We start from the raw sequence: 115343 nt of genomic DNA, 5'->3' as shown, positions 1-115343 counted from the left end.
CAAAGGTGCACTGGGATTGGCAGAAAAATATGATGTCCGCATGTGTCCTGAAATCCATAGTCCAACTATTTTAGATTCGAGAATGATTCACGATTATGTGGAATTTATCGAAAAAGAGAATACTGAATTTTTCGGATTGAATATTGATTTCAGTATTTTTCAGACTGGAGATAATGCTTTAGTAGGATTCGGTGAAAATGATTTTGTGGGCCCTCCATGCGAACACAGCAAAGTTGAAGAGCTGGTACCGCTTTTGAAGTATGTTTATTGCTGCCATGCAAAATTTTTAAGGATGGATGAAAATTTTCGTGAGGTTGTTATTCCATATGAAGAGATCATACAAACACTCATTAAGCATAACTGGGAAGGCTACTTGATCAGTGAGTATGAAGGTGCAAAAGCAGAAGTGACAGGGCATGCGTCTGATCAGGTGAAACGGCATCAAATCATGTTGAAAAACTTATTAGGGAAGTGAGGGATAGCATATGCTGGAAAAAGAATGCATTCAATCCAGAGGGTTTAAAAATACAGTAGTGGATCAGGAAGTGATTGGTTTTCAGTTTGATATTCGCCTGATGTATTATAGAGGATTATGGCTATCTCAGCTTAGACCCATCCATATAAAGGTTGACGGAGAAGCAGTCCGATTAGAGGACATTTCCTGGGAAATAAACGGAAAGCTATACAAACAAGATGAATTGAAGGGAATTGGGGATATCCAATGGAATGTTTTGGAGCCAGCTTCCATCCATGTAAATGTCTTAGGCGGCTTAACAACAGGATATCACGATATTGAAATCGATCACAGATTCAGTTCGTCATATATGCCCCCTAATATGGACGAAGTATTGAGTTATGGGAATCATAGAAGGAAATTGCTGTTAGTTTCGTAATGATCCGTTTGATTTTAGCTTGCCGCAAACAGCAAGCCTATAACCACTGACCACTAACCACTAACAACTAGGAGGAAAAAAATAATGGCAAGAATCAAAACTGCTGTCAGTCTGTACAGCCTGCAAGACGAATATCTGAACAAAAGAATGAACTTGGAAGACCTGATGAACTTACTGAAAGATCTTAACGTTGAAGGCGTGGAAATGTTGCCGGATCAGATGATCAAAAATGCGCCGCATCCATCCCAGGAAGAGGTTGATCACTGGCACGCGCTGCTTGACCAAACCGGCGTGAAACCGGTCATTGCCGATGTCTTCTTGAACTCCAACCTCTACAACAACCGCACGCTGACGAAAAAAGAATGCATCGATTTGCTGATTCAAGAAATCAAGCAGGCAAACCGCTTGGGCATGAAAATGATCCGCTTGGTTTCGATGGTCCCTTACTGGGTGTGCGAACCGTTGCTGCCTTACTGCAAAGAGTACGACGTTACCATTGCCCTGGAAATCCATGCAGGGATGGCTTTCGACGGCCCAGAAACGCTTGCGTTCATCGAAGAAATGAAACGTCTGGATTCTCCGTACATCGGACTGGTCATCGACACCGGGATCTTCTGCAAAAAATTCCCACGGGTTGTACGTGCCTACGAGGTCAACAATGGCGCCAGCCCAGAAATGTTCGATTACCTCGATAGCTTGTTCGAAAAAGGTACGGACTTGCACCGAGTCCGTAAAGAGAATGGCGGCACTTATCCTGAGGAATTCAAACAAGTCATCAAAACCAAAGAGGACCACATGTTTGCGCCGCTGTGCGATGGCTATGAAAACTATCCATTCTCAGTGATGGATGAATACATGCCTTACATCAAGCACTTCCATATCAAAATGTTCGAAATGACTCCTGAGGGACCAGAATACTCGATGGATTATAAAGGCTTATTGGAATATCTCCATGAGCACCAGTACGATGGCTATGTAGCGACTGAATACGAAGGCAACCGCTTCATCTTACCGGGTGAGCCGATGCAGGAAATCCAGCAAGTCATCGCCAACCAGCAATTTCTGCAAGCTTGTTTGAAAGAAATCCAAGGGTAGGGGGAAGAAAAGATGTTTGATAATAATGTATTCAAAAAAGATACTTGCAAAAATATCGTAGAAAACGGCACGACAATCGGTTACGGACTGCAGACACTGATCACTTACTACCGCGGGATTCCTTTGTCGATGGTGGAATTCGTAAAAGTCGCTGTCGATGGCGTAGAGGAAGAGCCAACCGCAATCCAGATTTCGATTGATGAGGAAGATTGGTTCACTCTGAAGGAAGCTGCGACAGTCTCTTCCTACAAATGGGAATACGGCGAACCTCTGCATATTCGCGTGATGAAAGAGGGCGGATTGGCGAAAGGTAACCATGATGTGGCTCTGACGATCGCCACAAGAACGGCCTATATCCCGGTGCCGTTGGTCGGAATGAAAGAGCGCACAGTCACGATATAAGCAAAATACAGGATCGTTGAAGATCATGAAAGATAGGGGCAATACATATGTTGAAATTTGGCATCATCGGTTTCGGATTCATGGGTCAAACCCATGCCGAAACCATCAATAAATTGGATTTCGCGGAATTGATCGCAGTCTGCGACATCAACAAGGATCAACTCGGACATGCAGCGGAAGGGGTGGAAACGCACCTGATGGCGGATGAGCTGTTGGCGAATGACGAAATCAACACAGTCATCATCGCGGTCCCGAACCATCTGCACCTGGAAATGGTCAAAAAAGCTGCACAAGCAGGAAAAGACATCATCGTGGAGAAACCGGCCGCGATGAATGCGGAAGAATTCAAGGAAATGATCGCCGTAACGGAAGCCGCCAAAGTGCGCTTCACGGTCCATCACCAGCGCCGCTGGGACAAAGACTACCGCCTGATCAAGGAAGTGGTCGACAGCGGTACGCTCGGAGATGTCTACACAATCAAAAATGCTTTGTACGGCTTCAACGGCAATATGCACGATTGGCATATTTATCCGGAGTTCGGTGGCGGCATGCTCTATGATTGGGGCGTGCATCTGCTGGATCAGATGCTCTGGATGATTCCCGGGAAGTTGACGACTGTATATGCGGATGTCCGCAATGTGATCAACAAAGAAGTCGATGATTACTTCAATATCCAGCTGCATTTTGACAGCGGCATCAGCGGACAAGTCGAGCTGGGAACTTATTTCCTGACCGATAAGGAAACTTGGTTCGAACGCCACTGGTTTGTCGGAGGAAACAAAGGCAGCGCCTATGTCGATGGATTCCATCCGGAAGGCAAAATCGTCCGGACATCAGAGTTGCTGAAGAACGTTCCCGGAAAAATCACGATGACCGCTGCCGGCCCAACCCGCTCATTCGGTCCAGCCCCGGAAGGCAGATTGGTTTCGGAACCGCTTCCGGAAGTCACTGTCAATCATGACATGTTTTTCGAGCACTACAACAAACACGTGAACGGTGAAGAAGCATTGATTGTGCAACCGGCGCAAATCCTGCGCTTGATGAGCCTGCTTGATGCCATCCGTGTATCCGCGAAAGAGCACAGATCCGTATCATTCGAATAAACATTGATAAATCGTCGAAAGAAGGAAAAAGTATGAAACTAGGACTGGTTACCTCGATCCTTGATCAAAGTGATTTTAAGGAAATGATCGATATTGTTGCTGAAAACGGGCTGGATTGCGTGGAAGTCGCTTGCTGGCCCGCAGGCAAAGCGGAGCGCCGCTATGCCGGGGTATCCCATATCGATACCGAAAGCCTCACTCAAGAAAAGGCCACTGAATTGAACGCTTATGCTTCCAGCAAAGGTGTGGAAATTTCTGCTTTGGCCTACTATCCGAATCCATTGGACGAAGATGCCGAAAAACGCCGACTGGCCATCGATCATCTCTATTCGGTCATCGATGCGGCTGCGTTGCTGAATGTCAACATGGTCACGACCTTCATCGGGCGCATGCCTTCAAAAACAGTCAGCGAAAACTTGGCGGAAGTCGCGAAAGTTTGGGCACCAATCGTGAAGCATGCGGAGGAAAAGAACGTCAAAATCGCGATTGAGAATTGCCCGATGCTGTTCACGGAAGACGAGTGGCCGGGCGGACAGAATCTCATGACGACTCCGGCATTGTTCCGGAAAGTATTCGAGCTGTTGGACAGCGATCATATCGGCTTGAACTTCGATCCTTCCCACTTTGTCTGGCAGCAAATGGATTACATCAAGCCGCTGTATGAATTCAGGGACAAATTATTCCATGTCCACTACAAAGACATCAAAGTGTATCCGGAAAAGTTGGCAAATGTCGGCATCATGGCAACGCCTTTGCAGTACATGAGTCCGAAACTGCCTGGCTTGGGCGACGTCGATTGGGGGAAATACGTTTCTGCCTTAACGGATATCGGCTATGAAGGGCATACCTGCATCGAGGTGGAGGACAAGGCATATGAAAAAGATTATGCTGCAGTGAAGACATCCGTACGGCAAAGTACTCTTTATTTGAGGAATTTTGTCCAGTAAGCAAGTTTGCTTGATTTGAATCCCAAAAACAGACAACAACTAAACATAAAGATGAGATGTGGATTACTCGGCTTCAGGGGTATTTCGCATCCTTTTTTTTAAAGGAGAACATAAAATGGCTAAAAAAATGATCGGGATCGATATCGGCGGGACGGAAATCAAGTTTGCCCTGATCGATGTTTACGGAAACATCTCAAAAAAATGGAAAATCAAAACAGATGCGGCGGATAACGGTAACCATATCCCGAATGCCATCATCCGCGCCATCAACGAAGAGATTTTGAACGGAACGGACGGTTCGGAAGACATCATCGGTATCGGCATTGGCGTTCCGGGTCCGATTTCCCAGAACGGGGAATTGGTCGTGAAAGCCGTCAATCTGGGATGGTCGGACATGCCATTGAAATTGGTGATCGAGAAGGAATTGCAGCTGCCGGTCATTCTGCTCAATGATGCCAATGCGGCGGCTTTGGGTGAAATGTGGAAGGGAGCGGCCAGAGGGAAAGCGAATCTGGTGTTTGTGACTTTGGGCACCGGTGTCGGAGGCGGCATCATCCTGAACGGGGAGGTCCTGAACGGAACCCACTCATCCGGCGGGGAAATCGGGCATATCCCTGTCCAATCGGAAGAACAGCGGGTTTGCGGATGCGGCAACATCAACTGCCTGGAGACCTATTCATCCGCAACCGGACTGCTGAAGACGATGAGCCTGCTCGATGAAAGGAAGCAGCTGACGAAGGACGGCTTCACGACCATCGATATTTTCGACTGGCTCAAAGAAGGCAATGCACTGGCTGAACAGGCTGTCCAAAAAACAGTCACGTATCTGGGCTTTGCCTTGGCGGGGATCATGAACACCATCGATGTGGAAGAGATTGTGGTAGGCGGCGGGCTTTCCGAAGCGGGTGACTTGTTGCTGGAGCCATTGAAGGCGGTCATCGATCGGCATGTGTTTCCGGAAATCAGAGGCAATTACGGTGTGAAAAAAGCGAAACTTGGAAATGATGCTGGTATTTATGGCGCCGTCTACGCCTACTTGACGGCACAACAGCATCCAAACGAGCGTTAAGAAGGATCAGGTGAGCAAGATAATAAAATTGATCGCATTGGACCTGGATGGCACGCTTCTGAATTCGGACCATGGGATATCGGAAGCGAACATACAAATGATACGTGCCCACAAGAAGCGCGGCTGATGATGAACTTCGAAATGTGTTTTTGATATTTCAGAGGATAAGCTCAGTCTGTTAACATGTCAGATCGCTACCAGCCACTTTTCTAATGAAGCAGCAAACTCTCCCTTTACTGGTATTCAAATTGGGGTTTTTGCCAAAGTAAATGAGGGGAAAACAGAATTCAAACGGACTCACATGACGTACGGCTGAAATAGAAGTGTAGTCAAATGAAAAAAACGCATAATTACTAGTGTCGGGGCTGAGCCCATACCGGTAAGTATGCGTTTTTTTTTACAGTGTTCAGTTCTCCGGTTAAAGTCGTTTGGTCGGAGGAGAGCATAGCAAAAATGCATGAATCTCCGGGGAGAGCTGTTTGACAGGAGTAACGCGAACTTAAACCGACTCGATCTCCGACGACAACTGTTTCATCGGAGATCAGCAGCTCAAACAGGGTCGGTCCTCCAACTAGGGTTGCTATATACGAACCATCCAACGGCTTACTGTATCTGCACTTTCTCATCCAGATTTCTTCTCGCGGAATGCCGCTTTCTTTTACAGCTTGCCCAATACCGGATCATTAGCTCCGCCATGTTGCTATTCATATAACTAAAGTATTCAGGTTCCGATTATCGAATAATGTAGACTTCGCCAAGGATTTCCTTCAGGTGGTAACTTTCCGGGGAAAGCTCTTTTTCGATAAAAGCCTGAACAGTCGAAGGCTCAACACCGTACAGCACTTCAATTTCTTTTGAAAACAGCAGTTTCTCTTTGTCGAGTATGTCGGAAAGGGGAGGCACTTGTTTTGGTTGCAGTTCTTTCGCATTCAGGACTTGATGCAAGCCTTCGACATATGCTTCGAATGTTCGGCCACCGACGATTTTTATGCCTTTGTTTTCTTCGTTGATCATGATAATAGTAGGGAACGCGCGAGCGCCTAAATTTCTGGTCAGCTCGAAATCCGCATTCAATAACTGTATGCCGGCTTGTTGTTCTGATGCATTTACGATGCTCTCTCCATCCAGGCCAAGTTCATTTACGATTTTTATCAACTCGGATTCATCAGAAATGTTTTGATTGAATACGAACAATGCTTCCCTTGCACGACGCAAAAACTCAAAAGCCTTTGCTTCATTATAGTTTTGCTGAATGATTTTGAACACGCGCGAGGGCGGAAAGGAGGATTGTACGGGATTATCAATCATCAAAGAACCGTCGATAGGCATTCTTGAATGTAAACCGACTTCCCGCCAGTGGCCCGCGACATCGGCCGGTTTGTATATTCCGTTTGCTGGGTCGATGGGTCCATCATGCCATTTTTCCAGTAAACCACCCATCACAGTCTGGAAATTGAAGTATTTCCCATACTGTTCAATAAAACGGCGTAGGACAGGCTCGAGCGCCCAGCAATGGGAGCAGATAGGGTCCGTCACGTAGTAAAGTGTGATTGTTTTTTTGGGCTGCGTAAAAGTGATCAGCTCCATTTCATCATTATCAGTAGTCCCGCAGATGCCTGTTGCTAAGTCGCATGCCATATTATTGTTGTTTTCCAATGTAATTTCCCCTTATTCATGATTCAAAAGATTTGCTTTACAAGGGAATTATAAGCCATAATGAAAGGCACCGACACCGATAGTTCTTAGGATTTGTCGGTTATACGACATATTGATGAATCTGTCTAAAAAGTAGGAGGTGTAAGAAGTGGATCAGCCAAAGATAGATCCCCGTGTACTGCGCACGCGTAAATTGATTATGGATGCTTTTATCAAACTTTCAGAAACAAAAGAATTCAGCGACATCACTGTGAAAAATATTACGGAAGAAGCAATGATCAATCGCGCTACTTTTTATTATCATTTCCAAGATATTTACGACTTACTCGAGAAGGTCTTATCGGAAGTATTGCTGGTCAATCTGAATTACGAGGTTTACAAAGACAGGGAGTTGGATGAAGAGACTTTGATTCAGATATTTTCGACGATCACCGAATTCCAAAGATCATTGTCCACTCGTTGTTACAGAGGGTACGAAGACACCATAGCTCGTATAATAAGGGACCAATTAGAAGTGATTTTACACAAGATGCTGTTGAGAAAAGCAGACAGCCAAGAAACGGAAACCCTTAAAATCACAGCTGCCATATTCGGCTGGGGAATCTATGGGGCTTCGGTAGAATGGCGAAAAAATGGGATGAATGCATCACCGAAAGAATTCTTCAGGCCATCCATTCCGTACATCCTATTTGGGATCACTTTCCGTCCCGAAATCTAAAAACCGAAAAGTCCTGTAGCCGAAAATCCGATCCTGTTCAAGCCCCATCCCTTGCAAATTTTCCGGATTAGTCATACAATGATAGCGATTACACCATTAACGAAAGGGCGGATTGTATGAGTCAAACAGTGTATACTAACTATTGGCAGAATCGCATCGGCAACATTCGGAAGGAACACGGCAGCTATAAAACTGAGGAAGAGGCGATTGCGGGGATCAAAGCCTGGTGGGAACTGCATAAGGAAAATCATAAGCATGTGCAGTATAACCGCACCAACAGCGGAGCTCTCGAAATCGTCTACGACGACAAAAACTATGTCTATCGGATAGAGAAACGCACAATCGAAGGTGCCTTGCCCAAACGAACGTACCGACTGAAAAAAGCTGGAGAAGTGGAATCACTGCGTGGGAAATACAATCTCAACAAAGAATCGTTCCTGTTCGACGAATTAGCCGAACCGCTGCGCGACAGGCTCATCCTTGCGATGGCGGACATTCAAAAAGCCCGAAGCCATGTCTACGACAGCGAAGGCCGCCTGATCCGCGGACTTGAAGAAAAAGTCATTGTGAAAAGTAGCTCTTCATTCAAAAACAAAATCCCTAATCTAAATATTTAAAGATAACCAATAAGCATAAACGCCTAAAAACGTTTGTGCTTATTTTTTTGCCCCGTTTTCGAAAACGCTTGAATAAACTTGCAAATGCTTATAAGTGCTTATATAATTAAATCAAAGGTGGTGGGATGATGTACCAAGAAGAGCGCATTCAGCAGATGCAACAGCTGCTGGAGCAGAGAAAAAGACTTTCCAAAAAAGAAATAATGGAAGCATTCCAGATTTCGGCTGACACTGCTCGCCGTGATATCCTGGAATTCTTAAAAACCGGAATGGCTGTCCGTACGCATGGAGGTATTATGTTATCCGAAGACAGCTCGAGGGTACTCACTTTTGGCGAGCGGATAGGCATCCATAAACCTGAAAAAGAACGGATGGCTGCCCGCGTTTTGGAAGAAATAGCAGAGAACAGCACGTTATTTCTGGATGTATCGACTACGTTATTATTGGCAGCGCAGAAATTAACCAAAATGTGTACGGTTTACACGCATTCCCTGGACAATGCCTTTGCATTGGGAATGAATCCAAAAATCAAGGTTCATCTTTTGGGTGGAGAGTTCAACCATGAAGACAGGTTTTTCTTTTCGGTCCGCAGTCTGGAAGAAATGGATTCGATAAAATTTGATATTTGTTTTATCGGAGCGGCAAGTTTGGAGAAAGAGGGCATCTTTTTCAAAGAACAGAACAATGCCCTGATCAAGCAGAAAGTGGTAAAACAAAGTCGGCAAGTGGTGTTGGTTGCTGAAAACCAGAAATTCAGCAAAGAAGCGCAATATAAAGGCGCAAATTACCAGGACATCGATTGCTTCATTACAGATAAAGTTCTGACATCAAAACAGCAGGCATATTTCGAAGATCAAACCGAGATCATCTTTGAGGAGGAAACGATATGACAAAGGTTGAGTTGGTATTCAGCGATATAGATGGCACGTTGTTGAATTCAAAGCATGAAGTTACAGCCGAAGCCATTCAAATCATTCAAGACTTAGTTAAGCAGGGCACGAAAATTATTCTGGCATCCGCTAGACCGCCAGGAGCAATGGTTTCAATTGCCGATGAAGTTCAGTTGTCTTCACCACTCGTTTGCTTCAACGGAGCGCTGATCACACAATATACAGAAGGGTCATTTGTTGATCTGTATAGTCTGACTTTAGAGCGACTGGACGCATTACAACTCTATCAAGCAGTATCTACAAAGTTTCCGGAAATAAGCTTCAATATCTATTCCCGCGAGCGGTGGTACGTTGAACAAGAAGATGAGTGGGTCAAGCAGGAAGCGGCAATCACCAAAATGGATCCAGAATCCATCTCAATGGAAGATTTCTTGAACGAGCATTTTCCAGTACACAAAATACTGTGCATGGGAAATCCGGATGATATCCAAAAACTGGAAGATGAGTTGGAAGGTGCAAACCTATCAAGTATTTCCTACTACCGATCAAAAGACACTTATATGGAAGTAGTCAATAATCAAGTGTCAAAATTAGGAGCACTTCACTTTTTGTGTGAAAAATATGGCGTTGCATTAGAAAATACTTTAGCAATTGGGGACAATTTCAACGATATGCCGATGATCATACACGCTGGCAAAGGAATCGCGATGGGCAATGCCCCTGACGAAGTCAAACAAGCAGCTGATTATGTAACGGATACGAATGATGAGAATGGTTTTTATAAGGCTTTAGCAAAGAGTTTAAGATAAATGGAAAGGATTTAACCGTATTGTAAATATTTAAAAATTTAAAACCAGCATAAACGCCCAAAACCGTTTGTGCTGGTTTTTCGGTTCTTCAACTGAGCACAGCATGCCCCTTCAGAATCCTCAAAGCGTCGACTGCTTGTATTCTTCCAGCCGCCAAGGAGGACTGGATAATGATGTTGACGGCCGGGAATTACAATGTCATTGAATTGTTCATCAAATTTAACTATAATTAAAATTATAATAATTATTTTGCGTAAATACGAAAATTGTACACTGAATCATCATTTAAAGCCACAAAAAATTCGCTGCAGAAAGTGTGATTCCATGCTCAATCCAGGCTTATATGAACAAGTCATTAACCAACAAATCCAATCGCTGTTACAAGACATTCCGGAAGCCCGCAAATCCGTGGCGCAGATCGATGCGGCGGAAGCCTCGAAAGTCTTAACGCAATACCTCTCGGAAATCATCCAAAAAGGTTTGGATAATGTTTCGGACAACGGTGGAGATATCACTACTCAAGTCGCGCTTATCAATAAAGTCGTCGAGACCATCACTCAAACGACGCAGGAAAATGATTTTGCTGAAATGTCCGTGGATGAGCGTGCAGAACAGCTTATGGCACTTTTGGGTGAAGACGATGCGGACATCCATGCCGGAAAAACTGCAGCCAAACTGAGTCGCCCCGAGACTTCCATCGCTCAAAGCAGTCTCTTTACGGGTGCCATCCATGAGCCACAAATGTTTTCGGAGCTCAAAAAGGAGATCCAATCAGCAGACCGCATCGACATGTTAGTTTCTTTCATCAAATGGAGCGGATTGCGCCTGATTATCGATGAACTGCGAGATTTCACCGGAAAAGGTGGAAAGCTGCGCATCATCACGACTTCCTATATGGGTGCGACGGATGTCAAGGCGATCGAAGAGTTAGGCAAATTGCCGAACACAGAAATCAAAATTTCCTACGACACGAAAAGGACGCGCCTGCATGCGAAAACATACACGTTTTATCGCGAAACAGGCTTCTCGACGGCCTATATCGGCTCATCGAATCTATCAAATGCCGCCATTTCCAGTGGCTTGGAGTGGAATCTGAAGATTACCGCAAAGGACCAACCGGATACCATCCGCAAAATCGCCGCAACACTGGAAAGTTATTGGAATTCTTCAGAGTTTGAGTTCTATCAGGCAACAGAGCGTGAGCGTCTTGTGCGCGCTTTAAAAGCTGACCGTTTCATGGGCGAAGGAGAGACTCGACGCTTTGTTTTCGATATCCACCCTTATCCCTATCAACAAGAAATCCTCGACAAACTTCTTGCTGAGCGGGAAGTGCGTGGTCATTACCGCAACCTTGTCGTAGCGGCTACGGGAACGGGGAAGACCGTGATCTCGGCGTTCGATTACCGACGTTTTTGCCGAATGAATGCAGCAAGACCATGCAGGCTTTTGTTTGTGGCGCATCGCGAAGAAATCTTGAGACAGAGCCAAGAAACTTTTCAAGGTGTCTTGAAAGATCCAAATTTTGGAGAGTTGTTTGTGGGCAACCATAACCCGGAAAGTTTGGATAATTTGTTCGTTTCCATTCAAACGATGAACTCCCAAGCCTTACATGAAAAATTGTCCGAAGATTATTACGATTTCATCATCGTGGATGAATTCCACCACGCAGCCGCTCCTACTTACCAAACCTTGCTGAATCATTTTAAACCAAGTATCTTGTTGGGCTTGACTGCTACGCCTGAACGGATGGACGGCCAAAGTATTTTGGATTATTTTGATAATCGTATTGCTGCTGAAATCAGACTTCCAGAGGCTATCGATCGCAAATTATTGACTCCTTTCCAATATTTCGGTGTCACTGATGCCGTTGATTTGAGCGAGTTGCGCTGGACTCGGGGAGGGTATGATAAATCAGAGTTGAACAAACTTTACTCGCTGAATCGCGGAGTCGCTTTGCGCCGTTCCAATAACGTGATCCAATCTTTGGACAAATACGTTACGGATATCGACGAAGTTAAGGGATTAGGCTTCTGTGTTTCAATCGAACATGCCCAATTTATGGCGGAACAGTTCAACAATAATGGCATCCCATCGATTCATTTGACGGGGCAGTCCAACGACCAAGATAGACGTAGCGCTCAGAAACGCTTGGTTTCAGGAGAGATCCGCTTTATTTTCGTAGTCGACATTTACAACGAAGGGGTGGACATCCCGGAAGTAAATACAGTTCTCTTTCTGCGTCCGACCGAATCCTTAACGATTTTTCTACAACAACTCGGCCGCGGCCTACGGTTGGCTGAAGGTAAGGAGTGTCTGACCGTACTGGACTTTATTGGACAAGCCAACAGAAAGTACAATTTTGAAGAAAAATTTTCGGCGCTTCTTTCCAATACGACGCACAGTGTCCAAAGTGAACTGAAAAATGGTTTTGTTTCGGCTCCAAAAGGTTGCTACATCCAGTTGGAAAAGAAAGCCGCCAAATACGTGCTGGACAACATCAAATCTTCCTTCAGCGCCAAAAATGGTTTAATCAGCCGGATCGCGACATTTGAAGAAGACAGTGGCCTGCCTTTAGATCTGGCCAATTTCATTGACTATTATCATTTGGACGTTCGCACGATTTTCTCGAGAGCCAACTTTGCGAGATTATGTGTCTCGGCAGGGGTCCGGGAAGAATTCGAAGAGGAACTGGAAGAAACAATCACCAAAGCGTTGAAACGCATTTGTGCCATCGATTCTCGCCGTTGGATTGCTTTTTTGCTGGATATTTTACCGCGTCTAAACAAGGTCGACTTGAAGAAGCTGTCACCGATTCAGCAACGCATGTTCCAGATGTTCTATATCACCATCTGGCAAAAAACCATCGAAAATTGGGAAAGTGCGGAAGTCAAAGAGAATCTGACTTTGCTTTCAAGCAATCCTGTGATGATGGAAGAACTTATGGAATTATTGAGATACAACTTCGATCGGATCGACTTTATTGATGAACCTGTCGATTTGGGATTTGAGAACCCGCTCGATTTACATTGCACCTATACCCGCGATCAGTTGCTGGTAGCGATGGATCATATGAATCCGAGCAATGTTCGTGAAGGCGTAAAATGGTTGCCTGAAAAAGGAATAGACGTCCTCTTCGTTACCCTAAATAAAGCGGACAAGGACTACTCACCAACGACAATGTATAACGACTACTCCGTCAACGAAACGCTCTTTCATTGGCAAAGCCAAAGCACTACCGGAGACCATGCATCCACCGGTCAGCGCTACATCCACCATCGGGAGCGTGGGAGTAAAGTTCTGCTGTTCATCCGCGAATTCAAAAACGATCGCATCGGTGCAGCTCCATACACATTCTTGGGACTTGTTAACTATGTCCAACATGTAGGAAGCAAACCGATGAACATTACCTGGAGATTAGAACGTCCAATCCCGGCGAAGTTTTTGAAGAAGACGAATAAGTTGGTGGTGGGGTAAGAATTTAAGTTATTGATAAACGTTCATCTACTTATTTATGAGACCTGAGAATTCCGAATACAAATAGAAACAGTAGAATCATACAATTTCTAAGGAGGTGCTGGCGTGGGAAATATTTCTGATCCGATAATCTACGAGCTGGACTACAGTGATAAAGGAATCAAAAATTTTGATGCGAATGTCCAAGAACATGTAGGTAAGGATGCGAAGTACCTTTTGCATTATCCAACTGTCTATATTGTCAATGACGAGAATAAAGAGAAACAGTTCTCGGTTTACATCGGGGAAACTTCCGATATCAAGAAGAGGACCATACAGCATCTGACGGTCGATCCGAAATCAAGAACCGATTGGGAGAATCTGGCCATTTCGGAATCATCGAAGATGTATGTGATTGGGCATGAGCATTTCAATAAATCTTTGACATTGGATATCGAAAACAAGCTGATGCTGTACATGTCCAGCATTGAAAATGTTGATGCGGTCTACAATCGCCGGACCAACCAGCAGAACGATTATTTCACATCCCATGAGTTGGACAAGATCTTCTCGAAGGTCTGGAGAGGGTTGCAAAAGAAAAATAAGGAGCTTTTTCCGGTCGAACAGATCATCAGGGATTCCGCTATTTTCAAGGCTTCCCCGTTCCATAAACTGACGGATGAGCAGATCCGCACGAAGGACTTCATCACTTTGCGCATTTTGGAAGCACTGACGACCGGGAAAACGGGCCAGCTGATTCTTGTGACGGGCGAAGCGGGTTCCGGCAAGACGGTCCTGATGAGCAGTCTGTTTTATGAATTGAACCAATTATCCAAGGAGGATCCGGAAAATCTGATCTTCAAGGATACTAAGAATTTCCTCTTGGTGAACCACGAGCAGCAGTTGAAGGTCTATCAGCAGATTGCGACCAAATTGGGCATATACAGCAAAAAGCAGCCGGACCTCGTTTCCAAACCGACCCCGTTCATCAATAATCACGGGCCGGAGGATATAGTGGATGTCGTGATCGTAGACGAAGCGCATTTGCTTTGGACGCAGGGGAAGCAGTCCTATCGGGGAAAGAACCAACTGCAGGATCTTTTGGAACGGGCCAAGGTGGTCGTGGCGGTATTCGACCAAAATCAGGTGCTCTCGACACAGCAGTATTGGGAATACGAGGAACTGATGAGCCTTCAGCACGAAGCCCAGCTTAACGGCAATCTGATGTATCTGTCGAACCAGATGCGCATCAATTCCGATAAAGCGACGGTCAATTGGATCCGTTCCTTGATTGATGAGCAGGAAGTCGGAAAAATCCCAACTGATTCAAAAAACTATGACATCCAGATTTCCGACAGCCCGGAGGAACTGCATGCAGCCATCAAAGCAAAGGCACAGAGCCAGGATTCGGGCATTTCAAGGCTGACGGCAACATTCGATTGGGATTACGTCGACAAACGCAAACCTGAAGGAGAGGACTATTGGTACGTCCGGGTAGGTGACTGGAAATTGCCGTGGAATCTCCAGCTGCCTGTTGCTTCGAAAAAACAATCAATCAAAAACAAGCACCTTGCATGGGCCGAGCAGGAGCAGACGGTTGACGAAGTCGGATCCACCTTCACGGTCCAAGGTTTTGACCTGAATTATGCCGGAGTCATCATCGGGCCATCCGTGAAATACCGGAACGGCAAAATTATCTTTGACCGGCAGGAGAGCAAAAACAAAAAGGCCACCCAAAAGAGAAGCTTGAAGAATGGCAGCAAGGAATATTTTTCAGACACATTGCTGAAGAACGAACTGAACGTTTTGCTGACCAGAGGAGTCAATGGCTTGTACCTCTATGCGGTGGATGAAGAACTGCAGCAAGCACTAATGGATGCCAGAAAGGGATGACACAAATGAACTCAATTGATAAAATCAACAAATTCCGCGATGACCGCGACTGGCGCCAATTCCACAACGAGAAGGATCTTGCGATCTCGATTTCGTTGGAGGCCGCTGAACTGCTGGAGCTTTTCCAATGGAAATCTCCCGAAGAAGTCAGAGATACCAGCATTGAACGGATTAAAGAAGAGCTTGCAGATGTGCTGATCTATTCCCACATGCTGGCAAGCAACCTCGGTCTGGACATCGATGAGATCATCGAGGCGAAGCTGGAGAAGAACAACATCAAGTATCCGGTGGACAAAAGCAAAGGGAACAAGGAGAAGTATACGGAGTTGTAATTGCAGCCCGAATTGAGAAGATAAGAGGCGACATAGTGGACAACTTAACAGTCAAACAAGCAACAGAACGATCGAAAAAATCCGGGAGCATTACCGCTCATTGGAAATGAAGCACCACGGCACTGAATGGTCCGTGGAAGAGGATGCGTTGGAAACTTTCTTGAGCACGACCGAGAAGCGGTTTGATCTGTAACAGCATTATTTGTTGGATGATCCTTCATCAGAATAGGCATGCAAGACCGATGCGGGAATAGAGAGCGATGTTCTTTTGAGATATTTAACGGCAAATCTTTATAGAACCAGTGGGAAAATAGTAACAGATAATATTGAGTATGTTATGTAGGGTGTTTTAAAGGATGATATTGGAGGGGTACGTGTTAAAATCACTGTCGCAAGATTCGCAAGATTCGCAAATTTCGTCAATTAAAGATCTTTATAAGGTTGGCGTCACCAAAGGAGCTGTAAAAAAAGAATTGCTAATGCAGCAAACGAACCCACCTATCTATACGCTCCGGTTGAAACAGTAACTGCATTCGACGTTAACAATTTAGATGCAGGAAAATTTGACACGGCAATTCATCGAATATTAAAGGATCACAAATTAGATGTGGAAATAGTTGGAGCTAATGGAAGAATGATTGTTCCGAGGGAATGGTTTGTAAATTCTTTGAACAGATTAGAAGAAATTATTAATGAATTCATAACTGAAATGATTATTGGGGATTAATTAACGTAAATTTGGATTGTAGTGAAAATGTTTAAGGAAAGGATAAACAGCATGGAGACTAAAACAATCGAAGGTATAGAATCCTATTCAACAGATGCAAGTCCTAGTTGGAATGGGTTTAATCATCAAGGTAAGGTTGCAATATATGTAGTTTTGAAAATGTTTAGAGAAGGGGAAATTTCTGAAGAAGATATAAGCAAATATGAATTAGAATTAGAATGGCTAGAAGATTTTTCGATAAAGAAAGATGGAAGATATAAATCTATACATCAAGTAAAAACATATGCTGATACGGCTACTTCTAAATACAAAGAAGCAATTTGGTTGTTATTAGCAAAATTGTTAGAATTAGATGAATTAGAGAACGCATTTCTTCATGTGACTCAAAGTTTGACCAAATTCGATAAATTAATAGAAAAATTACCAACTTATACTATTCCAGAAGATAAAAGCAATAGCCCCAGGAAAAGTATGTATTCAACGCCTAAGGAGTGTAAAGATAAAGTGCTAGCATCAGGGGATTACGAGAATGTATATAGTAAATTTGATTTATACACTTACCTAGATGGTATAAAATATTGTTCATTAGATGATATTGAGCAGGCAATTCAAAGTGAGTTAAAGGAGATAATTGGAGGGTCTGCTACCATTCTTAGAGTTGAGAGAGCTTATTATTATCTTTTGGGTTTAGTAGACAATAATATTAGGGAAAGGCATATTAACATTCAAACTAATGAAAAAGACCACAAGGTAACTATAAGCTTTAATGAAATAAAAACAATTGTGGATAAAAATTTTGAAACTATAAGTAAAGATTATGCTGCATATTTTTTGAAAAATGAATTTTTTAGTATCTCACAATCATATTTAGAAGATTTATTTGAAGAATACCATGAAGGGAAAATATCAATAAATGAAATCACTAAATTTTGTAAAATCATTGAGCGAATCTATGATTTAAATACTGACCAATTTTTAGATTTTTGTCTAAGAATTTCTCCAAACAATGGGGTTAATAAAGAGGAACCCGATCATATTCTAAAAATGTTAAACCAATGCCTGAATAAGACGGGAATAAATGACTGCTTTTTTGAAACTTTGACGAGAGTCAAAAGCGAGTTCGATAATGATAAATGGGTATATACAAAAAAAACTCAGGGTGGAAGAAATATTTCATATTTACCGACAACAATTGCTGATGAAAGTCATGGGGGGAGAAATCGAAAGCTCGCTGATGCAATACTGCATAATCAATATTCTGATTTATTAAATGAGGTTGATAAAATAATAACAAAATCAATAAATTTACCATCATTAGGTGATTCAAAAGTGTATAAAAATATTCCAGATCCAGAAGATGAAAATGATATTTTAGAAATGAAAAGTTATGACAGAATTACAAAAATGAAAAATATCAGTTTGATTGATATTACAACTGCAAGAGAGGAGTTGCTAAAATGAAGGAAATATTGCGTAAAATATTTACGGATAACCATTTTATTAGTGTGAAATTGTCGAATCCTGTACAGAAGCGAGATTTAGATTTTTGGGCTTGTTATAAAGAAAATGCGATTAATTTTTATTTAGTACTATTAATGGAGGAAGAGGAATTAGCAATAAACTCTGTGATTAATGATGTTTCCACCTATTTTGATGCTATTAAAAGTTTAGAAACTGGCTACGATGAACGGATGGATAAAAATCTATCCATGCTTGTTTGTTTAAAAGTAAATGATATTGCAGTATCAAAAATATACGAAGATGTATTTGAGATAGAAGAGGACCCTTATTTTTTTAAAAAATATGTTCTTGTGTACAATGAACAAAATGCTTCGGAGCTAACTAAACTGTTTAATGATCCTTCAAAAGATTCAAACCAAGTAATTAACGAGGTAGTTAATAATTCTGAATTATTCTCAAACTATAAAGAAGATATTGGAAGCACTTCTTTGTACGAAATGTGTTCAAAATTGATGATCAAAATCCCTATTATAAAATTAGAAAATAAAGTACAAGATGTAACTGATTTAAATTTAGAGATAGATGAAGAATTATCGAAACAAGAGTTGCTTACTTTGAAAAACTTTATACTAGACAACGATATTGTTAATGAAGAGTTAGTGGAAGCTTTAGGATATTTTGTAGGGGATGATTTTGCACATGGATAAATTGAAAATTAGTAGAATAGGGATTAAAAATTTCAAACATATTGAAGAACTTTTTCTTGATTTTTCGAGTAAAGATCTAATTGTATTAGATGGACCAAATGGTTTTGGCAAGACAACTATTTTCGATGCAGTAGAACTCATTTTAACCGGGAAAATCAATAGAATTAAAAATACTGCGGATAAAAGAATTGGGTATAGTGATATTCTTCTTGTGAAAAATCCTGATTTGGATACAGAAATTAAAATTGAATTTAGTGATGAAAAAAATAGTTTTACTATTGCTAAAAAAATAGATTCAAAGAAAAGATACACTCCGTCGGATAGAAAACCTGACAATTGGAATATTTTTGAAACATACTATTTGGAAAACTACCAGTTGAACATTGAAGATGGAGAACCTATTTCAGTCGAGGAAGTAGGAAATAAATTATCAACTGAAAATTTAGAAAGATATTTTAATTTATTTTATTACGTTCAACAGGAAGAAAATACAATGTTCTTAAAACAAAATGCGAAGGATAGAATGGATGAAATTTCTCAACTTTTTGATACAAAAAAAGAATTATCAGAACTTGATAAATTAAATTCAATTAAATCACAAATTACTAGTGATCTAAGACGGCTTGAAGGCGTAGATGGTCAGATCGCAGTGAAAAGTAAAGCACTTGATTTATTGAAAAATGAAGTGAAAGATATCAAAAAGGAAACAATGAAGGAAATTGATTACTTTATTCTTATGGAAGAAGATGAGAATAATATCAATGAGTGGGATAAAGAAATTATATCTATTAATAAAGATATGAGAGATAAATTTTTGGATGAATTGCGATCCATATATTCATTAAAAAGAGATTTTGAGAATTTTTCTAAAACTGAGTTTAACAATAAACTTTATAAATATATAGGAGATGCAGATTTTCTGAAATTTGTCGTAATAACTACTAATTTTATTGAAAAATACGAAGTGTTTATATCATTAAAAACTATAGAGAATGAGTTGTTAAAATCAAAAAATAAAATTTCAAAACAAAATTTAGCAACAAATTTAAAGATTGACCATTTCGAGGATTTGAAAAGATTATTGAGTTTAGATATAAATTTGGACAATTTACAGTACTATTTAACACGTTTAGAGAATCTGAATCTAAAAATGGGAGAATTATCAAGTATTGCTCAAGAGCTTAACACTACCAGAGCCGTGCTGATGAGTCATTATGAAAAAATTAAAAGTGAATTTGAGAATACAGAATGTCCACTATGTGGTCAACAGTATGAATCCTACAAGGGTTTAATAGATTCGATTTCAAACAAAGAGAAAACGTTCTCAATAATGTTAGATGAGGAATCTCAAGAGTTTAATAAACTATATGAAAAACTTTTCGAGGATTACGTTGAAGACATATTAATTATAATTGATAACTATCTAAATACTGAAGGCAATATTGTTGATCAGGAGTTTTATGATGTTTTTTTACAAGCTATTCAGAAGAAATCTTTAATAACTGAATTTATTAATTGGTGTAATATTAATGATTTAGACATTCAAGAATACCTTTATACTGACTTAACAAATTTAAGGAATTTTGATGTAAATGTTTATGATTTGAAAGAATATTTGCTAAGTAAAGCTTTAATCGTTGAGTCTGGGTATGGGAATCATGAGAATAATAAATATATTCTAAAAACGATATTTGGCGATGATATTTCTAAAGCTAATAATGTGAGACTTGAGGATATAACAAAGAAAGCCCAATATATTAATTATCAATATTATTTCAGCAACTCCCAAAATTTTGTCAATTTAGAAAAAGAAATTAGAAAATTAACAATAAAATTAGATAATTTAAAAATCATAGATGAAAGAGTAAAAAATATAATTAGTGTCTATGAAGACAAAATATATAATCATTGGAAAAAAATAATTAGGGACATAGAGATACCCTTCTATATTTATAGTGGTAAGATTATCCAAAATTATCAGAGAGGATGCGGACTTTTTATTAAAGAAAGCGAAAATTACAACCAAAAAAGCATTAAATTTATTTCAGATATTAAGACAGACCATGATGCGATAAATTATCTTTCTTCTGGACAGCTATCAGGCTTAGTCATAGCACTAACTTTGGCTTTGAATAAAGTGTATGGAAAGAAATCCATAGATTTACTGATGATAGATGATCCGGTTCAGACTATGGATGAAATAAATATAGCGTCATTGACTGAATTGTTAAGAAATGAGTTCTACAATAAGCAAATCGTTATATCAACTCATGAAGAAGAAGTTTCTAGATATATACGATATAAATTTTCAAAATATAATCTAAAAACATTAAGTTATAACTTGAAGAATCAAATATACTCAAAATAAGAAAATATAATTCAGTCATGTTGAATTAGAATGAACAAATACCTTGTAAATTATCATTGAATAAAATAATGACGAGGAAACTATTAGTATAAATACAAATAAAAATAAATTGACAATCCATGATATGAATTGAAGGGGCACAAAATGGACAATCTGACAATCAAACAAGCAGCAGAAAGATCCAAAAAAATCCGCGAGCACTACCGCACGTTGGAAAAGAAGCACCACGGTAGTGAATGGTCCGTGGAAGAGGATGCGTTGGCGTTTTTGACCGATGCTGGCTTGGTTGGGCGCTTGACCATGGCGCAGCAAGGACGTTGGCCGGCAGGCGAGTCGAACGAAGCCGGTTTGGAGCACAAAATCGGCGAAAGCATCTGGTGGCTGATGGTGCTGGCGGACCGGATGGGCATCGACAGCGAGGAAGCGCTCGAGAATTTTTTGAGCTCAACCGAAAAGCGATTTGAGCTCTAGGCGCAATTAATGGTTGCATGCATAAATATTTGAATTGGGATGTCAGGACCAACGGAAGTTGGTTCGATATTTCCCGCATCTCTCCACCAAAAACAGCAGCAAGGAAACCACGACGATGGATTCCTTGCTGCTGTTTTTGGTGTGTTCTTTTTTGGATGCATGCAAGAATCGTCAAAAAGGGCGTTGCGGGATAAAAAGAAATGGGTTATCATGTTGTTTGTAAACCGTAATTATTTATAGGGTAACAATCGAAATGATAGATACAGGAGGAGTTTAGTGATGAAGACAAAAGTTTTGACTAGGGTAACAATGATGGTGGCTTTGATGATTGTGTCGGGGGTATTGACGATTCCGCTGCCCGGTTTGCCGGTTCCAATTGTTCTGCAAAATATGATGATGATGCTCGCGGGCGGGCTGCTTGGCAAGAAATACGGCCCCCTGGCTGTAATTGTTTTTCTGCTGATGGTAGCGGTTGGTTTTCCGGTTTTATCAGGCGGACGGGGCGGTATTGCCATATTCGCCAGCGCAAGCGGCGGGTTTTTGGTTGGATACGTATTGGCACCACTTGTGATCGGCTACTTGCTTGAGAAGAATTGGGAAAACCTTACTTTTGCCAAAGCCGTGCTTATTTTTATCGTCGGAGGGGCTTTGCTGATTGATTTCTTCGGCAGTTTTTCCATGGCGTATTACATGGGCAACTCGTGGTTAAATGGATTGAAGATGACGTTGGCCTTTGTTCCTCTGGATACGGTTAAAGCAATTTTAGCCGCTTGGATCACCTTGCGCCTCAAAAAACGCTACAGTCTGATTTCCTTAAATTTAGCATAAATTGATTTAGGCAGGTGCGACGATGAAGCGTATAGATGATTGGCATGCAAAAAATGCTATGCAGACAGCGATAAGTGATGGGAAAGAATCGGTGACCTACCAGGAATTGGAGCAGCGCGTTCAGGAACGGGCAAAGGTTTTAGCGACGCTTCCTCAAAAAGTAATCCTGGCACCGATGTCAAATGCCATTGATCAGCTGATCAATTTTTTGGCATTGATCAGGGCGGACAAAGTTGCGGTGCCTGTGAATGCCGGTCTTTCCGGTAAGGGACTGCAGGACATCTTGGCTCAGTTCGAGGCTCCGTTGGTGTTGACGGATATCCGTACCATTTCCCAAAAAGTTGCCGGTCCGTTTGATTCTGATGAATATGCTTCGCCGAGTGATCTGGCGTTTATCGGCTTTACATCAGGAACGACCGGGCAGCCGAAGGGTTACCGCAGAACCCACCAATCCTGGGTCAAGAGTTTTGAGGGGACCAATGAATTGATCTGCCAGTCCACCAATCAAAGCGCCACGGTTTTTGGCTCGATGCACTATTCGTTGAGTCTGTACACGCTGATGCAGACGCTCTATTTTGGGCAGACCTTCATCCTGAATCAGCATTTTTCCACAAAACGTCTGATCGACCTGGTCAAGCAAACGGAGTCGCTGACCTGTTACCTTGTGCCGACGATGATCCACGCGCTCATCTCCAAGCTGGAGGCTCAAAACGAGGTGTTGACGGAAAAGTATACGATCATTTCATCAGGAGCAAAGCTGAATGTGGACATCCGCAGGAAGCTGTACCGCTATTGCCCGAATGTGCAGCTATATGAATTCTATGGCTCATCGGAAACAAGCTACATCTCGATGGAAACCGTGCAGGGCATTCCTGCCGACAATAGTGTCGGCAAGCTGTTCCCCGGCGTTGAGATAGTCATTGATCAGCCCAATGCTGAAGGCGTTGGCGAAATACATGTCCGCAGCCCTTTGAATTTTGCCGGTTACCACCGCAATGGCGAGGATCACTTAACCACTGTCGCATGCGTTTCTACCGGTGATCTGGGCAAAGTGGCAGGGGATACGCTTGAATACTATGGCCGGAAAGATGATTGTATCAATCGAGGCGGCGAGAAATTCTATCCCCTGGAATTTGAGCGGCATCTATTAAAGCTGACGGCTGTTGCTGAAATCGTCGTCCTTGGGATTCCGGATGCACATTACAATGAAAAAATCGGAGCCGTCATTGTTTGGTCCAATCAAAATCAAGAAATGAGCTTGGCCGAAATCAATACTTATCTGTTGTCCCGGATGTCCCGGACTGCAAAAATCGATCACCTTTTCGCTGTCGAAGAAATATCGAAACAAAGCAACGGCAAAGTATCAAGGAAACAATTACTGCATGATTTAGCAAAGGAGCGCGAGCACAGTGTCATCTAAGGTTTATATTGTGGAGGCTGCACGTTTGCCTATCGGAAAGTACGGCGGGATGTACAGCGAGGTCAGTCTGGAAGAGCTAGGCGGATTCTTGATGAAAACAATGCTGGCCAATCATCCGGGCCTAAACGAGCATATTGATGAAGTCATTGTCGGGAATGTGATCGGCGGGGGTGGTAATGTCGCCAGACGCGTCGCCTTAAAAGCGGGTTTGCCGGTGGAGACGCCTGCGGTTACGGTTGACCGTCAATGCGCATCCGGTCTTGAAGCAATCGCCATCGGACACATGAAAATAATGTCAGGCTACGGCGAAGTCATGATTTGTGGCGGTGTGGAAAGCAGTAGCCGCGCACCATGGCAGATTGAGCGGCCTAAATCCCTGTATGGCATGCAAGCGCCTCGAATATTGACACGCCAGCCCTTGTCCACCAGCGAATATGGCGATCCGGATATGGGAGTTGCAGCTGAGGAACTCGCTGACAGGTATGGTATCTCCCGCCAGCAGCAGGATGAATTCGCGCTTCAAAGCCAATTGAAGTATCAAGCCTCCAAACTCGCTGGCGTCATTGATTCGGAAATCACACCTTTTCGGATCACTGACGAGCTCCAGCTGAGCGAGGATGAATGCCCGAGAAGCCGGAGCAGTATGGAAAGTCTGAATCGGTTGAAGCCGGTCTTTAAGGCAAACGGCACGATAACAGCCGGGAATTGTTGTCCTGTCAATGATGGGGCAAGCTTCACGATTCTGGCATCGGAACGCGCCTGCCGGCTTTATCATTTGACGCCGATTGCGCAAGTGATTGATGCGGTTGCGGTAGGGGTTGATCCCAATGATTTTGGGTTAGGTCCTGTCCCTGCGGTTGAAAAGCTTTTGGCACGCCAAGCATTAACGCTCGAGGACATTGACGTGATTGAGCTGAACGAAGCTTTTGCGGTGCAGGCTTTGGCTTGCATCAAGTTGGGCAATTTTCCGATCGAAAAAATCAACCCTTCCGGCGGTGCGACTGCGTTCGGTCATCCTTACGGTGCGACAGGGGCTATCCTGGTCACAAGGCTGCTGACGGAATTGAACAGGAATGAAAGTAATCGATTCGGCATCGTCACGATGTGTGTAGGCGGGGGCCAAGGCGCGGCCATGCTCATCAGAAAGGCAGACCCTATTGATGGAGAACAGTAAAACCATTCGTTTTTCCGAGGCGGATATCCGCGCGTACAATCAGCTCGTCGATCCAGCTTTGGGCAGCAAAATAAGCCTCAGCTATTTGGCGACCTTATGGCAGGAATTCGACTTGCCGGAATTGGCCGACCAAACGCCGATACTGATGAGGCAAGCTTTCAGCAGTTGCCGCGAACTCGGCTTCCATCAGACGTATGTCATTTCATTGAGCCTTACCGATAAAGCGCCTTTTAAACCCGGGAAAGCTTGCTGGACGTACACGTTGGTCATCAAGGAAGAAAACGCAGTGGTTGCGACGTGCGCGACCACTTTGCTGGTGGAGGAACCCATATGACATCAGGAGCGAACAGCTTGCTTTTCTCTCGAACGGAACTGCAGGCTTACAAAACAATTTCAAGGGATGCCAATCCGATCCATGACACAGGCTTGGTGTTCGGCATTTTGATAATGGCCAAAGTCGAGGCGATATTATCAGCCCACTGGGATTATAAAGCCATCACCAAATATGACTACAAGTTCCTGAAGCCTTTATTTGTGGGCGAACGTGCCCAGGTAAAATTTCTTCAGGAAGGTGAATTTGAGGTTTGGCGGGAGAACGAATGCATCGGGAAGGGTGTTTGTGTTGGCAGATAGAATCGTATTGATAACCGGCGGGACAAGAGGGATCGGCTTTGCCTTGGCAAAAGCTTTTCTGAGCGCGGGCGACCATGTCGTCATCACCTCGAAGACGATGGTAAGTATCGAACAAGCGGAGGCGGATTTGATCCAATACAAAGATCAGCTTTGGGCAAAGTGCTGTGATGTCCGCAACCGCAAGAACTGCCAACAGTTGGTCCAGGACATTGTTGAGAAATTTGACAGGCTAGATATTCTGATCAACAATGCAGGCATTTGTGCCGACGGGCAATTTTACAAGATGAGCGAGGACAATTGGGATCAAGTCACGGACACCAACATCAATAGCCTATACAACGCCACCCAACCTGTGGTGCAGCAGATGATGAAGCAGCCGGAACCCGGTTTTATCTATTCCATGACTTCGACCGCCGGCATGTACGGCGTCTTTGGGCAAACGAATTACAGCGCCAGCAAAGCGGCTGTGATCGGCTTCACCTATGCTTTGGCGGAGGAAGTCAAACGCTTCAACATCCAGGTCAATGCTATTTCGCCAGCCGCAAAAACCGACATGACGATTCCGGCCATCAAGCGGGTTGAGGAAGCTTGTGCCAGGAAGGGAGAATCTTTCCCTGATTATTGGCGGATTGGTTCGAGCGAGCAAGTTGCATCCCGGATAATCCAATTGATTGATTCGCCAAAGACGCCCACGGGAACTGTGTTCGGGATCAACGGCGATCAAGTTTGGACCTATCACCGGCCGGAACGGTCCGAATATGTTATTTGAAGCAATGGTGAAGGAGAGGGACCGGGGAGGGAGCACTTTTCTGGTTCTCTTTGCAGTGGCAGCAACGAATCTTGAAATGATGCAAACTACGGAGGGTAATGAACAATGACAAAAGTGGCGCAACTATTAGGTATCAAATATCCCATTCTGCAAGGGGCAATGGCAAAAATCTCCACACATAAACTTGTGGGTCCCGTTTCGGAAGCAGGGGGCTTGGGCATCATCGCTTCGTGCGGTATGACCGCTGAACAGCTTCGCGAAGAGATTCGCCTGACGCGCGCATTCACAAACAAACCGTTCGGAGTAAATCTGATGCTGCAGATGCCAAACTGTGATGAGCTTGTGCAAGTCATCATTGAAGAAGGGGTTGCGGTTGTGACGACAGGAGCTGGTTCCCCAAAGAAATATATGCCGCTTTTCAAAGAAGCGGGCATTAAGGTGATCACCGTCATCGCCTCGGTCAAACATGCGATAAAAATGGAGGCGGCAGGGGCCGATGCAGTCATTGCCGAAGGACAGGAAGCCGGCGGACACATCGGCCAGACAGCATCCTTATCCCTGTTGCCCCAAGTTGTCGATGCCGTCGCCATTCCCGTTTTGGGAGCGGGCGGAGTCGGGGACGGTCGCTCGGTGGTCGCGATGGTTGCCTTAGGTGCGCAAGGCATACAAGTCGGCACCTTATTCCTTTCCGCGGAAGAATGCCCGATTTCGGATAGCTACAAACAATTCCTGCTCGAGGCAAATGACACAGCGACAATCGTGACTGGCCGCAAAGCCAAAGAACCGGTGCGTTCACTCCGCAATCCGATGCTGGAGCAATATGCTGCCTTGGAAGCAGCGAATGCTTCCCATGAACAGTTGGAGAAACTGACGGTCGGATCATTGGCCCGGGCAGTCTATGCCGGCGATACCGTGACGGGTTCCTGCATGGCCGGCGAAATCGCCGGTATGATCGCAAACATCCGTCCTGCCAAACAAATCATCCAGGAGCTGTTTGCCGAAGCTGAGGCTGTTTTGGCAAATCTGAGAATTGCAAATTGAATAGGAACTGGATATCGAGAAATAGAGCTGAAAGCCTCTCGTTAGAGGTTTTGGCTCTATTTAGTTTGGAACAATTTAATCCCTGATTTGTATGATTTTTTGGTAAGATAGTAACCAGAAGACTTCTCTCACAGGTAATGCTGAGCGGAAACGTTTTGGAGGCTAAATTACATGTACAATCATCAATTGGAAACATTTATAACCGTGGCCGATTCCGGCAGTTTCAACAAAGCTTCAGACCGACTGTATGTGTCGCCTAACGCCGTCATGAAGCAGATCAATCTTCTGGAAAACAGTCTGGGATTTGACTTGTTTATCAGAACTCCTCGAGGCGTCCAATTGACTCCGGCAGGGGAATCCCTCTATCGGGACGCAAAATACATCATTCAGTATGCGAAAGATTCGATTGCCAGAGCGGAAAAAATGTTGGCTGAGCCCAAACAAGTACTGAGGATCGGGACTTCATTGACGACGCCGGTCCAGTTTTTGGTAAGTCTATGGCCGCAAATCCTCCAACAGAATCCAAATTTGAAATTTGAACTGGTTTCGTTTGAGAACAATCCTGAGAACGCGCGGGAAATCATGAATCATTTCGGAAGAAATATTGATTTGGTTGTCGGCATATACAGCGGTAACCTCCTGGACGAAAGGAATTGCGCGGCTTTGAAATTATATGATACACCCTTATGCGCAGCCGTCTCGTTCAATCATCGGTTGGCTTCAAAAAATGAAATCATGAGCGAAGATTTATTTGATGAAACAGTCATGCTCGTTAGACAAGGCTACATGAGTGCTTTTGATCAAGTGAGGGCCGATTTATCGGAAAACTACCCAACTGTCAAAATTGAGGATTTCCCATTTTTCAATGTAGATGTATTCAATAAATGTGAAAACAACAATTCGGTCATGATCGTTGTGGATGAATGGAAAAATGTCCATCCCTTGCTGAAAATCATTCCGATTAAATGGAACCATAGCATTCCGATGGGCATCCTGCATTCAAACAATCCATCCAGTGATGTCAAAGAATTTTTGCAGATCATCAGCAAAATAGATACGAATCAGTTATAACCTTTGGGTTGCAACTTATGAGCCAAGAGAGACTTCTTAATAGTCTCTTTTTTACTATACTTAAGTTGTAATAGAACGAAGGGGGAAACGGAAATGAAAACAAGAGTATTGGGACAAGGATTGGAAGTATCGGCAATCGGGCTTGGCTGCATGGGGATGGATCATGCCTACGGTGCGCCGGCCGACAGGGAAGAAATGATCAAGTTGATCAGACGCGCAGTCGAATTGGGCTGCAATTTCTTCGATACCGCAGTTGTGTACGGTGAAGCGAATGAAGTGTTGTTGGGCAAAGCATTAGAAATCTTCAACAGGGAAGATGTGATCATCGCCACGAAGTTCGGTATCTACGGACAGAAAATGGTCGATGGCAAGCCTGAGAATCAGCTGAACAGCAAACCGGATTCGATCAGGGAACAATTGGAAGGGTCTTTGAAACGCTTGGGCGTTGATTACATCGACCTGTACTATCAACACCGTGTCGATCCCGAGGTTGAACCGGAAGTGGTTGCCGGGGTAATGAAGGAATTGATGGCTGAAGGGAAAATCAAACATTGGGGCTTATCCAATGCGCCTTTGGATTACTTAAGAAGAGCCCACGCTGTCTGTCCGGTAACCTGCATCGAGAACCAATATTCCATGGTCTTCAGAGAGCCGGAAAAGGAAATCTTTAAGGTATGCGAAGAATTGGGCATCGGTTTTGTCGCGTATTCACCACTCGGAAATGGTTTCCTGAGCGGGAAATATGATGTGAACACTAAATATTCTGAAGGGGACTTCCGAAACAAGATGGGCAGATTCAGCCCTGAAGTCATGCAAAAAAACCAAACGCTGTTGGACTTATTGAAAGAAATCGCTGACAGTAAGAACGCAACGAGTGCCCAAATCGTTTTGGCTTGGGAACTCGCACAAAAACCATGGATTGTCCCAATCCCCGGAACAACGAAAATGCACCGTTTGGAAGAAAATTTGGGCGGAGCCGATGTTGAGTTGAGCGAGCAAGAATTGAATGACATCAACGCAGCCTTGGATGCTTTGGACATTGATGAAACGCATTTCTAGAACGGTTCTGTGTATTTCCGAATCATAATCAATCCTATTGCAATAAAAGAAGCAGATGTATAATACAAAACCCCACTAGAAAACTGGACACTCTTATTTTTGAGTGTCCAGTTTTTGGGTGGATTTTTTGCGTTCGTTGAAATGTTCAAGATAAGGTATAATAAACGGGAAAATATGAGAATGTTCCTGTTATGCGATGTTTACTTTCGATACTGATATTCAGGATTAATTTACCCTACACTTATGCCATACCAGGGTCGAGAAAGCGCAGCTTAAGAGGCAAGCTTACTGATAGCGATATGAAATTTTATGAAGTATTCAACCTTATAAATATATCTAAAATAATACAAATGAAAAAGATTGGAGGTTATCTATTTGAAGTGTCAATGGGAAAATGTTTTATCCTCAATCCACAAAATACACCATATCCGGACTACTGTCGTTGATCATAAGGATAGGATAACGTATACAGATCACAAAAATGCAGAAGAACAATTATTGAATGATTCTGCAATCAACACAATCGTCAGTCAATGCAGAAAGAAAAAACAACCTCAAGTCATCATCAACAATTATTTTCTGACAATTGCTGGTATCTATGTGGAAAAAACGAAAGAAGTTGTCCTTTTAGGGCATGTTTTTTTAGGCAGCCGGTCCGAGCAGTTCATTCAAACGGAGTTGATGAGAGCTTTTAATGATGAAGCTATCGTAAAAGAAAAAATGGGATACATTATGCCGTTAGTGACTACCAGTAAATCAAATTTTTTCTCGATTCTCGAATTTTTGAACTATTATTTGAATGGGGAAAAAATCAACATTTCCCAAAAAGAAATGATCATTGCGGAAGCTTCTTTTTATGATCCTAGTGAATTGAACAGCATGAACAGAGAACGTATTTATGAAGAAAATGTTTACGATGAAATTGATGTGTACGAAGGCTTTCTTTATGAAAAAAGGATAATGGACAGTGTACGAACCGGGGACAAAGAAAAGTTGATCAGCATTTTAAAATATGAAACGAATGTCCAAGCAGGGGGCTTAAGCAGAAAAGAAGCCGTGCTCCGCCAAAGAAAGAATGAATTCATTTGTTTATGCACACTTGCTACCAGAGCTGCGATTCAGGGCGGTCTGAATGTAGAAAAAGCTTTTTCCTTAGGGGATTATTACATAAGAAAAATCGAAAGCATGGATCAAGCTAATCAAGTAGAAATGTTTGTCAATAAGATGCTGTTGGATTTTGCAATAAGAGTAAAAAACACCGTTGACATCAAAGGCTATTCGCATGTCACGAATTTTTGCATGCAATACATCAATGATCATGTTTGTGATGCCATCGTCATCCAAGATATAGCGGATGAAATGGGAGTCAGTAAAAATCACCTATTGTTGAAGTTTAAGGAAGAAACCAATGTGTCTATCGTTGATTACATAAAGAATGTAAAGGTTGCTGAGGCAAAAATATTATTGAAATACGGACACATGAATATTACTGAAGTAAGCGACCACCTTTCCTTTTCATCACAGAGCTACTTTACTTCAGTGTTTAAAAGTATCACAGGCTTCACTCCGAAGCAGTATAGGGAGAGAAATGAAGAGATCTAACAATTATTGCTGATATAAACTCCGGTTACTAGATTTTAGTGATCGGAGTTTTTGAATTTTCCGGATGATCATGGGTTATGGATTTTATTTCAGGGAACTGAATTTTTCAGTTTCCGTGTTCTCAAGAATGATATTTTGATATAAAGGAATATATTTTGATATCCCGGTCAGGGTAATTGATATAAAATGTAAGCAGTTGCAAGGGGGTGGGCCTTCTCAATAACTATAGTTTGTGACTGGTCTACGGAGTATTCGGAGGTGTTCGACTTTTTTGGATTTTTGGATGAATGAAGCTATATGGGAGAAAAAACTATGGCAAGAGAAAGGAAATAATGAACATGAAAATATTTAAAAAAGTACAAAATTTTTTGACTGAAAAAGTGGAGCCGATGTCTTATAAGCTGACTCAAAATAAAACATTATCCACTATTATGGAATCGATGATGGCGACCTTACCGATTATGATCGGAGGAGCAGTTTTTTCTTTGTTGGCCAACTTTCCACTTCCGGCTGTAACAACGTTTCTTACAAATATAGGTATCAAGGAATTTTTGGATTCATTTGTGACAACGCAAAATAACTTAACACCTGTATTTATATCATTCCTCATCGGCTATACGTATGCAAAAAAAGAAGGTATCAATCCGATACCATCTGGAATTTTTTCACTTTTGACCTATTTCATGCTCATCCCGGAAAATATTCCTATGGGAGAAGGCAATTTAGTTGCATACTCAGCACAATATTTAGGGGGCAATGGGATATTTGTATCGATTATCTTTGGTATCCTAGTCGCTAAAATTTATGTGTTCATCACAAAGAAAAAAATTATTTTGAAGCTTCCTGATAGTGTGCCGCCTATGGTTGCTCAATCATTTGAACCACTATTTTCTGGCTTCATCATCATTGGGCTGGTCATTATCCTTAAAGCGGTTGTTTCCATATCCCCATTTGAAAATGTCTTCAATGTCATTACCGTCCTCATTCAGGGGCCTATCATGAAACTTGGCGCTAACGTTCCTGCCTTGATCATTTTGCAAACGGCAGCTAGTGTGTTGTGGTATTTTGGAATTCATCCATTGGCCATTACTTCTCTCTATATTCCAGTGTTCACTACTATTTTAACTGACAATATCACGGCGTATATGAGTGGACAACCACTTCCGTATTTGGAAGAAGGCGTAGTGTATCTCTTCACAAACCTTGGGGGAGCAGGAAGTTTAATGGGTTTGGCAATCTGTATGGTAGTTTTTGGCAAATCTCAACGATATAAAGTCATGGGCAAAATAAGCATCGTTCCAAGTATCTTTAATATCCAAGAACCAATTATGTTCGGTTTTCCGATCATTTTGAATCCTATGTTCTTCTTACATTTGGTCTTGACACCTTCCATTTCGATGGGGATTGGTTATCTTGCAATCAAGCTAGGATTATTTAACCTTAACCCAGTAGTTGCAGTGATGACACCATGGACTATGCCGTTTCCGATTACCGGGTTCTTAGTTGGTGGCTTGCCTCTAATGTTGATATTCCTGGCGATCATTTTATTGAATGTACTCCTGTATCTGCCTTTGTTTATGGTTTTGGATAAAAAAGAACTTCAGGAAGAGCAAAAATTGGAAGCTGCTTTAGAAGCAGAGAAGATGTTGCAGACAGACATATAGAGAAGTATTTTGGGGGAAATGTATGATTAGACAAAAATTGAATGAAGATTGGATCTTTAAGGCAGGTGCGGACAATCCGTTGATGGAAGCCGTGATGAACAGTGAACACGCTGCAAAGCTAATTCAATTGCCGCATGATGCAATGATTCATGAAACCAGAAGCAAAGAAGTAGCGAATGGCTCCCAAACGGGCTTTTATCCGGGCGGGAATTATACATACATTAAAAAGATAGCGGTTCCTGAAGAATGGGAAAACCAGTCAATCACTTTCGAATTTGAAGGCGTCTATTCAAATACGAAAGTGTTCATCAATGATGTTTACGCTGGCGGATGCAACAACGGGTACCGAAATTTCTATATCAATGCCAATATGTATTTGAAATACGGGGAAGAAAATGAACTGAAAGTAGCCGTAAATAATACGGCTCTTCCGAATAGCCGGTGGTACTCAGGAAGCGGAATTTATCGTGATGTGAATATTCTGCGCAGTGATTTGCTGCATATCGCTATTGACGGCGTTAAAATAACTACTCCAGAAATTGATGCGGATTTCGCGGTGGTTGTCGTTGAAACAACCTTAGAGAACGAACATCGTATACCAAAAACCGTAAAAATCACGACGGACATCCTCGATGCCGATAATCATGTTGTTGCCAGCGAAACGAAAAAAGTAACCGTTTTTGAAGAAGATACGACTGTTATACAAAGAATTGCCCTTAAAAAGCCAATTCTATGGGATATAGATACCCCTTATCTGTATAAGACACGCATTCGAATCGAGCAAGACGGATCTTTACTGGACGAAGAATTGGTTTCATTGGGCATTCGTGATCTGAAACTGGATGCGACAAATGGTCTTCGTTTAAATGGGAAAACAATAAAACTGCAGGGTTGCTGCATTCACCATGATAATGGCGTTATCGGCGCAGCCACCTTTTATCGAGCTGAAGAACGGCGCTGTGTGCTTCTCAAAGGGGCAGGGTTCAATTGCATTCGAAGTGCTCATCAGCCCATCAGCAAAGCAATGCTGGATGCATGTGATAAGCATGGCATGTTAGTGATTGATGAATTATCTGATGTATGGAATGTCTGCAAAAATCACAATGACTACTCAACCTTCTTTTCTGATAACTGGGAAGAGGACGTAGACAGCATGGTTGCGAAAGATATAAATCATCCCTCTGTCATTATGTATTGTTTAGGAAATGAACTTTCCGAAGCAGGAACAGCGAAGGGGGCTGAATTGAATCGGAAGATCAACAAGAGAATCAAAGACCTGGACGGTGCCCGATTTACTGTCAATGCAATAAATGGCCTCACGGCTGCTTCAAAAAAACTGCCGTTGATTTTCCAGGACATCGCTCAAAGTGCACTGGACAGCGGTATTTCTTCCCAAGCAGATAGTTCAGATACGGACGCTGCCGGAAGCAATCAAGTGAACAATATGATGGCTATGCTGGTGGGACCGTTAGCGGATAACGTCGCCAACCATCCGATCATGAGCGATACAATCGAAGAATTTCTTGAAGGCACAGATGTAGCGGGATTAAACTATATGACTTCACGTCATACGCTCGATCCCAATTGCATCGTGCTGGGAACAGAAACCTTTCCGAGTGAAATTCCCCGTTTGTGGAATATTGTGAAGGAGAACAACAATGTGCTCGGCGATTTGACATGGACTGGGTTTGATTATCTCGGTGAGGCGGGTATAGGAAACTTTTACTACGATGACAGTCGGCCTTTTTCGAATCATTGGCCGGATCTGACCGCATATTGTGGGGATATAGACATCATCGGGACTCGTCGGGTAATCAGTTATTACCGAGAAGTGATCTTTGGGCTAAGAAAGAAGCCGTTCATTTCAGTCGCCCGTTTGAATAGATTTGGAATGCCATGCATAAAAACGCCATGGGCATTTAAAGACAATATTGAAAGTTGGACATGGAGCGGTTACGAAGGAAAACCAACCATCATAGATGTATATAGTGATGCCAATGAGGTTGAACTATTTCTGAATGGTGAGTCGCTTGGAAGGAAGAATGTAGGAGAGCGTGAGCCTTTCACGGCTTCATTTGAAACGCTCTACCAACCTGGCTGTTTGAAAGCAGTCTGCTACCGTGACGGGAAAGCATCAGAAACAGAAGAATTATGTACAGCGAATCCTGAAGTGGAGCTGTTAGTTGAGCCTGATAGGAATGAGCTTGAAGCAACCGGAGCGGATTTGGCTTATGTAAAGATATCCGTTGTTGATGAATCCGGAACCCTTAACCATCAAGCCGAGGCCGAAGTGACGATCGAGATAGACGGGCCTGGGGTAATCCAGGGGTTCGGATCGGGAAACCCCCAGACAGAAAACTTCTTTGGGAACAATACTTGGAAAACCTATGACGGGCATTTGCTTGCTGTTGTAAGGTCAACCAATGAATCCGGAACAATTGATATCGTTGTGAAGTCCGGAAAAGACGAAAAGAAAGTATCAATAGTGACAAGTAAGAAAGGAATTTAATATGGCATTTCGAAATGATTTTTTATGGGGTGGCGCAACAGCGGCAAATCAATGTGAAGGGGCCTATACTGAAGACGGCAGGGGCCTTTCTAATGTGGATCTTATACCGCACGGCAAGGACCGATTCCCTGTCTTTGTTGCAGGGGAAGGTTCGTTGGAAACGGATCAGGACCATTATTATCCTTCCCACCAAGCCGTTGATTTTTATCACCATTTTAAGGAAGATATCGCATTATTCCATCAGATGGGTTTTAAAACCTTTCGGCTGTCGATATCGTGGAGCAGAATTTTCCCTCTTGGGGATGAGGAACTGCCGAATGAGGAAGGCTTATTGTTTTACGAGGAGATATTCAAAGAATGTCAGAAATACGGTATCGAACCGCTCGTCACCATTACTCATTTTGATTGTCCCATGGGCTTGGTCAAACGGTATGGGGGATGGGAAAACCGAAAATTAATCTGTTTTTACAAGAATTTAGTAAGAACACTATTTACAAGATATAAAGGCTTAGTAAAATACTGGCTCACGTTTAATGAAATCAATATGATCCTCCATGCTCCATTTTTGGCTGGCGGAGTCGTGCTGCAGGGGACGGATAACACGGAAGCTGTCAGATACACTGCGGCACACCATCAGTTGGTTGCGAGCGCTTGGGCGACAAAAATTGCCCATGAAATCGATCCTGAAATGAAAGTGGGCTGTATGTTGGCTGCTGGGAATGCCTATGCCAATACCTGCAATCCGAAAGATGTTTGGTTGGCCTTGGAAAAAGACCGGTCAGAATATTTCTTTACAGACATTCAAGTCCGCGGCTATTATCCTTCATACGCACGAAAGGAACTCAACAGAAAAGGAATAACCGTTCCTTTTAAAGAGGATGATGAAGAAGTCCTTCGGGAAAATACAGCTGACTTTATTTCTTTGTCCTATTACTCATCCAGGTTGGTGAGTACAGATCCCGAAGTAAATAATGCGACAGATGCTAATGTATTCGCGACCTTAAAAAATCCATATCTGGATGTCAGTGAATGGGGCTGGCAGATCGATCCATTAGGGCTTCGCATCACGTTAAATGCGCTCTATGATCGCTATCAAAAACCTTTGTTTATTGTAGAAAACGGGTTGGGGGCTAAAGACGAGCTCGTTGACGGCAAAGTGGAGGATGACTATCGGATTTCATATCTCCGTGAACATATCAAAGCGATGAGAGATGCCGTGGAATTGGATGGCGTTGATTTACTTGGCTACACAACCTGGGGCTGCATCGACTTGGTGAGTGCCACTACGGGAGAAATGAGCAAACGCTATGGGTTCATTTATGTCGATAGGGACGATGAAGGAAATGGATCATACAAACGCTACAAGAAAAAATCATTTGATTGGTACAAAATAGTGATTGAAACCAATGGAGAGATTCTGGACTGATAAGATCAACAATAAATTTCGGGAGGGGAACTGATAATGAATTATTATTGTAATCCCATCAATGTGGATTATTTATACCAGTTTTATCAAAATCGAAAACATGATAACAGAATCGAGATAGCAAGAGAAGCAGCTGATCCTTCCATGATTGAGTTTGATGGGAAATATTATATTTTTGCATCAATGACCTTAGGCGTCTGGGTGTCTGATAATTTGGCTGATTGGGAAAACCACAGATTGCCGGCTCATTTACCACTTTACGATTATGCGCCAGACGTTCGGGTGATTGATGGTTATGTTTATTTCAGTGCTTCAAAATCAGATGAAATTTGTAATTTTTATCGCACAAAAGATATTTTGAACGGCCCATATGAAGAAATTGTTGGGAGTTTCGATTATTGGGATCCAAATTTATTCGAAGATGAAGATAAAAAAGTCTATCTTTATTGGGGATGTTCCAACAGTGCGCCTGTATGGGGCGTCGAGTTGGACAAGGAAACCATGCATCCGATCGGGGATAAAGTGGAGGTAATCTTCCAAGATACCCAACTAAAGGGCTTTGAAAGAAAAGGTGAGAACCATTCGATACAGGCTCTCGGAGATACAGAATTAGAGGAACGTTTTCAAGAGTTTCTGAAAGAACAAAACGTAAGTGAAGATTCCTTGCCAACCCAAACGCAAGGGATAATCAAAAGCATGCTCAGCAATCGGCCTTACATAGAGGGCGCATGGATGACGAAGCACAATGGGAAATATTATCTTCAATATGCTTGTCCGGGAACACAATATAATGTGTACGCAGACGGAACCTATATCTCAGATAGTCCGCTGGGGCCTTTCACTCTGGCAAAGAATAATCCTTACTCTTATAAACCCGGTGGATTTATTACGGGTGCCGGGCATGGCTCCACTATGCAAGATCTGAATGGTAATTTCTGGCATACTTCCACGATGCGCATCAGCATGAATCATCAGTTTGAGCGCCGTGTAGGCATTTGGCCAGCAGGTTTTGACAAAGATGGCGAACTGTTCTGTAATCAGAACTATGGCGATTGGCCAAGAAGTGCAGAAAAAACGCAAACGAATCCTTGGGCAGATCCTGATTGGTATTTACTCAGTTACAAAAAACGGGTTTCTGCTTCTTCTTTTGAAGCCGCAAACGGGCCTGATAAAGCAGTCGATGAAGATATTCAAACGTGGTGGAAATCTTCAAGTGCCAAATCAGGTGAATGGTTACTGATGGATTTAGGCAAAGCATACGATGTACGGGCAATCCAGATTAATTTTGCGGATGATCAAGTAGATACGCCTGTTCCCGGAACAATCATAGGCGAGTCGATGCCGAGATATATCGAGGAGTCTCCTTTAGTAACGCGCTGGATTTTGGAAGGGTCAATGGATGGCAAAGAATTTTTTGTGATAGAGGACAAATCCTCAGCAAAAACGAGTTTACCGCATGATCTTATCGTGAGAGATGCAGGGATTGAGGCGCGTTTCTTGAAATTGACATTAATAGAGGTACCATATAATCAAAAATTTTGTGTTTCAGGATTTAGGGTTTTCGGAATTGGGGACGGCGAAAAGCCGAGTGTGCCGAATTTCCAGGCATTGCGGATCGGTGACATCGATATGGAAATCACAATTGAAAAAAATGATGCTGTCGGCTACAACATTTTATGGGGGCATAGCCCGGAAAAAATGTACCATAGTTATCAAACTTTTGATAACAAACAAGGAATTGGTGCATTAGTGAAAGGACAAGAAGTTTATGTTCGTTTGGACAGTTTTAACGAGAATGGGATCACTGTCGGCACGGTATCGAAGCTTGACTCCTGAACGAGGGGATACTGGAGGGAATGAAATCAGATGAGTGAAGTATTTTTGTTGGGTGCTGCCACTGCAGCGCACCAAGTTGAGGGAAATAATATTTACAGTGATTGTTGGGCTTTAGAGCAAATGGAAGGCTCCATGTATAAAGAACCGTCATTGGATGCGGTAGATCACTACAATCGCTATGAGGAAGATATTCAGCTGATGGCTGATGCCGGGCTGAATGCTTACCGTTTTTCGATTGAATGGGCAAGGATTGAACCGGAACAGGGGAGTTATGATGAAAAGGAAATCACTCACTATCAAAATGTTTTAAAATACTGCCTGGAGCACGGCATAACCCCGATCGTTACGATGCACCACTTCTCTTCCCCTAAATGGCTGATTCAAAAAGGGGGTTGGGAGAATCAAGATACAATCAAATATTTCACAGAATATTGCCAATTTGTCGTCCAAAAATTGGGCGATTTAATGGAATATGTCTGCACGATAAATGAAGCAAATATGGGATTGCAGATTGCTGCAATTGCGCGCGACATGATGCTGCAAATGGGAATTAAGCCACAAGTTGGCATAAATTTTGAGCTTCCGGAAGAATTTCAGAAAATCAGAAATCAAGAAGCAGCAGTTTTTGGGCTTAATCAGGGCGATGCGGTTAATACTTTTTTGTCACTCCGAACAGAACAAGGGGACTTGTTAATTATGCAAGCCCACGAATCTGCTCGTGATGCTATGAAAAAGATTTGCCCCCATTTAAAAATAGGGGTGACATTATCCCTGTATGATTTGCAGGTAGAGCCCGGTGGAGAGAAAGCTGCCGAGCAAGAATGGGCAGAGCAATTTACCCATTATCTTCCGTATATGCAAAAAGATGATTTTATCGGCGTACAGAACTACACCCGGAAAATAATCGGAAAAAATGGCAGTATGCCAGTGCCCACTGGTGCAGAAACCACCCAAATGGGCTATGAATTCTATCCTGAGGCGATCTCAAATGTCATCCGGGAAGTTTGGAAATCAATCCAACTTCCTATCATCGTTACAGAAAACGGCGTAGCTACTGAGGATGACAGCAGACGTGTGGTATTTATTGAAAAAGCGTTAAAGGGACTGAAGGCATGCATACATGAAGGGATCCCAGTATACGGATACTTGTATTGGTCTTTATTGGATAACTTTGAGTGGCAAGAAGGGTTTTCTAAACAGTTTGGCCTCATTGCGGTAGATAGAAGCGACCAGAGAAGAATTCCTAAAAAAAGCCTGGAATCCTTAGGCACATTCAATAAACAATGGAAAAACTAAAGGATTTTAGTACGCAATGAATCATTCATCCTCAACGTTCACAATACAGGTGTGTAAATCAGCTAAGAGAAAGTCAGGATAAAGGAGGAAACATTATTGAAGGATTATTTTAATTATAGCGGGAAAATTTGTGTCGTTACTGGTGCTGCCAGTGGCATGGGAAAAGCCGCTGCAGAGGCTTTAGTGGACATGGGTGCGAAAGTATACGCATTGGATTGGGCAGAAACAACTGTTCCTGGCACCATGAAGAATATTCGTGTAAATTTGGGGGATAAAAATTCTGTTGATGCTGCATTTGAAGAGTTGCCGCAAAAAATTGACTGTTTTTTTGGTATTGCGGGTGTTTCAGGCATTAAGACTGACTTTCAGTCGACAATTATCATCAACTTTTTGTCGAATAAGTACATGACAGAAGTCTATCTATCGAAAAGGATGCAGCAAGGCGGGGCTGTTGCGTTCGTCACTTCTGAAGCTGGATTGAGATGGGAAAAGAAAGAAAATGTACAAGTTTATCTGCCGATGATCGAAGCAGAAAATTGGATGGATACACTTGCCGAAATTGAAAAATTGGATAAAGGCTACCCTGGGAACGTAGGGTATGTTGTTTCCAAAAAGGCGATGAACTATTATGTGCCTCATATCCTGAAACAATTCGGACCAAAAGGCATCAGAGTCAACGCTGTTCTTCCGGGAACAACGGACACTGGTATGAAAGACGAATTTGCTGAGTCTGCAGGCGGCATTGATAACCTAAAGAGTTTTACGGGATTCAATGGAAGATTAGCGGAAAGCGAAGAAATGGGTCTACCCATCGTCTTTTTGAATAGCGAAATGGCAAGTTATATGAATGGGGTTATGCTCGTTGTGGATGATGGCCTGGAAAGCCAAATTCAAGCTGGTTTCATCAGCGACATGTATGGATTTGAGATGATTGGTAAGCATTGAATCTAAACATGAGTGCAGCTGTTTTGTTCATTTATTCCTTCAACAATACTGGATGTCCGGCCTGATTTTTAGATGAAAAAACTGCTCCTTCACCTTTGAAGAAGCAGTTTTTTTATCTAGTCTTTTAAACCCTCTATAACAAGGGTATCCAGTCTGACAATAAACTCCGATACTTCCGACGAATCTTCTTTCATTCCATCTTGTATCCAGTTAATCACCACAGAAATGCAACCTTGCGCAATGTAATAATAAAACCATTCTTGTTGTTTTGGAGACAATCGAGGAACCAAGCCTGTTAAGTGATCCTTAAACAATTCATAACTGCTGGACAGGATCCGATTTATGAAGGTTACATCCCCATTGTCCGAAATCAATAGGGTATAGATATCCTGATTGAGTTTAACGGCATCCATCATACCTTCGACTATCTGGGTAAGGTTTTTGTATTCAGCATCTCTGGTATACATTCGAAATGAATCAATCAGCTCACTCTCTATCTTTTCCATCAAATCAAATGGATCGGAATAGTATCTGTAGAAAGTGGTGCGATTTATTTCTGACTTGTCACAAATACTTTTTACTGTGATCTTATTCAAAGGATTTTCCTTCAGCAATTCAAAAAAGCTTTCTTTGATTACTTTTTTTGTGTAACGCGTCCTTGCGTCCGTTTTCATGTATTTATCCCTCCAATTTTGAAAATAATGAAACATACGCATCGTTTCGTGGATAAGTGTTGTGTATTGTACATTTTGAAATAATGTGATGATTGCAATAGGCTTGGTCAAATTATAATATTAGTACATGGATTTAGTCAACAGATGTTGCGAAAATGCCACGATGTTTCATAAAATACATAGTGTATAGAAAGTAGGGAATGCAATGGGGAAAATATTAGAAGGAAAAACAGCGATTGTTACCGGGTCAGGTCAAGGGATTGGCAGATGTATTGCCCTTTGTCTCGCAGAAAATGGAGCCAAAGTCATCACCAACAATCGTACGCCAGGTTCTTCAATAAATGCTTTTGAGAAAACGGATCTTTCCTTTACTGACGAGGAAAAGGCAGAATTGGAGAAATTCAATGGAGATGCCCAAACAACAGCTGATGAAATCATCAAAAGCGGCGGAGAAGCAATCCCTGTTTACGGAGATGTAAGCGATCCTTCAGTTGCTGAAAAATTAGTGACAGCAGCAATCGATAATTGGGGACGCATTGACATCATTGTCAATAATGCTTCATCAAATTGGGTCGGTAATATAATGGACATGGACACGGAACTGTGGAATATCAGCATAGCTTCCAAGCTGACCGGTACTTTTAATATGATGCATTATGCAATGCCGTACATGAAGGAGCAGGGCTTTGGCAGAATTCTTAATTCTGCATCGGATGCTTTTGTGGGGATACCAAGCTATGCTGCATACGGAGCGGCAAATGCCGGTGTTGTGGCCTTAACAAAGGCATCCGCTCAAGATTTAGCTGGCACGGGAATCACTGTGAATGTTTATACTCCATTAGCCAGGACGCGCTCTTGGTTCAATGCAAGAACGAAATACAGATTGAATGGTATTTCAAAAGAAGCGATAGAAGCAAAGGCACCCGATGCCATGAAGAACACTGCGGAAGGAATGGTGCCGTTCCTGGCCTATCTTTCTTCGGAAGACGCCAACGGCATTACAGGTAAATTATTCAAATTGGCTGCTGATGGGGTCGTTGGGCTTTGGTCTGATTCGCAAGTGGTGAAAGAAATCAAGACCACGGATAGCATTTGGAGCATTGAAGATTTGAAAAGAAGAATTCCGACTGAACTGCTTAAGGACGATCACTCAAATCATGAAGACAAAATACTTGCAAACTAATGATGTTGAGCGCAACAGGAAAACTAATTGGTAAAACTACAAAGAGAGGTAAGTGTTAAAATATGGGGAAATTAGCTGGGAAAGTAATCATCATTACGGGGTGTGCAAGTGGACTTGGCAAACAACAAGCCATTCGCTGTGCCGAAGAAGGCGCCAATCTTGCCATCTGTTCAAGAACAGAGTCAAAACTGATGGAAACGAAAGAAATCTGTGAAGAAAAAGGTGTTAAAGTTTTAGCGATGGCTTTGGATATCAGAGAGTATGCCAGTCTTAAAGCATTCGTGGACAAAACAGTTGATATGTTTGGAACGGTAGACGTATTGATCAACAATGCCCACACCATCACGAGACCGGCGCCATTTATGGATAAGACTATCGAAGATCTTGATATTGAAATGCAAAGCTCCGTTTATGCCTACTGGAATTTGATGCAGCTGTGTTTTCCATACTTAAAAAACAAACCAGGTGCTGGCAGCTCAATCATTAATTTTGCTTCGGAAGCGGCAGTTATGGGTGATGAATTTTATGCCCCTTATGCGGCGTCAAAAGAAGCCGTTCGAGGATTATCCCGAGTTGTTGCAAGGGAGTGGGGACAATACAATGTGCGTGTGAATACCTTATGTCCGAATGGGTTAACGGATAATTGTTCTGGAGGATTCGCTTCCTTGGGCAAAGAGGTGGCGAAACACATTGAAGAAGCGTTTGTAAATAATCCGTTCCACCGTGCCGGGGATCCGTATAAGGATGTGTCTCCCGTAGTAGTATTTCTGGCGTCAGATGACAGTCATTGGATTACAGGCCAAAACATTCATGCTGACGGTGGAGCTTTGATTACAGGATAGAATCATTCCTTGCCGACAAGAGAATATGCTTTGGCTACAAAACTTTCAGGTGAATACTGGCAGTAAATAAAGGAACAGCTGAATACTTGCGGAAAACCGCATATTATCCGGTTGATTATAGGAGCGAACCAGGAGCTTTTCTGGTTCGCTCTTTTTAAATTTCGGTCAAGCAGTTAATATCTTCAAGGACAATTCAGAGAATGTCGATATCGAAGGATTCGGTATCACAGAGCACATGATTTGGGATGCGATTAATCTGAAGGAGGTTCGCTTTCGGGGTAACTTTGTCAAGTTTTGTTCCCAAGAGATGTACCGATGGTCTTGTCAGGTACAGGTAAGGTACTTTTGAAATTCAGTGCTATAATAGCTTTTATAGCACTGTTGAAGGGGAGAGGCACATGTATGATTTAGTGAATGATTACCATATTGCGGTCCCGACCGCGTTTTACGATAACGAGGATTTGAATACGGAAGCGATGCTGCAGCATATCACGCATCTGTACGGTCAAGGTGTGAAATCCGTCATGGTGTGCGGCACGACAGGGGAGCAGCACAGCTTGTCGCTGACTGAGAAAATGCAGCTTTTGAAAAGTCTAGATGCGGACAGTACCTTGCCGGATGACCTGGAAATCCTCTTCGGAGTGGCCAGCATCAGGCAGAAGGAAGCACTCCAGCTGGCTGAGAAAGTCAATGCGAGCCCGAGAATCAGCGGAGTGCTGTTGGGTTTTCCGCCTTATATTATGCCTTCCCAAAAAGAAGCGAAGCTCTATGTGGAAGCCATCGCCAAAATCATCGAGAAGCCTATCATCCTCTACAACAATCCGCGGCGCACCGGCTTTAATCTGGAGTTGGATACATTTTCTGAATTGATTAAGCTGCCGAACATCATCGGCATTAAGGATGCAGGGGACAGTGCGCGCATCCCCGAATTGATTTCCGTGGCGGACAAAAAAATCAACATCTACGCCGGCGGGGAAATTGATCTGGACAAAAAAATCACATTGGGCGCAAACCGGTTGTCCTCCATGGCGGGCAATCTTTATCCTACCGAGGTCGAAGCGTATTTTACGGATTTATTGCACGGTCATTCGGACGGCACAAAAAACGCCGGAATCGAAGAAAAGATTCGCAACGTTTTTGCGGGAAATCCAATCATTTACATCAAAAACGAAATCACGAAGCAAACGAATATCGATATGGGGATTGCACGTTCACCGTTGGGTAATCTTTAGTAGCTCGTTTTTGGAGGAAGAGCCGAATTCCGTTGAAGAGACATTCAGCGGGAATATCATATACAGCAAATTATCCGTTAGAACGAATCTCACGATTAAATAGCAATCACTATCGATCTGTGGGAAAATTATTCCATGAATAATTTTTGACCAACAAAAGGAAGTGCGAAAATGCAGAAAACTATGGACATCCGTTTTGCAGAAGAGAAGGATGTGGGATTGATTTTGGCATTCATCAAGGAGTTGGCGGATTACGAAAACCTGCTTGCTGAAGTAACCGCAACGGAAAAACTGTTAAAAAAGACACTGTTCGAAGACAAAAAAGCCGAGGTCATCATCGGGGAAGCCGCTGGCGAACCAGTTGCCTTTGCGTTGTTCTTCAGCAATTTTTCCACGTTTCTGGGCAAACCCGGGCTCTATCTTGAAGATTTGTATGTTAGGGAAGGTTATCGCGGGTACGGCTTCGGAAAACAGTTGCTTTCGTTTCTTGCGAATCTAGTCATCGAAAGGGACTACGGTCGCCTGGAATGGTGGTGCTTGGACTGGAATAAACCATCCATCGACTTCTACAAGATGATGGGTGCCGAACCGATGGATGAGTGGACTGTGTTTAGGTTGACCGGCAAAGAATTACAGGGAATGGCTGCAGGAGATTGCGGTTAATTTCTAACCCTTCGATATTATCATTTAGATCTCTTTTGCACCTTCCTTGCCGGATCTGCCATAAAAAAGTAGTATATTGAGTAGATAGAATTTATTGTGAATATTATCATGTGAAGTGAGGAGATCCTTTTATGTCGACACCTGAATTAAGAGCACAAATCATCGAGGCGCACCAAAGCCGCTACGCCACAAAATCTTTCGATCCAACGAAAAAAATTGCCGAGGAAGATTGGAAAACAATCATTGAATCTGCTCGTTTATCGCCGAGTTCCTTCGGATATGAACCATGGAAATTCTTGTTGATAAACAAGCAGGAAATCAAGGATGACCTGAAGGGGATCGCTGCGGGAGCAGTCAACAGTCTCAACGGTGCCAGCCATTTCGTCATCGCGCTGGCCCGAAAAAATGTGACAATCGAAAGCGATCATGTCAGACACATCGTCGAGGACGTGCTCGGAGCGGACTTTGCGATTGACTCACCGCGCAGCCAGTATTTCGACAATTTCCAAAAGAACAATCAGCAATTGACGGACGAACGCACTTTGTACGATTGGGCCTCCAAGCAGACCTACATCGCGATGGCCAACATGATGACCACTGCAGCGTTACTGGGAATCGACAGTTGTCCGATTGAAGGCTTCAACAAAGCCAATGTTGAGAAATATCTGTCGGAAAAAGGTCTAGTTGACCTGAACGCGTTCGGCGTGTCCTATATGCTAGGTCTGGGTTACCGTAATGAACCGATCACACAGAAGAAAAGACAGTCCTTGGATGAGATTCTTGAAGTAATCGACTGAACATTTCAAGGGTGCAACGAATCCTGAATGATCGGTTAATTGCCTCAAAGTGCACAAGAAAAACAACGAATACAGCAGGAAGACAATCCTATCAGGTGTAGGGCTGTCTTCCTTTTTTTTGCAGTATATAGACTAAAAAGAGTATTTTGGAACAATATTGGCTGAGCAGTATTCTTGACTTAGCGTCCACTTCATTGTATAAAGTAAGTACATCTCATCAGAAATCTGCCTGTTGACGTTGCTTCGGCCAATCAACCCGTTACATTACATAAGTTTCTGACAAGGAGGAACCCCAATATGAAAAAATATACAAATATGAACGATATGACCCTACAAGAATGTGAACATCTTAGAGTGGAAATGGAAATGAAGAAAAACTACTACGGTGCTTTTGTGAGCAACGTACTGACGGATGAAATGACCGAAAAAATGGAAAGCCTGTACGGCTGTGATTCGAACCAATAGTTACCAGTCAGCGGAGCGTTCTGCAGCTGATCAAACAATTGTTGTTTCGCGAATAGCCCAAGCGACCAATTGGCACTGATGAGACGCAGAATTGAACTAAGTGAGCTCCTGCGGTGGAGCACTTAGGGAAATAGAATACTTAAATGAAAACAGCTGGAGACGTCATCGACGTTTTCCGGCTGTTTTTTTGTGCGGCTGGGAATAATGGTTGGCTTTAATTGATGGAAAGGGAACATTGACAGGTTTTGCTCAACATGATAATCTTTAGTGAGTTTACAGGTGTCAAGATAATGAAAAAATTAAGCCGTGGAGGTTAGGGTATTGAGGGATAAGTTGAACAAACAGTTGGATGATGCAGAATTAGTCGCGGGGATACAGAGGTTGAAGCAGGAGAAGGATATCGTTGTTCTAGCACATTTCTATGTCCAGGACGAGATTCAGGACGTGGCAGACTACATTGGCGATAGCTATCAGTTGGCGAAATTGGCGCAGACTACGCCGGAGCAGACAATCTGTTTTTGCGGCGTAAACTTCATGGGGGAGAGCGCGAAGATTTTGAGTCCGGGCAAGCGGGTCATTATGCCGGATATCAAAGCCGGTTGTCCGATGGCTGATATGATAACGACCGATGAAATCGAGCGTGTCAACGCCCAGTACGATGATTTGGCGGTTGTCGCGTATGTGAATACGACGGCGGAAACCAAGGCACACAGCGATGTTTGTGTGACGTCATCCAATTGCCTGGAGATTGTGCGCAGCCTGCCGCAGAAAAACATCTATTTTATTCCGGACATCAATCTAGGATCGTACATTAAGAGCCAGGTTCCGGAGAAAAATGTCATTTTGCACGACGGATTTTGCTGCGTTCACCACAAAATCCGCGTTGCGGCTGTACAGGAGATGATCGAAGCCAATCCGGATTACAAAGTACTGGTCCATCCAGAGGCACAGTCGGAAGTTGTTGCACTCGGTAATGTAGTCGGCAGTACGAAGGTTCTGTTGGATGAAGTGAAGAAGAATGATGCACCTGGATATATCGTCTGTACAGAAGTTGGCATTTTGCATCAGATGAAAAAGGCGGCTCCGGGTAAGGAGTTCCTGGTGCCGACACGTACCCAGACATGCCGCAGCATGAAACGGAACACATTGCAGAAATTGTATGATGCGATGGACACCATGACACCGGAAGTCAAGATGAATGAAGAATTGATGCAGCGGGCTCTCCGACCGTTGGAAAAGATGATGGAACTTTCGTTGAACTTAGTTAGATGAGTGAATGAATACTGCGAAAAACAGCCGCAGACGTCAAATTTGACGTCTCCAGCTGTTTTTAGTGTGTGTCGATTTAATTTCATGTCGTAAAGCCATGATACCACGGACGGACTAGTTATCAATTATCCGAAAATTCTAGTTGTTGCTACGCCTTTTCCCCGCCTGTATCCTCCTGCATGATATCCGAACTGGTTTTCCTTTTGTCGGCTATTCTGCCCAAGCGGATGACATGGGCCAGATTTTCCTCGTAAGTTTCGGCAAATACGATCGAATACAGGACGTCCAGCAGGTAGATGATGGAAAGGTTAATCGTGAAGTTTCCGATTTTGGAGTAAAGCTTCTCGCGCGTCGTGATCGGCAGATAGCAGTCCACCACCCGCGAAAGGTAGTTGTCGCCGATGCTCGTAATTCCGATCGTCGGAACGCCTTCAGCTTTCAATATATTTGCGATCTGTTTCATCGCATAGCTTTCGCCTGTATAGGAAATCAATATGGCACAGGTTCCCTCGGGACAGGTGTAGGCTGTGTAGACGTCTTCCCCTTTGATGGTGGAGACGGCAGTGTGATGCTTGATTCGGTTCATCTTCAGAGCAAAGTCCTGTGGGATGAGCATGTTGGCGTTGTTGGCGAAGATTTGGATATGCTTAGCCCTCAGCAGCATCTGCTTAGCCTGCTGCAGCGTGTCGTGGTGGATGAGCGAGAGCGTATCCTCGATTGTCGATTGTCCGAGCGAGGCCATCTTATTGCTGATTGTCATGATCGAGTCGTTCGCCTCAAAAGGCAGGTTGGCATCGATGTTGACGAAGTTGCGGGTCAGATAGTCGTGCTCTTCCTGGTAAGCTTTTTTGCATTCCACCCATCCGTCGAAGCCTAATTTTTTGGCGATGCGGATCAGTGTGGAAGGTTGTGTATAGGTTTCGGCTGCGATTTCCTGCATCGTCTTTTCGTCCAGCACTTCCGGATAACGCAACAGATAGTCCACGACTTCTTTTTCAGCCGGAGAAAATTTGATGGTTTCCATTTTTTCGCGTATCAACATAGGTGGCGCGTCTCCTTTTATCAAGTCCAGCGATCCATATCAGATTGGAATCGCGTTTCTGCTATTTACAAAAATTATAAATTAATGTAAATGATATGTAAACGATATTTCGCTCAAAAAAGGCCAAAAAGCGAAAAAAATTTGAATTATTAGGCGAATTTTGCACGAATTTTGTAAAAAGGTTTTGAAGTGAACCGAGAACCCTTGTTATCGTTATTTACATGATAGATAATAACCTTGTAAACGAAACGAGGAGGAATATACAAATGACTAAAGGCGTTAAAATTGTAACAATCGGCGGAGGAAGCAGCTACACACCTGAATTAATGGAAGGATTCATCAAACGTTATGATGAATTGCCTATCCGCGAAATCTGGTTAGTGGATATCGAAGCGGGAAAAGAAAAATTAGAAATCGTTGGCACAATGGCGCAACGTATGTGGGATGCCTCCCCTTACGACGTGAAAATTCACATGACTTTGGACCGCAGAGAAGCTTTGAAAGATGCTGACTTCGTAACAACTCAATTCCGTGTAGGTTTACTGAATGCCCGCGTCAAAGATGAGCGTATCCCGTTCTACTATGGCATGTTGGGACAAGAAACCAATGGTGCTGGCGGTATGTTCAAAGCATTCCGTACAATTCCTATCATTTTGCAAATCGTTGAAGACATGAAAGAATTATGCCCGAATGCTTGGTTGGTCAACTTCACAAATCCGAGCGGAATGGTTACAGAAGCAGTTGTCCGCTACGGCAAATGGGACAGAGTAATGGGCTTATGTAACGTACCAGTTATGGCTACGATGACAGAACCGAAAGCATTAGGCGTTGAAAAAGAGGATCTGATCTACAAATTTGCCGGCTTGAACCACTTCCACTGGCATAAAGTCGCTGACGACAAAGGCAACGATGTCACTTACAAAGTGATCGATGCTATGTTCGACAAAGATGCTGGCTTACCGAAAAATATCCATGACATTCCGTTCTACAGAGAACAATTGGAACAAATGGGCATGATCCCATGCGGCTACCACCGTTACTACTACCGTGAAGAAGAAATGCTGACACACGGTCTGGAAGAGTACAATGGCATAGGTACGCGTGCACAACAAGTGAAAGAGACAGAAGCTGAATTGTTCGAATTATACAAAGATCCTAACTTGGATCACAAACCGGAGCAATTGCAAAAACGTGGGGGAGCATACTACTCAGACGCTGCTTGCGAAACGATCGCTGCCATCTACGGCAACAAAGATACGCAAATCGTTGTATCGACTAAAAACAATGGCGCTGTTCCTGACCTGCCAGCTGACTGCGTAGTCGAAGTTACAGCTTACGTTGGCGCACAAGGCGCTCGCAACGTGGCTTTCGGTGAATTACCGACTGCCGAAAAAGGCTGGTTGCAAGTGATGAAAGCCATGGAACTGTTGACTATCGAAGCGGCTGTAACAGGGGACTACGGTACAGCTTTGCAAGCCTTCACAATCAACCCATTGATCCGTTCAGGCGACACTGCAATCAAAATCATGAACGAATTGTTCATCGCACACAAAAAACACTTGCCGCAATTCGCTGAAACAATCGCACGCTTGGAAGCTGAAGGCGTGACTGTTCAAGACGAAATCGCAAAAGACTTAGACTAATTCAATAAGAAAACCCTATCATTCGCTTTTTTTCAAAAAACCATTTGACATTTGCTTGGAAAATGAGTATATTCTGAGAAACAACATAAAAAGTGATGATAAGAAGTAGTAAGTTATTGAGCTGACCAGAAAGGTGCCGGTCGATGCGAGGCACACATGCGAGATATCCGAATTCATCTTTGAACTTCGCACTGAATCAAGTAGGCTGCGACGGGTGATAGCGTTCGTTATTTCGCTAGGGTATTATAATGTACCTATCGAGGTAGACTTGCGCGAGTAGTCTATGAACAAAGGTGGTAACACGAGTCTATACAGGCTTCGTCCTTTCCAATGAAAATTGGAATGGACGAAGCTTTTTTTGTTGAAGAGAAAATGGAGGGATTAATATGAGTTTCAAAGCATTGAGTGAAAAAATTGATTTCGAATTGGTCAAAGAATTATCCAAACTGACACCTGAGCAAGCAGCGATGAAGGCAGCCCGCGACCAAGAGTTGCACGACATCATCGAAGGCAAAGACGATCGCATCTTGTTAGTCATCGGACCTTGTTCCGCACATGATGAAGAAGCAGTAATGGAATACGTGCGTCGCTTGGCGAAATTGCAGGAAAAAGTCAAAGACAAAGTGTTCATGGTTCCCCGTATCTACACAAACAAACCGCGTACGACCGGCGACGGCTACAAAGGCTTGTTGCATAAACAAGATCCTACCGGCAAGAGCAACCTGATCCAAGGTATCGCTGCAGTGCGCAGCCTGCACAACCGCGTCATCACGGAAACAGGCCTGACGACAGCCGATGAAATGCTATACCCAGAAAACCTGGATTTTGTTGATGATCTTGTCAGCTACCATGCAATCGGTGCGCGTTCTGTTGAAGACCAACAGCACCGTTTCGTTGCCAGCGGAATCGATCACCCAGCCGGTATGAAAAATCCGACAAGCGGCAACCTGAAAGTGTTGTTCAATTCTGTTTACGCTGCACAGCAAAAACAAAAATTCATCCATAACGGCGTCGAAGTGCAGTCCAGCTCCAACCCGTTGGCCCACGTTGTATTGCGCGGCGGAACGAACGAGTACGGCGATAACATCCCGAACTACCACTACGAAGATCTTGTCAAAGTCGTGAAAGGATACGAAGGTGGGGACTACAAAAACCCATTCATCATGATCGACACGAACCACGACAACTCAGGCAAAAAACACATGGAACAAATCCGCATCGTCAAAGAAACGATGTTCAACCGTTCTTGGAACGACGACATCAAGAAATTGGCGCGCGGCTTCATGATCGAGAGCTACCTAGTAGGCGGCCGTCAAGAAGATGACGGAACAGTCTTCGGCCAATCCATCACCGACCCATGCCTAGGCTGGGAAGATACAGAAGAATTGGTTAAATACATCGCAGAAAACGCATAAGAGCATAAAAATGAGGCCAGGAGAAATCCTGGCCTTTTTGTGTTGCTGTATGATGCGAGGGATAGGGGTGCGTGTAATCTACTTCAAGAGAATTACAGGAACAAGAAGCGATCGTCCTAGGTGCTGGAAACTGCTTCTTGAGCTAAATACACTTCTTAAACAATAATTTTATTTTCAATATAATTAACCGATTCTTTAATTCGATGAAGACCTTCAAATAATCTTTCGTGAGAAGTTGCAATATTCAGACGCATATACATTTTTCCCTCTTCACCATAGTCACACCCTGCATTTAGAGCTACCTTTCCTTTATTTACTAGTAGACGCATTAATTGATCGTCATCAAGTCCAAAATCTGAAAAGTCCAACCAAGCTAAATAGGTCCCTTCAGGTTTTTTAAACTTCACGTTAGGAATTTCATTTTTAATAAATTCCTCTATAAAATTAAATTGTTCGTCAAAATGTTGAATCAGTTGTTGTAGCCATACTTCCCCCTCATTTAATGCAACTTCTGTTGCAGTCAAACCAATTGAATTCATTTCCAAATGTAAATTAGGGCCACTATTTCTTGCTTGAGAGTGAACAAATCGTTCCCGTAATGACTGATTAGGGATAAACGCATAAGAGCATTTCAATCCTGCTAAATTAAATGTTTTTGTTGGTGCAGTTAAAGCAATGGTAAACGCGTCTGAACCATCCAGTGCCAACATACTAGTGAATTTGTTAGGTTTAAAAACGATATCTTGATGTATTTCATCGCTAATGAGAATAACCTCATACTTTTTACATAAATCTACGACTTTTTTAAGTTCAGCGTATTTCCAAACACGGCCTCCAGGATTGTGAGGGTTACAAAAAATATACATTTTTACTTGTCGGGTCTTCATTTTTTCCTCAACGTCGGTGAAGTCAATGCTGTATTCTCTATCATTGCTAATTAATTTACTTGTAACTAACTCTCTATTATTGAGCAAGACAGCGCTTGCGAATGGAGAATACACTGGATCATGAATTAATATAGTATCTTCTTCCCGGGAAAAGGCTTGAATCGCGGTGCAAATAGAGGAAACTACTGCTGGCGAGAATACGATAGATGATTTAGTCAGTTGATAATTATGTTGAGTGGACTGCCAATTTATAATTGCCTGTATGAGAGAGTCCGATGGCGTTTTGTACCCAAAGATCCCATTAGAGACCTCATTTTCTATAGCATCAATAATTTTTGAGGATGAGACAAAGTCCATATCAGCAATCCAAAGTGGCAATAAATCTTTACTCCCAAATACCGTTTCCGCCATATCCCATTTAACACTACCTGTATCTATTCTGTTGACTGATTGATTAAAATCCATTATATATCCTCTTTTCTTTTGGTGAAATACTTTTATATCAGCTACCTTCTATGTAATAATATAGGTGTATCACAAAGAAATCCAATAGATACAAAAATCGTTAAAATCAACTTTCCGTAGAAAAAAGTATTCTGGATACGTTGGAAACGATTTCATCTTTGGTTAATAGATAATCTACTCATCTTTTCAGCTAATTTCATCAAAAAGAATATTTATAATACTTTTTCATATAACCTAATTATAAAAATAAAAACTTTAGGAGAATGAATTATGTCAGACATATCGTCCGAATTGGGAAGAACCATTAGATACTTTAGAAAAAGCAAAGGAATAACTTTGGAAGAGTTAGGCGAGCAAATAAATAGAAGTAAATCTACTATGCAAAAGTATGAGGCAGGAAAAATTATAATTGATATTGAAACTTTTTATGAAATTGCTTTTGCCCTTAATGTACATCCTGAACAACTTTTGTATAGCAAATCCAACCTTTTGATGGAAACCAACTCTTCTAATCCAAAAACGTTATTTAAGGAGTCAACGACTTTATATTCATATATGTATGATGGACGAATTAATAAATTACTTCGTTCCCTTTTTATAATCTCTAACCATCCGGAACAAGGAAGGTTTCCAACCGCATTCTATATGAATATACCAACATTTGATAAGTACATGTTTGCTGAGAATACTTACTTTGGATATTCTCAACATCACGACACATTCACATCTATGTTCCTTACCCACAGTTCAACTGAAGTTGAAAACGTATCAATAACCATTTTGTCGACATTTCAAGAAACAACGGAGCGTTTGGGAATGATGAGTGGAATCTCGTTTCGTCCCTTCATGCCAGTGTCATTTAAGATGCTTTTTTCTAAAACTCCTCTTAAAGAGGATGAAGAGCTCATTAAACGTTTAAAAATCAATCAAAATGACATACGCATGATGAAATTATTTAACATGTTTAATATTATGTGATTTTAGGCATAAGAAGGGAATATAAAAAAATAGAAAAGTTAATTTCGCTGTTAGGAGATTTACTCGTTAAATTTAATAAATAAAAGAGGAGGTTGTACTATGTTTGGTCCAGATCCGGATGCGATTTACCCTAATCCAGCTATCCCAAGTGTATGTTTCATTAAAAATGTAATTACTCGTCCAACCATTAAAGTTGGGGATTATACTTATTATGATGATAATGAAAGCCCAGAAGATTTTGAAAAACATGTAACGCATCACTATGATTTCATTGGGGATGAATTAATTATAGGCAAATTCTGCGCTTTGGGTAAAGGTATTGAATTTATTATGAATGGTGCAAACCATCGAATGAATAGTGTAACGACATATCCTTTCAATATATTCGGAAATGGTTGGGAAAAAGCTACTCCTGATCTCGATGACTTACCTTTAAAAGGAGATACCATCATTGGAAATGATGTATGGTTTGGGCAAAATGTAACTGTTATGCCAGGTGTTCATATTGGTGATGGCTCTATAATTGCAGCGAATTCTACAGTAACTAGTGATATTCCTCCTTACTCAGTTGCAGGAGGAAACCCTTGTAGACTAATCAAAAAACGATTTGATGACGACTTAATTGAGTATCTTCTTTATTTGGAATGGTGGAATTGGGATTCAGAAAAAATATTCAATAATCTCGAGATATTGTGTAGTGGAGATTTATCAAAAATAAAATCGATTAATAAATAATATATTGAAGGTGGGTGTGATATGAAGAAGAATTACTTAAGCATCGACATCGGCGGCACGAATATCAAATTAGCCTTAATCGACCACTCCGGGCAGATTCAGTCCAAGAAGCAGCTGCGGACGCCTCCTGAATGATGCGAACCTGTTGGGGGCGTTGTATCAGCTGTTGCTGAATGCGGATGAATAGATGGTCTTGTCATCCCTTTGATTGGATATAACTAATCAATCGTGAAATGTAAAAATAGAAATAACCTCCACGGAGTGAGCGTCACTGCTCTCCGCGGAGGTTATTTTCGTCTGTGGTATCGATTGATGATGTCATTTATTGTAACTGCGTTTCATGCTTAAACGATGTCATTTTAGTTTTTAAAGTTTAACACTTTTTAAAATCCAATCTTATGGCTAAAAAATCACCTATCGGATTTGGCGAGGCAATACCACAAGTGGCAAGCTCGGAGCCGGAATATTTCATGTGGCTGTTGATTTTCATATAGTCTGCGCTCAAGTCAATAAAGGGAATTTTCACCAGTAAAGACAACTCGGATACATCATAAATATTTCGAAAAAGGTAAACAATGATTTTATTCCGCGCTTTGTCGGTGAACATCCAGGCGCAGTGGTTTGAGTCAAAGGGTGATTCCAATCGATAAAATTCACTCGCCCAAGTTTGAGGCATGAAGTACAACATTCCCGCATCTAATCTTCCACCTCCGCTTGAGCAATTCTCAAAAAGCACTTCAGGAAAAAGCGTCGTTATCGTATTGAGTATGCTGTAAAGCCCCATCGTGTATCGGTGCGAGTACTCGTTCGCCTGAGATTGATTCAACAAGTTAGAAGCCGGCTCCGTTATATGGCGGTTCATGTCCCATTTGATATAACTGGTACCGAATAACTCAACACAGCTTGGGGACTCTGAACGGATTCGCCCGGATCAAGTTGCCATGCGAACGTATCCGGGTTCAAACCAATCTGCAAACGCAAATGATTATACTGATTCCTTTCAAGATTACTTAGATGGTTGCCGCTATAGATCAATGTCATTGCGTGTACGTCACCGGAAAATTCTGTAGCATCCTTAGAAATCGAGAGATAGGGCGGGTATTGAGGACCATTTGCACCTCGGCTGCTTGAAATAGGATCGACCAAATGAATGATCAATGTCTGAGAATCTGATTCGGGTTTGTCTCTTGCATGAGAAAAGGCAGTGAAATGAGGTGCCTCATCAGAAATTTCAAATTTCTCATAGGAAAAGCGGCTTTGCTCTATAGAGTGGTATTCGGTAATTTGCCTCCGGTGTTAGTTTCAGCCTCCGGTTTTGGGCGAAATTCTCGAATGTTGGTAGAACATTCGAGAATCTGACATTAGCGTAGTGCGAAATTGTCGAATGCTAGAGATCATTCGACAATCTGATCCCAACGCAACGCAAAATTATCGAATACAAGCCACCTATTCGGCAAACTCGTCCTCCCAGCCAGAAAACCCAAATAAGTTTACAGCACACAACAGACGCTTTTTTAAATCCTTTAGTAAGATTTTGATATTTCGAGTAAGAACGTGATATAAAAAGGCTTTCAAAAAATTTAGAATAAATCCATCAAATGAATTTGAATGCGATTACAAAAAGGAAGAGGGATGAGAATGAGTAAGATAACTATTAATGTAAGCAACAGAGGAGAAAGAATCAATCCGAATCTGCATGGTCAATTCGTGGAGTTTCTTGGAAGCGGTATCTATGATGGGATATGGGTTGGTGAGGATTCTTCCATACCAAATTATGAAGGATTAAGAAAAGATATCGTAGACGCTTTGAAAGATATTAACCCACCATTATTACGTTGGCCTGGAGGATGTTTCGCTGACACGTATCACTGGAGAGATGGAGTCGGGCCAAGAGAGCAACGACCAAAATATTTCAATGAGAACTTCGGTACGCAACAGTTGGAGAATAATCATTTTGGTACGCACGAATTCATGCGTCTATGCGAATTGGTAGGAGCAAAGCCATGGTTCAACATCAATATGTTGTCCGGTACAGTCAGGGAAATGAGAGAATGGGTGGAATATGTAAATCGCGAAACTGCTACTACATTAGCAGAAGAAAGAGCCAACAACGGCCATCCGGAACCATTTAATGTTGAATACTGGGGAATCGGCAATGAGAGTTGGGCTGGTGGCGGAAATTATACTGCTGAAGGATATGCAAATGAATACCGCAAGCATACCAGTGCAATGCCTCTTTTTGGAGCAGGACTGCCATGGACAACACCAACACAAGAGCTGAAGATGATCGCAGTCGGTCCGGATGGAAATAAACCGAAAGAGCGTGTTGACTGGACGCAGGACTTCTTCAAAGAACTTGCGAAATATCGCAAACCTAGGATCGATGGTTATGATCTGCATTTCTATAACTGGAATCTGTCGGATGAAACTGACAAAGTAACGGAATTCAGTAAAGATGCTTGGTATCGTGTAATCAAGGGCGCCTTTGAATTGGAGGATGTCATCGAAGAGCAATATGCTCTCATCCAGCAAGGATTGAAAGCGATGCCGGTTGAAGAGGGGGCATTTGCTACTCCTATTAATGTTGATTTGATTGTCGGAGAATGGGGCAATTGGCATAACATTGATTTGACCACACCATCCATCCTTTGGCAGCAATGCACGATGAGGGATGCCATCACTACAGCATTGACGTTGGATATTTTCCATAGAAATTGCGATAAAGTGCAGATGGCCTGTGTAGCACAATCAGTGAATGTCCTAAATTCACTGTTCTTAACGAATGGAAATGAGACCGTTTTAACGCCGAATTATTATGTATTCAAGATGTATGAAGCGCATAAAGCCGGGCACAAAATCGATCTGGCTTTAGAGACAAATACGTTAGGCAATGTTTGCAAGGAAGATTTGAAAAAAATATACAGTTTTGCATCCATTAAAAACGATGTTGTGACAGTGAATATTGTGAATGTTTCCGCTGATGATTCCGAGAAAATGTCGATCAACTTTGGTCAAAATGTCGATTATATTTCCGGTATCGTCCTATGCTCCGACAACATGAATGATTATAACGAGTTCGGCGTTGAAGAAAAAGTCACTATCAAGGCTGCCGTTGCGCCAGAAATTGACGGCAGAAACAGCAGCTTCGAAGTGCCAAAATCATCGGTCACTGTACTTCAATTCAAGCTGGATGAAAATTGGGAGGAAAAACAAAATGACTAAGAGTAGAGATAAAGCAGGTATTTTGAAGTTAACCATTCTGTCGATTTCCTTAATGCTCAGTGCTGCCAGCGCCATTTCAGTCACACTGCCGATGATAAAAAATCAATTCCCCGATATTGCTCCCGCAACAGTGGAATCTTTGGTCACTATACCTTCGTTCACCATGATGATATTTATTTTGCTCAGTAGTTTTATCGTTAAGTTTATCGGTAAGAAAAAAACGGTTATGCTTGGATTGATATTAGCGTTTATTGGCGGTGTTATTCCGGTTTTTGCTACAAATTTTTCTGTCATTTATCTATCGAGATTTATACTTGGGGCAGGAACAGGTATCTATAATTCTCTAGCAGTTAGTCTGATAGGTGATTATTTTGACGGGGAAACGCAACAAAAAATGTTGGGTTATCAAACAGCTTTTGCAACGTTAGGATCCAGCCTGGCCACTTTCTTGGCTGGTATTTTGGTGAACGTTGCTTGGCAATACTCGTATCTCATTTATTTCCTTACTTTGCCGATCGTAATTCTGGTCGCTTTATTCTTGCCAGCTGATAAAAATGCAGTCGGCAGTCAGGATTCAGCCTCAAGTAAGCAAAAACAAAGCGTCAACTTATTGGTGATATTTTCATGCATCATGATGTTTGTATTCTTCATCCTGATAATGACTATCTTCACCAAAACAAGCACATTGATTGTAGAAATGAACTATACGAATCAAGGGTTTTTGGGAACTGCCTTCACGATCAGCAGTCTGGTCGGGGCGATCGGAGGTTTTGCTTATGGGCATGTCAGAACTGCTCTTAAACAATTCACTCCTGTGGTTGCACTGGCCCTTATCAGCATTGCTTACTTTTTGATTCCGTTAGTTAACAGTATGCTGATGCTTACGATTATTCTGTCTGGTGGATTTTTGGTTGTCTCAATTTTCATCCCATATATGTACGATATTTTGTTGCCAGGAGCTCCTGAAAATTCCACTAACTTAGCTATCTCATTAGCGATGGTTTCCTGTAATCTAGGCTCTTTCTTCTCACCTTTTGTGGTACAATGGCTGGGCAATTTAGTTGGAAATACAAGCACAGCTTTTTCCTTTACTCTTGGTGGAATCATATTCGTAATAATGGCATGTGTTTTTCTCCTTCGTGGATTTAAGAAGAATACTTCAGCTGTTTTAGAGAATCAAAAATAGGCTAAACTTCTAAAGGAGGCGGGATTCGTGGATTATCAGAGCATGTGCGAACATTTGGCAAAAATTATTAAAGTACCGATTCGTGAATATGATAGTACCCGCAGGCTGAAACATGTGTTTGGCGATTTTAACGCGATCCCTAGTTCCTTGGAAGAAGATAGTCCTGCTTTGGAAATATATGATGAGCTGAATAAAAAGAATCTGCCTGTAGTTGTTTCTGACAAAGGTTCATTATTGACGGCGGTTCTCTATGTCGAGAAATTATCCAGCTATTTTATTTTTGGAAGAGTGAAGGTGCCTCATGCCAAACAGATGATCCAAAGGCATTCATATGCTGATCTGGAAACGATTTGTGAAGCCATATCCTTTTTTTATGACTATCTTTATGATCGAAAACTTTCCGTATTCGAAATTCTTTCATCATCCTTGGATGAAAATTCTATTCAGGAAGCAATTTCCCAGAAAATTGGCGAAACCGCATTTCAGTATCAAGAAATGGGAGAACTGCACAATCCTTATGACCAGGAACAACGTGAACAAGCTAGTATCCGTGAAGGCAATCATGATAAATTGATGCTAAGTTTCCAGGAGAGCTACGCTGGCAGATTGGCTACTTTATCGAATGATGAATTACGGTCTGTAAAAAATCTTGGAATTGTTGTGTTAGCAATCTCCACAAGATCGGCTATTGAAGGCGGCGTCCATTCAGAGCAGGCCTTTTTGTTGAGCGACAGCTATATTTTGAAAGTTGATGAAGCGAAAACGCAAAATGAAGTATATAATATTGTACGTGGAGCCGAAATTTTCTTTACGAAGCTGGTATCAGAGTTGAAAGATATAAAAGTAGAAAATCCTCTCGTTTTTCGGACAAAAAATCTCATCCTGAAAAAAATGCATGAGAAAATTGTTGCTGAAGAAATTGCCAGAGAACTGAATACAACCCCAGCGTATCTATCGACTATTTTTAAAAAGGAAACAGAGATGACAATCCATGAATTTGTTGTCGAAGAAAAATTGAAGATGGCTGAGAATTTATTGCTTTACTCGACTTACACAATTGATGAAATCGCTAACTTTTTGGCATTCTCCAGCCAAAGCCATTTCGGAAATATCTTCAAAAGGAAATATCAAATAACTCCCAATAGATTTCGTCTGAAACATGGCATAAAGAAGGGACAGAATGAGCATTGAAATCAAACTACTTAAGCATCGATATCGGCGGCACGAACATCAAATTGGCTCTGATCGATCATTCCGGCCAGATCCAGTCCAAGAAGCAGGTCCGGACGCCGCATGAATACGGCGCATTCATCGCCACCTTGGAAAATGAAATCGAACTGGTGCGGGATGAGATTCGCGGTATCGCCTTCTGTTGCCCTGGGAAAGTTGATACCGATACGGGCATGATTTCCTTTGGCGGAGCATTGCCATTCTTGGACGGCATTTCTTTTATCGAGGAATTCCAGCCTAAATTTGATGTGCCGGTTTCCGTCATCAATGACGGTAAGGCTGCTGCTTTGTCCGAACTGTGGCTCGGAAATCTTACTGGCATCGAGAACGGACTGGCACTTGTGCTCGGGACCGGCATCGGCGGCGGGTTGATCCTTGATGGGAAACTCTATCAGGGCAAGAATTTCCAGGCCGGTGAATTGAGCTTCATGATGAAGCAGTCCGGCAAGCCATCCTTTGAGGATATGTATGGCATGACCGGTTCGGCTGTCGGACTCGTCAAGAAGGTGAATCTGGAACTAGGGACCGAGGACACGAAGGACGGCGCGGTTGCTTTCGAAGCAATCAATCAAAAAGACCCGAGCGTCTATCCGATTTTCGAAGCCTTCGCCAGAGAGGTCGCCTACATGATCTGCAACATCCAAGCCATCCTTGACCTCGAGAAGATCGTCATCGGCGGCGGGATCAGCGCCCAACCGATCGTTATCGAAGAAATTCGGAAACAATACCACGCCATCCGCGCCGGGCTGCCCTTCGTGGCGAACACCTTGACGGAAGTTGAAATCGACGGCTGCCGCTTCCTGAATGATGCGAATCTTTTAGGGGCGTTGTACCAGCTGTTGCTGAATGCGGATGAAGAAATGGTCTTGTCAGCCTTTTAATCAGACATAACTAATAAATCGTGAAATGTAAAAATAGAAATAACCTCCAAGGAGTAAGCATCACTGCTCTCCGCGGAGGTTATTTTCGTTTGTTCGGCCTGGTTAAACGAGGTTAATCAGGTTTAGCATTTTTCAAAATCTAATCTTACGGCTACATAATCTCCTATCGGATTCTCCAATGCAATACCGCAATTAGCGAGTTCTGAGCCTGAATACTGTTTCTGGCTGTTGACCTCGACGTAGTTTGCTTTCAAGTCAATAAAGGGAAGCTTAATCAGCAAAGACAACTCTGATACGTCAAATGTATTGCGGAAGAGATAAACAATGATTTTTTCCCTCGCAGTATCAGTGAACATCCAGGTGCAGCGGTTGGTGTCAAAGGGTGATTCCAATCGATAAAATTCGCTTGCCATCAAGAAATCCCTATCCGCCTTATACTGTTCAACATGGGTTTTGATGACAGCTTTCTCGTGGTCTCTAAGCTGCATGATATCCATTTCGTATCCCATATTCGTAGAGGAGGCGAGATGTTTCCTCGTTTCAAAATCTGTCATGCGTCCCGTTTGATGATTCGGAACGGATGAAACATGACCTGTCAAAGAATAAGGCGAAACAAGATAGGAAGCGCCGTATTGGATCCGCTGTCTGTCCAATCCATCGGTGTTATCGCTGGCCCAAGTTTGGGGCATGAAGTACAACATCCCCGGATCTAATCTCCCGCCGCCGCTTGAGCAATTCTCAAAAAGCACTTCAGGGAAAAGCGTTGTTATCGCATCGAGTATGCTGTATAGCCCCATCATGTAACGATGCGAGTACTCGTTCGCCTGAGATTTATTCATCAAGTTCGAAGCTGGTTCCGTTATATGGCGGTTCATGTCCCATTTGATATAGCTGACACCGAAGTCTGTGATGCTTCGGGTGAGGAGGTCGATAATGAACGTCTGGACTTCTTCCTTGGTTAGGTCCAGAATGTATTGACTCCTTCCAAGAATGGGTTCGTATTCCGCAGTGCGCATGACCCAATCCGGATGGTTCTGGATCAGATCGCTGTTTGGGGAGATCATTTCCGGTTCGAACCAAATACCGAATTGCAGATCCCGTTCCTTTGCATAATCAACGAGGGGCTTGATGCCGTTCGGGAATTTATTTGCATCTACTTGCCAGTCGCCAAGAGAAGTCTTGCTGCTGTTCCGTTCCCCGAACCATCCGTCATCGAGTACGACAGCCTCAAAGCCCATTTCCTTTGCTGAATCGATAAGATCTTTCATTATTTTTTCTGAAACGTTGAAGTAACTCATTTCCCAGCTGTTCACCAGAATTGGACGCGATTTGTTGACCCATTTTTGGGGGATCAAATGATTATTGAAAAACCGATGGAACGCATTCGAATTTCCATTGTAGCCTTTGTCGCTATAACTCAACACAGCTTGAGGGCTCTGAAAGGATTCACCCGGATCAAGTTGCCATGCGAACGTATCCGGGTTCAACCCGATCTGTAAGCGCAAATGATTATACTGATCCCTTTCAAGATTACTCAGATGGTTGCCGCTATAGATCAAAGTCATTGCGTATACGTCACCGGCAAATTCTGTGGCATCCTTAGAAATCGAGAGATAGGGCGGGTATTGAGGTCCGCTTGCGCCGCGGTTGCTGCCGACGGAAAACTTCCCATGGCTGATGGGTTGACGGTTCAATTGATACTCTTTTTGGTGTGTGCCATAAAAAGTGGTGCTCATCTGACCATCGTAACGCATATCAACTGAGGCACTGGACAGTTTTTCGATCTGCACACCGGAATTGCTCTCGTTGATGATTTTGCTTGACCGGATGATGACGTCTGCATCCTCAAAAATCGTATAAAACAGCAACAAGCGGATGCTTGAAATAGGATCGACTAAATGAATGATCAGTGTCTGAGAATCTGATTCGGGTATGTCTCTTGCATGAGGAAAGGCAGTGAAATGAGGTGCCTCATCAGAAATTTCAAATTTCTCATAGGAAAAGCGGCTTACGGTATAGCCATTGCTCATTCTTATCTGCACGGAAGGCTCACGATAATCACCTTGGTTAGGGAAACTGACTTCCAGAGGTACATACTCAAGGGAGAATTCAGGACGCTCGGGAATATTTATAGCGGCAAATGTCCGTTTTTTTAATGTCGGCTTATTCGAAAACGAATAGGATTCAATTCTTTTTCCCCAGTGGCGATGCGCCAAATAAGTATCCTCAACGATCTCAAAGACATAGCTTATGTTGTCGTTCATAAGATGGAAGACTTGCCTTTGTTCATCGTATACAATCATCTGTTTATTCATTTTTTGTAATCCTTTCGATATTGAGATGGTGATAGGCTTGTTTCTTTTCTGAAGAATTTTGAGAATGAAAGTGCATCGCTGAAACCTACGGAGCTTCCAATGATATTGATGGGATCATCCGTAGCTATCAGTAACTCTTTTGCTTTGTTGATTTTTAGATTGGTTAAGTATTTTTTTGGACTTATGCCCATTTCGGATTTGAAGATTCCGGCTAAATAGCTGGGATGAATGCCTGCAAAGTCTGCGATATCGGAGATGTGTATATCGTCATGGTAATGCAAATCCATATATCTTACCGCTTTCGATGAAACCGATGAAGAGTAGGTAGTGTTCGAATGTTTGATGCACTCTTCAAGCAGGGTTCCGATGATGTCATACATAACCCCATTGATCTTTAAGAAAGAAGCTGTGCTGTCATCGTTGGACATGTCGATAATCTTCATAATTTTGGTTTCATACAATTCTGCATCCGCACAGTCCAGAACAAAATGTTCTTCGCTTGACTGCATAAGCATTTGGACATAATTATGCGATTGAATCCCCAGGAAACCTATCCAGGAATATTTCCACGGTGAATCCATTGAGGCAGTATAGGTCGAAATTTCGCCTGCTGGGACAATAAAGAGTTGATTCTCATGAACCTCAAACCTTTTATCATTAATTTCCAGTGAGCCGTTGCCCTCCTTAACAAAATGAATAAAGTGATAATCTCTGCGCTTTGGCCCGTAGCTGTACCCAGCTTCACAATATTCAATCCCACTGTTGTAAAGAATGAAATCCGAGATGCTCTTTTTTGAAAAATCTGTGAACTTATCGGTGTACTCTCTATTATTTTTATCCATGGTTTCATTATACATGCATCCCTCTCGATGGCTATCTTGATATTAGAATTTTCCATATACCTCTGTATTTTTTCCATATTCTATTTGAGACAAGCTCTGGTATTATGTATCTAACAAGAACGAATGAAAGCGCATAATTTCAGTTTGTTAATTTGATTAGAGGAGTGATTATCATTAAGGAAAATCCATATCGGAATCTCTTTCATCTGGAACCTGATCGAGGACTCTTGAACGATCCGAATGGGCTTATTCAATTTCAAGGGAGATATTATTTTTTCCATCAATGGAATAGGTTTGGTTTGGATCACAGCTACAAGGAATGGGGAGCATTTACTTCGTCGGATTTGAACAATTGGGATCATTTGGGTTCAGCACTACTGCCCGACAGCAAGGAAGACAGCGATGGCGTCTATTCCGGAAGCGCCATTGAACATGACAACAAGCTGTATGTTTTCTATACCGGCAACACGAAGAACAACGGAACGCGAAAAAACTATCAAAGAATGGCCTGTTCCTCGAATGGCTGTACGTTCATCAAGAGCGAAAAGGTAATTGAAACGCCAAATGGTTTTACAGAGCATCACAGAGACCCAAAAGTGTGGCAGTCGGATGGAAAGTGGTGGATGATTGTAGGAGCGCAGACAATTGAACAAGTTGGTGCCATCAATTTGTTCAGCTCAACTGATTTAGAAGAATGGAAATATGAAGGGGCTTTCTATTCGGAACAAACGCTGGATCAGATGTGCGAATGTCCAGATTACTTCCAATTGGGCGATGCTGAAATTCTGGTGGTTTGTCCCCAAAAAAGAACTTCGCTATTAAATGGAAACGAGAACATTTCCAGCTATGCAGGCTATCTTGTTGGAACTTTTGAAAAAAATAACAAGCGTTTTCGCCCAGAGAGCGATATTATTTTGATAGATGAAGGTTTTGATTTTTACGCTCCGCAGTCTTTTATTGATGAAAAAAACAGAAGAATTCTGGTCGGATGGATGTCCCGCATGAATGATGCAGAAGAAAAGGACTGTCCAACAGCTGCTTTCAATTACTTGCATTGCCTTACGATCCCAAGAGAACTATTTTGGGAAAATGATCGTCTTTATCAACGGCCGTTGGAAGAGTTGAAAATGCTGAGGAAGAAACGAAATACGTTAACCGAAACCAGTGCTGCCTTTCTTTCTGACAGCGGTTCCTATGAATTGCATGTACAACTCGTCAATCAAACGACCCCATTAGAAATATCCATGAATAATGGGAATACTGTCATCTATTTTGATGGCAGATCCAAATTGGTCATAAGTCGCATAAACTGGGTTTCCGGCCAACGTGAACAAAAGGAGCTGCACATTCCCAAACTATTTGAAATTCAAATATTCAACGATTCGTCAGCTATGGAAATTTTTATGAATAAAGGTGAAAAAGTATTCTCCATGCGTTACTTTTGTGAAGAAGAACAGCGCGATATTTTTTATAAGGGTCTACAAGAAAATGGCTCAATCGATTATTATTCGTATAAGGAGGAAGTCTAATGAATAACAAAGAACTTGCAGAAAAAATATTGGCACTTGTTGGGGGAAGAAAAAATGTGAAGTCGGTTGCGCATTGTGCAACGAGACTTCGCATCATAACAAACGACAAAGAGGAAATCAATGTAGAAGGGATTGAGTCCCTCGAAAAAGTCAAAGGTAGTTTTTATAATTCTGGGCAATATCAGATCATCCTGGGGACCGGGCTTGTGAACAAGGTTTATGATGAATTTGCGCCAATGGTTGAAAACACTGGAAGTCAGGCGTCTGCTGATTCGCAAGAAGATCAAAAAATGACTCTTCAAGGTGCTATTCGGATTTTTGGTGATGTTTTTGTCCCGATCATCCCTGTATTGGTAGCGACAGGATTGTTTATGGGTCTCAGAGGATTAGTGACACAGGAAGCAATTTTGGGCCTTATCGGCTTAAGTCCTAGCGATATTCCGCAGCAATTTTTATTGTTCACACAAATTTTGACGGATACGGCCTTCGCCTTTCTGCCTGCTTTGGTGGCCTGGTCGACGTTCAGAATATTCGGGGGAACGCCCATATTGGGGATCGTTCTCGGTTTGATGTTAGTCAGTTCCGTACTGCCGAATGCTTATGCGGTAGGACAACAAGCAGCTGAGCCTTTAGTGTTTTTCGGTTTCATCAAAGTTGTCGGGTATCAGGGATCGGTATTGCCGGCCTTTGTCACGGGCATCATCGGTTCAAAAATTGAACGTGCATTGAAGCGGAAAATTCCGGATTCTTTGGACTTAATTCTTACCCCGTTTTTGACCTTGCTTCTTGGATTGATTGTTGCGCTATTCATCATTGGACCGATATTCCATGAGGTCGAATTGGGCGTACTGCATATAGTTGAATCCTTGCTGACGCTTCCGTTTGGTATTGGCGGATTGATTTACGGGAGCTTTGGACAACTGCTTGGCATTTTCGGTATCCATCATATTCTGAATTTCCTGGAAATAAGTATGTTGAGTCAAACTGGCTGGAACATGCTCAATCCTATCGGAACTTGTGGGAATATAGCACAGGCTGGTGCGGTTTTGGCTGTTGCAATCAAGGCAACCTCCCCAAAAATTAAACAAATTGCTTATCCATCAGCTTTTTCCGCGGCATTGGGGATTACTGAGCCAGCTGTCTTCGGGGTGACCTTACGACTGGTAAAACCGTTTGTGATGTCGATGATAGGCGGTGGTGTGGGTGGATTCCTGGCTTCGCTATTGAATCTGCGCGCAACCGGAATGGCATTGACAGGAATCCCTGGAACTTTACTGTATTTAAATGAACAATTGCCATTCTATATACTTGTCAACCTCGTAGCGTTCAGTGTCTCCTTTGCATTAACTTGGTTTTTTGGCTACAAGAAAGATGATACGTTCTAAAAACAGCTTATTGATGGCTGAAAATCTTCTGAACTGAATAACGAGTGTGAGAGCAAAAAAAAAACAGAAATCCCTTATCCGGATTTCTGTTTTTCATTTGACGTGTTTTATTTGATTAAACTCAATTCAATTGCCGCAACTTTTTCTTCGACGTAAGCTTTCACGTCGTTTTTTGGCATTTCCAACACGACAGCGAATTCGCCGTAAAGCATTTCTTCGGCTTTTTTCATGTAGCGTCTGTCGGTTTCAGAAACCTTTTTATTTTTTGTGGCTGCGATTTGGTTCTTGAGGTAAACTGTTTTGATCACTTGGATCAGGTATTTGCAATCATGACGTTCCATGGCTTTATCATAATGTTCGGAAAGCAGATTTGCACTGCTGTATAGGATATCCGTTTCGATTGACGGAATCTGTTCGATTATTTCTTGCGCGTCATCAGCCGAAATAACAGGACGCATAAATACCTTCGTATCAACGGGTGTGAATACTGTTCCGTTACGATACAGTGGCTTCAAAACATAATATAGACGATCATTTGCGACAGCCGTGACATTCATAACTTCGATCGCTTCGACTTTGCAGACCCCTTCGTTACCATATACTATCAAATCATTTACTTTGTACATTTAATCCTCCATATCTCTTCCAAAAGCAACAAAAAAGCGCGCAGATATTTGACAACAGGACTTACGTTTGTCAAAACTACACGTTGTATAGATATTATACCAAATTTTGACTGTTTTTGTAAGAGGCGATTTCAAATAAAGTTTTTGATATATGGCTTTCATTGTAAAATGCTGTTCAAAAAGAAAATAAAAGGAAATCCACGATCAAGTTTTGCTCACAGATTTTTTCGAAAAAATTGGACCGGAATTCCCGGTGAGAGTCCGTTCACCGGGATTCGGCCAGCAGAATAGGATCTCTTTCCCGGTGAAGCTAAGTTCACCGGGAAAGAGATGACAAAGCACAGCAAAATACGCGGTGAAGAGGTTCTCATCGGGTATTTTGCGCTATTCTAGGATTTTTTACAATGAGGGAATGTCACTCGAACAACTTTTTTCCATCGCTGGCGATGACATCCTTGTACCAGAAATAACTGTCTTTCTTGTAACGCTTGAGCGAAGGTTCGACGGCTTCTTCGTACTGGTCGACGTAGACGAAGCCGTAGCGTTTTTGGTAGCCGTTCAGCCAGCTGAGCAAATCGGTGAATGACCATGTGCAGTAGGCGAGCACTTCCGAGCCTTCTTCGATCGCCAGTTTGATCTCCTTGAGGTGCTCCGCCAGATAGGCGATGCGGTACGGGTCATGGATGCTGCCGTCCTCTTCGAGCGTGTCGAAAGCGCCGAGCCCGTTTTCGGAAATGATGATCGGCAGGTCGTAGCGGCTGGTGATGTCGCGGCAACCGATACGGATGCCGATCGGATCGATTGTCCAATCCCAATCGGTCGTCGGCAAATTAGGGTTCAGCGGATTCTTGTACAAGCCGGGAACGCCAGGGACAGTCATGGAACCTTTTTCGCCGGTCGTATTGAACACGCCGCTACTGTCGACGCCATCCAATGGGTTGTACTCGACCGTATCGCTTCGGTAATAGTTGACGCCCATGAAGTCGACGTGCTTGGCGGCTTCCGCCAACAATTCCGCATCGCCAGCTTCAAATTCAGGCGCCACGCCTTTGGTCTGGAGATACTTCATGGCAGCTTTCGGATAGCGCCCATAAGCGTAAACATCCATCCACCAATAGTTCTTCAGGTCATCGTAATCCATCTTGGCGACGACATTTTCCGGTTTGCAGTCGATGGCGTAGCTCGGATGCAGGGCGAAACTTGCGCCGATCATGCCGTCCGGAACCAGATCCTGGAAGGCGAGCACGGCTTCGGCATGCGCCAAGAACACGTTATGGTTAACTTGGTAATAGAGTTTTTCTTCGCCGCTCATTTTCGGCGGGTGCTGCGCCGTCATCCAGCCCATCCGCGTGAAGATGTTCTGTTCATTGATCGTGATCCAGTATTTCACTTTGCTGCCGTACGCCTCGAACAAGGTAACTGCGTATTTTTTGAAGTCGGCAATGATCTCCCTGCTTTCCCAACCTCGGTATTTTTCCTGCAGGAACAGCGGCAGATCCCAGTGATAGATTGTCACCATCGGCTCGACATTGTTTTCCAGGCACAGGTCGATCAGTTTATGGTAGAAATTAAGGCCCTTTTGGTTCACTTCATCCATGGAGGTAGGGAAAATACGTGCCCAGGCAATCGAGAAACGATAGGTTTTCAGGCCCATTTCCGCCATCAAGCGGACATCTTCCTCAAGATGATGGTAATGGTCGACCGCAACATCACCGTTTGTGTTTTTGTAGGTGGTGCCGGGCACTTTCACGAATTCATCCCAGATCGATGGACCTTTGCCGTCCTCGTCCCAAGCGCCTTCCACCTGATAAGCTGCCGAAGCGCTGCCCCACAGGAAATCCTTCGGAAAAGCATTTTTGTTTCCTTGCATCATAATCAAAACACTCCTTTTATATAAATTTGTATTTTAAATACCGGAAGGAATAAGAAAACTATTTGAAGCTAAGCATCCTCTATTAGAGGCTGGATTTTGGATCGGAAACCGGTGGTGTTCGCCTTTACCTGAAGTAAGCGTTCCTTATTTTTATCATAGTTTCGCGCGAACAGGGCAGCATACAGAATATCCAACACCAGCAGCGTGGACACGCTGGAAGAGAAGGTGCTGATTTTTGAGAACATTTTTTCCCAAGTGGCTATGTTCAAAACGATGTCGCACAAATCGCTGATGCTGTTGTTCCCGACACTGGAGATGCAGATCATCGGCGTCTCTGTAGCTTTCAGCAGCTGACAGATTTCGAGGATGTCTTTTGTTTCGCCTGTGTAGGAAATGATTAGAGCGACCCTGTCTTTGTTCGAGGTGGCGGCCTTGATGAGCTGCTCCTGTTGGCTGGTGGAGGTCGTGACTTCTTTGTTGATGCGCCGCATATCGAGCGTGAAATTATAGGCCAAATGCTGGTTTGATCCGACGCCATAAATGTCGATGAAGGTCGCTTGGTCGAGCAGATCAATGGCTTGATCGTATGTATCTTCATCCACCAAGGAATTGGTTTCCTTGACCGCATCCACGAAAAGCTGGGATAGATTTGAGGAAATTTCGGTGATACCGTCTGCTTTTTTGAACGGAAAATTGGCATCGATCGAAACCAGTGGACTGTCGATCTGTTGGACAGCGGCCAGGAATTCTATTTTGAAATCATTGTAGCCTTGAAAGCCCAATTTTTGGGCTAGACGCACGATGGTTGACGGGCTCGTGAAGGTTTTCGCGGCAAGATCTTTGGTTGTGGCATTTTTCAGGTCGTCCGGATTTTCAAGCAGAAAACGGATGATGCTGTTCTCCGAGTTCGAGAAAAAATGGCTTTGGTTCATCCTGCTGATTAGGTTCAGAAATATCACCCCCGTTTTGCCCCAATTATACCATTTGTCGATTTAAATGATGGGCTCTGTCTTAAAATAATGTTGATGATATATGATAAATTTAAAAGACCAGTGAAATTTTCACTGGTCTTTAGTTCGTAATATATTAAAAATGTTCATAATAATCTAATTATCAAATTTAAATTTTTCCCTATACATTTCCATCTGAAGATTGCCCATCATGAGCTAGCCATTTACAATCTGTTATCTCCATATTTGTAAATATTGCTTTAAACGATGAATTTTCTGGACTACAAGCATAAATACCAAATTGAATAGCACCATTACCTTTCCATATATGAAATATACGCATCTGACTATAATTAATTCCATCAATCGATGATTCTATACAATAATCATCCTCTCTTCGACTAAATCTATACCACATAGATTTAATAGATGCATCAATAACTGTAGTAGCCCAATCAGAATAGCCATTATTCGTAACAACACTTCCTAAATGTTGAAAATCTTCATTTTCATATTCAATAGAACATTTAAACCAATTTTCACTATCTAAATACATAACTACTCCACATTGGTCAAAACGATGATTGCTTTCAAATTCAGTTTTTACTATAAAAGAAAAGTATTTTTCATCAGTATTAATTTGCAAAACAGGAGCATTATCATTCCTAAAATTATAATATGTTCTTTGCCATAAATCAGTATGAGGTTCTGTAATAATTTCTATTTTATTTTCAGTAATACTATAGTTTTTAGGTTCTCTTATCCATTTTAAATCGTTAATATTAAATTCCATATTTTTCCTCACGTATCAAACCTCCGCAACTGTTTATACTTAAATTATACCCTAAATCAAAAGTTAAATAAAACAGAGCCAAATGATGAAATTATGTTTCAACAAATGCCCGTTAAAAAAGAAAAGATGCAACGGCATGCCAATAGCTGCCGAAAGCATTTACTTTTTTTGTCAGAAAATCAATAATGGAAGCAGATATAAGTGTTTAGACACAAATGACAAAGGTGGTAATGACAGTGAACAAAGCATTTCCAGAAACATTTTTATGGGGTGGCGCAACCGCCGCGAACCAATACGAAGGCGGTTTTGCTGAAGGTGGCAGAGGATTGGCCGCTTCGGACCTGATTACGGCCGGAAGCCATACATCTTCCAGAAAAATATACTTTACCGATGCCAATGGGAAAATGGATCACATTACTTTAGGGGAGTCGTTGCCACTGGGGGCGGAGCCGATCCTGAAAGAGGGCGAGTATTACCCAAGCCACAACGCAACCGATTTCTACCACCATTACAAAGAGGATATCGGGCTGATGGCGGAGATGGGGTTCAACAGTTACCGGCTGGCGATCTCCTGGACGCGAATTTTTCCGAACGGCGACGAGGAGGAGCCGAACGAAGAAGGGCTGCAATTTTATGATAATGTGTTCGACGAGTGCTTGAAGCATGGCATCGAGCCGATCGTCACCATCCTTCACTTTGATATGCCAGTGGGGTTGGCAAAGAAATACGGCGGCTGGGCAAACCGGAAAATGATCGATTTCTATCTTCGCTACAGTGAAGTGCTGTTCAACCGATACAAATCCAAGGTGAAATATTGGATTACAGTCAACGAAATCAATGTTCTGGGCGGTTTCTGGACCTTGGGAACCTATAAAAAAGATGACGCTAAAACGGAGACGAAGGGTCCGATCCTTCCAACCAAATATTTGCCGGAGGAAGCAGCGGGCAAATACCAGGCTTTGCATCATCTGATGGTGGCAAGCAGTTATGCGAACAAACTGGCCCATGAAATGATCCCTGACGTTAAGATCGGAACCATGTTGGCCCTGTCCGGCATTTATCCGAATACGTGCCATCCAGACGATGTCTTCGGTGCATATCTGTTCAGACGGAGAGCGTTGTTGTTCTCGGATGTGATGATGCGGGGCTATTATCCGGCTTATGCGAAGAGCATTTTTGATGAATATGATTTTGAACTGAAATTTGAGGATGGCGACGAAGAAATATTGAGAAATCACCCATCCGACTACCTTGCGTTCAGTTACTACCGGACAACGGTATACGACAGAAACTCCGACATCACCACGACAACCGGCGGCCAGCAAGGACAAGCGAATCCGTACCTAGAAAAAACGTCGTGGGGCTGGCCGATCGATGCGAAAGGCTTCCGTTTTGTCCTGAACGAATTGTATGACCGCTACCAGAAACCATTGATGTGCGTTGAAAACGGGATGGGTAACATCGACACGATCGAAAATGGCGAAATCCATGACGACTACAGAATCGCTTATTTGCGTGACCATATTTCGGCGATGCGGGATGCGGTCACAATCGATGGCGTTGATTTGATTGGGTACATGCCATGGGGCTGCATCGATCTTGTTTCGGCAGGCACAGGCGAAATGAAGAAGCGTTACGGCTTTGTCTATGTCGATCTTGATGACGCCGGCAAAGGGACATTCAACCGGATCAAGAAAGACTCATTCTACTGGTACAAATCAGTGATTGCTTCGAACGGCAGCAAGTTATAATTACTGAACACAAAGAAGCTCTTCTACCGACTGGTGGGAGAGTTTTTTTTGTGTTGGTGGTGGATTTTGTGGAGTGAATTGTCGAATGTACGTGATGTATTCGGCAATTTCGCCTCGAATCGGACCGATCGGAAAGACGGATTTATTTGCATGACATTAAAATGAATATCCCCGAAGTGGACACTTACTGGTTTTGATATACAATAAGGAGAACGACTATACAAACACGGAATCAATAATAGGCTCATTAGACCATATGATTCCAGTAACACATATAATTCATGGAGAGTGCAGCTGATGAAAGTTGAAAACCTGGATACTTTTTTTGAAAATCGCCAAAAGATGGTTTCGTGGAAAGAAATCAAGCATATCGCTTTTGATGACAAGGAAGTCGTCGATGGCGTAGAGATTTACCGTTTCCGCTTCAATATGGATCGCACGCTTGACCAAGTGAATGATAGTCTCAATGTTTCACAACAAGCTTATGGATCGTTTGTGCCTTGGCATTTCCATGATTATATGGAAATCATGTATGCCTACAAAGGTTCCTGTGAAGTATTGCTCGTGGATGAAAGGATTTCTTTGAACGAAGGAAACCTCTTGATTATTGATAAGAGGACCTGCCATCGCGTGGAAGAGGTAAAAAAGGGCAATATCATTTTGAATTTGGTCATCAAAAAAGATTATCTGACCAAACATCTGTTGAACCGTCTGTCGAAGAACAGCCTGATCACACATTTTATGCTGCAGTCGATCAAGAACAAGAAGTTTGAGAAGAGCTATCTGATGTTCCTGACCAAAAAGCAGGACGAACCGGTACATCTGCTGGATAGGATTTTGTTGGAATACTATAATCTACGGGAGTTTTCAGAAGAAATCATCGATTCCTGCATGGCTTTGTTCTTCATCGAGCTGATCCGAGGGCATTTCATCGAAAAAGTCACGAAACCTGAGAACAAAGCAGCCGACAAATATACGACCATCGATTTCCTTCAGTACATCGAACGAAATTACCAGCACGACAGCCTGAACAAGATGGCGGCGCATTTCAATTACCATCCGAATTACCTATCAAATCGACTGAAGAACGAAATTGGCAAAAGCTACATGGAGTTGCTTCAGCTCCAAAAGATGGCGGTTGCGACCGTGCTGCTTTCGAGCACCGATCTGACTATTGAAGAGATTGTCTCGGAAATCGGCTATTCTTCCGTCTCGTTCTTTTACAAGAAGTTTAAGGATTTTCATGGCGAGACGCCGCAGAAATTCCGAGCGAATCTTTGAAAAGAGGAATTTCCTCTTTTTTTTTGTGATTATCTATGATGGAAGCGCTTGTTATCATTAGACTATCAAAAGACAGGAGGAATTATAACATGAAGCATTTTATCAATTTTATGGAAAACCGGTTTATTCCAGTCGCCACAAAGATTTCCAATAATAAGGTAGTCCGAGCAGTCAGTGGCGGAAGCATGACCTTGATGTCGATCATCATCGTCGGTGCGATTTTTTCTTTATTGAACACCATCAATATTCCCGCTTATCAGGAATTTCTGGCTGCTACAGGACTGTCGACTCTCTTCGCCTTTGTACCGGCAATGACGATCAACGCTATCGGCCTTTACATGGTATTCTTTGTTGCATACCAAGGCTCCATTATCTATGGTAAAAAGGATGGTGCGGTGAATGCAGCTATCTTAGCGCTTGTCAGTTTCTTGATGCTGATTCCATTAACAGAAGTGATGGAAGAGGGGGCATTCCAACCAATCATTTATTTGAACACAGCCTACCTTGGATCGAGAGGCGCTTTCACTGCGATCATCACTGGTCTGTTGGTAGCGAAAATCTATCAAATTTTGATCGATAAAAATTGGACGATCAAGATGGGGGAAGATGTGCCGCCGCAAGTTGCTAAAGCGTTTTTGGATATCATCCCGGCCTTTATTATCTTGACTTTATTCGCGTTGGTACGGTGGGGCTTTTCTTTGACCAGCTTTGGCTCTGCCACTGATTTCGTCTATGCGAGCCTGCAGACACCGTTACAGAATTTGACCAGTTCTCTTCCGGCCTTCATTATTCTGGTTTTGGCCGCACAATTGCTTTGGTTCTTCGGCATTCACGGTTCTTACACGATATTGCCTATCCTGATGCCGATTTGGATGGGATATATCCAAGACAACGTCGCAGCTTACCAAGCAGGTTTGCCGATTCCACATATCTTCAATATCGCTCTTTATGATCTGACAGTGATAGGAGGAGCGGGTTCGACATTGGGCTTTGTGATTGTCATTGCTCTTTTTGCGAAAAGTCAGCAGTACAAGAAGTTCTCAAAGCTGGTGCTTTTGCCGGGAGTATTCAATATCAATGAACCGCTGATCTTCGGTATGCCGATCATTTTGAACCCATTGGTATTCGTGCCTTTCATTTTCACACCAATCATCATGCTAGTTTTAGGATATGCTGCGATTGTTACCGGCCTAATGCCTGCACCGATGGGTATTTTTATTCCGGCAAGCACGCCGATCGTCTTCTCCGGGTTGATGCAGGGCGGCTGGAAAATCGCGGTATTTCAAGTTTTTGCCGTTGCGTTATCAGGGGTAATCTATTATCCGTTCTTCAAACTGATGGATAAGCAAGCCTTGGCAAATGAGCGTTCAGCAAGCACGAACAGCACGCAAAATCAGGAAGTCTTCAGTATGAGCAATATTGAAAGCAATGAGGGTTGATGATGAAAAATACAGACTTGAAGAATTTTATGTTCGGCGTTTCCAGCTCGGCTTTCCAAATCGAAGGCGCAGTCCAAACAGGTGGCAAAGGATTATCGACCGTTGATACCCGTTTTGTCAGACCGGGCATCGCCGACACCAGTGTAGCGAGTGATTTCTATAATCACTGGGAAGAGGACATCGAACTGCTGCGCGAACTGGGGGTAAACTCCTACCGTTTCTCGATTTCCTGGACGCGGATCTTCCCGGATGGCGAAGGTGAATTGAATCAGGAAGGCTTGGATTTTTACATGAGAGTCATCGATCGCTTGCTCGAATACAAAATCGAGCCGGTCGTCACAATCTATCATTTTGACCTGCCGCAGAAATTGGTGGACCGATATGGCGGATGGCTGGGAAGGGATACGATTTACGCCTACGAAAAGTATGCCAAAGCCTTATTCGAAGCATTCGGCGACAAGGTCAAGTACTGGATCAGCATCAATGAGCCTTTGATGGTGATGTATTCGAAGGATTTCAATGGCATCCGAGACCTTGAGGAAAAAGCTTATGAACGGGCAAACTATCAGATCATGTACCATATGGCGCTTGCCGAAAAATTGGCCTTCAAATGGTGCCATGAAAAGGTTCCTGGTGGAATGATCGGGCCTGCTTCAGCATTTGATAATATTTATCCGGCTTCTGCAGCTCCGGCTGATGTCGAAGCCGCGATGACGGCGGAGGAATTGTTGAGCTTCACGCTATTGGATCTTTCGGTCCGCGGCAGTATTCCGGCACGCATTGCGCACATGCTTAAAAAACAAGGGCTTTACCCTCAAACGCGTGAGGAAGACGAGTTGCTGTTGCAGTCGGAGAGTGCGGACTGGATCTGTATCAATTATTACTTTAGCCTTTGCGCCGAGGCTTACTCGGGTAAGGATGACAGCAATATGCCGCCGTTTTTCCGATCGGATCAGTACCGGATTGTACCGAATCCGGAAGGTGCCAAATCGGAGTGGATGATCTTCGGAACGGATCCGACCGGTTTGAGGCTCTCCATCTATAAATTATGGCAACGCTATAGTCTGCCTCTGATGATAACAGAAAACGGGTATGCGAACAGTGATACCCTGGAGGAAGATGGCCGCATCCATGACGAAATCCGGATCGGCTACCTGAAGGAGCATCTGGATCAATGCTTCCAGGCAGTGGAAGAAGGCATCCCGCTTTTGGGCTACTCGCCCTGGTCGTTCCTGGATTCCCTGAGCGGAAGGGAAGGGTTCGCGAAACGGTACGGATTGGTCTACGTCGACCGCACGGACGATGACCTCAAGGATCTGAAACGCTATAAGAAAGACAGTTATTACTGGTATCAGAAATTAATCAGTGATTGTAACAAATGATAAATGCAAAAGACCGAGAAGATTTCCATGTGGAATCTTCCCGGCCTTTTTGGTGTAAGAAAATTATAATATTCCATCAAAGAGTGATATTATTTTTACAAGGAGTGTGATGGAACATGGGCGAGGATCTTGAGTTGGTTATGATTTTGGCTAGCATCGGAATTATAGCAGCGTTTGGGTATCTGGTCTTTAATTGGGTCTTGAATCTGACCGCCGTGGAGGTTACCGAAAAAGCCAAATTGATCGGGAAAGATACGGAGAACGCGAGTCACATGAACGGCGATTCATTGATGACGACAACAACCTATGTGTTGACCTTCGAAGCGGACGGTGGCGAACGCATCACTTTCCGTGTCGGCAGAGGAGTATACCGGAAATATTTCATCGGAGATTATGGGCGGCTGACATACAAAAGAAAATGGTTCAGACAATTTGAACGGATTTGAGCTGACTTCGTCTTATTTTGTTGCGGGGCAACTTGACTATCCATTTTTCCTGTAGTAGTCTGTATTAGTATAAAAAAACAGAATAAGACAGTTCGAAACCATCCTGTCTCAAAATAAAACTAGGACCTGACTGCAGCTTATTTGAAGCGGTCGTTTGTTGATGGGCATAGTGTGCCCTTTTTTTGTGCCAAAAAATATAAATGCTATGCATATTTCGAGGCCATTTAAGACAATGAAAGTTCTGGAACGACGGATCGGCAGAACGGCAGCAGCGCCTGAAGAGTGGCGCTGCTGCAGGTCATCTTTAGGGGGAAAAACAAACAGATGTATATTTTAAAAACAGAACACAGCTTCGACAGCGCTCATTTTCTTGCTGGTTATGAAGGCAAATGCGCAAACATCCACGGCCACAGATGGCGGGTCGAAATCGAGGTTCAAGCGGAAGAATTGGTCGCATCCGGCCAACTGGACGGAATGGTAGTGGATTTCGGGGATTTGAAAAAGGACCTGAAGGCTGCCGTGGATCACTTAGACCACGCGCTGATCATCGAGCAGGGGACCATGCGGGAAAAAACGCTGGAATGCATCAAGGAAGATGGTTTTGTCGTCATCGAATTCCCATCCCGTCCGACAGCCGAAAATTTTGCCGCTCATTTCTACAGAACGATGGCTGGCTTGGGCTATGATGTGAAGCGGGCGACCGTTTATGAAACACCGACAAACAGCGCCTCTTATGAAGAAAGCGGGGTAAGATAAATGGTATTGCAGGTAGTTGAAAAATTCGTCAGCATCAATGGAGAAGGCCGTAGGTGCGGGCAATTGGCGACCTTCATCCGCTTCGCGGGTTGCAATCTGAACTGTGGCTATTGCGATACCGCTTGGGCAAACGACAGAAAAGTCGCATTTGATCCGATGACGGCCGAGGAAGTTTATGCCTACATCAAGGAAACGCAAGTCACGAATGTTACCCTGACCGGGGGAGAGCCACTGCTGCAGCAGGACATGGGAGCACTTCTGGAGTTGCTGTCGCAGGATCCGGAACTCTATGTCGAAATCGAGACGAACGGCAGCGTGTTGTTGAGTAAATTTTCGGATTTGGAAAACCCGCCGAGCTTCACGATGGACTACAAGCTTCCTTCCAGCGGGATGGAGCGGATGATGGCGTTGGAAAATTTCAATCATCTGACTGAGAAGGATACGGTCAAATTTGTATCGGGAAGCATGGCGGACTTGGAGAAAGCCCGTGAATTGATCAACAAATACAAACTTACCGAAAAAACCAGCATTTTTATCAGTCCGGTGTTTGGTGATATTGAGCTGGAAAGCATCGTTGATTTCATGAAGGACAACCAGATGAACGGGGTCAACATGCAGGTGCAGCTCCACAAAATCATTTGGGATCCGAATGAGAGAGGGGTTTAAGATATGGCAATTGACGTACAAGCGATCGAAGAGCATATAAGAGGTATCCTGATTGCCTTGGGCGACGATCCCACAAGAGAGGGCCTCAAGGATACGCCGAAACGTGTTGCCAAAATGTACGAGGACGTCTACAAAGGGATGTGCTACACGAACGACGAAATCGCTGAAATGCTGAACACCACTTTTGAGGATGACTTGGCCTTGGGAAATGCCGAAAATGACTTGGTCTTCATGAAGGACATCGAAATATTCAGCCACTGTGAGCACCATATGGCATTGATGTACAATATGAAGGTGGCCGTGGCCTATGTTCCCAAACAAAAAGTCATCGGCTTAAGCAAAATTGCCCGGATTGCCGATATGGCGGGACGAAGGCTGCAGCTTCAGGAAAGAATCGGCAGCGACATCGCGGAAATCCTGCAGAAGATCACCGAATCGGAAGATGTGGCCGTCATTATCCAAGGCGAGCACGGCTGCATGACCACGCGTGGCATCCAGAAACCGGGCGCGAAAACCATCACAACCACGTTGCGCGGACGCTTCAATACCGATCCGATGCTGAACAATAAGCTGATGATGCTCTATACGAAAGATAGTTAGAATCAGTTTGGATGAGGTTAATTGGTGATGGGTGGTTGAACGGAGGATAGAGGGGCGGACGGCTGAACGCGTCCTGATCTCCGGCGAGGGTTCTATCACCGGAGGACAACAACGATAGCCGACTTCAAATCCTGCGAAGACCGTTTGACAGGAGAAGAACGAGATAATCAAGATCCCAACTCCGTCCAAGGCTGCTCTCACCGGAGGACGGAGTAATTCAGCCAATCATGAAACAAAAACACAAGTGTCCTGGCAATACGTAGCCAGGACACTTGTGTTATTTTGTTTTTCCGCTATGAAATGAATGCTAATCCCATTCTGCCGAACAGCAGTAACGTTTCGATGATGACCATCAGACTGCCGATTCTGAACAACCAAGCGTTCACGATGCCATCCGCGCTGCACAAGCCGAGGCGGATGCCGCCGGGCAGCGGATAGAATAGCTTCACGCGCTTATGGTTCAGCATGTCGATCGCGATATGTGACGCCATCGCAACCGCAAAATAAGGGACCAAAAGCGGAGACAGAATATAGACCGCCAGGCTCAACAAGGCCAGTCCGAGTATGGAGTGAAGAAACGACCGATGCGGTTGTTCCTTTCCGAAGATGCAGATACCCAAGAAAATGACGGTCCCGAAAAAGATCCGCGAGTAGGAGCTGTCGTTCAGGATGGCGGCGAAGATCCCGAGCGACCATCTGGACTCCGCGAAGGCCAACAGGACCGATACCGCCAGGATCAAACCAAGAATCCAGTCCAGTGTCTGATGGGATTCTGAGGTGCTGACATCGATGTCGCTGATGACGGACCCGACGATCGCTACGCCCAGACAGATAAATAGTTCTTTCAGCGTGGAGGGTTGCGTAACCAGCAAGCTGGCGGCAGTCCCAATCGCTACGTGTGTTTTTCCAGTCATGTTGAATCCTTTCAAAAATAAAATAAGTAAGAACGTTTGTTCCTACCGTTGTTATCATATCCGATTCAGGACCAAAAAGAAACAAAAACCTTGCGCGATCAGATGATTCACGATCCGACAACGGATGTTCTGTTTTAGCTATCAAGCTTGTTCGATTTTGCGTGTTATCCAAAAAGTAAGTAAGATGGTACTCTTTTCTTATCAAATTTTAATAAACAGGGGGAACAGATATGCCAAATCAATTATTCAAAGTGACATCGACCAGTTTGCACGAAAATTACCAGGTGATCAACAAAGCCAGGGGCAAGTCCATCGTGCTGGATGAGCCGGAAGCATTCGGAGGTACGGACATCGGATTGAGCCCGGTGGAGGCATTGCTTGCCGGATTGGGCAGCTGCAAAGCCATCGCCGGAAGAATGTTTGCGGAAAAGCTCGGCATCAAACTTCATGAACTTGAAGTTGAGGTGAGCGGAAACCTGAACACGGACGGATTCTTGGGCGATGAGAATGTCAAAATCGGATTCACTGACATTCATGCGACATACCACGTCAAAGCCGATAATACCGAAGAGGAAATCAGCCATTTCGTGGAATTTGTGGAATCGCATTGCCCAGTCGGCGATACCTTGATCAATCCTGCCAGCATCAGCTTTGATACCACAATCATTTGAACAAATTAAACGGAAAAGTGCCCCAATCGATGCGCAAATTTGCATCGATCGGGGCACTTTTTTAAACTATCAAGCGATAATGCAGAATCCTAGTGTCCGCCGTGTCCGCTTGGCAGCGAACTGTTCGGATTTTCGAAAGCCAACCCGAGTGCATCGGAGACGGCTTCCATGATGCTGTTGCTGCTGAAGGTCGCGCCCGATACGGCATCGACTTCGACTGCTTGGGCGGCGAGGATTTCCTCGATGACGGTGGTCCAGGCGCGGTAGAAAAATTGGTCATCGTCCTGTTTGGAGGTTTCAGTGATGTCGGTTATCTGTCCGTTTTGGACGGTCACTTCAACAATCGTTTCGCCGCGGAAGCCGGTTCCGCTGCCTGTATAGACGCCATCCGCATACTGCCCTTCGGCAACGCTGCTTGATGCGCTCTCCTCTGAACTGTATGCAGCCGATTCCTCGCTGGCACTGGTATCAGCTTTAGTCGATTCGCTTGCTGTGGAGGCTGTGGCTGTTTGTCCGGAAAGGGCATCGGCGACTGCATCCATGATCCCTACGCTGCTGTAGGTGGCACCCGTAACGGCATCCACATCGGTACTTTGCGCTTGGATGATGTCGCCCGTGATCACACTCCAACATCTTTCGAAGAATGAAGGTGTATCGTTGTTAGAAACATCCTCGATGGCGGTTATCAGTCCATTTTCAACTGTGACCGAAACCGTGATCAACCCTTTGAACCCGCGCGCGCTGCCTTCGTAAGTGCCGTCCTGATACTGGCCGCTGTTTTTTTCAGTGGAAGGCTGTGTGGCAGCATCGGCAATCGTCGTTGTCGCTTGAGCGGATTCGAAGTCCATCGGGCTCACGGTAATCGTCCCGAGATAATTCAGCCCGACGATGCTTGTCGCCGCTACGGCTCCCAGAGTCTTACTGTTCAATTCCAACCCTAAAAATTGCATATTGCAGTTTTTCATCGGGCAGCCGGTCACGCATTGGCCGCACTCGATGCATTCGCCGGAGCGGGATTTATCCGTTTTGTAAAGCGGGATGGACATGGGGCAGTTTTGCGTGCAAAGGCTGCAGTTGCGGCAATTCTCTCTGGGCTTCTTCATCGTCAGCATGCGCGGCAGGGATATCAGGCTGAGGATTGCGCCTGTCGGGCATAAGTAGCGGCAGAAGAATCGCGGAACGAAGAAGGAAGCAACCAAAATGCCGATCAAAAGGACTGTCGCAATCAGGAAAGATGTGAACAGCAGATCCAAGTTTTCCAGAGAAACCAAAACCCCAAAGGCGTCCAAAGGATTGAGTCCTTGTTGAATGGCGACGATCTGGAGAACCCAAACGAAAATGATGGAGAAAAGCAGGAGAATGTATTTGACCAGCTTCAGTTTGCTGTCTGTGGATTCCCCGATTTGATGTTCCTCGATTTTCAGTCCGTTGCGGATGGAGGTCAGCAAGTCTCCGAGGCTGCCCATCGCGCAGATCCATCCGCAAAAGAAGCGGCCGAACAGGAGGGTGAGGGGATAGACGGACAGGACGACAACGAGGTCGTAGCTGTTCGTCTGCAGTGAAATGCTGCCGGCAAGGAGCGCCATCACCAGGGCTTTTGTGCTCGAATAAATCTGGATGAAGAATCCGGGCAACAGGATGAAGCAGACGAGCTGAACAATCCTCCTGACGAAGTTGATTTTTTTGAACTGGCGCATTTTTCGTTTTAGTTTATTTTTTCTTTTCGGGTCCATGGTATCATACCTTCCTTTTCAGCATTTGAGTGAAGCCTTCCGTGGCAAAAATCTCCCGGTTCGTCAAGATGAACAGGGCGTGGCAGCCCGTTTGGTTAGCCAATTTGGCGCCTTCATCGGGGCCGAGCACGAACAGGGCTGTCGACAGGGCATCCATATCGATGGAGCGGTTGCCTATGACCGTCACGCTCAATAAGGAAGAATTGGCCGGGCGGCAAGTCCGCGGGTCCAAAATATGATGGTACCTTTTCCCATCGCGGATAAAGAAGCGTTCGTTCACTCCAGACGTGACCATCGTCTGATTGGTCAGCTCGACTGTCCCGATGAACGCGCCGCGCTTCGCCAATGGATTCTGGACGCCAATCTGCCAATGGTCACCGTTTTGTTTTTCTCCAATCGTAGCGATGTTGCCGCCGAAATTGATCAGGGCGGAACTGCAGCCATTTTGAACGAGGTGGTCTCTGGCCTTATCGGCGGCATACCCTTTCGCGATGCCGCCCAGGTCGATCTGCTGGCCGGCCTTCTGAAGCATGGCTGTGCCGTTTTTCTGGTCCAGGATGAGGCCTTTGTAATCGACAAGTTCATGGAGCTGATCAAGATTCTGACTGTCAGGCACGAAATGCCCCTTTTTACCGATTCCCCAAAGCGCGGTTGCGGGGCGGATGGTGATGTCAAACACTCCTTTGGAAAGGTTCGAAAAATCTTGTGCTCTTTTTAACATGAAAAACGTTTCTTCATCGATTGCGACGGGCCGGATACCGGCTTGCGCTGATATTTTGGCAATTGCACTTGTGGGCTGGAAGGCTGAAAATTTGGCTTCAATGGCTTCGCACAAGGCCCGGCAATCTTCCAACAGCGGCAAGCAATCCTCCTCTATCATAATCTGGTTGTAGGTACCGAAAGCTTGGAACGAAATCTGCATGGAATCACCATTTCTTTTGAATTTTCTTTCGTATGTATTTATTGTATGCCTCTGAGAATGACGATTCCCCGAAAAAAAGACGTAAATTTGCGGGAAAAATGGAGCAGGGTTCTTTATAACAGTAGAAAAACATTCAAAAAATGAATATCGGAACCAACATAGTTTTGGTGTTGCTTTAAGGGCGTTGCCGAGAAACTATTGACATGTTCCAACAAAACATTATTTTTATGCAAAATTAATAATTAGTGGTAAAATGACTATAGGCTATAAAAAGGATGTAAACAAAAAATTTTTAGGGATAATTCCTTTGGAAGTAATTGTAAACGCTTACTTTTAATGAGGTGAGTAATTGCTATAGGGACAACTTCTCTGCTCGCCGGAACTTAAGTATATGGAGGCGTGGCAGCGAATTGACATAGTCATAGCAAATTAACGAAAGGGAGTGAGACAGATGTTATGGACAATTGCAGTTGTAGTATTGGTTTTATGGTTGCTTGGTTTCACCTTGCTACCGGCGGCTGGTTCGCTAATACACATTCTTTTGGTGATTGCGGTCATTCTGGTAGTAGTGCAGTTGGTTAGCGGCAAAAAATTATAAGATTTCACAGTTTATGCGTGAAGGGCGGTGCGCTCTGCTTTTTGGGACGTGGCGGATGTTTATGGATAAAGTAAACTCCGATGCATTAAATCGACTTTATCTTGAAAAGCTGAGTGCATTTTTAACAATTAAAGCAAAAACATATGGATCAATATATAATTCAGAAAAAGTGATGACCGGATAAGACAATAGGCTTGTTTTTCTGGTTGTTTCACTTTTGTTTTTTTTAGTTTTTTGGGGGAGGTGCCAATCAATGGAAATACATCTAAATGCTTACACTGCAGTTATAATTTTTGTTTTTTTTATAATTGCGTTGATTACAATTATTGTCTTTCGCCTAGAACTGAAAAAATTGAGGAATATTTACAGCTTTCGGATGAAGAAAGTGCCTCTCAATGAGCAAGAAATTGAGATGCATGTAAAGGATTTGGCTGATGAGCATTCGAATTTCATGACGAACAATATCCCCAATTGGCCTGTGCCAAGATTAGCTGAAAACTATAATTTTATTCTTTCCGTTTATAACGATTTGAGTTCAGATGTACAGCTAAATGAACAGTTTTCTCCAGTCTCGGAATGGCTGCTTGACAATTTTTATTTTGTTGAAGAACTGGTGGAAGAATTACGGAGAAGTTTATCAAAGAAAACATTTTCAAAACTGCCGGATTTGAGGGGCGGAGATTTCAAAAGTTATCCACGAATATTTGCGTTGATAATGGAGCTGGTGACCCATACGGACGGCAAAATTAATGAAGATAATTTATTGAAATATATGAAGGTTTACCAGCAAGAGAACATTCTTTTTGACAGAGAGATATGGGCAATACCTGTCGTGATGAAAATTGCGCTGATTGAGAATATACGGCATATCTGCGAGGATATCCAAGAAACGCAGAACCAGCGACACAGAGCCGAAGAGATATTTGAAAGATGGAACAATGGCGAGGACATGGTTGGAATATGTGATTCAGTCAGAATAAGCATAAAAGAATTTGATGAAACCAATTTTTTATTTATAGAACATTTGTTATATCATCTCAGAAAATCGGGAAAAAATTACACCGATTGTTTAAATGTCATTGAAGAAACCCTTGAAAAGCAGGGAACAACCATTGAGAAATCCATCCGCAAGGAAAATGAGTTCCAATCATCAAATACAGTCTCAATGGGAAATTATATAACCAGTCTTAAATATTTTTCAACCTTGGAATGGGCAACTATTTTTGAGGAAATCAGCTTTGTCGGGAAAATACTGAAAGAGGATCCTGCAGAAATTTATCCATTGATGGATATAGCCACAAGAAATTATTATAAAGGAAAAGTGGAGGAACTTTCAGCCATTTATGGTGTTTCAGAAACATATCTAGCGAAAGAAGCGATTGAACTAACTAAAAAGGCTTATCCAGAATTGAAAGATTCAGATGTTGAAAGCAGCGGATTTGAGAGAACCAATCATGTGGGCTACTATCTGATCGGCAAAGGGACAGAAATTTTAGGCGAAAAGCTAGGTGGAAGCAACAAAATAATTCCCAAAATAAGGAAGATGGTCAAGAAAAATTTAGGGCTGCTATACTTCGCCACAACGAGTTTAATGTTGGTGACAATTATTTGGGCAACGGTTCGGTATGCAGTTTCAAATGCATCACAAAACACAATTCTGATTGCAGTCATTGCTGGTTTGGCAGTTTTGATACCTTCTTCAGAAATAGCGTTATGTGCAGCAAATCATTTCTTCGGCAGCCGGCTTGGGCCTGCATTTTTCCCAAAACTGGAATTGAAAGATGGAATACCTGAAGATATGGGGACGATTATTGTTGTGCCGGCAATTCTTCCTGATGAGAAAAGGGTTGAAGAACTCCTGGGAAATCTGGAAAGACATTATCTGTTAAATAAGGAAAATTATTTATATTTTGCGTTATTGGGGTGTTTTAGAGATGGGGACTCTCCAGTTGAAGCAGATGATTCGAAGATAATTGAAAAGGCAATAAATGGCATAAAAGAGCTGAATCTGAAATATAGCGATCCCACAACTGAAAGGTTTTATTTTTTCCATAGAAACAGATACTTCAGTAAAGAGAATAATAAATGGATTGGTTGGGAAAGAAAAAGGGGCGCATTGCTTGAATTTAACGATATGATCCTTGGTTCGAAAGAAACGTCGATTGTTTATGCTTCGCCAGTTTTTCCAACCTCTAAAAAGATTAAATATGTGATTACTCTGGATAGTGATACCATACTGCCTATGGATGCTGCAAAAAAAATGATAGGCATAATGGCACATCCTTTGAACAGACCTGCAATTGATAAAGAGAAAGGGATTGTAACGGAAGGATACGGCATTCTGCAGCCTAAAATTGATGTTGAAATGGAAAGCACCAACGCCACTTTCTTCTCGAGAATATTTACTGGGCAAAAATATGCAGATCCCTATGCTGAAGCTGAATTCGACATCTACCAGGATATTTTTGGTGAAGGTATATTTACAGGAAAAGGAATATATGATTTGGAGGTGTTCCAAACCCTTTTGAAAGACACTTTCCCTGAAAATGCCATCTTGAGCCACGACCTTCTGGAAGGATCTTATTTGAGGGCGGCACTTGTTTCAGATGTGAGGTTAGTGGATTCATTTCCCGCAACATACAATTCCTTTGTTAAGAGGGAGTACCGTTGGGTCAGAGGCGACTGGCAGTTGCTTCCGTTTATCTTCGGTAAAAACCACCTTTCAGCATTATCAAGATGGAAAATGATGGACAACCTGAGAAGAAGTCTGGTAGCGCCAAGCCTGATTGCTTTGCTTACCCTAGCGCTGACCGTACTGCCAGGCAGCAAAATGTATTGGATAGGTTTGTATGTGCTGACCTTGGCGGTGTACCTTATTTCCAATGTATTGGGAAGCACAACAAGATATTTGAAGTCTAACCGGCATAGCCAGCGCATAAGGACAAAAAAGTACTTGCCGACAATTGGGGGAATCAAAGCAACCTTTTACCAGGCAGCCCTGAAACTCATTTTTTTACCTTACCAGTCCTATTTGATAGTACGTGCAGTATTGGTTACGCTCTGGCGTGTTTTCATAACAAAAAAAGATTTGCTTGAATGGGTAACTTCGGCAGCTGAGGAAAGGAAAAACAACAATTCATTAAAAAGCTATATACGGGAAATGCAGTCTTCAATCTGGATAGGACTGGCCGTTTTTCTTTTGGCGTTATCCTTTCATTCGGAAGCAATTGTTTTTAGCTTCCTGTTTTTTGTTCTGTCGTTGAGTGCGCCTTATATAGCCTATGCGATCAGTCAGAAAAAGTCAGAAAAGCCATGCACCCTCACCAAAGACCAGCTTTTCGAAATCAGCAGGATCGCAAGGAAAACCTGGTGCTATTTTGAGGAATTTGCAAATGCTGAGAACAACTATCTTGCCCCGGACAACTATCAAGAAGATTCCCCTAACGGCATTGCTCACAGAACCTCACCAACCAACATCAGCCTGGGATTGATGGCTATCCTTACAGCCCGGGATTTTGGATACATCGGAACAAAAGAAATGAAAGAGAAGCTCTCAAATACAATCACCTCGATTGAAAAAATGGAAAAATGGAATGGGCATTTGTATAACTGGTATGATACGAAATCATTGCGACCGTTGCTGCCCAAATATATTTCCACTGCCGACAGCGGTAATTTAGTAGGCTATTTGATAACTTTGTCTGAAGGTTTAAAGGGGTATCTTAAGATGCCGCTAACTGACCTGCAATTTCTAAAGGGAATCAGGGATACCCTGTACAATGGTGGAGAAGATGGAATGGCTATTTATCAATCGCTTGGATTTGAACAAATTCAATCAATCGACATGTTCTCATGGAACAGGATTGTGAGGGGTTTTTCAATAAGCGATAAATTTGATGGCATCAAAAGTGAGCCTTGGAGAAATAAAATCAAAGAAATGTTAGTGACGTTCAATGATGAGCGTCTAGCGTTTATGCCAGCTATTGATTTGATTGAAAAACTTCCGGAGAGTCTTTCTGCTGGTTGCTTCTCAGATTACAAAGTTGACATTGAAGAGATTACTGCTCTTTTGAAGAACAACCCGATTTTAGAGGATTTGCCGGATGTTTATGCTCATGCGGAAGCTATCATCGGGAAAATGATGTTTGGCATGGCGCAGCTTGAAAAAGAATGCCCTGCAGACCTAGTTTTCCTTTCTGAATTGCAACAACGCTTGGCTGTATCCTCTAATGCTGTAAGCAGCTTTTTATCGGATTATGAAGAGTTGATTCGCAGGGTGGATTCTCTCTCAGATAACACAAAATTTTTACCATTGTTTGACGAGAAAAAACAATTATTCTCTATTGGCTTTGATCTCGAGGTAGGGGAACTAACCGATTCTTACTATGATCTGCTTGCTTCAGAGGCACGCCAGGCAAGCTATATAAGCATAGCCAGAGATGAAATTCCTCTTGAACATTGGCTCAAATTAAGCCGATCTTTAACAGTGGATGACGGATATAAGGGGCTAGCATCCTGGTCTGGGACAATGTTTGAATATCTTATGCCGGTTTTGATCATGAAGAGCTACAAAAATACGATGCTGGATGAAACCTATAATTTTGTCATTCGTAGCCAGAAAAAATACGGCAAACAGAATGAAATACCTTGGGGAATATCCGAATCCGGCTTTAATGACACGGATGTGAATTTAAGCTATCAGTATAAGGCTTTCGGTGTGCCTTGGCTCGGTTTAAAAAGAGGCTTGATGGAAGATACTGTGGTATCCCCCTATTCAACATTGTTGGCACTCCAGATTGATCCTGAAAGTGCAGCCCAAAACATCGCATATCTTAAGGAGGAAGGGCTGGAAGGAGCTTACGGTTTTTATGAAGCAGCTGATTACACACCCGACAGACTGGTGATTGACGATAAGAGAAGTATTATCCGGGAATTCATGGCGCATCATCAAGGTATGGGGTTCATGGCCATCAACAATTTTTTGCATGGTTTTATCATGCAAAAACGTTTTTTCGAAAATCCTGCCATGTATGCTTCTCGATTTTTACTTCAGGAGCCGGTTCCATCTGCTGTTTATAACTTTAATTTGAAAGCGAAAACAGTGAAAATTCAAATTGACAAAAATAAAGTGTACAAAGACAGCAGGCTTACAAGGACCTTCAAGACTGCTGATCCTGTTTTACCGAAAGTCCATCTTCTCTCAAATGGTAACTATTCCGTTATGATCACGGATAGAGGGACCGGATACAGTAGCTGTAACGACATAGCGATCACGAGATGGAGAGAGGACAATGCAGCGGACAAGTACGGAATGTTTTTCTATATCAAAAATGTAGCCACAAATAAAGTGTGGTCCTCAGCTTATGCACCGCTGTACAAAATCCCTGAAAAATATGAAGTGGTTTATACAAACGACAAAGCCGTTTTCAAACGAACGGATGGAGATATCCATACGCAAACTGAAGTTATCGTTGTTCCGAAGGAAAATGTTGAAATCAGGAAAATGACTTTGGGAAATGCCGGAGACAGCTCGTGTGATATTGAAGTGACAAGCTATTTTGAAGCCGTAATGACCACACAAAATGAAGATATTGCGCACCCTGCATTTTATAAACTTTTCAAGGAAACAGAGATTCTTAAAGATATCAATGGCATCATTGCCACCAATCGGCCAAGGTCTTCCTCTGATAAAAAAATATGGACTGCTAATTTTGCCGTGGTTGAAGGGGAAACCATGGGGGACATGCAATTCGAAACAGACAGGATGCAGTTTATCGGACGAAACCGTGATTTAGGATCCCCGGCAGCCATGGATGATGACCACCTTCTTTCAGGTACGGACGGAACTGTGCTCGATCCCGTCATGAGCATGAGACTGAAAGGAAGAATACTTCCAGGAAAGTCCTTGCAGATATCCTATGTCACTGCATTCAGCGAAACCAGAGAAGAGTTGTTGATCTTAATAGAGAAATATTCCCAGAATGAATTCATCGACCGGGGGTTCACTCTAGCTCACACAAGCGGGCACCTCGAAGCAGCTTACCTGGACATAGCGCCTTCTCAACTGGAAATTTACCAAAATATGACAGCAAGCATCTTGTTCAGCGGTCCTTCCCGAAGGAAATTCCAGGAATTGATCGAAAAGAACACATTGGGGCAGTCTTCACTATGGCGCTTCGGCATTTCCGGAGATGATCCGGTTGTATTGTTGGTCATAAACAGTACCGATGGGATTAGGCTGCTCGATCAAATTTTGAAAGCTCATGAGTATTGGATGTACAAAAAGTTAAAGGTAGATTTGATAATACTATGTGAGGAAGTTAACAGTTATAACCTCCCGCTGCATACTTCTATCATCGAGACCTTAAATTCAAGCCATATCCATCAATTGGTAGGGAAATCAGGGGGAACCTATATAGTCGACAAAAGCAAAGCAAGTCTGGAGGAAGTCCATCTGCTGTATGCCGTGGCTAGGATAATCATAAAAGGCGATGGCGGGAACTTGAGTGAACAGTTGGAAGAAATAAGTGGAAGGGAATCGGAAACGCAAAAAGCAAGAACCTATGCCAAAGCAATCAGCGCATATGCCAGTCCTGCTTCTGAAGTGCCTGAGCTACTTTATCCAAATGGATTAGGCGGATTCACTGAAGATGGCAAGGAGTATGTCATTCGAATTGAAAAAGACCAAACTACCCCTGCTCCTTGGATTAATGTGATTTCAAATCCCAAGTTTGGTTTTACCGTCTCTGAATCTGGAGCAGGGTATACTTGGTACGGAAACAGCCGCGAAAACAAGCTGTCCACATGGTCCAATGATCCAGTCAGTGACAATCCGGGTGAGGTTTTGTATCTCAGAGATGATGATACAGGAGAATCATGGACAGTAACAGCGTCACCTATCAGGGGAAAAGAAGCCTATGAAATAAGCCACGGGTTTGGTTATACAGAATTTAGGCATGCCAGCCACGGAATTGAGCAAAAATTAGTCCAATTTGTTCCTGTAGAAGAAAGCATTAAAATCAGCATTTTAACACTTTCGAATTCATCCAACGAACAGAGAAGCCTATCTCTGATCTACTATGTGAGACCGGTTATGGGTGTAACAGACCAAGTTACCGCGATGCACATAAAAACAAGCTCAAACGCAGCCGGGGTCCTGTTGATGGAAAATCCTTACAATGAAGAATATAAAGCAGGAATTGTTTTCATGGACATTTCCTTGGAAAACAAAAGTGTCACAGGAAACAGGGTAGAGTTTATTGGCTCAGGGAGTCTAGCCAATCCTGAATCCCTGAGAAAAGAAAAGCTTACGGGAACGGTTGGAATTGGTTTTGATCCGTGTGCGGCTATGCAAGTCACTGTTTCACTGAATCCAATGGAGGAAAAGGATATCGTACTCACTTTTGGTGCAGCTGAAACAACTAATGATGTGGATCAACTTACGAATAAATACAGGAATGTTCAGGAATCGTATCGGGCGCTGACAGTTGTAAAAGAATCCTGGAAAGAAAAACTTGAAGGGATTCAGGTTACGACCCCTGATATGTCAATGGATCTTATGCTGAATGGGTGGCTTCAATACCAAACCCTTTCCTGCCGACTTTGGGCGCGTTCGGCATTTTATCAGTCCAGCGGTGCGTATGGGTTCAGAGATCAGCTTCAAGATTCTTTAGCTGTCGTTCACATAAACCCTGAAATTGCGAAAAAACAGATTCTTCTTCATGCAACGCATCAGTTTGTGGAAGGGGATGTACAACACTGGTGGCATGAGCCCAGCGGGAAAGGTATTCGTACCCGATTCAGTGATGATCTTCTTTGGCTTCCTTATGTGACCATGGAATATGTGAACATAACGGGGGATAAAGGAATATTAAAATCGGAATTGCCGTATCTGGAAAGCGACTTGCTTGAAAATGGGGAACAGGAGAAATATGGAATTCCTTCCATTTCGAATAGGTCTGCTACATTATTTGGACATTGTATCGCAGCCATAGAGAAAAGCTTGAAATTTGGAAATCACGGACTTCCTTTAATGGGTTCAGGTGATTGGAATGACGGTATGAATATGGTTGGGAATAAAGGGGCAGGGGAGAGTGTATGGCTGGGCTGGTTTTTGGTAACTGTGCTTAAAAAAATCATTCCAGTATGCATTGAGATGGGAGAATCAGAACTTTCAGAAAAATACTTCAATATAATGAATCAGATCACTGAATCTATTGAGCGGTCCGCTTGGGATGGCAACTGGTATATCAGAGCCTATTTTGACAATGGCATGCCTCTGGGTTCGGCAGAAAATAGCGAAGGTAAGATTGATTCAATTGCTCAAACTTGGGCGATCCTTTCTGAAGCGGGAAATCCGGAAAGAGTCAGACAGGCGATGAAATCGGTTGAAGATTATCTCATCATCAGAGAAGACGGGGTGATTAAACTTCTTGCTCCACCCTTTGACACCAGCGAAATGGAGCCCGGGTATATTAAGGGGTACAGTCCAGGTGTCCGTGAAAATGGCGGGCAGTACACGCACGCAGCCGCATGGGTCATCATTGCATTCGCCAAACTTGGCGACGGAGACAAGGCTCATGAGCTGTATGAGCTCATTAATCCCATTAATAATTCAAGGAACCAGAGGGAATGTTCTACATATAAAGTTGAGCCGTATGTGATGGCTGCTGATGTTTATGCTGTCCCCCCTCATTCTGGGCGAGGCGGGTGGACGTGGTATACAGGATCGGGAGGATGGATGTACAAGGCTGGGTTAGAATCTATATTGGGGTTCCAAAAACTCGGGAATAAGCTGTTAATCGATCCATGCATCCCTCAAAAATGGCCAGAATACACGATAAGGTACAAATATTTTGAGTCCATCTATAACATAACGGTCAAAAATCCGGAAGGCGTCAATAAGGGAGTGAAGACGATAGGAGAAGGAAGCGATACCCGAGAAGGCAACATTTTGGAATTGGTTAATGATGGGAAAGTGCACGATATTGAAGTATTGATGGGAAAATAGGTAAAACGGATTTTTGTTCGATATTTTGATCAAGTAGCTTATTGGCTGATGAGGAGTTCGGTTCAACTCGGACTCCTCATCAGCCAATTTTTTACATTTAGCGGTGATTACCTCCACTACCTCATCATTCAGCTTCATGTCACCTAAGGCAGTCGTATTCCTTCATCAAACTCAATTTGACATACGATGAAAGCGCGGATAATCTTTCAATATTCAGCAGGGGTTGCGTTATAATAGGGTTAAAGAAAATTGTTTGTTGCTTAGCGTCTTGATGGCTGCTGAAGATAGTGATTGCGGTATTTCGATTCGGGAAAGAAGGGCTTTTTATGCAAGAAAAAGAGGGCATAAAATTTTGGAGTGAGACTCCTGAAGAGGTGCTTCAAGCTGTACAATCCAACACAAACGGTCTGGCTGCTGAGGAAGCAGCAGTAAGGTTGAAACAGCACGGACAAAATACGCTAAAAGAACAGAAAAAAAATACGCAGCTTAAGGCCCTCCTCAGCCAGTTCAAAAATCCTATCATCCTCATTCTGCTTGTTGCAACCGGAATATCGGCTGCAACAGGGGAATGGATCGATGCGATGATTATCCTAGCCATCATCTTGGCGAGTGCGACTCTCAGTTTTTATCAGGAATATACCGCGGGAAATGTCATTGCGGAGCTCCGGGCAAAAGTGCAGGCAAAATCAGTCGTCCTTCGCGATGGCAAGCCAATCGAGATTGCATCAAAAGAGGTAGTCCCGGGCGATATCATCAAACTTTCAACCGGCAGCCTCATTGTCGCAGACGGCTTGATTCTGGAAAGCACGAATTTATTCGTCAACCAGTCCATCCTCACCGGAGAATCCCAACCTTCCGAAAAGAAGCCGGACAAGGTCAGTGCAGACGCCAGTCTGGAGGAACGCACCAACTGTGTCTACACGGGCACGAGTGTACAGAGCGGAAATGCCACGATGTTGGTTGTGGAAACGGGAGCAAGTACCGAATTCGGGCAAATCGCCGATAAGCTTTCTTTGCGCCCGCCGGAAACGGAATTTGAACGTGGTGTGCGACGATTCGGTTATTTATTGACTGAAATCATGCTTGTCCTTACCCTTGTCGTTTTCGCGATCAACGTCATCATGAACAGGCCAGCCATTGAAGCCCTGCTTTTCTCGGTTGCCCTTGCAGTTGGGATCACGCCGCAGCTTTTGCCGGCAATCATCAGCATCACCCTTTCGAAAGGATCCCGCATCATGGCGAAGGAGGGAGTAATCGTCCGCCGTTTGACTGCAATCGAAAACTTCGGAAGCATGGATATCCTCTGCACCGATAAAACTGGCACCTTGACGGAGGGGAACATCCGCCTTGATGGTGCGGCAGATGTTTCCGGGCAGCCTTCCGATGAAGTGTTCCGCCTGGCCTATTTGAACGCAAGCTTGCAGACCGGTATGGCAAATACGCTGGACGAGGCCATCAGCGCATCCAAAAATGTGGATATCAGCACCGTCAAAAAGCAGGGGGAAATCCCTTTTGATTTCAACCGTGAACGCCTGAGCGTCATTGTTCAGGAGGACGGCCAGTGCACACTGATCGTGAAAGGGGCCTTGAACAGTGTGCTAACCATCTGCACGCGGGTTGAAATCGCTGGTTCCGAAAAGGCAATGGATGGACAGATTCAGTCCGGCATCCAACAGCTTTACGAAGAGTGGAGCGGCCAAGGGATCCGCATCATTGCGGTCGCCAAAAAGACGGTGCCCATGCAGGGGAAATATGTGGTTGAAGACGAAAAGAATATGGTTCTGATGGGTTTTCTGCTCCTGTTTGACCATCCTAAAGGGGACGTTTCGCAAACCATTTTCGACTTGGAGCGTAAAGGGGTCAGTCTGCGAATAATTACCGGGGATAATAAGTTGATCGCCTTGCACACTGCCGAGGCGGTAGGGCTGAACGTCACGGGCGTTCTGACCGGTTCGGAACTGATGAAGCTGAGCGACGAAGCCTTGTGGGCTAAAATTGAATCCACTACGGTGTTCGCCGAAGTGGATCCCAACCAGAAGGAACGGATTATCCTCGCACTGAAAAAGAAAAATCATGTGGTGGGCTATATGGGTGATGGCATCAATGATGTGCCGGCGCTGCACGCCGCAGACGTCAGCCTATCAGTGGACAATGCCGTTGATGTGGCTAAGGAATCCGCTGATTTCGTTTTGATGGAAAAAAATCTGGAAGTGCTGAGCCGCGGTATTGTGCTGGGAAGGACAACCTTTGCCAACACGCTCAAATACATCCAGGTCACCACCAGCGCCAATTTCGGAAATATGTTCAGCATGGCGGGGGCGTCTTTATTCCTGCCGTTCCTGCCGCTGCTTCCTAAACAAATTCTTTTGATCAATTTCTTGAGCGATTTCCCTGCGATAACCATCGCCAATGATAGTGTGGATAAGGAAACAGTTGAAAAGCCGCTCAGGTGGGATATCCATTTTATCCGCGACTTTATGTTTGTCTTCGGGCTGGTCAGTTCGGTTTTTGATTACTTGACGTTTGCCCTGCTGTTCATCGGATTTGATGCCAAGCACGGCCTGTTCCAGAGCAGCTGGTTCATTTTTTCAGTACTCACGGAATTGCTTGTGTTGTTGGTTATGCGCACGCATAAGCGGTTCTATAGGAGCAAACCCGCCCCAATCTTGCTGTATTCATCCATCGTTGTGGGCATAATCACTTTGCTGATCCCGTACCTGCCGTTCCATCAATACCTAGGCATTGAGCCGATCCAGCCACTGTTGTTGCTGTCGTTGTTCCTCATCCTGGCTCTGTATGTGATCCTCACAGAAATAGCCAAGCATTATTTTTATAAAGCAAAGGCGCAATCGGATCAAAAGAAAGTGCGCAGATAAGTAGAGCGGCTTCCGCTTGGGCTTATTCATTATCCAGATCATCGCAAATATCCGCTTGTACATGAAGGATACGAAAAAATGAGCGGGCAGCAATGCAAAATGAATTTTTGTAATCAAAAGAAGCGTAACGCCCAAGTGAGGGTGTTACGCTTCTTTTGCGCGCTTGCTTTGGAATCTTGCCTCTTCCTGCACCAGTCCCAAGAAATAGTCCGAGGCTTTCGAAAATACCTGATATTTCTTCCATACGAAATGAAGCCCGACTTCAAGGCGCGGTTCCAACGGGCGGAAGCACAAAGCGCTGCCTTCACCGGTATGGATGATGGCATCCAAGCACAGAGCATAATGGCTGTTTTCCTCCACCAGCAGGGAGGCATTGTACAGAAGATTATAGGTTGTGACGATGTTCAGGCTGCGTTCGTTTCCTCCGAGCCAGCCTGCGAGTTCATTTTTGACCAGCATTTGGTTCGAACAAATGACCGGTTTACCCCTCAGCTCTTTCGGTGTGATGCTTTCCAACTCAGCCAGCGAACTGTCTTTCTTCATCAGGACGCCCCAGATATCCTTCGTGGGCAACTTGATGAAATCATATTTTGCCATGTTCGTCGGCTCCACAAGTACCCCGAAATCGAGCAGACCTTTGTCCAACCGGTCCGTGACATCCTCGGCATTGCCGCTGAACAGATGGAATTTGAGCAGCGGGTGATCCGATTGGGCTCTGCTGATTGCGCGCGCTATGATCCGCATGCCTTCGGATTCGCCCCCGCCGATATAGATGTCTCCGCTGAATTCAGTGTCATCCGCGTTCATTTCCGACTCGGTCTTCTCTACGAGCTGGATGATTTCCTCGGCCCTCTTTCTGAGCAGCATGCCATCATCGGTCAAAGAGATCTTGCGGTTGCCTCTAATGAACAGTTGCTTGCCGAGCTCCTCTTCCAGTTCTTTCATTTGTCTGGAAAGGGTAGGCTGCGTGATATGCAAAAATTCCGCAGCTCCCGAGATGCTCTGTTCCCTTGCAATCGTCAAAAAATACTGCAGCACTCTGAGTTCCATGTGATCAACTCCTTCAGCACTATTTTAGCGCTTCTTGCTATGCCTTTCAAGTATGACAAGCTATCTGACATAGGTATTTGATGTTCTTGCTGATCCGATGTATTCTATTCTCAAGAGGAGTGAGACGAGTGGACATAACTGAAGAAATGCTGATCACAAATCTGAAGGATGCCGGCTGCGATGACAAAACAATCGTTGCTTTTCTGCAATACCGCCAAACGAACGAACAGGTAAAACAGATGGATTTGCTTAAGAAACAAAGACACAACTTATTGGATAAAATTCATGAGGATCAGAAAGCAATCGACTGCTTGGACTACTTGCTTTATAAACTAAAATAATAATACAAATCAGGGGGAAAAGAATATGATCGGAACGATCGCAGGAATATTGACAACATTGTCATTCGTACCACAGGTTATCAAAGTTTTGCAGACAAAGGACACGAAGGCTATTTCGCTGGGGATGTACCTCATGTCAGTTATAGGTATCTTCTTATGGATGGTTCATGGATACGTAATGGGGGACATGGCACTGTTGATTGCCAACCTCATCACTTTCTGCTTGGCTTTGGTTATTTTGATCGCCAAATTAAAATATAAATAAATATTTGGATCAGTTCACGCTGATCCTTTTTTATTTTTTAACAAAGTCTATTATAATGGATGAGAGAGGTGGTGCAATCATGTTGGAAGAATTGGCGTTTGAAATTGCGAAAGAGGCGCATGCCGGACAGACGGATAAAGCCGGGCTTGATTATATTCTGCATCCGCAACAAGTGGCTGCGATGGTGACGACGGATGAGGAGAAGGCAGTCGCGCTGCTGCATGATATCATCGAGGATACGGACGTGACTGCCAATGAATTGTTGGCTAAAGGCTTGCCGGACAATGTTGTCGAAGCTGTTAAGGCATTGACCAAAAAGCATAACCAAAACTATGCCGCATATTTGGCTGGTGTTAAAAAGAACCGGTTGGCCACTGCCGTAAAGCTGGCGGATCTGAAGCACAATTCGGATTTGAGCCGTTTGGGGAAAATCACGCAAAAGGACAGGGATCGGGCAGAAAAATACCGTCAGGCAATCGAATATTTATCGGATTGAAACCCCAGCAGATTATCTGGCTGCAAGTTATCGCCAGTGAAAATTAATACAAAAAATATAAAATGGACACTAAATTCCTCGAATGAAGGATTTAAGTGTCTATTTTGTTTTTTCAAGATGAATCCAATCAGTTTTCCGCATGTTGGTGCCCCTATAGTAAGTGATGTAAGCTTTTTCATTTTTCAATTCCAGAAATCGGAAAACAATGGAAGTGTTTTGTAAACGGTTTTATACTTCTGTGTATACCCGGGGAATACATAAAAGGAGAATCACTATGAATCATACAGAAACCGCAAAAGAAATCATTCAAATAATCGGTGCAGATAACGTCTCTTAGTTAACACATTGTGCAACCCGACTCCGTTTCAATGTTAAGGACATTTCCATCGTTAACATGGAGCAATTGGATAGAGTTGAAGGCGTCATCAAATCCCAATATAAAAATGGACAACTGCAAGTGATCATCGGCGCAAAAGTGGGTGGAGTTTTTGAAGAAATGCAGAAGCTGATAAGTCTGAACGAAGATGTCATCGTGCAGAAAACAGAAACGAAGAAGAACGTGGTTTCGCAAATTATAGAAACGATATCAGGAGTTTTTGGACCAGTGATTCCAGTCTTGATCGGCTGCGGGATGATAAAATCCGTGACAGCTGTTTTGACAACTTTTTCCCTTATATCAACTGAAAGCAGCACTTTTGCCATTTTTAATATGATCGGTGATCTATTGTTTTATTTCTTTCCGTTCTTTCTGGCTGTCAGTTCGGCTAAGAAGTTCAAGACCAATGAGTTTTTGGCAATAGCTCTTGCCGGCGCATTGATGTATCCCACGATCCTGAATGGTGCTTTGCAGGCTGCAGAGACCGGCGTGAAAGCATTGTATTTTATGGGACTGCCTATTTTATTGGTGAATTATAAATCCACAATCATTCCCATCATCATCAGCGTCTGGATAATGTCTTATGTGTATCAGTTCATCAACAAACTAATCCCTGACACTTTTAAAGTGCTTTTTGTCCCGATGCTTGTGCTTTTCATCATGGTTCCACTTGAATTGATAGCGATTGGACCGTTCGGCTCATACATCGGCCAAAGCGTGGCGCAGTTCGTCACGTGGCTATACAACGTTAATGGTGTTGTCGGCGCCTTCCTGTTCGGAACTTTCCGCCCGTTACTGATAATCCTGGGGATGCACTATGCGATCACTCCGATCAATACGCAATTGATTGCAGAATACGGGTTTTCCGTCATCTCTCCGGCCAATCTGACCGGCAATTTGGCTCAAGCGGGTGCAACTTTGGCCGTATTTTTCCTGCTCAAAAATAAAACCGAGAAAAGTTCAGCTTTTACGAGTGGCATCACTGCCTTGTTTGGTGTAACCGAACCAGCAATGTTCGGATTTAACTTGAAATACAAAAATCCTATGCTTTGTGCCATGTTGGGCGGAGGAATCGGTGCAGCCTACATGAACTTCTTCGGTGGCGGGGCTACTGCAATCATTTTGCCGGGCATCTTGGCTTTGCCTACGTATATTGCTGATAGCTATATTCATGTATTGATTGCAGTTGCGATAAGCATCTCCTTTGCATTTGTAGGCACGCTCGTTTTAGGGATCAAACAAGCTGAAGAAATTGAATCGAAAAACGAAACAGAACAACTGCTCACAAAAAAAATTGCAATGGTCCAACCGATACCAGGAACCATCATTCCACTGTCTGAAGTGAAAGATACTGTTTTTTCAACAGGCATGTTGGGGGAAGGGTATGCAATTGAACCGACCGAAGGAACAGTATGCGCTCCTTTCGAGGGCAACGTGATTATGTTGTTTGAAACTAAACATGCTATCGGGCTGCGTAACGATGACGGAGTTGAAGTTCTGATTCACATCGGGCTGGACACAGTTGAATTAAATGGTCAGGGGTTCGAAACGCTTGTCCAAGAAGGGGATCGGATCTCTGTTGGTGACGTCCTAGTCAGATTTGATAAGAATTTCATCCAATCTAAGGGCTATGACCTCACCACACCGGTAATTGTGACGAATGCAAAGGTATTCAGTTCATTGGATTTTACGGTAGATGAAAAGCCATTAGTCTTAAATGTAGGAGCTGCAAAATGACAGATACATTTTTATGGGGTGGTGCAATCGCAGCTAACCAAGCTGAGGGAGCTTATCTGGAGGATGGGAAAAAGCTGACCGTAATGGATGTGGTTCCTCAAGGTCTGAATCGACGTAAGATAAAACAAGGGTTGATCGATTATAAAACGCTCTATGACGAGAAAACTTACCATTACCCATCCCATTATGGCATAGGTTTTTATCACACTTACCCCGAAGACATTAAACTACTGGCAGAAATGGGCATCACGGCTTTTAGGACTAGCGTGTCATGGACAAGAATCTATCCCACCGGCGAGGAAAAAGAACCAAACGCCGCAGGACTCCGCTACTACAAATCGTTATTTGAACTGTGCAAATCATATGGAATCGAGCCGGTAGTGACCATCAGTCATTTCGACGTACCGTTGCATTTGGTCGAAACGTATGGGTCTTGGAAAAACCGGAAGATGATCGACTTCTATTTGAAGTATGCCCGTAGCCTGTTCGTTACGTTCAAAGGGCTCGTAAAATACTGGATCACCTTCAATGAAATCAATGTAATTCTGCATAATTCCTTTTCTGGAGCAGGGCTTATCCTATGTGATGAGGAAAATCCTGAACAAGTGAAATACCAAGCTGCACATCATGAATTAGTTGCTAGCGCAGCAGCTACTAAAATGGCTCATGAAATCGATCGTGAAAACCAAATCGGCTGTATGTTGGCCGCGGGAGACTATTATCCGTTCTCTTGCCATCCAAAAGATGTTTGGTCGGCTCTGAATAAAAATCGCGAAAGTTATTTTTTCATCGATATTCAGTCCCGTGGCACCTACCCAGCGTATGCCGACAGGTTATTCGCTGAAAAGGGAGTCCAACTCGTTACCGAAAAAGATGATTTTCTTATGCTGTCGAATCACCCGGTCGATTTCATCGCACTCAGCTACTACACGTCTCGTTGTATTTCATATAACGATACAGAGGGGAAAACGGAATCAAATATCATGACATCCATAAAGAATCCCCACCTTGAAAGTAGTGATTGGGGATGGCAGATGGATCCCCTTGGACTCAGGACTACTTTGAACACTCTCTATGATCGCTATCAAAAGCCGCTCTTCCTGGTGGAAAATGGATTGGGCGCAAAGGATGTCCTAAAAAACGGTACGGTAAGCGATGATTACCGGATCGAATATCTCCGACAACATATTCAGGCCATGAGAGAATCACAGCGGGATGGTGTTGCGATGATCGGTTATCTAGCCTGGGGTTGTATTGATTTGGTGGCCGCTTCCACAGGGGAAATGAGCAAACGCTATGGATTCGTCTATGTGGATCGGGATGATGAAGGGCAGGGTACTAATGCGCGATTTAAGAAAAAATCTTTTGACTGGTATAAGAAAATAATTGCGTCCAACGGCTGTTGTCTCGATGGATTTCCAGATTCTGGAAATTCTTAGTCAGGGGATCTGTAAACAATTATAATGATTTCGACAATAACGATAGGAGGAAATAACTATGACAAAAGTAGCAGTATTGGTTGCACCTGGTTTTGAAGAAGGAGAAACATTAACCATTGTGGATATCTTGCGTAGAGCTTCTATAGAATGCGATATGGTCGGTTTATCGGAAGAAGTTACAGGAGGACATGACATTACCGTTCGGTGCGATAAGGTGCTCTATCCCACTTTTACACAAGACTATGAAATGGTCGTTCTTCCCGGAGGATACGAAGGCGCAGTGAATTTAAGAGATGATGAACGAGTGATTGCCACTCTTAAAGAAATGCAGCGCGCCGACAAATATATCGCCGCAATGTGTGCAGCTCCCATCGTATTGGAAAGAGCAAATCTACTGGAGGACAAAGCCTACACAGCATATGTAGGCTATGATAAAAAAATTGCGAGCGGACATTTTAAAGAAGACATCGTAGTGGTGGACGGGAAATTGATTACGAGCCGGGGTCCAGCGACAGCATACGCCTTCAGTTATGCCTTGGTCGATATCCTCGGCGGCGATTCAGCAGCAGTAAAAGATCGCATGGTCTACTTCAATGCATTTGAGCGTAAGGAGGACAAAGTATATGCGTAAAGTTGCGGTGTTAATGGCGGAAGGCTTCGAAGAAAGCGAAACGCTGACCATTGTCGATATTTTGAGGCGTGCGGGAATTCCCTGTGATACATTCGGTTTTGAAGAAGGGTTCATCAAAGGAATGCATCACATCTATGTAAAAGCCGATCGTCTCTTCGGAGATGCGATCAAAGAATATGATGTTTTGGTCCTTCCTGGTGGACGGCCTGGCGGAGCGAATTTGAAGGAAAATCCGGATGTTATCGAGATGGTTCGCTATTTCGATTCCCACAACAAATACGTTGCGGCCATGTGTTCGGGAACTGTCGTTTTGTCCGATGCAGATGTAATCAACGGAAAACAAGTTACCGGATATACAGGCTATGCTGAAAAGCTGAAAGGTGGTATCTTTAAAGAAGTTGTTGTCGTCTTTGATAAAAATATCATCACAAGCCAAGGCCCAGCTACCCCATATCCCTTTGCATACAAAATTGCTGAGGTATTAGGAAAAGATGTCAGCCAAATGAAAGAAAAAATGCTGTACAACTTTGCTGGCGGAAAATAAAGGGAAGGTGCAATCATGCTTTACGGTAAGCTCCCCATCGTATTTCTCAGTGCCATTGCCGCAGAAAAAAGAGGTTCGATCAACAGTACAATCGCGACTTATATTTTAGGGAATCTGGACAACATGAAAAATATAGGTATCAAAGAAATGGCTGAGAACTGCAATGTTGCTCCCAGCTCGATTTCCCGCTTCTGTAAAGAAATCGGTCTGAACGGTTTCGTCGAGCTGAAGGATTTACTTCAATCCACAGAATTTGACTATACCGGTTTTTCAGAGGATATTTCAATTGATAAACGCATCCACACTTTGGGTGAACATATCAAAACGAGCATCGATATGGTGGAAGATTCAATAGAGACTTCCAAATTGATGCAACTGACCAAAGATATTCAGCAATACGATGAAGTAGCCGTCTTCGGGTTATTGAAAGCTCAAACAGCCGCAATCATCCTTCAAAGCGATCTACTGATGTTCCGGAAACAGATTTATACAAATATTTCCTACGCAGAGCAGATTAATTACATCGTTAATGCAGATTCAAGTCATTTGATTATCCTTTTCACCTATACGGGTTCCTACTTTGACTATGATAACCAACGGAATATTCTTAAAGGTAAGGATATCCCGAAAATATGGATGGTTACCGGACAACAGAAGGAATATCCGAAATTCATATCGGATACCTTAACGTTCTCTTCTCGTCAAGATTACGCCAGTCATCCTTATCAGTTGGATTACGTGGCAAGCCTAATCGGCCAGGAGTATGCCCAAATGCAAAAACAATAAATAATTATTAAAAAGCAGCGATCCTTCTCATTCGGGAAGGGTCGCTGCTTTTTTAGGTGGATCGGTTCATTTACCGAGACAAAACGGACGCAGATGGTGCAGGCCCGATCCGCTTAATCGCTAAGCTTTGCTCGTTTCAGCGACAATCAACTTCAGACACCCTTCGATGCTGTGCAGCATCGGATTGTCCGTCCGGTAGATCACTCTCGTCTTGATTTTTAATGATTCGACCGGTGTCGACAAGATGGTGACGCGCCCCGCGAGGATGTCTTCTTTGATGACGTCTTCCGACAGGATGGCGACACCCGCATCCTTCAACAAGGCTTGGCGAATCATTTCGAGACTGTTGAAGGTCATCCGATTCTGGTCGGAAAGGCCGTTTCTCTGCATGAACTCCTGCAGAAAGCTGCTGTAGGAGGATTCCGATTTGTAGAACAGCAAGGGCGGCTGCAGATCGGGGTCTCGTCTCATGTGGCTGGCCAAAGTGGTTGAAGCAACCAAGTAAATGTTGTCTTCCCGGAGCAACCGGTCGCGGACGCCGATTGTCGTGTAGTTTGCACTGAGGATGCCGATATCGTATTGCTTATCGCGCACTCCTGAAAATATCAGTTTGGCGTTTTCGGCGGTATCGATTTCGATTTCGATGTTTGGAAACTGCTCGTAGGCTTTCGCAAAAAACTCCGACAGGTTCGTCTTCATGTAATTCAGATCCCCAACGATCCGCAACCTCAACTTTTCTTCGGACAGATTCCGCATCTTATCCATAGCTTCTTCATAGAGGCTGAATATTTGGGAGGAATACTCGAACAAGGCTTCCCCGGCAACTGTCAGGAACAGTTTCCTGCCTGCCCGGATGAACAATGCCTGCTCCAGATCCGATTCCAACTTTTTGATTTGTTTGGTGATCGCCGGTTGGCTCAGTTCAAAATGTTGGGCGGTTTTGGAGAAACTTAAATAAGTAGCGCAATAATGGAACGTCCGTAGATGTGATAAACCCATCGCAATCCCTCCGTGTCAGGTTATTTACCATTCAGTATAACCCTTAGTTATGAAAAAAGATTATGTATGTAAGGAAGTCGTGAATCCTGTCAGGAAATATCACACGATCAGGAAAAGCCGCAACTATTCAAAAGTCATTTCCAATCCTTACAGGGATGGGAAGATATCGTTTTCAGAAATTTACACCAAGTAGTCGACCTTGAAAATGTTACTTATACTTTGAATCAGAAAAGAAAAAAGTAGGGATCTACTCTGGATGGCAGAAATAGATGGCCGTTCATCCGGATCCGCAAATGCATCAAGTGAACGGAGGGAGCTTATGTACGTCGCAAATGGAACAGGCAGGCTTGAGAAGGTTTTGCTGTCAAAACCCAATCATGTCCATCAGGCAGAACAAATCAACGAAATTTCAAAAAATTGGAACCTGGAGCATATAGATGAAAGACGCGTCCAAAAGGAATTCCATGATCTTCATGCATTATACGAAAGCTTGGGCATTTCCGTCGAGCTGATGGAAAAGGACGAAATCCTTCCGCATGCCGTGTTCGCCCGGGACTTTGGAGGCTGCGTGAACGAAGGCTACATCCTCGGAAAATTCAAAAATGGGATCCGCTTGCCGGAAACAGCAGCCTACGAAGAGAAAATGGCCGAGTTGGGTGTTCCGTTATTGGGGGAAGTGTCAGGGGCGGGCGTCTTTGAGGGCGGGGACTTTGCCTTCCTGGATGAACGCACTGTCGCCATCGGAATGTTGGATCGGACGAATGCGGAGGGATTCGGCCAGATTACGGAAATCCTGAAGCCTTTGGGTTATGAGGTGCATTCCGTTGAGATGGATCCGCGCTACCTCCATTTGGATATGTGCTTTAACCTGGTTGCTCCCAAGGTGGCAATCGGCTATGCCGATTTGCCTGAAACTTTCGTCGCGCTGTTGAAGAAAATGGAAATCGAATTGATCACCGATGACGAACCCGCTATTTTCCGGCACGGCTACAATGTCCAGGCAATCGGACGTGACGAAGTGATTTCCCTGGTTCAGAATCGGGGCATCAATGAAAAGATGCGCAAGAAAGGGCTCACCGTCCATGAAGTCGAGTTGACGGAGCTGCTGAAATTAGGGGGAGGCATCCATTGCATGACCTTTCCTCTTAGAAGAATGAACGCATAGGGGGAACCGATATGTATGAAAAAATCAAAAATCTGCCGCAACCGCAGCAAATAGAAGCACTGGCAAAGGAGCTCGTCCAGATCCCGAGCGTGAACAGTTCCGCGCATGGTGAAGCGGACATCAGCAGACGGGTCGCCGAGATTCTGTCGAGTTTCCCCTATTTTCAGGAACACCCCGAACAAGTCTGGGAAACGCCGTTGATAGATGATTCTTTGCAGCGGAGAAATGTATTCGCTTTTCTCCCCAAAGCTGATTCGAAGAAGATCGTCCTGCTGCACGCTCATATCGATACGGTCGGCGTCGAGGACTTCGGAAAGCAGAAAGCAGATGCTTTTTCGCCGGATCGTCTGTTGCGTTTTTTTGAGAATTACGAAGCGGATGCGGAAGTTCAAAGGGATGCATTGTCCGGGGAGTGGGCATTCGGGCGCGGCATGTTGGACATGAAGAGCGGGATGGCTGTGCATCTGGCGAACCTGCTGCATTATTCATTACATCCGGAACAACTCCCATTCAACCTGTTGCTGATGGGAAATCCAGTGGAGGAGAACGATCATACCGGCGTAATTGCTTCTTTGCCGGAACTGCTGGCGTTCAAGCAGAAGGGTTACGAATTCGTCATCGCGGTCAATACCGATTTTGTCTCGCCGTTGTATGAGGGGGACAGCACCCGCTATCTGTATACGGGTGCTGCCGGGAAAATTCTCCCTTGTTTTTACATCAAAGGCCGGGAAACGCATGTGGGCAGCACCTTGCAGGGCATCGACCCGACGCTGCTGTCCAGTGCCATCAACTTGGCGATCAACACGAACCCCGACTTGTGCGAGCTGATCGACGACGAAGAGGTCCTGCCGTCATCCGCTCTCCAGCAGCGGGATTGCAAAGACTTCTACAATGTCCAAACGGCAAAAGTGGCGCATCTGTATTTCAACACTTTCCTTTACGAACGCTCCGTTACGGAGGTGCTGACGGTATTGCACGGTGCAGCCGAGGAAGCCGTCCGGGAAGTGACGGATAAATTGGACGCCCGACTTGCCGAATACCGTGCCAGAGTCGGCGTTCCGATCGGTACGGTCGAGCACGAGGTGAAAGTCCTGCTTTTCGAAGATTATTTGCGGGAGTGTTCGCAAAGGGGTGTCGATACGGCTGCAATCATCGATGAAACGCTGCAGAAATACGGTAGCGAGGACAAACGGGCATTCGGCTTTCGGCTGATCGACGCTTTGGAGCATGCGACAGGGGACGACAGCTCCAAAGTGATCCTGTTCCTGGCACCACCGTTTTGTCCGCATAATGGCATCGAACCGGACTCGTCGGTTGACAATGCCATTTCAGCCGCGATGGAAAAAATCGGAGTGGAGCACGGTCAGGCATTCAAAAAACGGCGCTTCTTTCCGTTCCTTTCCGACAGCAGCTACCTGTCCATGAGCGAAACCAATGAGGAAATCCTGACATTGATCCAAAATTTTCCGGGCATGGAAAGCATTTATCCCTTGCCTACCGAAGATATCCAGGAGCTTTCGATCCCTGCCGTCAATCTAGGCGTGTTAGGAAAAGGGGCGCACACTTGGAAGGAAAGGATCCACAAGCCCTATTCCTATGAAGTCCTGCCCCAACTGATCCGTGAAGTCATTTCGAATCTATCACGCGAGGAGAAAGACCGAGCCGATAGTGATAAGCGATTATCCGGAACTGTTGGGAAGCTGTGATCTGGCGGTGGAGATTGACGTGAGTGTTGTCATTTTCTGAACCGCAAATGCCAGGTCAATCCGATCAGGTGGGCCAAGTATACGATTATCAGTACGATGCGCAACAACGCGCTGTCGGTCAGCGCAAAAGGGATTGCAAAGACGAAGAGCATCATCACGAACATCCGGACCATTCCTAGGTTCGTGATGTTTTTCTTTACTAACGGCTCCTCGATGTATTGTTTGTATTTTTCCGATTCGATGAATTGCTGATGCAAACGGTCCGAACTGCGGACCCAGAAAAAGCCGGTCAGCAGATAGAAGACAGTTGTAGGCAGGAACGGCAGGAATATCCCGACAGTCCCGAGACCGAACGTCAAGAAACCCATGCCGATGTATAGGTATTTTTTCAAATGGATAGTCTCCTTCAAATCTGATAAGAATCAGATAGTTTTTGTTGCTTATAGTTAACAATATCGTCGTAATGAAGATTGTTTGTGATATACTATTCAGATAGTATAGTACATTTGGCGGAGCGTGTGTATTAGGGAAGTCCTGATTCATCACCGAGAAGGAGCTATTATGAAAAATACATCTCTTATAATTTTGGGTTTACTGTTTGCCTTTTTTGGAATCAGTATGTTTATGCCTTGGATCCTGCTCCCAAATTATGAAACATTAGCGTTGGACCCGACATCCGGCTATCGGTTTTATTCACAAAATTATTTCGTGCTATTATTATGTGTCCTGAGTTTGCTGACGTATTTTTTGCTTTTCAGGTTCAGGCAAACCAATGTGTTGCTCTTATTGGCAGCGGAACTGATTTTTTTGGCAGGAATCCTCCTGTCGCCGCTGATATCCAACGGTATGATTTTCTTCGACGTCGTGCTCTACGGGTATTATGTTGCCGTAGCCATGTTGTTGACATTGATCCTTTACCTGATCGTTTTGTATTTCGGGTGGAGTGAGCAGCTTTCATAGCAATTTACAAAACCGTACGGGACGACTTTGGATGTCCATCCGTGCGGTTTTTTGTTTTGGACCGATTGCTATTATTCCCATCATGCAAGCGTTTGTATATTTTGACAAACTTTTTCTTTCGTGCTATTATTACTTCGAAATCGAAATAAAAAAGGGAGGTGTTACGATGTCTGCAACAGATCGCGATACTTTAAAGGCCCTTACTGTGTTATTTAAATCATCTCAACATGTACAGGACAAACTGAAGAAAGATATGATGAAGCAAGGTTTGAATTTTTCCGAATTCGCCGTGATGGAATTGTTGTATCATAAAGGGGAGCAACCGATCCAAAACATCGGAAAGAAAGTCTTGCTTGCCAGCAGCAGTTTGACGTACGTTGTCGATAAATTAGAGAGCAAAGGGCTAGTGCAACGCATCCCATGTGCAACTGACCGCCGCGTTATTTTTACAGCCATTACCGAAGAAGGACGCAAATTGATGGATCGCATTTTCCCATTGCATGCTGCTTATATCGCAGAAATATTTTCTGTCCTTTCAGATAAAGAAGTAGAAACGTTCATCGACTTGGCCAAACGAGTAGGGCTCCATGCCGAAAACTTGGAGCACTGATCAGAATCCAGCGTCAAAACATCAGGGACTGCCGCAGCATTGAGAGCTGGGAAGTCCCTTTTTTTGTGCTTTTTTATGCAGGAACCGTCACTTTTTCCGGATGCAATCCCCATACATATGGTAAAATAAGCATTATCAGACAAAAAGGAAAGATGACAGTGAAAAATAAGAAAATAACCAAAACAAATGCGATGCGCATGTTGGATAAACAGAAGTGCTCCTATACAGTCCACGAATACGCTTGGTCGGAGGACCACCTCGATGCGCTGTCTGTCCTTGAAAAAATGAGTCAGGATGCCGGTGCGGTTTATAAAACAATTGTAGCGGTCGGCGATAAGACCGGCGTCGTCGTTGGGGTCATCCCGGCGCAGAACGAACTGGATCTGAAAGCTTTTGCGAAAGTCAGCGGCAATAAACGGATCGAAATGTTGCCTTTGAAGGATCTGGAAGCAACAACCGGGTATATCCGGGGAGGCTGTTCGCCGATCGGGATGAAAAAAGCGTTCCCTACTTATTTGTCCCATCATATTCTTGATGAAAAGCGCGTGCTGGTGTCCGGCGGCAAACGCGGTACGCAGATTGAGCTCAGTCCTGCCGATCTGATGACTGCAGCGCACGCTAAAGTTGAAGAGATTACTCAAGAGAAAGATGAATGAAGCACGTTCCTCTTTGTCAATGAAAAAGGAGAACGTATCATGAAGAAATTGCACATCTACCATATCAATGATCTGCATTCGCATTTTGACAATTGGCCGAAAATTCGGCGTTTTTTGTTGGAAAAGAAGGCTTTTCATGAAAAGAACGGAGAAGAGGTTCTGCTCTTCGACATCGGCGATGCCTGCGACAGGGTGCATCCTTTGACGGAAGCCACCAATGGCAAGGCAAACATCGAATTGTTGAACCAAGTTCCCTTCGATGCCGTGACGATCGGCAACAATGAAGGAATCGGCAACGACAAACGGCAATTGGACGAGCTCTACGACGATGCCGAATTTCCCGTCGTGTTGGCGAACCTCTATGATCCGGAAACGGAGGCTCTGCCGGCCTGGGCGCAACCATATCTGATCAAGACTTTGTCAAGCGGTCTGAAGGTCGGGATCATCGGATTGACGGCACCGCTCTATCTCAGTTATGTCCCGAACGGCTGGGCCCCTAAGGAATCGGATGAAGTCCTGCCGAAAATTTTGTTGAAAGTAGCGCCGTCCGTCGATTTGATCATCCTTTTGTCGCATGTCGGCATCATCGAGGATATCCATATCGGAGAAATGTACCGTTCCATTCCGATCATCATCGGAGCGCATACCCATCATGTGCTGCCGGAAGGCAAACATGTGGATGAGTCCCTGTTGCTGGGAGCGGGTAAGTTCGGGAAATATATCGGTCATGTGACGGTCAGCTATGATTCCGACAGGATTTTGGATCGCCAAGCGGAATTGATCGAAGCAGGAGCTTTGCCGGAAAAACCTGGCGATCTAGCGGAAGTCGAGGAACTGCAGCAACGCGGTGAAGAACTGTTGTCTGCCATCCCGATTGCGGACAACCCGGCTCGCCTCAAAGCGGATGAAGGCCACATCAATGATTTGTTGCTGTTGGGATTGGACGCTGTGACTGAATATGCCGATACGCCATTCGGCATTCTGAACTCCGGACTGTTCCTGGAAGATCTGCCGGAAGGAATCATCACCAAAAACCATCTGCATCAAATCCTGCCGCATCCGATGCGTTTGCTGGAATGCACGCTGACGGGGCGGGATTTCAAAGTCATGATCGATGAAATGGAATCGCAGCGCGAAGAACTGATGACGAAGGAAATAACCGGCATGGGTTTCCGGGGAAGAATTTTCGGAGAGCTCTGCTACCGGGGGTTCGAAGTCGATCCGGTCACGAACCGCGTGACCGTGGATGGCAGAGAGCTTTCCGATGAGGAGGACATCACCTTTGTGACGGTGGACCATTTCCGCTACATCACTTATTTCCCCACAATCGAAAACGAAGGCCGCAGCCGTCTGTTGTTCCCGTATTTCTTAAGGGACGTGTTCGGTCTGCATTTAGAAGAAAAATTTCCCATAATGAGAGAAAAGTGAGGTGCTATCGTGGATAAAAAGGAATTACTGGATGAATCATTGAAAACGCAAGTGGACTCCTTGCTGGAAACTATTGCGGATGATAGTGAATCGGAAACAAGCGACCGTAACGAAGAGGAAGAAATTGTAAAGTTATTGGACGACAAGCGTCTTTTGGTGGGAACACAAGAATATGAATTGAGTATCGATCACCGAGAAGGCTTTGATGCTGAAGCGTTAGCCGGAAGATATACATCGATTCTGAGCAAGTACGATTATATTGTCGGAGATTGGGGCTATGAGCAATTGCGCCTGAAAGGTTTTTACAGAAACAATAACAGCAAAGTCTCCCAAGACAAAAAAATCAGTTTCCTGGAGGATTATCTCTATGAGTACTGCAATTTTGGCTGTGCCTATTTCGTAATCGAGAAAACGCGCGCCGAGAAAGAAAAAATCACAAAAACAAAGCGCAACCGCAAACGCAAAAACCGTGAAGCGAACAGAGAGGAATTGCCTGCTGATGCAACTGTCCAAACAGCTGCCCAGCCGACTCCGACTCCCGCACCGGCTCAACCAAACAAAAATAAAGTAACGAAAAATGTCGAAAGACCGAGAAGCCAAGGGAAGAAAAAAGGATTCGTGATCAAAGATGTGAACGAAAAGGACTCCCAGCCAAAAGACCAACCAAAAACGACTACAACCAGATCTGCTAAGGGCGAGAAGAAAAGTTTCCAAATCAAAAAGATAGAGCAGTGATCAGGAGGAGAACATCATCAAAAAGTATAAAGGTTATTTAATCGATCTGGACGGGACCGTGTACAAAGGTGCTGAGCGCATCCCGACTGCGGAAATATTCGTCAAAGAACTTCAGGATAAAAACATTCCGTTCCTGTTCGTCACGAACAATGCAACCAAGACCGCTACAGAAGTCAAAGAGAATCTGCTGCAAAACTTCCAGATTGATGTGACGGAAGATCATATCTACACCAGCGCCATGGCGGCATTGGATCACCTGAATGAATTGAACATCGGCAAGAAGGTTCTGGTCGTCGGTGAAGCCTCTTTGAAGCAGGAAGTGCAAGCTGCTGGTTTCGAAATGGTCGATAAAGATCCTGATTTTGTCCTGCAGGCCTTGGATCGCGGGGTTACGTATCAGCAATTGGAGGCTGCTTGTTTGGCAATCCAAAAAGGAGCTAAGTTTGTTGCGACGAACCCTGATACCAATTTGCCGACCGAACGAGGCTTTATTCCTGGAGCTGGTGCTTTGACTGCCTTTCTGAAGGCTTGCACGCAGAAAGAACCGTTGATCATCGGCAAACCGTATCCGACAATCATGGCCGGCGCCATCAAAAGGATGCAACTGGAGAAGGAAGATGTCGTCATGGTCGGGGACAACTACAATACAGATATCCTGGCGGGCGTCCATTATGGAGTGGACACGTTGATGGTCCTGACCGGATTCTCCCAACTGGTGGACATTGAAGGCAAGGCTGAGCAACCCACCTATATCGTCAATGATCTGTCCGAGTGGGAAGTGTAGTGATGGCGCAGAAACTGAAATATTTCTTCGGATACACCGCAATCTTTTTGCTGGTGTTGAGTGCAAGCATCGCCTTCACGATCAACTTCACACCGCTCTACAGCTTTGATATCGATTACCTGAACATTGAACAAATGACCGGGTTTTCGAAAGAAGTCATTCTGGATAATTACCGCGTCCTGATGCAGTATCTGAATTTGCCATGGATCGCGGAATTGAAGATGCCTGATTTCCCAGCATCCGAAAGCGGATTGTTCCATTTTCATGAGGTGAAAAGACTGTTCCTATTGGATTACGCCATATTGGGAGTGTCGGCCGTCGCAAGCATATTATTTTTGCGGATGGTGAAAAAAGAGCAGGGTTATTGGCGTATGCTGAATCCTTTGCGCCTGATGGTCGCTGCGCCTTTAGTGGCTTTGACTGTGATATTCATGAACTTCGACCGGTTGTTTGTGGCGTTCCACGGTGTCTTCTTCAATAATGATGCCTGGATCTTTGATTCCCGGACAGATCCGATTATTCTGGCGTTGCCGCAGGACTTTTTCATGCATTGTTTTGTGATGGTCTTTGTGATGCTTGAATTATTGCTTGTGCTGCTGTACTTCTGGGTACGCAGGAAAATAAAAACGACATAAAAAAACCAGCTTGAGCTGCCATCTTGTTTGATGGCAGCTCAAGCTGGTTTTTGTTTTGGCTGGGTGCTCGATTTCTCCCCGGGGTTTATCGCACTCTTCGCAAACGTGTTCTGATTCGCAGGGGATTCCGCCTAAGCTGCTATTACGTCACGGCCAAAAAGCGGCCGTTCTCGTAATAGCTTCTTAGTGCTCATCCCCTCCCGCGAATCATCACACTCTCTATTTCATTATATCGCTTTTGTTAGGGTTGTCGTGGGCGATGCGGCTGGCGGCTGCTGCGGCGATGGCGCCAACGATGTCATCAAGGAAAGTGTGGCATTCTGAATCGGATTTGTCATTCAGTTTCTGCAGAATGCCGGGTTTTACTTTATCGATGTATCCGTAGTTCGTGAAGCCGATGGAGCCATATACGTTGACGATCGAAAGGGCAAGGATCTCATCGATGCCGTAGAGCCCTTCGTCGTTCAGGATAATATCCGCCAGTGGCTGGGAGAGCTGTCCCGATTCGGCGAGCTTATCTATCTCGATACCGGTAATGATTGCATTTTGAACTTCGCGTTTCAGGAACACAGCCTTAACGTTCTCGATACACTCCTCCATTGTCAGATTTTCTACATAGGATTTTTGGAGATGCAAAACGAGGTCGGCGATATCCTCGACGCTCACGCCGCGTTCCTCAATTAAAGCCACCGCCCGTGCATGCAACTCGCTGTCTGATTTGACCATATTAATTCCTCCTGGATTCGTATTTGATACTTTTATTATAGAGGAAGGGCAATTGAAAACAAAAGAAGAGGCATTCTTGATGAATTATTTGCGCCAGCGCGTTCGGGTTGTCGGATTCATAGGCGTTATCCAACGATTCTGGGGTAAGTAAAAAAGGCCATCTCTGAAAGAGGGTTCTATAATAAATGGTGTTGATGAAGTAAATTTCATCAACGCCTTTTTT

100 protein-coding genes, 4 pseudogenes and 1 other annotated feature (1 of these 105 running past the window's edge) are annotated in these 115343 nt (G+C 43.7%); of the genes and pseudogenes, 83 read left to right on the top strand and 21 right to left on the bottom strand.

Going from position 1 to position 115343, the window contains the following annotated elements:
- The 8 genes from C7R73_RS06290 to C7R73_RS13660 form a co-directional block, all read left to right on the top strand.
- Positions 1 to 475, top strand: partial view of a sugar phosphate isomerase/epimerase family protein gene (locus C7R73_RS06290; protein WP_205076481.1) — the 3' portion only. The gene continues 401 nt to the left of window position 1, outside the view; 475 of the gene's 876 nt are visible here — the last part of the coding sequence; its start codon lies beyond the left edge, outside the window; its stop codon occupies positions 473 to 475.
- Between the two features lie 10 nt (positions 476 to 485).
- Positions 486 to 893: a C-glycoside deglycosidase beta subunit domain-containing protein gene (locus C7R73_RS06285; protein WP_106449668.1), complete on the top strand. Its 408-nt coding sequence runs from the start codon at positions 486 to 488 to the stop codon at positions 891 to 893.
- Between the two features lie 84 nt (positions 894 to 977).
- On the top strand, positions 978 to 1988 hold the full coding sequence (locus tag C7R73_RS06280) for a sugar phosphate isomerase/epimerase family protein (RefSeq protein WP_106449667.1): 1011 nt from the start codon (positions 978 to 980) through the stop codon (positions 1986 to 1988).
- A 12-nt stretch (positions 1989 to 2000) separates the two neighbouring features.
- Positions 2001 to 2390 carry a C-glycoside deglycosidase beta subunit domain-containing protein gene (locus C7R73_RS06275; protein ID WP_106449666.1) on the top strand — a complete coding sequence of 130 codons (390 nt, stop codon included), beginning with the start codon at positions 2001 to 2003 and terminating at the stop codon, positions 2388 to 2390.
- A gap of 47 nt (positions 2391 to 2437) precedes the next feature.
- Entirely contained in the window at positions 2438 to 3493 is a 1056-nt protein-coding gene (locus tag C7R73_RS06270) for a Gfo/Idh/MocA family protein (RefSeq protein ID WP_106449665.1), read from the top strand.
- A 32-nt stretch (positions 3494 to 3525) separates the two neighbouring features.
- Positions 3526 to 4440: a sugar phosphate isomerase/epimerase family protein gene (locus C7R73_RS06265; protein WP_106449664.1), complete on the top strand. Its 915-nt coding sequence runs from the start codon at positions 3526 to 3528 to the stop codon at positions 4438 to 4440.
- A 115-nt stretch (positions 4441 to 4555) separates the two neighbouring features.
- Positions 4556 to 5509 carry an ROK family protein gene (locus C7R73_RS06260; protein ID WP_106449663.1) on the top strand — a complete coding sequence of 318 codons (954 nt, stop codon included), beginning with the start codon at positions 4556 to 4558 and terminating at the stop codon, positions 5507 to 5509.
- Positions 5510 to 5519: 10 nt separating this feature from the next.
- On the top strand, positions 5520 to 5636 hold the full coding sequence (locus C7R73_RS13660; RefSeq protein WP_239992585.1) for an HAD family hydrolase: 117 nt from the start codon (positions 5520 to 5522) through the stop codon (positions 5634 to 5636).
- Between the two features lie 605 nt (positions 5637 to 6241).
- On the opposite strand, the gene C7R73_RS06255 is transcribed toward C7R73_RS13660, so the two are convergent.
- Positions 6242 to 7165, bottom strand: a complete 924-nt coding sequence (locus C7R73_RS06255) for a DsbA family protein (RefSeq protein ID WP_205076480.1) — start codon at positions 7163 to 7165, stop codon at positions 6242 to 6244.
- Between the two features lie 148 nt (positions 7166 to 7313).
- Here C7R73_RS06255 and C7R73_RS06250 point away from each other — a divergent pair, with 148 nt between their 5' ends.
- From C7R73_RS06250 to C7R73_RS06115, 28 genes and pseudogenes are all read left to right on the top strand, one after another.
- Positions 7314 to 7883 carry a TetR family transcriptional regulator gene (locus C7R73_RS06250; protein WP_192875243.1) on the top strand — a complete coding sequence of 190 codons (570 nt, stop codon included), beginning with the start codon at positions 7314 to 7316 and terminating at the stop codon, positions 7881 to 7883.
- A 116-nt stretch (positions 7884 to 7999) separates the two neighbouring features.
- Positions 8000 to 8500 (top strand): hypothetical protein, encoded by a 501-nt coding sequence (locus C7R73_RS06245; protein WP_106449662.1) that lies wholly within the window; start codon positions 8000 to 8002, stop codon positions 8498 to 8500.
- Positions 8501 to 8628: 128 nt separating this feature from the next.
- Positions 8629 to 9390, top strand: coding sequence for a DeoR/GlpR family DNA-binding transcription regulator (locus C7R73_RS06240; protein ID WP_106449661.1), 762 nt, complete (start codon positions 8629 to 8631; stop codon positions 9388 to 9390).
- Positions 9387 to 10199 (top strand): Cof-type HAD-IIB family hydrolase, encoded by an 813-nt coding sequence (locus tag C7R73_RS06235; RefSeq protein WP_106449660.1) that lies wholly within the window; start codon positions 9387 to 9389, stop codon positions 10197 to 10199. The genes C7R73_RS06240 and C7R73_RS06235 overlap by 4 nt, the downstream gene beginning before the upstream one ends.
- Before the next feature lie 324 nt (positions 10200 to 10523).
- Entirely contained in the window at positions 10524 to 13673 is a 3150-nt protein-coding gene (locus tag C7R73_RS06230) for a DEAD/DEAH box helicase (RefSeq protein ID WP_106449659.1), read from the top strand.
- Between the two features lie 105 nt (positions 13674 to 13778).
- A complete protein-coding gene (locus C7R73_RS06225) occupies positions 13779 to 15545 on the top strand; it encodes a DUF2075 domain-containing protein (RefSeq protein ID WP_106449658.1) in 1767 nt (588 codons plus the stop codon).
- A 5-nt stretch (positions 15546 to 15550) separates the two neighbouring features.
- Positions 15551 to 15877: a nucleotide pyrophosphohydrolase gene (locus C7R73_RS06220; protein WP_106449723.1), complete on the top strand. Its 327-nt coding sequence runs from the start codon at positions 15551 to 15553 to the stop codon at positions 15875 to 15877.
- Between the two features lie 469 nt (positions 15878 to 16346).
- Positions 16347 to 16604 (top strand): annotated as a pseudogene (locus tag C7R73_RS13920) (GIY-YIG nuclease family protein); the annotation flags it as partial.
- Between the two features lie 51 nt (positions 16605 to 16655).
- Positions 16656 to 18065 (top strand): ABC-three component system protein, encoded by a 1410-nt coding sequence (locus C7R73_RS06210; protein ID WP_106449656.1) that lies wholly within the window; start codon positions 16656 to 16658, stop codon positions 18063 to 18065.
- The gene (locus C7R73_RS06205; RefSeq protein WP_106449655.1) at positions 18062 to 18772 is read left to right on the top strand and encodes an ABC-three component system middle component 1; all 711 of its coding nucleotides are present in this window, start codon (positions 18062 to 18064) and stop codon (positions 18770 to 18772) included. Before C7R73_RS06210 ends, C7R73_RS06205 begins: the two co-directional genes overlap by 4 nt.
- Entirely contained in the window at positions 18765 to 21140 is a 2376-nt protein-coding gene (locus C7R73_RS06200; RefSeq protein WP_161525880.1) for an ATP-binding protein, read from the top strand. Before C7R73_RS06205 ends, C7R73_RS06200 begins: the two co-directional genes overlap by 8 nt.
- 144 nt (positions 21141 to 21284) lie before the next feature.
- Positions 21285 to 21611 carry a nucleoside triphosphate pyrophosphohydrolase family protein gene (locus C7R73_RS06195; RefSeq protein ID WP_106449653.1) on the top strand — a complete coding sequence of 109 codons (327 nt, stop codon included), beginning with the start codon at positions 21285 to 21287 and terminating at the stop codon, positions 21609 to 21611.
- A 279-nt stretch (positions 21612 to 21890) separates the two neighbouring features.
- Complete coding sequence (locus C7R73_RS06190; protein ID WP_106449652.1) at positions 21891 to 22439, top strand: biotin transporter BioY; 549 nt, start codon at positions 21891 to 21893, stop codon at positions 22437 to 22439.
- Between the two features lie 22 nt (positions 22440 to 22461).
- The gene (locus C7R73_RS06185; protein WP_106449651.1) at positions 22462 to 23859 is read left to right on the top strand and encodes a class I adenylate-forming enzyme family protein; all 1398 of its coding nucleotides are present in this window, start codon (positions 22462 to 22464) and stop codon (positions 23857 to 23859) included.
- Positions 23849 to 25033, top strand: coding sequence for a thiolase family protein (locus C7R73_RS06180; RefSeq protein ID WP_205076479.1), 1185 nt, complete (start codon positions 23849 to 23851; stop codon positions 25031 to 25033). Before C7R73_RS06185 ends, C7R73_RS06180 begins: the two co-directional genes overlap by 11 nt.
- Positions 25020 to 25367 carry a hypothetical protein gene (locus C7R73_RS06175; RefSeq protein ID WP_106449650.1) on the top strand — a complete coding sequence of 116 codons (348 nt, stop codon included), beginning with the start codon at positions 25020 to 25022 and terminating at the stop codon, positions 25365 to 25367. Before C7R73_RS06180 ends, C7R73_RS06175 begins: the two co-directional genes overlap by 14 nt.
- Entirely contained in the window at positions 25364 to 25666 is a 303-nt protein-coding gene (locus C7R73_RS06170; RefSeq protein ID WP_106449649.1) for a hotdog family protein, read from the top strand. The genes C7R73_RS06175 and C7R73_RS06170 overlap by 4 nt, the downstream gene beginning before the upstream one ends.
- On the top strand, positions 25653 to 26435 hold the full coding sequence (locus tag C7R73_RS06165; RefSeq protein ID WP_161525879.1) for an SDR family NAD(P)-dependent oxidoreductase: 783 nt from the start codon (positions 25653 to 25655) through the stop codon (positions 26433 to 26435). The genes C7R73_RS06170 and C7R73_RS06165 overlap by 14 nt, the downstream gene beginning before the upstream one ends.
- A gap of 105 nt (positions 26436 to 26540) precedes the next feature.
- Entirely contained in the window at positions 26541 to 27476 is a 936-nt protein-coding gene (locus tag C7R73_RS06160; RefSeq protein WP_106449647.1) for a nitronate monooxygenase, read from the top strand.
- A gap of 171 nt (positions 27477 to 27647) precedes the next feature.
- Positions 27648 to 28547: a LysR family transcriptional regulator gene (locus C7R73_RS06155; protein WP_106449646.1), complete on the top strand. Its 900-nt coding sequence runs from the start codon at positions 27648 to 27650 to the stop codon at positions 28545 to 28547.
- Between the two features lie 93 nt (positions 28548 to 28640).
- Positions 28641 to 29606 carry an aldo/keto reductase gene (locus C7R73_RS06150; protein ID WP_106449645.1) on the top strand — a complete coding sequence of 322 codons (966 nt, stop codon included), beginning with the start codon at positions 28641 to 28643 and terminating at the stop codon, positions 29604 to 29606.
- 498 nt (positions 29607 to 30104) lie between these two features.
- Positions 30105 to 31208, top strand: coding sequence for a helix-turn-helix domain-containing protein (locus tag C7R73_RS06145; protein ID WP_153060357.1), 1104 nt, complete (start codon positions 30105 to 30107; stop codon positions 31206 to 31208).
- Positions 31209 to 31546: 338 nt separating this feature from the next.
- The gene (locus tag C7R73_RS06140; RefSeq protein ID WP_161525878.1) at positions 31547 to 32872 is read left to right on the top strand and encodes a PTS sugar transporter subunit IIC; all 1326 of its coding nucleotides are present in this window, start codon (positions 31547 to 31549) and stop codon (positions 32870 to 32872) included.
- A 22-nt stretch (positions 32873 to 32894) separates the two neighbouring features.
- Positions 32895 to 35381 (top strand): glycoside hydrolase family 2 TIM barrel-domain containing protein, encoded by a 2487-nt coding sequence (locus C7R73_RS06135; RefSeq protein WP_106449642.1) that lies wholly within the window; start codon positions 32895 to 32897, stop codon positions 35379 to 35381.
- A gap of 1 nt (position 35382) precedes the next feature.
- Complete coding sequence (locus C7R73_RS06130; protein WP_106449641.1) at positions 35383 to 36807, top strand: 6-phospho-beta-glucosidase; 1425 nt, start codon at positions 35383 to 35385, stop codon at positions 36805 to 36807.
- Between the two features lie 36 nt (positions 36808 to 36843).
- On the top strand, positions 36844 to 38643 hold the full coding sequence (locus tag C7R73_RS06125) for a family 43 glycosylhydrolase (RefSeq protein ID WP_106449640.1): 1800 nt from the start codon (positions 36844 to 36846) through the stop codon (positions 38641 to 38643).
- Positions 38644 to 38673: 30 nt separating this feature from the next.
- The gene (locus C7R73_RS06120) at positions 38674 to 39939 is read left to right on the top strand and encodes a glycoside hydrolase family 1 protein (protein WP_106449639.1); all 1266 of its coding nucleotides are present in this window, start codon (positions 38674 to 38676) and stop codon (positions 39937 to 39939) included.
- A 96-nt stretch (positions 39940 to 40035) separates the two neighbouring features.
- Positions 40036 to 40884, top strand: a complete 849-nt coding sequence (locus tag C7R73_RS06115) for an SDR family oxidoreductase (RefSeq protein ID WP_106449638.1) — start codon at positions 40036 to 40038, stop codon at positions 40882 to 40884.
- A 116-nt stretch (positions 40885 to 41000) separates the two neighbouring features.
- Here C7R73_RS06115 and C7R73_RS06110 read toward each other — a convergent pair whose 3' ends face one another.
- Complete coding sequence (locus C7R73_RS06110) at positions 41001 to 41558, bottom strand: TetR/AcrR family transcriptional regulator (protein ID WP_161525877.1); 558 nt, start codon at positions 41556 to 41558, stop codon at positions 41001 to 41003.
- A gap of 205 nt (positions 41559 to 41763) precedes the next feature.
- On the opposite strand from C7R73_RS06110, the gene C7R73_RS06105 reads away from it, so the two are divergent.
- The 7 genes from C7R73_RS06105 (at position 41764) to nadA (ending at position 48012) form a co-directional block, all read left to right on the top strand.
- Positions 41764 to 42741, top strand: coding sequence for an SDR family NAD(P)-dependent oxidoreductase (locus C7R73_RS06105; protein WP_106449636.1), 978 nt, complete (start codon positions 41764 to 41766; stop codon positions 42739 to 42741).
- Between the two features lie 62 nt (positions 42742 to 42803).
- Complete coding sequence (locus tag C7R73_RS06100; RefSeq protein ID WP_106449635.1) at positions 42804 to 43583, top strand: SDR family NAD(P)-dependent oxidoreductase; 780 nt, start codon at positions 42804 to 42806, stop codon at positions 43581 to 43583.
- 398 nt (positions 43584 to 43981) lie between these two features.
- Positions 43982 to 44815 carry a dihydrodipicolinate synthase family protein gene (locus tag C7R73_RS06095; RefSeq protein WP_106449634.1) on the top strand — a complete coding sequence of 278 codons (834 nt, stop codon included), beginning with the start codon at positions 43982 to 43984 and terminating at the stop codon, positions 44813 to 44815.
- Positions 44816 to 44986: 171 nt separating this feature from the next.
- On the top strand, positions 44987 to 45478 hold the full coding sequence (locus C7R73_RS06090) for a GNAT family N-acetyltransferase (RefSeq protein WP_239992584.1): 492 nt from the start codon (positions 44987 to 44989) through the stop codon (positions 45476 to 45478).
- A gap of 131 nt (positions 45479 to 45609) precedes the next feature.
- On the top strand, positions 45610 to 46275 hold the full coding sequence (locus C7R73_RS06085) for an NAD(P)H-dependent oxidoreductase (protein WP_106449633.1): 666 nt from the start codon (positions 45610 to 45612) through the stop codon (positions 46273 to 46275).
- 297 nt (positions 46276 to 46572) lie between these two features.
- Positions 46573 to 46740 carry a hypothetical protein gene (locus C7R73_RS13715; protein ID WP_157077221.1) on the top strand — a complete coding sequence of 56 codons (168 nt, stop codon included), beginning with the start codon at positions 46573 to 46575 and terminating at the stop codon, positions 46738 to 46740.
- Positions 46741 to 47061: 321 nt separating this feature from the next.
- Positions 47062 to 48012 (top strand): quinolinate synthase NadA, encoded by a 951-nt coding sequence (gene nadA / locus C7R73_RS06080; RefSeq protein ID WP_239992583.1) that lies wholly within the window; start codon positions 47062 to 47064, stop codon positions 48010 to 48012.
- A 145-nt stretch (positions 48013 to 48157) separates the two neighbouring features.
- On the opposite strand, the gene C7R73_RS06075 is transcribed toward nadA, so the two are convergent.
- Positions 48158 to 49051, bottom strand: a complete 894-nt coding sequence (locus C7R73_RS06075) for a MurR/RpiR family transcriptional regulator (RefSeq protein ID WP_106449632.1) — start codon at positions 49049 to 49051, stop codon at positions 48158 to 48160.
- A 266-nt stretch (positions 49052 to 49317) separates the two neighbouring features.
- On the opposite strand from C7R73_RS06075, the gene C7R73_RS06070 reads away from it, so the two are divergent.
- Both C7R73_RS06070 and C7R73_RS06065 read left to right on the top strand, forming a co-directional pair.
- Positions 49318 to 50694 carry a 6-phospho-beta-glucosidase gene (locus C7R73_RS06070; protein ID WP_106449631.1) on the top strand — a complete coding sequence of 459 codons (1377 nt, stop codon included), beginning with the start codon at positions 49318 to 49320 and terminating at the stop codon, positions 50692 to 50694.
- An 86-nt stretch (positions 50695 to 50780) separates the two neighbouring features.
- Positions 50781 to 51023 (top strand) — a binding site (T-box leader).
- 57 nt (positions 51024 to 51080) lie between these two features.
- Positions 51081 to 52109: a 3-deoxy-7-phosphoheptulonate synthase gene (locus C7R73_RS06065; protein ID WP_106449630.1), complete on the top strand. Its 1029-nt coding sequence runs from the start codon at positions 51081 to 51083 to the stop codon at positions 52107 to 52109.
- Positions 52110 to 52264: 155 nt separating this feature from the next.
- Here the strand turns inward: C7R73_RS06065 and C7R73_RS06060 are convergent, their stop codons facing one another.
- On the bottom strand, positions 52265 to 53461 hold the full coding sequence (locus C7R73_RS06060; protein ID WP_106449629.1) for a MalY/PatB family protein: 1197 nt from the start codon (positions 53459 to 53461) through the stop codon (positions 52265 to 52267).
- A gap of 270 nt (positions 53462 to 53731) precedes the next feature.
- On the opposite strand from C7R73_RS06060, the gene C7R73_RS06055 reads away from it, so the two are divergent.
- The 3 genes and pseudogenes from C7R73_RS06055 to C7R73_RS13650 all read left to right on the top strand — a co-directional run.
- Positions 53732 to 54439, top strand: a complete 708-nt coding sequence (locus tag C7R73_RS06055; RefSeq protein ID WP_106449628.1) for a helix-turn-helix domain-containing protein — start codon at positions 53732 to 53734, stop codon at positions 54437 to 54439.
- Positions 54440 to 54538: 99 nt separating this feature from the next.
- Positions 54539 to 55174 (top strand): Vat family streptogramin A O-acetyltransferase, encoded by a 636-nt coding sequence (locus C7R73_RS06050; RefSeq protein WP_106449627.1) that lies wholly within the window; start codon positions 54539 to 54541, stop codon positions 55172 to 55174.
- A gap of 21 nt (positions 55175 to 55195) precedes the next feature.
- Positions 55196 to 55300: pseudogene (locus tag C7R73_RS13650) on the top strand (ROK family protein); the annotation flags it as partial.
- A 247-nt stretch (positions 55301 to 55547) separates the two neighbouring features.
- Here C7R73_RS13650 and C7R73_RS13955 read toward each other — a convergent pair.
- The 3 genes and pseudogenes from C7R73_RS13955 to C7R73_RS13915 form a co-directional block, all read right to left on the bottom strand.
- Positions 55548 to 55781: a hypothetical protein gene (locus C7R73_RS13955; protein ID WP_479688035.1), complete on the bottom strand. Its 234-nt coding sequence runs from the start codon at positions 55779 to 55781 to the stop codon at positions 55548 to 55550.
- A gap of 45 nt (positions 55782 to 55826) precedes the next feature.
- Positions 55827 to 56051, bottom strand: a pseudogene (locus tag C7R73_RS13950) (alpha-galactosidase); the annotation flags it as partial.
- Positions 56033 to 56320, bottom strand: coding sequence for a glycoside hydrolase family 36 N-terminal domain-containing protein (locus C7R73_RS13915; RefSeq protein WP_414718259.1), 288 nt, complete (start codon positions 56318 to 56320; stop codon positions 56033 to 56035). The pseudogene C7R73_RS13950 and the gene C7R73_RS13915, both read right to left, overlap by 19 nt.
- A gap of 462 nt (positions 56321 to 56782) precedes the next feature.
- Here C7R73_RS13915 and C7R73_RS06035 point away from each other — a divergent pair, with 462 nt between their 5' ends.
- Genes C7R73_RS06035 through C7R73_RS06020 form a run of 4 tightly spaced genes read left to right on the top strand, consistent with a single transcriptional unit; the run spans position 56783 to position 61693 of the window.
- Positions 56783 to 58396 (top strand): alpha-N-arabinofuranosidase, encoded by a 1614-nt coding sequence (locus C7R73_RS06035; protein WP_106449624.1) that lies wholly within the window; start codon positions 56783 to 56785, stop codon positions 58394 to 58396.
- Positions 58389 to 59582 (top strand): MFS transporter, encoded by a 1194-nt coding sequence (locus C7R73_RS06030; RefSeq protein WP_161525875.1) that lies wholly within the window; start codon positions 58389 to 58391, stop codon positions 59580 to 59582. Before C7R73_RS06035 ends, C7R73_RS06030 begins: the two co-directional genes overlap by 8 nt.
- A 27-nt stretch (positions 59583 to 59609) precedes the next feature.
- Positions 59610 to 60773: a helix-turn-helix domain-containing protein gene (locus C7R73_RS06025; protein WP_106449622.1), complete on the top strand. Its 1164-nt coding sequence runs from the start codon at positions 59610 to 59612 to the stop codon at positions 60771 to 60773.
- Complete coding sequence (locus C7R73_RS06020; RefSeq protein WP_106449621.1) at positions 60770 to 61693, top strand: ROK family protein; 924 nt, start codon at positions 60770 to 60772, stop codon at positions 61691 to 61693. Before C7R73_RS06025 ends, C7R73_RS06020 begins: the two co-directional genes overlap by 4 nt.
- 122 nt (positions 61694 to 61815) lie before the next feature.
- Here the strand turns inward: C7R73_RS06020 and C7R73_RS06015 are convergent, their stop codons facing one another.
- Together C7R73_RS06015 and C7R73_RS06010 are read right to left on the bottom strand one after the other, a co-directional pair.
- Complete coding sequence (locus tag C7R73_RS06015; protein ID WP_106449620.1) at positions 61816 to 64008, bottom strand: alpha-galactosidase; 2193 nt, start codon at positions 64006 to 64008, stop codon at positions 61816 to 61818.
- A complete protein-coding gene (locus C7R73_RS06010) occupies positions 64005 to 64865 on the bottom strand; it encodes an AraC family transcriptional regulator (protein ID WP_106449619.1) in 861 nt (286 codons plus the stop codon). The genes C7R73_RS06015 and C7R73_RS06010 overlap by 4 nt, the downstream gene beginning before the upstream one ends.
- 149 nt (positions 64866 to 65014) lie before the next feature.
- Between C7R73_RS06010 and C7R73_RS06005 the strand changes: the two genes are divergently transcribed.
- Both C7R73_RS06005 and C7R73_RS06000 read left to right on the top strand, forming a co-directional pair.
- Positions 65015 to 66379, top strand: coding sequence for a glycoside hydrolase family 32 protein (locus C7R73_RS06005; protein WP_275658092.1), 1365 nt, complete (start codon positions 65015 to 65017; stop codon positions 66377 to 66379).
- Positions 66379 to 67764, top strand: a complete 1386-nt coding sequence (locus tag C7R73_RS06000; RefSeq protein WP_106449618.1) for a PTS transporter subunit EIIC — start codon at positions 66379 to 66381, stop codon at positions 67762 to 67764. Before C7R73_RS06005 ends, C7R73_RS06000 begins: the two co-directional genes overlap by 1 nt.
- A 107-nt stretch (positions 67765 to 67871) precedes the next feature.
- Here the strand turns inward: C7R73_RS06000 and C7R73_RS05995 are convergent, their stop codons facing one another.
- The 4 genes from C7R73_RS05995 to C7R73_RS05980 all read right to left on the bottom strand — a co-directional run bounded on the left by C7R73_RS05995 (position 67872) and on the right by C7R73_RS05980 (position 72006).
- A complete protein-coding gene (locus C7R73_RS05995; protein ID WP_106449617.1) occupies positions 67872 to 68390 on the bottom strand; it encodes a CarD family transcriptional regulator in 519 nt (172 codons plus the stop codon).
- Positions 68391 to 68805: 415 nt separating this feature from the next.
- Entirely contained in the window at positions 68806 to 70263 is a 1458-nt protein-coding gene (locus tag C7R73_RS05990) for a glycoside hydrolase family 1 protein (RefSeq protein WP_106449616.1), read from the bottom strand.
- A 68-nt stretch (positions 70264 to 70331) separates the two neighbouring features.
- Complete coding sequence (locus C7R73_RS05985; protein WP_106449615.1) at positions 70332 to 71195, bottom strand: MurR/RpiR family transcriptional regulator; 864 nt, start codon at positions 71193 to 71195, stop codon at positions 70332 to 70334.
- Positions 71196 to 71394: 199 nt separating this feature from the next.
- Positions 71395 to 72006 (bottom strand): DUF1349 domain-containing protein, encoded by a 612-nt coding sequence (locus C7R73_RS05980; protein ID WP_106449718.1) that lies wholly within the window; start codon positions 72004 to 72006, stop codon positions 71395 to 71397.
- Between the two features lie 230 nt (positions 72007 to 72236).
- Between C7R73_RS05980 and C7R73_RS05975 the strand changes: the two genes are divergently transcribed.
- The 8 genes from C7R73_RS05975 to folE all read left to right on the top strand — a co-directional run bounded on the left by C7R73_RS05975 (position 72237) and on the right by folE (position 80327).
- On the top strand, positions 72237 to 73757 hold the full coding sequence (locus C7R73_RS05975; protein WP_106449614.1) for a glycoside hydrolase family 1 protein: 1521 nt from the start codon (positions 72237 to 72239) through the stop codon (positions 73755 to 73757).
- Between the two features lie 297 nt (positions 73758 to 74054).
- Positions 74055 to 75038: an AraC family transcriptional regulator gene (locus tag C7R73_RS05970; protein WP_106449613.1), complete on the top strand. Its 984-nt coding sequence runs from the start codon at positions 74055 to 74057 to the stop codon at positions 75036 to 75038.
- Between the two features lie 89 nt (positions 75039 to 75127).
- A complete protein-coding gene (locus C7R73_RS05965; RefSeq protein WP_161525874.1) occupies positions 75128 to 76477 on the top strand; it encodes a PTS sugar transporter subunit IIC in 1350 nt (449 codons plus the stop codon).
- A gap of 2 nt (positions 76478 to 76479) precedes the next feature.
- On the top strand, positions 76480 to 77859 hold the full coding sequence (locus tag C7R73_RS05960) for a glycoside hydrolase family 1 protein (protein WP_161525873.1): 1380 nt from the start codon (positions 76480 to 76482) through the stop codon (positions 77857 to 77859).
- 116 nt (positions 77860 to 77975) lie between these two features.
- Complete coding sequence (locus C7R73_RS05955; protein WP_106449610.1) at positions 77976 to 78305, top strand: DUF2500 domain-containing protein; 330 nt, start codon at positions 77976 to 77978, stop codon at positions 78303 to 78305.
- A 324-nt stretch (positions 78306 to 78629) separates the two neighbouring features.
- The gene (queD, locus tag C7R73_RS05950) at positions 78630 to 79061 is read left to right on the top strand and encodes a 6-carboxytetrahydropterin synthase QueD (protein WP_106449609.1); all 432 of its coding nucleotides are present in this window, start codon (positions 78630 to 78632) and stop codon (positions 79059 to 79061) included.
- Positions 79062 to 79727: a putative 7-carboxy-7-deazaguanine synthase QueE gene (gene queE, locus C7R73_RS05945; RefSeq protein ID WP_106449608.1), complete on the top strand. Its 666-nt coding sequence runs from the start codon at positions 79062 to 79064 to the stop codon at positions 79725 to 79727.
- Between the two features lie 3 nt (positions 79728 to 79730).
- Positions 79731 to 80327: a GTP cyclohydrolase I FolE gene (folE, locus tag C7R73_RS05940; protein ID WP_106449607.1), complete on the top strand. Its 597-nt coding sequence runs from the start codon at positions 79731 to 79733 to the stop codon at positions 80325 to 80327.
- Between the two features lie 293 nt (positions 80328 to 80620).
- Here the strand turns inward: folE and C7R73_RS05935 are convergent, their stop codons facing one another.
- The gene (locus C7R73_RS05935; RefSeq protein WP_106449606.1) at positions 80621 to 81241 is read right to left on the bottom strand and encodes a metal-dependent hydrolase; all 621 of its coding nucleotides are present in this window, start codon (positions 81239 to 81241) and stop codon (positions 80621 to 80623) included.
- 230 nt (positions 81242 to 81471) lie between these two features.
- On the opposite strand from C7R73_RS05935, the gene C7R73_RS05930 reads away from it, so the two are divergent.
- On the top strand, positions 81472 to 81912 hold the full coding sequence (locus C7R73_RS05930) for an OsmC family protein (protein ID WP_106449605.1): 441 nt from the start codon (positions 81472 to 81474) through the stop codon (positions 81910 to 81912).
- Between the two features lie 89 nt (positions 81913 to 82001).
- On the opposite strand, the gene C7R73_RS05925 is transcribed toward C7R73_RS05930, so the two are convergent.
- On the bottom strand, positions 82002 to 83645 hold the full coding sequence (locus tag C7R73_RS05925; RefSeq protein WP_106449604.1) for an FMN-binding protein: 1644 nt from the start codon (positions 83643 to 83645) through the stop codon (positions 82002 to 82004).
- Positions 83646 to 83649: 4 nt separating this feature from the next.
- Positions 83650 to 84567, bottom strand: a complete 918-nt coding sequence (locus C7R73_RS05920) for an FAD:protein FMN transferase (protein WP_106449603.1) — start codon at positions 84565 to 84567, stop codon at positions 83650 to 83652.
- 451 nt (positions 84568 to 85018) lie between these two features.
- On the opposite strand from C7R73_RS05920, the gene C7R73_RS05915 reads away from it, so the two are divergent.
- The 3 genes from C7R73_RS05915 (at position 85019) to mgtA (ending at position 97051) form a co-directional block, all read left to right on the top strand.
- Positions 85019 to 85165: a lmo0937 family membrane protein gene (locus C7R73_RS05915; RefSeq protein ID WP_106449602.1), complete on the top strand. Its 147-nt coding sequence runs from the start codon at positions 85019 to 85021 to the stop codon at positions 85163 to 85165.
- A gap of 253 nt (positions 85166 to 85418) precedes the next feature.
- On the top strand, positions 85419 to 94175 hold the full coding sequence (locus C7R73_RS05910) for a glycoside hydrolase family 94 protein (RefSeq protein WP_106449601.1): 8757 nt from the start codon (positions 85419 to 85421) through the stop codon (positions 94173 to 94175).
- 326 nt (positions 94176 to 94501) lie between these two features.
- A complete protein-coding gene (gene mgtA / locus C7R73_RS05905) occupies positions 94502 to 97051 on the top strand; it encodes a magnesium-translocating P-type ATPase (RefSeq protein WP_106449600.1) in 2550 nt (849 codons plus the stop codon).
- 144 nt (positions 97052 to 97195) lie between these two features.
- Here the strand turns inward: mgtA and C7R73_RS05900 are convergent, their stop codons facing one another.
- Entirely contained in the window at positions 97196 to 98101 is a 906-nt protein-coding gene (locus C7R73_RS05900; protein WP_106449599.1) for a LysR family transcriptional regulator, read from the bottom strand.
- A gap of 128 nt (positions 98102 to 98229) precedes the next feature.
- Between C7R73_RS05900 and C7R73_RS05895 the strand changes: the two genes are divergently transcribed.
- The 8 genes and pseudogenes from C7R73_RS05895 to C7R73_RS05860 all read left to right on the top strand — a co-directional run bounded on the left by C7R73_RS05895 (position 98230) and on the right by C7R73_RS05860 (position 104716).
- Positions 98230 to 98442, top strand: coding sequence for a hypothetical protein (locus C7R73_RS05895; RefSeq protein WP_205076478.1), 213 nt, complete (start codon positions 98230 to 98232; stop codon positions 98440 to 98442).
- Between the two features lie 25 nt (positions 98443 to 98467).
- Positions 98468 to 98707 carry a SemiSWEET family sugar transporter gene (locus C7R73_RS05890; RefSeq protein ID WP_086986456.1) on the top strand — a complete coding sequence of 80 codons (240 nt, stop codon included), beginning with the start codon at positions 98468 to 98470 and terminating at the stop codon, positions 98705 to 98707.
- A 79-nt stretch (positions 98708 to 98786) separates the two neighbouring features.
- On the top strand, positions 98787 to 99203 hold the full coding sequence (locus C7R73_RS05885) for an HD domain-containing protein (RefSeq protein WP_106449598.1): 417 nt from the start codon (positions 98787 to 98789) through the stop codon (positions 99201 to 99203).
- A 337-nt stretch (positions 99204 to 99540) separates the two neighbouring features.
- Positions 99541 to 101316: pseudogene (locus tag C7R73_RS05880) on the top strand (beta-glucoside-specific PTS transporter subunit IIABC); the annotation flags it as partial.
- Positions 101313 to 102755, top strand: coding sequence for a 6-phospho-beta-glucosidase (gene ascB / locus C7R73_RS05875; RefSeq protein ID WP_106449597.1), 1443 nt, complete (start codon positions 101313 to 101315; stop codon positions 102753 to 102755). The pseudogene C7R73_RS05880 and the gene ascB, both read left to right, overlap by 4 nt.
- A gap of 58 nt (positions 102756 to 102813) precedes the next feature.
- Entirely contained in the window at positions 102814 to 103386 is a 573-nt protein-coding gene (locus C7R73_RS05870; RefSeq protein WP_106449596.1) for a DJ-1 family glyoxalase III, read from the top strand.
- Positions 103379 to 103930, top strand: a complete 552-nt coding sequence (locus tag C7R73_RS05865; RefSeq protein WP_106449595.1) for a DJ-1 family glyoxalase III — start codon at positions 103379 to 103381, stop codon at positions 103928 to 103930. Before C7R73_RS05870 ends, C7R73_RS05865 begins: the two co-directional genes overlap by 8 nt.
- Positions 103931 to 103945: 15 nt before the next feature.
- Positions 103946 to 104716 carry a MurR/RpiR family transcriptional regulator gene (locus tag C7R73_RS05860; protein WP_106449594.1) on the top strand — a complete coding sequence of 257 codons (771 nt, stop codon included), beginning with the start codon at positions 103946 to 103948 and terminating at the stop codon, positions 104714 to 104716.
- Positions 104717 to 104836: 120 nt separating this feature from the next.
- On the opposite strand, the gene C7R73_RS05855 is transcribed toward C7R73_RS05860, so the two are convergent.
- Positions 104837 to 105715 carry a LysR family transcriptional regulator gene (locus C7R73_RS05855; protein WP_106449593.1) on the bottom strand — a complete coding sequence of 293 codons (879 nt, stop codon included), beginning with the start codon at positions 105713 to 105715 and terminating at the stop codon, positions 104837 to 104839.
- A 256-nt stretch (positions 105716 to 105971) separates the two neighbouring features.
- On the opposite strand from C7R73_RS05855, the gene C7R73_RS05850 reads away from it, so the two are divergent.
- Together C7R73_RS05850 and C7R73_RS05845 are read left to right on the top strand one after the other, a co-directional pair.
- Positions 105972 to 106880, top strand: a complete 909-nt coding sequence (locus C7R73_RS05850) for a dimethylarginine dimethylaminohydrolase family protein (protein WP_338064717.1) — start codon at positions 105972 to 105974, stop codon at positions 106878 to 106880.
- 11 nt (positions 106881 to 106891) lie between these two features.
- Positions 106892 to 108586: a peptidase M20 gene (locus C7R73_RS05845; protein ID WP_106449591.1), complete on the top strand. Its 1695-nt coding sequence runs from the start codon at positions 106892 to 106894 to the stop codon at positions 108584 to 108586.
- A gap of 29 nt (positions 108587 to 108615) precedes the next feature.
- Here C7R73_RS05845 and C7R73_RS05840 read toward each other — a convergent pair whose 3' ends face one another.
- Positions 108616 to 108978, bottom strand: a complete 363-nt coding sequence (locus C7R73_RS05840; RefSeq protein ID WP_106449590.1) for a YbaN family protein — start codon at positions 108976 to 108978, stop codon at positions 108616 to 108618.
- Positions 108979 to 109147: 169 nt separating this feature from the next.
- Between C7R73_RS05840 and C7R73_RS13710 the strand changes: the two genes are divergently transcribed.
- The 7 genes from C7R73_RS13710 (at position 109148) to C7R73_RS05805 (ending at position 114394) form a co-directional block, all read left to right on the top strand.
- Positions 109148 to 109546 carry a hypothetical protein gene (locus C7R73_RS13710; RefSeq protein WP_106449589.1) on the top strand — a complete coding sequence of 133 codons (399 nt, stop codon included), beginning with the start codon at positions 109148 to 109150 and terminating at the stop codon, positions 109544 to 109546.
- A 166-nt stretch (positions 109547 to 109712) separates the two neighbouring features.
- A complete protein-coding gene (locus tag C7R73_RS05830) occupies positions 109713 to 110156 on the top strand; it encodes a MarR family winged helix-turn-helix transcriptional regulator (RefSeq protein WP_106449716.1) in 444 nt (147 codons plus the stop codon).
- A 158-nt stretch (positions 110157 to 110314) separates the two neighbouring features.
- Complete coding sequence (gene ybaK / locus C7R73_RS05825) at positions 110315 to 110812, top strand: Cys-tRNA(Pro) deacylase (protein WP_338064716.1); 498 nt, start codon at positions 110315 to 110317, stop codon at positions 110810 to 110812.
- Positions 110813 to 110851: 39 nt separating this feature from the next.
- Positions 110852 to 112240 carry a bifunctional metallophosphatase/5'-nucleotidase gene (locus tag C7R73_RS05820; protein ID WP_106449588.1) on the top strand — a complete coding sequence of 463 codons (1389 nt, stop codon included), beginning with the start codon at positions 110852 to 110854 and terminating at the stop codon, positions 112238 to 112240.
- A gap of 9 nt (positions 112241 to 112249) precedes the next feature.
- Entirely contained in the window at positions 112250 to 112975 is a 726-nt protein-coding gene (locus tag C7R73_RS05815; RefSeq protein ID WP_161525872.1) for a YutD family protein, read from the top strand.
- Between the two features lie 16 nt (positions 112976 to 112991).
- Complete coding sequence (locus C7R73_RS05810; protein WP_106449586.1) at positions 112992 to 113759, top strand: TIGR01457 family HAD-type hydrolase; 768 nt, start codon at positions 112992 to 112994, stop codon at positions 113757 to 113759.
- A 2-nt stretch (positions 113760 to 113761) separates the two neighbouring features.
- Positions 113762 to 114394 (top strand): TIGR01906 family membrane protein, encoded by a 633-nt coding sequence (locus C7R73_RS05805; RefSeq protein ID WP_106449585.1) that lies wholly within the window; start codon positions 113762 to 113764, stop codon positions 114392 to 114394.
- Between the two features lie 219 nt (positions 114395 to 114613).
- Here C7R73_RS05805 and C7R73_RS05800 read toward each other — a convergent pair whose 3' ends face one another.
- Together C7R73_RS05800 and C7R73_RS13795 are read right to left on the bottom strand one after the other, a co-directional pair.
- Positions 114614 to 115120 (bottom strand): phosphatidylglycerophosphatase A family protein, encoded by a 507-nt coding sequence (locus tag C7R73_RS05800; protein WP_106449584.1) that lies wholly within the window; start codon positions 115118 to 115120, stop codon positions 114614 to 114616.
- A gap of 1 nt (position 115121) precedes the next feature.
- Positions 115122 to 115343: hypothetical protein (locus tag C7R73_RS13795; protein ID WP_205076476.1), on the bottom strand; the 222-nt coding region annotated here is incomplete at its 5' end.

It is taken from the genome of Trichococcus alkaliphilus, from assembly GCF_003008695.1.
In the GTDB taxonomy this organism is placed as follows: Bacteria; Bacillota; Bacilli; order Lactobacillales; family Aerococcaceae; genus Trichococcus; species Trichococcus alkaliphilus.
This window is presented reverse-complemented; position numbering and strand designations above follow the sequence as displayed.

Excerpts from the sequence above, each read along its gene's own strand:
- C7R73_RS05915 (WP_106449602.1), top strand. The coding sequence starts at position 85,019 with ATGTTATGGACAATTGCAGTTGTAGTATTGGTTTTATGGTTGCTTGGT.
- folE (WP_106449607.1), top strand. The coding sequence starts at position 79,731 with ATGGCAATTGACGTACAAGCGATCGAAGAGCATATAAGAGGTATCCTG.
- C7R73_RS06170 (WP_106449649.1), top strand. The coding sequence starts at position 25,364 with ATGACATCAGGAGCGAACAGCTTGCTTTTCTCTCGAACGGAACTGCAG.
- C7R73_RS05845 (WP_106449591.1), top strand. The coding sequence starts at position 106,892 with ATGTATGAAAAAATCAAAAATCTGCCGCAACCGCAGCAAATAGAAGCA.
- ascB (WP_106449597.1), top strand. The coding sequence starts at position 101,313 with ATGACAGATACATTTTTATGGGGTGGTGCAATCGCAGCTAACCAAGCT.
- C7R73_RS06175 (WP_106449650.1), top strand. The coding sequence starts at position 25,020 with ATGGAGAACAGTAAAACCATTCGTTTTTCCGAGGCGGATATCCGCGCG.
- C7R73_RS06230 (WP_106449659.1), top strand. The coding sequence starts at position 10,524 with ATGCTCAATCCAGGCTTATATGAACAAGTCATTAACCAACAAATCCAA.
- C7R73_RS06185 (WP_106449651.1), top strand. The coding sequence starts at position 22,462 with ATGAAGCGTATAGATGATTGGCATGCAAAAAATGCTATGCAGACAGCG.
- C7R73_RS06085 (WP_106449633.1), top strand. The coding sequence starts at position 45,610 with ATGTCGACACCTGAATTAAGAGCACAAATCATCGAGGCGCACCAAAGC.
- C7R73_RS06280 (WP_106449667.1), top strand. The coding sequence starts at position 978 with ATGGCAAGAATCAAAACTGCTGTCAGTCTGTACAGCCTGCAAGACGAA.
- C7R73_RS06030 (WP_161525875.1), top strand. The coding sequence starts at position 58,389 with ATGACTAAGAGTAGAGATAAAGCAGGTATTTTGAAGTTAACCATTCTG.
- C7R73_RS06265 (WP_106449664.1), top strand. The coding sequence starts at position 3,526 with ATGAAACTAGGACTGGTTACCTCGATCCTTGATCAAAGTGATTTTAAG.
- C7R73_RS05870 (WP_106449596.1), top strand. The coding sequence starts at position 102,814 with ATGACAAAAGTAGCAGTATTGGTTGCACCTGGTTTTGAAGAAGGAGAA.
- C7R73_RS06240 (WP_106449661.1), top strand. The coding sequence starts at position 8,629 with ATGTACCAAGAAGAGCGCATTCAGCAGATGCAACAGCTGCTGGAGCAG.
- C7R73_RS05910 (WP_106449601.1), top strand. The coding sequence starts at position 85,419 with ATGGAAATACATCTAAATGCTTACACTGCAGTTATAATTTTTGTTTTT.
- C7R73_RS05855 (WP_106449593.1), bottom strand. The coding sequence starts at position 105,715 with ATGGGTTTATCACATCTACGGACGTTCCATTATTGCGCTACTTATTTA.
- C7R73_RS06130 (WP_106449641.1), top strand. The coding sequence starts at position 35,383 with ATGGCATTTCGAAATGATTTTTTATGGGGTGGCGCAACAGCGGCAAAT.
- C7R73_RS06090 (WP_239992584.1), top strand. The coding sequence starts at position 44,987 with ATGCAGAAAACTATGGACATCCGTTTTGCAGAAGAGAAGGATGTGGGA.
- C7R73_RS05820 (WP_106449588.1), top strand. The coding sequence starts at position 110,852 with ATGAAGAAATTGCACATCTACCATATCAATGATCTGCATTCGCATTTT.
- C7R73_RS05975 (WP_106449614.1), top strand. The coding sequence starts at position 72,237 with ATGACAGTGAACAAAGCATTTCCAGAAACATTTTTATGGGGTGGCGCA.
- C7R73_RS06100 (WP_106449635.1), top strand. The coding sequence starts at position 42,804 with ATGGGGAAATTAGCTGGGAAAGTAATCATCATTACGGGGTGTGCAAGT.
- C7R73_RS06120 (WP_106449639.1), top strand. The coding sequence starts at position 38,674 with ATGAGTGAAGTATTTTTGTTGGGTGCTGCCACTGCAGCGCACCAAGTT.
- C7R73_RS06275 (WP_106449666.1), top strand. The coding sequence starts at position 2,001 with ATGTTTGATAATAATGTATTCAAAAAAGATACTTGCAAAAATATCGTA.
- C7R73_RS06135 (WP_106449642.1), top strand. The coding sequence starts at position 32,895 with ATGATTAGACAAAAATTGAATGAAGATTGGATCTTTAAGGCAGGTGCG.
- C7R73_RS05970 (WP_106449613.1), top strand. The coding sequence starts at position 74,055 with ATGAAAGTTGAAAACCTGGATACTTTTTTTGAAAATCGCCAAAAGATG.
- C7R73_RS06210 (WP_106449656.1), top strand. The coding sequence starts at position 16,656 with ATGGAGACTAAAACAATCGAAGGTATAGAATCCTATTCAACAGATGCA.
- C7R73_RS13955 (WP_479688035.1), bottom strand. The coding sequence starts at position 55,781 with ATGTTCACCGACAAAGCGCGGAATAAAATCATTGTTTACCTTTTTCGA.
- C7R73_RS05830 (WP_106449716.1), top strand. The coding sequence starts at position 109,713 with ATGTCTGCAACAGATCGCGATACTTTAAAGGCCCTTACTGTGTTATTT.
- C7R73_RS06010 (WP_106449619.1), bottom strand. The coding sequence starts at position 64,865 with ATGTATAATGAAACCATGGATAAAAATAATAGAGAGTACACCGATAAG.
- C7R73_RS05920 (WP_106449603.1), bottom strand. The coding sequence starts at position 84,567 with ATGCAGATTTCGTTCCAAGCTTTCGGTACCTACAACCAGATTATGATA.
- C7R73_RS06110 (WP_161525877.1), bottom strand. The coding sequence starts at position 41,558 with ATGAAAACGGACGCAAGGACGCGTTACACAAAAAAAGTAATCAAAGAA.
- C7R73_RS05865 (WP_106449595.1), top strand. The coding sequence starts at position 103,379 with ATGCGTAAAGTTGCGGTGTTAATGGCGGAAGGCTTCGAAGAAAGCGAA.
- C7R73_RS06065 (WP_106449630.1), top strand. The coding sequence starts at position 51,081 with ATGAGTTTCAAAGCATTGAGTGAAAAAATTGATTTCGAATTGGTCAAA.
- C7R73_RS06205 (WP_106449655.1), top strand. The coding sequence starts at position 18,062 with ATGAAGGAAATATTGCGTAAAATATTTACGGATAACCATTTTATTAGT.
- C7R73_RS06245 (WP_106449662.1), top strand. The coding sequence starts at position 8,000 with ATGAGTCAAACAGTGTATACTAACTATTGGCAGAATCGCATCGGCAAC.
- C7R73_RS06095 (WP_106449634.1), top strand. The coding sequence starts at position 43,982 with ATGTATGATTTAGTGAATGATTACCATATTGCGGTCCCGACCGCGTTT.
- C7R73_RS05995 (WP_106449617.1), bottom strand. The coding sequence starts at position 68,390 with ATGTACAAAGTAAATGATTTGATAGTATATGGTAACGAAGGGGTCTGC.
- C7R73_RS06015 (WP_106449620.1), bottom strand. The coding sequence starts at position 64,008 with ATGAATAAACAGATGATTGTATACGATGAACAAAGGCAAGTCTTCCAT.
- C7R73_RS05800 (WP_106449584.1), bottom strand. The coding sequence starts at position 115,120 with ATGGTCAAATCAGACAGCGAGTTGCATGCACGGGCGGTGGCTTTAATT.
- C7R73_RS05805 (WP_106449585.1), top strand. The coding sequence starts at position 113,762 with ATGGCGCAGAAACTGAAATATTTCTTCGGATACACCGCAATCTTTTTG.
- queD (WP_106449609.1), top strand. The coding sequence starts at position 78,630 with ATGTATATTTTAAAAACAGAACACAGCTTCGACAGCGCTCATTTTCTT.
- C7R73_RS06270 (WP_106449665.1), top strand. The coding sequence starts at position 2,438 with ATGTTGAAATTTGGCATCATCGGTTTCGGATTCATGGGTCAAACCCAT.
- C7R73_RS06150 (WP_106449645.1), top strand. The coding sequence starts at position 28,641 with ATGAAAACAAGAGTATTGGGACAAGGATTGGAAGTATCGGCAATCGGG.
- C7R73_RS05860 (WP_106449594.1), top strand. The coding sequence starts at position 103,946 with ATGCTTTACGGTAAGCTCCCCATCGTATTTCTCAGTGCCATTGCCGCA.
- C7R73_RS06220 (WP_106449723.1), top strand. The coding sequence starts at position 15,551 with ATGAACTCAATTGATAAAATCAACAAATTCCGCGATGACCGCGACTGG.
- C7R73_RS06155 (WP_106449646.1), top strand. The coding sequence starts at position 27,648 with ATGTACAATCATCAATTGGAAACATTTATAACCGTGGCCGATTCCGGC.
- C7R73_RS05960 (WP_161525873.1), top strand. The coding sequence starts at position 76,480 with ATGAAAAATACAGACTTGAAGAATTTTATGTTCGGCGTTTCCAGCTCG.
- C7R73_RS06105 (WP_106449636.1), top strand. The coding sequence starts at position 41,764 with ATGGGGAAAATATTAGAAGGAAAAACAGCGATTGTTACCGGGTCAGGT.
- C7R73_RS05930 (WP_106449605.1), top strand. The coding sequence starts at position 81,472 with ATGCCAAATCAATTATTCAAAGTGACATCGACCAGTTTGCACGAAAAT.
- C7R73_RS06195 (WP_106449653.1), top strand. The coding sequence starts at position 21,285 with ATGGACAATCTGACAATCAAACAAGCAGCAGAAAGATCCAAAAAAATC.
- C7R73_RS05850 (WP_338064717.1), top strand. The coding sequence starts at position 105,972 with ATGGCAGAAATAGATGGCCGTTCATCCGGATCCGCAAATGCATCAAGT.
- C7R73_RS05985 (WP_106449615.1), bottom strand. The coding sequence starts at position 71,195 with ATGAACCAAAGCCATTTTTTCTCGAACTCGGAGAACAGCATCATCCGT.
- C7R73_RS06070 (WP_106449631.1), top strand. The coding sequence starts at position 49,318 with ATGACTAAAGGCGTTAAAATTGTAACAATCGGCGGAGGAAGCAGCTAC.
- C7R73_RS06260 (WP_106449663.1), top strand. The coding sequence starts at position 4,556 with ATGGCTAAAAAAATGATCGGGATCGATATCGGCGGGACGGAAATCAAG.
- C7R73_RS06075 (WP_106449632.1), bottom strand. The coding sequence starts at position 49,051 with ATGTTGATACGCGAAAAAATGGAAACCATCAAATTTTCTCCGGCTGAA.
- C7R73_RS06235 (WP_106449660.1), top strand. The coding sequence starts at position 9,387 with ATGACAAAGGTTGAGTTGGTATTCAGCGATATAGATGGCACGTTGTTG.
- C7R73_RS06055 (WP_106449628.1), top strand. The coding sequence starts at position 53,732 with ATGTCAGACATATCGTCCGAATTGGGAAGAACCATTAGATACTTTAGA.
- C7R73_RS06050 (WP_106449627.1), top strand. The coding sequence starts at position 54,539 with ATGTTTGGTCCAGATCCGGATGCGATTTACCCTAATCCAGCTATCCCA.
- C7R73_RS05935 (WP_106449606.1), bottom strand. The coding sequence starts at position 81,241 with ATGACTGGAAAAACACACGTAGCGATTGGGACTGCCGCCAGCTTGCTG.
- C7R73_RS05955 (WP_106449610.1), top strand. The coding sequence starts at position 77,976 with ATGGGCGAGGATCTTGAGTTGGTTATGATTTTGGCTAGCATCGGAATT.
- C7R73_RS05965 (WP_161525874.1), top strand. The coding sequence starts at position 75,128 with ATGAAGCATTTTATCAATTTTATGGAAAACCGGTTTATTCCAGTCGCC.
- C7R73_RS13710 (WP_106449589.1), top strand. The coding sequence starts at position 109,148 with ATGAAAAATACATCTCTTATAATTTTGGGTTTACTGTTTGCCTTTTTT.
- C7R73_RS06285 (WP_106449668.1), top strand. The coding sequence starts at position 486 with ATGCTGGAAAAAGAATGCATTCAATCCAGAGGGTTTAAAAATACAGTA.
- C7R73_RS06125 (WP_106449640.1), top strand. The coding sequence starts at position 36,844 with ATGAATTATTATTGTAATCCCATCAATGTGGATTATTTATACCAGTTT.
- C7R73_RS05925 (WP_106449604.1), bottom strand. The coding sequence starts at position 83,645 with ATGGACCCGAAAAGAAAAAATAAACTAAAACGAAAAATGCGCCAGTTC.
- C7R73_RS05980 (WP_106449718.1), bottom strand. The coding sequence starts at position 72,006 with ATGGAATTTAATATTAACGATTTAAAATGGATAAGAGAACCTAAAAAC.
- C7R73_RS06035 (WP_106449624.1), top strand. The coding sequence starts at position 56,783 with ATGCGATTACAAAAAGGAAGAGGGATGAGAATGAGTAAGATAACTATT.
- C7R73_RS06190 (WP_106449652.1), top strand. The coding sequence starts at position 21,891 with ATGAAGACAAAAGTTTTGACTAGGGTAACAATGATGGTGGCTTTGATG.
- C7R73_RS06000 (WP_106449618.1), top strand. The coding sequence starts at position 66,379 with ATGAATAACAAAGAACTTGCAGAAAAAATATTGGCACTTGTTGGGGGA.
- C7R73_RS05890 (WP_086986456.1), top strand. The coding sequence starts at position 98,468 with ATGATCGGAACGATCGCAGGAATATTGACAACATTGTCATTCGTACCA.
- C7R73_RS05900 (WP_106449599.1), bottom strand. The coding sequence starts at position 98,101 with ATGGAACTCAGAGTGCTGCAGTATTTTTTGACGATTGCAAGGGAACAG.
- C7R73_RS05990 (WP_106449616.1), bottom strand. The coding sequence starts at position 70,263 with ATGATGCAAGGAAACAAAAATGCTTTTCCGAAGGATTTCCTGTGGGGC.
- C7R73_RS13715 (WP_157077221.1), top strand. The coding sequence starts at position 46,573 with ATGAAAAAATATACAAATATGAACGATATGACCCTACAAGAATGTGAA.
- C7R73_RS06140 (WP_161525878.1), top strand. The coding sequence starts at position 31,547 with ATGAAAATATTTAAAAAAGTACAAAATTTTTTGACTGAAAAAGTGGAG.
- C7R73_RS06060 (WP_106449629.1), bottom strand. The coding sequence starts at position 53,461 with ATGGATTTTAATCAATCAGTCAACAGAATAGATACAGGTAGTGTTAAA.
- C7R73_RS06200 (WP_161525880.1), top strand. The coding sequence starts at position 18,765 with ATGGATAAATTGAAAATTAGTAGAATAGGGATTAAAAATTTCAAACAT.
- C7R73_RS06160 (WP_106449647.1), top strand. The coding sequence starts at position 26,541 with ATGACAAAAGTGGCGCAACTATTAGGTATCAAATATCCCATTCTGCAA.
- queE (WP_106449608.1), top strand. The coding sequence starts at position 79,062 with ATGGTATTGCAGGTAGTTGAAAAATTCGTCAGCATCAATGGAGAAGGC.
- C7R73_RS05885 (WP_106449598.1), top strand. The coding sequence starts at position 98,787 with ATGTTGGAAGAATTGGCGTTTGAAATTGCGAAAGAGGCGCATGCCGGA.
- mgtA (WP_106449600.1), top strand. The coding sequence starts at position 94,502 with ATGCAAGAAAAAGAGGGCATAAAATTTTGGAGTGAGACTCCTGAAGAG.